At 64.2% G+C, this 92645-nt stretch carries 105 protein-coding genes, 2 tRNA genes and 3 pseudogenes; 40 read left to right on the top strand and 70 right to left on the bottom strand.

The window, feature by feature from the left end; all coding sequences use genetic code 11:
- Positions 1–208: 208 nt before the first annotated feature.
- Positions 209–1069: an AraC family transcriptional regulator gene (locus NJG22_RS17915; protein WP_253096422.1), complete on the bottom strand. Its 861-nt coding sequence runs from the start codon at positions 1067–1069 to the stop codon at positions 209–211.
- Between the two features lie 281 nt (positions 1070–1350).
- On the opposite strand from NJG22_RS17915, the gene dkgB reads away from it, so the two are divergent.
- From dkgB to NJG22_RS17895, 4 genes are read left to right on the top strand one after another with little or no spacing between them, the layout of a single operon-like run.
- The gene (gene dkgB / locus NJG22_RS17910; RefSeq protein WP_253096421.1) at positions 1351–2154 is read left to right on the top strand and encodes a 2,5-didehydrogluconate reductase DkgB; all 804 of its coding nucleotides are present in this window, start codon (positions 1351–1353) and stop codon (positions 2152–2154) included.
- 4 nt (positions 2155–2158) lie between these two features.
- A complete protein-coding gene (locus tag NJG22_RS17905) occupies positions 2159–3106 on the top strand; it encodes a TIGR03571 family LLM class oxidoreductase (RefSeq protein WP_253096420.1) in 948 nt (315 codons plus the stop codon).
- A complete protein-coding gene (locus tag NJG22_RS17900; protein ID WP_253096419.1) occupies positions 3103–3450 on the top strand; it encodes an adenylate cyclase in 348 nt (115 codons plus the stop codon). Before NJG22_RS17905 ends, NJG22_RS17900 begins: the two co-directional genes overlap by 4 nt.
- Positions 3447–4622: an MFS transporter gene (locus tag NJG22_RS17895; RefSeq protein ID WP_253096418.1), complete on the top strand. Its 1176-nt coding sequence runs from the start codon at positions 3447–3449 to the stop codon at positions 4620–4622. The genes NJG22_RS17900 and NJG22_RS17895 overlap by 4 nt, the downstream gene beginning before the upstream one ends.
- A gap of 140 nt (positions 4623–4762) precedes the next feature.
- Here NJG22_RS17895 and NJG22_RS17890 read toward each other — a convergent pair.
- Positions 4763–4839, bottom strand: a tRNA-Val gene (locus NJG22_RS17890).
- A gap of 689 nt (positions 4840–5528) precedes the next feature.
- Between NJG22_RS17890 and NJG22_RS17885 the strand changes: the two genes are divergently transcribed.
- Positions 5529–5846, top strand: coding sequence for a hypothetical protein (locus NJG22_RS17885; protein ID WP_253096417.1), 318 nt, complete (start codon positions 5529–5531; stop codon positions 5844–5846).
- 39 nt (positions 5847–5885) lie between these two features.
- Here the strand turns inward: NJG22_RS17885 and NJG22_RS17880 are convergent.
- The 46 genes and pseudogenes from NJG22_RS17880 to NJG22_RS17655 form a co-directional block, all read right to left on the bottom strand.
- Positions 5886–6028: pseudogene (locus NJG22_RS17880) on the bottom strand (DUF2514 family protein); the annotation flags it as partial.
- A gap of 631 nt (positions 6029–6659) precedes the next feature.
- On the bottom strand, positions 6660–6878 hold the full coding sequence (locus NJG22_RS17875) for a hypothetical protein (protein WP_253096416.1): 219 nt from the start codon (positions 6876–6878) through the stop codon (positions 6660–6662).
- 164 nt (positions 6879–7042) lie between these two features.
- Positions 7043–7255 carry a hypothetical protein gene (locus NJG22_RS17870; protein ID WP_253096426.1) on the bottom strand — a complete coding sequence of 71 codons (213 nt, stop codon included), beginning with the start codon at positions 7253–7255 and terminating at the stop codon, positions 7043–7045.
- A gap of 263 nt (positions 7256–7518) precedes the next feature.
- Positions 7519–7995: a DUF2514 domain-containing protein gene (locus NJG22_RS17865; protein ID WP_253096415.1), complete on the bottom strand. Its 477-nt coding sequence runs from the start codon at positions 7993–7995 to the stop codon at positions 7519–7521.
- A 17-nt stretch (positions 7996–8012) separates the two neighbouring features.
- On the bottom strand, positions 8013–8465 hold the full coding sequence (locus NJG22_RS17860; protein WP_253096414.1) for a structural protein P5: 453 nt from the start codon (positions 8463–8465) through the stop codon (positions 8013–8015).
- A 42-nt stretch (positions 8466–8507) separates the two neighbouring features.
- A complete protein-coding gene (locus NJG22_RS17855) occupies positions 8508–8939 on the bottom strand; it encodes a phage tail assembly chaperone (RefSeq protein ID WP_253096413.1) in 432 nt (143 codons plus the stop codon).
- 7 nt (positions 8940–8946) lie between these two features.
- Positions 8947–10401, bottom strand: coding sequence for a hypothetical protein (locus NJG22_RS17850; RefSeq protein ID WP_253096412.1), 1455 nt, complete (start codon positions 10399–10401; stop codon positions 8947–8949).
- A 5-nt stretch (positions 10402–10406) separates the two neighbouring features.
- Complete coding sequence (locus NJG22_RS17845; protein WP_253096411.1) at positions 10407–11003, bottom strand: putative phage tail protein; 597 nt, start codon at positions 11001–11003, stop codon at positions 10407–10409.
- On the bottom strand, positions 10994–12034 hold the full coding sequence (locus NJG22_RS17840; protein ID WP_253096410.1) for a baseplate J/gp47 family protein: 1041 nt from the start codon (positions 12032–12034) through the stop codon (positions 10994–10996). Before NJG22_RS17840 ends, NJG22_RS17845 begins: the two co-directional genes overlap by 10 nt.
- Positions 12024–12422: a phage GP46 family protein gene (locus tag NJG22_RS17835; RefSeq protein WP_253096409.1), complete on the bottom strand. Its 399-nt coding sequence runs from the start codon at positions 12420–12422 to the stop codon at positions 12024–12026. Before NJG22_RS17835 ends, NJG22_RS17840 begins: the two co-directional genes overlap by 11 nt.
- On the bottom strand, positions 12419–12919 hold the full coding sequence (locus tag NJG22_RS17830) for a phage baseplate assembly protein V (RefSeq protein WP_253096408.1): 501 nt from the start codon (positions 12917–12919) through the stop codon (positions 12419–12421). Before NJG22_RS17830 ends, NJG22_RS17835 begins: the two co-directional genes overlap by 4 nt.
- A gap of 5 nt (positions 12920–12924) precedes the next feature.
- On the bottom strand, positions 12925–14037 hold the full coding sequence (locus NJG22_RS17825) for a phage baseplate assembly protein (protein WP_253096407.1): 1113 nt from the start codon (positions 14035–14037) through the stop codon (positions 12925–12927).
- A gap of 4 nt (positions 14038–14041) precedes the next feature.
- Positions 14042–15391: a DNA circularization N-terminal domain-containing protein gene (locus tag NJG22_RS17820; RefSeq protein WP_253096406.1), complete on the bottom strand. Its 1350-nt coding sequence runs from the start codon at positions 15389–15391 to the stop codon at positions 14042–14044.
- A complete protein-coding gene (locus tag NJG22_RS17815) occupies positions 15388–17529 on the bottom strand; it encodes a phage tail tape measure protein (protein WP_253096405.1) in 2142 nt (713 codons plus the stop codon). Before NJG22_RS17815 ends, NJG22_RS17820 begins: the two co-directional genes overlap by 4 nt.
- Positions 17530–17658: 129 nt before the next feature.
- Positions 17659–17958, bottom strand: a complete 300-nt coding sequence (locus tag NJG22_RS17810) for a phage tail assembly protein (protein ID WP_253096404.1) — start codon at positions 17956–17958, stop codon at positions 17659–17661.
- The gene (locus tag NJG22_RS17805) at positions 17958–18305 is read right to left on the bottom strand and encodes a phage tail tube protein (protein ID WP_253096403.1); all 348 of its coding nucleotides are present in this window, start codon (positions 18303–18305) and stop codon (positions 17958–17960) included. The genes NJG22_RS17810 and NJG22_RS17805 overlap by 1 nt, the downstream gene beginning before the upstream one ends.
- A 57-nt stretch (positions 18306–18362) precedes the next feature.
- Complete coding sequence (locus tag NJG22_RS17800) at positions 18363–19859, bottom strand: phage tail sheath subtilisin-like domain-containing protein (protein ID WP_253096402.1); 1497 nt, start codon at positions 19857–19859, stop codon at positions 18363–18365.
- Positions 19856–20035, bottom strand: coding sequence for a DUF2635 domain-containing protein (locus NJG22_RS17795; protein ID WP_253096401.1), 180 nt, complete (start codon positions 20033–20035; stop codon positions 19856–19858). The genes NJG22_RS17800 and NJG22_RS17795 overlap by 4 nt, the downstream gene beginning before the upstream one ends.
- Positions 20032–20631, bottom strand: coding sequence for a hypothetical protein (locus NJG22_RS17790; protein ID WP_253096400.1), 600 nt, complete (start codon positions 20629–20631; stop codon positions 20032–20034). Before NJG22_RS17790 ends, NJG22_RS17795 begins: the two co-directional genes overlap by 4 nt.
- Positions 20632–20640: 9 nt before the next feature.
- A complete protein-coding gene (locus NJG22_RS17785; RefSeq protein WP_253096399.1) occupies positions 20641–21075 on the bottom strand; it encodes a hypothetical protein in 435 nt (144 codons plus the stop codon).
- Positions 21053–21427 carry a head-tail adaptor protein gene (locus NJG22_RS17780; RefSeq protein ID WP_253096398.1) on the bottom strand — a complete coding sequence of 125 codons (375 nt, stop codon included), beginning with the start codon at positions 21425–21427 and terminating at the stop codon, positions 21053–21055. The genes NJG22_RS17785 and NJG22_RS17780 overlap by 23 nt, the downstream gene beginning before the upstream one ends.
- Complete coding sequence (locus tag NJG22_RS17775; protein WP_253096397.1) at positions 21424–21807, bottom strand: head-tail connector protein; 384 nt, start codon at positions 21805–21807, stop codon at positions 21424–21426. Before NJG22_RS17775 ends, NJG22_RS17780 begins: the two co-directional genes overlap by 4 nt.
- 14 nt (positions 21808–21821) lie before the next feature.
- Complete coding sequence (locus NJG22_RS17770) at positions 21822–23048, bottom strand: phage major capsid protein (RefSeq protein WP_253096396.1); 1227 nt, start codon at positions 23046–23048, stop codon at positions 21822–21824.
- A gap of 15 nt (positions 23049–23063) precedes the next feature.
- The gene (locus NJG22_RS17765) at positions 23064–23681 is read right to left on the bottom strand and encodes an HK97 family phage prohead protease (RefSeq protein WP_217847501.1); all 618 of its coding nucleotides are present in this window, start codon (positions 23679–23681) and stop codon (positions 23064–23066) included.
- Between the two features lie 3 nt (positions 23682–23684).
- Positions 23685–24911, bottom strand: a complete 1227-nt coding sequence (locus tag NJG22_RS17760) for a phage portal protein (protein WP_253096395.1) — start codon at positions 24909–24911, stop codon at positions 23685–23687.
- Positions 24908–25051, bottom strand: a complete 144-nt coding sequence (locus NJG22_RS17755; RefSeq protein WP_217847499.1) for a hypothetical protein — start codon at positions 25049–25051, stop codon at positions 24908–24910. Before NJG22_RS17755 ends, NJG22_RS17760 begins: the two co-directional genes overlap by 4 nt.
- 9 nt (positions 25052–25060) lie before the next feature.
- The gene (locus NJG22_RS17750; protein WP_253096394.1) at positions 25061–26797 is read right to left on the bottom strand and encodes a terminase TerL endonuclease subunit; all 1737 of its coding nucleotides are present in this window, start codon (positions 26795–26797) and stop codon (positions 25061–25063) included.
- Between the two features lie 8 nt (positions 26798–26805).
- The gene (locus tag NJG22_RS17745) at positions 26806–27282 is read right to left on the bottom strand and encodes a phage terminase small subunit P27 family (RefSeq protein WP_253096393.1); all 477 of its coding nucleotides are present in this window, start codon (positions 27280–27282) and stop codon (positions 26806–26808) included.
- A 114-nt stretch (positions 27283–27396) separates the two neighbouring features.
- Entirely contained in the window at positions 27397–27786 is a 390-nt protein-coding gene (locus NJG22_RS17740; protein WP_253096427.1) for a hypothetical protein, read from the bottom strand.
- Complete coding sequence (locus NJG22_RS17735; RefSeq protein ID WP_253096425.1) at positions 27686–28030, bottom strand: HNH endonuclease; 345 nt, start codon at positions 28028–28030, stop codon at positions 27686–27688. Before NJG22_RS17735 ends, NJG22_RS17740 begins: the two co-directional genes overlap by 101 nt.
- Before the next feature lie 39 nt (positions 28031–28069).
- Complete coding sequence (locus NJG22_RS17730) at positions 28070–28393, bottom strand: phage holin, lambda family (RefSeq protein ID WP_253096392.1); 324 nt, start codon at positions 28391–28393, stop codon at positions 28070–28072.
- 776 nt (positions 28394–29169) lie between these two features.
- Positions 29170–29421, bottom strand: coding sequence for a hypothetical protein (locus NJG22_RS17725; RefSeq protein ID WP_253096391.1), 252 nt, complete (start codon positions 29419–29421; stop codon positions 29170–29172).
- 133 nt (positions 29422–29554) lie between these two features.
- A complete protein-coding gene (locus tag NJG22_RS17720; RefSeq protein ID WP_253096390.1) occupies positions 29555–30157 on the bottom strand; it encodes a hypothetical protein in 603 nt (200 codons plus the stop codon).
- Entirely contained in the window at positions 30154–30660 is a 507-nt protein-coding gene (locus NJG22_RS17715) for a hypothetical protein (protein WP_253096389.1), read from the bottom strand. Before NJG22_RS17715 ends, NJG22_RS17720 begins: the two co-directional genes overlap by 4 nt.
- On the bottom strand, positions 30647–32059 hold the full coding sequence (locus tag NJG22_RS17710; protein ID WP_253096388.1) for a replicative DNA helicase: 1413 nt from the start codon (positions 32057–32059) through the stop codon (positions 30647–30649). The genes NJG22_RS17715 and NJG22_RS17710 overlap by 14 nt, the downstream gene beginning before the upstream one ends.
- The gene (locus NJG22_RS17705) at positions 32056–32829 is read right to left on the bottom strand and encodes an ATP-binding protein (RefSeq protein ID WP_253096387.1); all 774 of its coding nucleotides are present in this window, start codon (positions 32827–32829) and stop codon (positions 32056–32058) included. The genes NJG22_RS17710 and NJG22_RS17705 overlap by 4 nt, the downstream gene beginning before the upstream one ends.
- Positions 32826–33608: a helix-turn-helix domain-containing protein gene (locus NJG22_RS17700; RefSeq protein WP_253096386.1), complete on the bottom strand. Its 783-nt coding sequence runs from the start codon at positions 33606–33608 to the stop codon at positions 32826–32828. The genes NJG22_RS17705 and NJG22_RS17700 overlap by 4 nt, the downstream gene beginning before the upstream one ends.
- The gene (locus tag NJG22_RS17695; RefSeq protein WP_253096385.1) at positions 33605–33835 is read right to left on the bottom strand and encodes a hypothetical protein; all 231 of its coding nucleotides are present in this window, start codon (positions 33833–33835) and stop codon (positions 33605–33607) included. Before NJG22_RS17695 ends, NJG22_RS17700 begins: the two co-directional genes overlap by 4 nt.
- A complete protein-coding gene (locus tag NJG22_RS17690; protein ID WP_253096384.1) occupies positions 33832–34449 on the bottom strand; it encodes a hypothetical protein in 618 nt (205 codons plus the stop codon). The genes NJG22_RS17695 and NJG22_RS17690 overlap by 4 nt, the downstream gene beginning before the upstream one ends.
- Positions 34446–34760: a hypothetical protein gene (locus NJG22_RS17685; protein ID WP_253096383.1), complete on the bottom strand. Its 315-nt coding sequence runs from the start codon at positions 34758–34760 to the stop codon at positions 34446–34448. Before NJG22_RS17685 ends, NJG22_RS17690 begins: the two co-directional genes overlap by 4 nt.
- Positions 34757–35530, bottom strand: coding sequence for an ORF6N domain-containing protein (locus tag NJG22_RS17680; protein WP_253096382.1), 774 nt, complete (start codon positions 35528–35530; stop codon positions 34757–34759). The genes NJG22_RS17685 and NJG22_RS17680 overlap by 4 nt, the downstream gene beginning before the upstream one ends.
- Positions 35527–35817: a hypothetical protein gene (locus NJG22_RS17675; protein WP_253096381.1), complete on the bottom strand. Its 291-nt coding sequence runs from the start codon at positions 35815–35817 to the stop codon at positions 35527–35529. Before NJG22_RS17675 ends, NJG22_RS17680 begins: the two co-directional genes overlap by 4 nt.
- Positions 35814–36047: a hypothetical protein gene (locus NJG22_RS17670; RefSeq protein WP_253096380.1), complete on the bottom strand. Its 234-nt coding sequence runs from the start codon at positions 36045–36047 to the stop codon at positions 35814–35816. Before NJG22_RS17670 ends, NJG22_RS17675 begins: the two co-directional genes overlap by 4 nt.
- Positions 36048–36055: 8 nt before the next feature.
- Entirely contained in the window at positions 36056–36433 is a 378-nt protein-coding gene (locus NJG22_RS17665; protein WP_253096379.1) for a hypothetical protein, read from the bottom strand.
- Positions 36430–36750, bottom strand: coding sequence for a hypothetical protein (locus NJG22_RS17660; protein ID WP_253096378.1), 321 nt, complete (start codon positions 36748–36750; stop codon positions 36430–36432). Before NJG22_RS17660 ends, NJG22_RS17665 begins: the two co-directional genes overlap by 4 nt.
- Before the next feature lie 125 nt (positions 36751–36875).
- Complete coding sequence (locus NJG22_RS17655) at positions 36876–37484, bottom strand: KilA-N domain-containing protein (protein WP_253096377.1); 609 nt, start codon at positions 37482–37484, stop codon at positions 36876–36878.
- Positions 37485–37859: 375 nt separating this feature from the next.
- Here NJG22_RS17655 and NJG22_RS24665 point away from each other — a divergent pair.
- From NJG22_RS24665 to NJG22_RS17600, 11 genes and pseudogenes are all read left to right on the top strand, one after another.
- A pseudogene (locus NJG22_RS24665) lies at positions 37860–38039 on the top strand (helix-turn-helix transcriptional regulator); the annotation flags it as partial.
- Between the two features lie 66 nt (positions 38040–38105).
- Positions 38106–38543, top strand: a complete 438-nt coding sequence (locus NJG22_RS17645; protein WP_253096424.1) for a S24 family peptidase — start codon at positions 38106–38108, stop codon at positions 38541–38543.
- 184 nt (positions 38544–38727) lie between these two features.
- Positions 38728–39126 (top strand): LuxR C-terminal-related transcriptional regulator, encoded by a 399-nt coding sequence (locus NJG22_RS17640; RefSeq protein ID WP_253096376.1) that lies wholly within the window; start codon positions 38728–38730, stop codon positions 39124–39126.
- Positions 39127–39216: 90 nt separating this feature from the next.
- A complete protein-coding gene (locus tag NJG22_RS17635; RefSeq protein ID WP_253096375.1) occupies positions 39217–39396 on the top strand; it encodes a carbon storage regulator in 180 nt (59 codons plus the stop codon).
- A complete protein-coding gene (locus NJG22_RS17630) occupies positions 39386–39607 on the top strand; it encodes an Arc family DNA-binding protein (RefSeq protein WP_253096374.1) in 222 nt (73 codons plus the stop codon). Before NJG22_RS17635 ends, NJG22_RS17630 begins: the two co-directional genes overlap by 11 nt.
- Complete coding sequence (locus NJG22_RS17625; RefSeq protein ID WP_253096373.1) at positions 39594–40136, top strand: hypothetical protein; 543 nt, start codon at positions 39594–39596, stop codon at positions 40134–40136. The genes NJG22_RS17630 and NJG22_RS17625 overlap by 14 nt, the downstream gene beginning before the upstream one ends.
- A complete protein-coding gene (locus tag NJG22_RS17620) occupies positions 40133–40324 on the top strand; it encodes a hypothetical protein (RefSeq protein WP_253096372.1) in 192 nt (63 codons plus the stop codon). The genes NJG22_RS17625 and NJG22_RS17620 overlap by 4 nt, the downstream gene beginning before the upstream one ends.
- On the top strand, positions 40308–40640 hold the full coding sequence (locus NJG22_RS17615; RefSeq protein WP_253096371.1) for a hypothetical protein: 333 nt from the start codon (positions 40308–40310) through the stop codon (positions 40638–40640). The genes NJG22_RS17620 and NJG22_RS17615 overlap by 17 nt, the downstream gene beginning before the upstream one ends.
- Complete coding sequence (locus NJG22_RS17610; protein ID WP_253096370.1) at positions 40633–41046, top strand: hypothetical protein; 414 nt, start codon at positions 40633–40635, stop codon at positions 41044–41046. Before NJG22_RS17615 ends, NJG22_RS17610 begins: the two co-directional genes overlap by 8 nt.
- Entirely contained in the window at positions 41031–41261 is a 231-nt protein-coding gene (locus NJG22_RS17605; protein ID WP_253096369.1) for a hypothetical protein, read from the top strand. The genes NJG22_RS17610 and NJG22_RS17605 overlap by 16 nt, the downstream gene beginning before the upstream one ends.
- Before the next feature lies 1 nt (position 41262).
- Positions 41263–42399, top strand: coding sequence for a tyrosine-type recombinase/integrase (locus NJG22_RS17600; protein WP_253096368.1), 1137 nt, complete (start codon positions 41263–41265; stop codon positions 42397–42399).
- 132 nt (positions 42400–42531) lie between these two features.
- Here the strand turns inward: NJG22_RS17600 and NJG22_RS17595 are convergent.
- Positions 42532–42608, bottom strand: a tRNA-Val gene (locus NJG22_RS17595).
- Positions 42609–42810: 202 nt separating this feature from the next.
- On the opposite strand from NJG22_RS17595, the gene NJG22_RS17590 reads away from it, so the two are divergent.
- The gene (locus tag NJG22_RS17590) at positions 42811–44094 is read left to right on the top strand and encodes an FAD-binding oxidoreductase (RefSeq protein WP_217847400.1); all 1284 of its coding nucleotides are present in this window, start codon (positions 42811–42813) and stop codon (positions 44092–44094) included.
- 188 nt (positions 44095–44282) lie between these two features.
- On the opposite strand, the pseudogene NJG22_RS17585 reads toward NJG22_RS17590, so the two are convergent.
- Positions 44283–45019: pseudogene (locus NJG22_RS17585) on the bottom strand (peptidase C39 family protein).
- A gap of 154 nt (positions 45020–45173) precedes the next feature.
- Here NJG22_RS17585 and NJG22_RS17580 point away from each other — a divergent pair.
- Positions 45174–45353: a hypothetical protein gene (locus NJG22_RS17580; RefSeq protein WP_253096367.1), complete on the top strand. Its 180-nt coding sequence runs from the start codon at positions 45174–45176 to the stop codon at positions 45351–45353.
- A gap of 100 nt (positions 45354–45453) precedes the next feature.
- Here the strand turns inward: NJG22_RS17580 and NJG22_RS17575 are convergent, their stop codons facing one another.
- Together NJG22_RS17575 and NJG22_RS17570 are read right to left on the bottom strand one after the other, a co-directional pair.
- Positions 45454–46206, bottom strand: coding sequence for a TerC family protein (locus NJG22_RS17575; protein ID WP_253096366.1), 753 nt, complete (start codon positions 46204–46206; stop codon positions 45454–45456).
- A gap of 17 nt (positions 46207–46223) precedes the next feature.
- Positions 46224–46463, bottom strand: coding sequence for a hypothetical protein (locus NJG22_RS17570; RefSeq protein ID WP_253096365.1), 240 nt, complete (start codon positions 46461–46463; stop codon positions 46224–46226).
- Positions 46464–46596: 133 nt separating this feature from the next.
- Here NJG22_RS17570 and nhaR point away from each other — a divergent pair, with 133 nt between their 5' ends.
- The 3 genes from nhaR (at position 46597) to NJG22_RS17555 (ending at position 49641) form a co-directional block, all read left to right on the top strand.
- The gene (gene nhaR, locus NJG22_RS17565; protein WP_253096364.1) at positions 46597–47490 is read left to right on the top strand and encodes a transcriptional activator NhaR; all 894 of its coding nucleotides are present in this window, start codon (positions 46597–46599) and stop codon (positions 47488–47490) included.
- A 175-nt stretch (positions 47491–47665) separates the two neighbouring features.
- Positions 47666–48877, top strand: a complete 1212-nt coding sequence (gene sstT, locus NJG22_RS17560; protein ID WP_253096363.1) for a serine/threonine transporter SstT — start codon at positions 47666–47668, stop codon at positions 48875–48877.
- 116 nt (positions 48878–48993) lie between these two features.
- Entirely contained in the window at positions 48994–49641 is a 648-nt protein-coding gene (locus tag NJG22_RS17555) for a YceH family protein (RefSeq protein ID WP_253096362.1), read from the top strand.
- A gap of 1 nt (position 49642) precedes the next feature.
- Here the strand turns inward: NJG22_RS17555 and NJG22_RS17550 are convergent, their stop codons facing one another.
- Positions 49643–49834, bottom strand: a complete 192-nt coding sequence (locus tag NJG22_RS17550; protein ID WP_217853901.1) for a hypothetical protein — start codon at positions 49832–49834, stop codon at positions 49643–49645.
- Positions 49835–50039: 205 nt separating this feature from the next.
- Here NJG22_RS17550 and NJG22_RS17545 point away from each other — a divergent pair, with 205 nt between their 5' ends.
- The gene (locus tag NJG22_RS17545; protein ID WP_253096359.1) at positions 50040–50504 is read left to right on the top strand and encodes a DUF1348 family protein; all 465 of its coding nucleotides are present in this window, start codon (positions 50040–50042) and stop codon (positions 50502–50504) included.
- Positions 50505–50597: 93 nt separating this feature from the next.
- On the opposite strand, the gene bla is transcribed toward NJG22_RS17545, so the two are convergent.
- From bla to NJG22_RS17530, 3 genes are all read right to left on the bottom strand, one after another.
- Positions 50598–51473 carry a class A beta-lactamase gene (gene bla, locus NJG22_RS17540; protein ID WP_290445142.1) on the bottom strand — a complete coding sequence of 292 codons (876 nt, stop codon included), beginning with the start codon at positions 51471–51473 and terminating at the stop codon, positions 50598–50600.
- A gap of 487 nt (positions 51474–51960) precedes the next feature.
- Entirely contained in the window at positions 51961–53331 is a 1371-nt protein-coding gene (gene chrA, locus NJG22_RS17535; protein WP_253096356.1) for a chromate efflux transporter, read from the bottom strand.
- Positions 53332–53394: 63 nt separating this feature from the next.
- Positions 53395–54483, bottom strand: coding sequence for an SDR family oxidoreductase (locus NJG22_RS17530; protein ID WP_253096354.1), 1089 nt, complete (start codon positions 54481–54483; stop codon positions 53395–53397).
- Between the two features lie 74 nt (positions 54484–54557).
- On the opposite strand from NJG22_RS17530, the gene NJG22_RS17525 reads away from it, so the two are divergent.
- The 4 genes from NJG22_RS17525 (at position 54558) to NJG22_RS17510 (ending at position 58374) form a co-directional block, all read left to right on the top strand.
- The gene (locus tag NJG22_RS17525; protein WP_253096351.1) at positions 54558–54950 is read left to right on the top strand and encodes a MerR family transcriptional regulator; all 393 of its coding nucleotides are present in this window, start codon (positions 54558–54560) and stop codon (positions 54948–54950) included.
- A 236-nt stretch (positions 54951–55186) separates the two neighbouring features.
- Positions 55187–56224, top strand: coding sequence for a sensor domain-containing diguanylate cyclase (locus NJG22_RS17520; RefSeq protein ID WP_253096423.1), 1038 nt, complete (start codon positions 55187–55189; stop codon positions 56222–56224).
- A gap of 285 nt (positions 56225–56509) precedes the next feature.
- Positions 56510–57292 carry an SDR family oxidoreductase gene (locus tag NJG22_RS17515; protein WP_253096349.1) on the top strand — a complete coding sequence of 261 codons (783 nt, stop codon included), beginning with the start codon at positions 56510–56512 and terminating at the stop codon, positions 57290–57292.
- 83 nt (positions 57293–57375) lie between these two features.
- Positions 57376–58374, top strand: a complete 999-nt coding sequence (locus NJG22_RS17510; RefSeq protein ID WP_253096346.1) for an AraC family transcriptional regulator — start codon at positions 57376–57378, stop codon at positions 58372–58374.
- A gap of 86 nt (positions 58375–58460) precedes the next feature.
- Here NJG22_RS17510 and NJG22_RS17505 read toward each other — a convergent pair whose 3' ends face one another.
- Positions 58461–60314: an ABC transporter ATP-binding protein gene (locus NJG22_RS17505; RefSeq protein WP_253096344.1), complete on the bottom strand. Its 1854-nt coding sequence runs from the start codon at positions 60312–60314 to the stop codon at positions 58461–58463.
- Positions 60315–60711: 397 nt separating this feature from the next.
- Between NJG22_RS17505 and NJG22_RS17500 the strand changes: the two genes are divergently transcribed.
- Positions 60712–62292, top strand: coding sequence for an aldehyde dehydrogenase (NADP(+)) (locus NJG22_RS17500; protein WP_253096341.1), 1581 nt, complete (start codon positions 60712–60714; stop codon positions 62290–62292).
- Positions 62293–62484: 192 nt separating this feature from the next.
- Positions 62485–63405 (top strand): glutaminase B, encoded by a 921-nt coding sequence (gene glsB, locus NJG22_RS17495; protein ID WP_253096339.1) that lies wholly within the window; start codon positions 62485–62487, stop codon positions 63403–63405.
- Between the two features lie 112 nt (positions 63406–63517).
- On the opposite strand, the gene NJG22_RS17490 is transcribed toward glsB, so the two are convergent.
- The 5 genes from NJG22_RS17490 to NJG22_RS17470 form a co-directional block, all read right to left on the bottom strand.
- On the bottom strand, positions 63518–67699 hold the full coding sequence (locus NJG22_RS17490) for a hemagglutinin repeat-containing protein (protein WP_253096336.1): 4182 nt from the start codon (positions 67697–67699) through the stop codon (positions 63518–63520).
- 55 nt (positions 67700–67754) lie between these two features.
- A complete protein-coding gene (locus tag NJG22_RS17485) occupies positions 67755–69455 on the bottom strand; it encodes a ShlB/FhaC/HecB family hemolysin secretion/activation protein (RefSeq protein WP_253096334.1) in 1701 nt (566 codons plus the stop codon).
- A gap of 373 nt (positions 69456–69828) precedes the next feature.
- Positions 69829–70239 carry an SRPBCC family protein gene (locus NJG22_RS17480; RefSeq protein ID WP_253096332.1) on the bottom strand — a complete coding sequence of 137 codons (411 nt, stop codon included), beginning with the start codon at positions 70237–70239 and terminating at the stop codon, positions 69829–69831.
- Positions 70240–70310: 71 nt separating this feature from the next.
- The gene (locus tag NJG22_RS17475) at positions 70311–71321 is read right to left on the bottom strand and encodes an aldo/keto reductase (protein WP_253096328.1); all 1011 of its coding nucleotides are present in this window, start codon (positions 71319–71321) and stop codon (positions 70311–70313) included.
- 230 nt (positions 71322–71551) lie between these two features.
- Entirely contained in the window at positions 71552–72193 is a 642-nt protein-coding gene (locus NJG22_RS17470; RefSeq protein WP_253096325.1) for a LysE family translocator, read from the bottom strand.
- Between the two features lie 156 nt (positions 72194–72349).
- Between NJG22_RS17470 and NJG22_RS17465 the strand changes: the two genes are divergently transcribed.
- The 6 genes from NJG22_RS17465 (at position 72350) to NJG22_RS17440 (ending at position 79421) form a co-directional block, all read left to right on the top strand.
- Entirely contained in the window at positions 72350–72490 is a 141-nt protein-coding gene (locus tag NJG22_RS17465; RefSeq protein ID WP_253096323.1) for an acetyltransferase, read from the top strand.
- Between the two features lie 134 nt (positions 72491–72624).
- On the top strand, positions 72625–74127 hold the full coding sequence (gene proP, locus NJG22_RS17460; RefSeq protein ID WP_217853872.1) for a glycine betaine/L-proline transporter ProP: 1503 nt from the start codon (positions 72625–72627) through the stop codon (positions 74125–74127).
- Between the two features lie 151 nt (positions 74128–74278).
- The gene (locus NJG22_RS17455) at positions 74279–74734 is read left to right on the top strand and encodes a (2Fe-2S)-binding protein (RefSeq protein ID WP_217853871.1); all 456 of its coding nucleotides are present in this window, start codon (positions 74279–74281) and stop codon (positions 74732–74734) included.
- A complete protein-coding gene (locus NJG22_RS17450; RefSeq protein WP_253096320.1) occupies positions 74734–76974 on the top strand; it encodes a molybdopterin cofactor-binding domain-containing protein in 2241 nt (746 codons plus the stop codon). Before NJG22_RS17455 ends, NJG22_RS17450 begins: the two co-directional genes overlap by 1 nt.
- A 17-nt stretch (positions 76975–76991) precedes the next feature.
- Positions 76992–78326 carry a cytochrome c gene (locus NJG22_RS17445; RefSeq protein WP_253096317.1) on the top strand — a complete coding sequence of 445 codons (1335 nt, stop codon included), beginning with the start codon at positions 76992–76994 and terminating at the stop codon, positions 78324–78326.
- Between the two features lie 81 nt (positions 78327–78407).
- A complete protein-coding gene (locus NJG22_RS17440) occupies positions 78408–79421 on the top strand; it encodes an XdhC family protein (RefSeq protein WP_253096315.1) in 1014 nt (337 codons plus the stop codon).
- Here the strand turns inward: NJG22_RS17440 and NJG22_RS17435 are convergent.
- From NJG22_RS17435 to NJG22_RS17425, 3 genes are read right to left on the bottom strand one after another with little or no spacing between them, the layout of a single operon-like run.
- Positions 79418–81616 carry a xanthine dehydrogenase family protein molybdopterin-binding subunit gene (locus tag NJG22_RS17435; RefSeq protein WP_253096312.1) on the bottom strand — a complete coding sequence of 733 codons (2199 nt, stop codon included), beginning with the start codon at positions 81614–81616 and terminating at the stop codon, positions 79418–79420. The genes NJG22_RS17440 and NJG22_RS17435 overlap by 4 nt on opposite strands.
- Complete coding sequence (locus tag NJG22_RS17430; protein ID WP_253096310.1) at positions 81613–82599, bottom strand: xanthine dehydrogenase family protein subunit M; 987 nt, start codon at positions 82597–82599, stop codon at positions 81613–81615. Before NJG22_RS17430 ends, NJG22_RS17435 begins: the two co-directional genes overlap by 4 nt.
- Positions 82596–83108, bottom strand: coding sequence for a (2Fe-2S)-binding protein (locus NJG22_RS17425; RefSeq protein WP_253096307.1), 513 nt, complete (start codon positions 83106–83108; stop codon positions 82596–82598). Before NJG22_RS17425 ends, NJG22_RS17430 begins: the two co-directional genes overlap by 4 nt.
- Positions 83109–83293: 185 nt before the next feature.
- Here NJG22_RS17425 and NJG22_RS17420 point away from each other — a divergent pair, with 185 nt between their 5' ends.
- The 5 genes from NJG22_RS17420 (at position 83294) to NJG22_RS17400 (ending at position 86671) form a co-directional block, all read left to right on the top strand.
- Complete coding sequence (locus NJG22_RS17420) at positions 83294–83881, top strand: hypothetical protein (RefSeq protein WP_253096305.1); 588 nt, start codon at positions 83294–83296, stop codon at positions 83879–83881.
- A gap of 61 nt (positions 83882–83942) precedes the next feature.
- Entirely contained in the window at positions 83943–84500 is a 558-nt protein-coding gene (locus NJG22_RS17415; RefSeq protein ID WP_253096303.1) for a lipocalin family protein, read from the top strand.
- A 58-nt stretch (positions 84501–84558) separates the two neighbouring features.
- Positions 84559–84864 carry an NIPSNAP family protein gene (locus NJG22_RS17410; protein ID WP_253096300.1) on the top strand — a complete coding sequence of 102 codons (306 nt, stop codon included), beginning with the start codon at positions 84559–84561 and terminating at the stop codon, positions 84862–84864.
- 101 nt (positions 84865–84965) lie between these two features.
- The gene (locus tag NJG22_RS17405; protein ID WP_253096298.1) at positions 84966–85388 is read left to right on the top strand and encodes a DUF2231 domain-containing protein; all 423 of its coding nucleotides are present in this window, start codon (positions 84966–84968) and stop codon (positions 85386–85388) included.
- Positions 85385–86671 carry a sorbosone dehydrogenase family protein gene (locus NJG22_RS17400; RefSeq protein WP_253096296.1) on the top strand — a complete coding sequence of 429 codons (1287 nt, stop codon included), beginning with the start codon at positions 85385–85387 and terminating at the stop codon, positions 86669–86671. Before NJG22_RS17405 ends, NJG22_RS17400 begins: the two co-directional genes overlap by 4 nt.
- A 104-nt stretch (positions 86672–86775) precedes the next feature.
- On the opposite strand, the gene NJG22_RS17395 is transcribed toward NJG22_RS17400, so the two are convergent.
- Both NJG22_RS17395 and NJG22_RS17390 read right to left on the bottom strand, forming a co-directional pair.
- Positions 86776–87036, bottom strand: a complete 261-nt coding sequence (locus NJG22_RS17395; protein WP_253096293.1) for a hypothetical protein — start codon at positions 87034–87036, stop codon at positions 86776–86778.
- Positions 87037–87108: 72 nt separating this feature from the next.
- Positions 87109–87660 (bottom strand): EndoU domain-containing protein, encoded by a 552-nt coding sequence (locus NJG22_RS17390; RefSeq protein WP_253096290.1) that lies wholly within the window; start codon positions 87658–87660, stop codon positions 87109–87111.
- A 498-nt stretch (positions 87661–88158) separates the two neighbouring features.
- Between NJG22_RS17390 and glpT the strand changes: the two genes are divergently transcribed.
- The gene (gene glpT, locus NJG22_RS17385; RefSeq protein WP_253096288.1) at positions 88159–89511 is read left to right on the top strand and encodes a glycerol-3-phosphate transporter; all 1353 of its coding nucleotides are present in this window, start codon (positions 88159–88161) and stop codon (positions 89509–89511) included.
- 125 nt (positions 89512–89636) lie between these two features.
- On the opposite strand, the gene NJG22_RS17380 is transcribed toward glpT, so the two are convergent.
- The 3 genes from NJG22_RS17380 to NJG22_RS17370 form a co-directional block, all read right to left on the bottom strand.
- Positions 89637–89924 (bottom strand): HigA family addiction module antitoxin, encoded by a 288-nt coding sequence (locus tag NJG22_RS17380; RefSeq protein WP_134694187.1) that lies wholly within the window; start codon positions 89922–89924, stop codon positions 89637–89639.
- 15 nt (positions 89925–89939) lie between these two features.
- Complete coding sequence (locus NJG22_RS17375; protein ID WP_253096286.1) at positions 89940–90218, bottom strand: type II toxin-antitoxin system RelE/ParE family toxin; 279 nt, start codon at positions 90216–90218, stop codon at positions 89940–89942.
- A gap of 164 nt (positions 90219–90382) precedes the next feature.
- Positions 90383–92185 carry a glycoside hydrolase family 15 protein gene (locus tag NJG22_RS17370; protein ID WP_253096283.1) on the bottom strand — a complete coding sequence of 601 codons (1803 nt, stop codon included), beginning with the start codon at positions 92183–92185 and terminating at the stop codon, positions 90383–90385.
- Positions 92186–92645: the final 460 nt, after the last annotated feature.

Below are 92645 nucleotides of genomic sequence, written 5' to 3'. Positions count from 1 at the left end.
CTACGGTCTGTACTGCGCTAACAGTCAGAAGCCAACTTTGTCCCTCCTCCTCCCTTCAAGTCCTACCATACAAGCCAGCCTTGCTGGCGAACCAGACGCGCGACACCTGACACCGGCGGTACCGGTACTCACCGCCCCCACCCCCACAGCAATCGCACCAGCTTGACAGGCCGCGGCAAGCCAACCGCCCCACCGAGCCCGCCTGCGCTCAGCGCAACGGTACATAGATGTCCGTCTGCCACTGCTCCAACGGCGTCTGCGGATAGATGCTCAGGTAGTGAAAGAACAGCGGCTGGTCGCGCAGTTCCTCGCCGCTATCGGGCAACCAGTCACGGTAGATCGGGTAGATCGTCTCGCCGATGTGATCCGGCGACCCCACATGCCGCACCACCGCGCAACGCCCGGCCGGCAAGCTCAGTTCATGCACGCCCTGGGCATTGGCCGCCACGGCCTGGTCGATCTCGCCACAAACGGCAAAGCGAAAATCCTCGGGGGCGGTGGTATCGGGGTTGTTGAAGGGAATCCCGAACGTGCGGCTACTGGCCACGGGTGACTGGCCGCTGCGGGTGCGCCAGTCAATGAAGCGGCGCACGGTCTCGCTGACCTGGTTGGGCGGCCCGCGGTGCTCCAGCGCGGCGAGACGGACGGCGGCGAACTCGACGATTCGTACCTGCATGGTGATGCTCCTGGAAAAATAGGGAATGGCGAACACCGAATTCCATACCTGCCAGTCGGGCTGGCGGCGAAAGGCACCCGGCGCCTGGCCGAAAGCCCGGCGAAAAGCCCGGCTGAATGCCTCGGGGCTCTCGAAGCCCGCGGCCAGGGCGGCCTCCAGCACCGAGTGTCGAGGCTCGCCGAGCAGTCGATGGGCCGCCCGGCGCAAACGCATCAGTTGCACGTAGCGCGCCACCGGCACGCCGACATAGGCACTGAACTGCCGATGGAAATGAAACGCCGAGAAATGCGCCACGGCGCTCAAGGCGTCCACCGACAAGTCGCCCTCAAGGTTGCCCTCGATATAGGCGAGCACAGCGTCGAAACGCTGTTGATAGCGGGCGTTGACTGGCAAAGCAGATGCTCCTGGAAATGCGCTCGAGCACAGTTTCGTCGATTCCCTCTCATACCCGCCTAGCCGCGTTTGCTCAACGGTTACATGGCAACGGGCCTACCCCGCCTATTGCCCCACGCTGATCACAACCCACCAATACATTCATGACTCCAGGTCAAATGACCTTGGCCCGCCGAGGTCTTAATCAAACCCCGGGAACCCCGCAAACTTCGCTCACTGGCTCGAACCCATACCACACTGTTTCAGGTTCGTTCACCTCATCCCCCACCAGGAGTAGATCCATGAGCATTCCATCCTTCGGCCTCGGTACCTTCCGCCTCACCGGCCAGGCCGTCATCGATTCGGTCAAGTCGGCCCTGGAGCTGGGCTACCGTGTCATCGACACCGCGCAGATCTATCAGAACGAAGCCGATGTCGGCCAGGCCATCGCCGAGAGCGGCGTGCCGCGCAGCGAGCTGTTCATCACCACCAAGATCTGGGTTGAAAACTACGCTGCCGACAAGCTGATCCCCAGCCTGCGCGACAGCCTGCAGAAACTGCGCACCGACCATGTCGACCTGCTGCTGATCCACTGGCCAGCTCCGGGCAATGGCGTTGAACTGGCCGAGTACATGGAGGCCCTGGCCGAAGCCAAGAAGCTGGGCCTGACCCGCCAGATCGGCGTCTCCAACTTCAACATCGAACTGACCCGCCAGGCCATCGCGGTGGTCGGCAAAGGCGAGATCGCCACCAACCAGATCGAGCTCAGCCCGTACCTGCAGAACAGCAAGCTGACCGCGTTCCTCAAGGAACACGGCATCACCACCACCTCCTACATGACCTTGGCCTACGGCAAGGTGCTGAAGGACCCGGTACTGGCCGAGATCGCCGCCAAGCACAAGGCCACCGTCGCCCAGGTTGCCCTGGCCTGGGCCATGCAACTGGGCTATGCGGTGATCCCTTCGTCGACCAAGCGCGAGAACCTGGCCAGCAACCTGCTTGCCCGCGACCTGCGCCTGGATGCCGACGACATGGCACGCATCGCCACCCTGGAACGCAACGGCCGCGAAGTCAGCCCTGACGGCCTGGCGCCAATCTGGGATTGATGCCATGACCACGCCCCTCGAACGCCTGACCGCCGGTGGCTTCAGCATCGGCCTGGAAGCACCGCTGGACCACGACTGGACCCCGGCCGGCGACCAGGCCCGGCGCCGCGACGGCCGCCAGTTCGGCGAGCCAGACCTGCGCCAGCACGCCGACCTGGCCAAGCTCGCCGACCGCCTGGGCTTTCGCGCCCTGTGGATCCGCGACGTGCCGCTGTATGACCCGTCGTTCGGCGACGCCGCCCAGGTGTTCGAGGTGTTCAGCTACCTCGGCTACTTGGCCGGGGTGACCGAGCAGATCCTGCTCGGCACCGCCGCGGTGGTGCTGCCGATTCGCGAACCACTGCTGACCCTCAAGTCGGCCGCCAGCGTCCAGCGCCTGTCGGGCAACCGCCTGCTGCTGGGCGTGGCCAGCGGTGACCGACCAGTGGAGTACCCGCTGTTCGGCCGGGATTTCGAGGGGCGTGGCCAGTCCTTCCGCGAGCAGGTCGCCCTGCTGCGCGACGGCGCCAACGGGCACCTGCCCGAAGGCCTGGCCGTGCTGCCGTCGACCACCACGCCGCTGCCGTTGCTGGTGGCGGGCCTGGCGCAGCAGAGCCCGGCGTGGATCGGCGACAATATGGACGGCTGCCTGGCCTACCCGGCCCCCCCCGATGATCACCAGCGCCGTGTCGCGGCCTGGCGCGCGGTGGCCGGCGGCAAGCCATACAGCAGTTTCATCCACCTGGACCTGGCCGAGCGCGCCGATGAACCCCTGCGCCGCTGGCGCTTCGGGTTTCGCGGTGGGCGCAACGCCTTGATCGCCGAACTCCAGGCCCTGCGCGCCGCCGGTGTCGATCATGTCGGCTTGCATTTGCGCCGCAACGTGCGCCCGCTCGACGAAACCCTGCGCGAAATCGGCGAATTCGTGCTACCTCAATTCCATACCCATGCGCTGCCGGAGACCTGCAAATGAGCGCCACCCCTACCCCACTGCCGGCCTTCGCGGGCCGCAGCTTCCAGGTCGAGTACGACGGCCTGGCCGCGCACAACATCTATTCCGACGACGGCCGGCACATCCGCTATGCCATCGTCTCCGGCCCTTATGCCGGTGCCAGTGGCGAAGCCGAATGCCAATGGCGGCAGATCGCCGACGGCGTCTACGTGATCTCCTGGCAAGAAGCCGACGGCGCCACCGTGGTGCATGTCGATGACTTCGGCAAAGGCCACTCGCAAGCGTTCTTCACCGCCAGCGACCTGACCTTCTACCGCATGCAAGGCCCCCTGACCGCGCTGGACAACCCGGAGCGCGCGCCATGAAGCCCGGACGCGTCCTGTTTGCCCTGGCCATCGGCGCCTTCGGTATCGGCACCACCGAGTTCACCCCCATGGGGCTGTTGCCGGTGATCGCCGAAGGCGTCAATGCCAGCATCCCCAGCGCGGGCATGCTGATCACCGCCTACGCCATCGGCGTGATGGTCGGCGCACCGATCATGACCCTGCTGTTCAGCCGCTTCGGCAAACGCGCGGCGCTGATGATGCTGATGGGCATCTTCACTGTCGGCAACCTGCTTTCGGCATTGGCACCGGACTACTACACCCTGCTGGCCTCGCGGCTGATCACCAGCCTCAACCATGGCGCGTTCTTCGGCCTGGGCGCGGTGGTGGCCGCCAGCGTGGTACCCAAGGAGAAACAGGCCAGCGCCGTGGCCACCATGTTCATGGGCCTGACCATCGCCAACATCGGTGGTGTGCCGGCGGCCACCTGGCTCGGCCAGCAGGTCGGTTGGCGCATGGCGTTTGCCGGCACCTCGGTGCTTGGCCTGCTGGCCATCGCCGCGCTGTGGTATGCCTTGCCCAAGGGCGAACCCGGCCAGGTGCCGCATGTGCGCCGGGAACTGGCGGTCATCGCCCGCCCCAGCGTGCTGCTGGCCATGGCTACCACGGTGCTCGGCGCCGGCGCCATGTTCACCTTGTACACCTATGTCGCCCCGGTGCTCGGTGAACTGACCGGCGCTTCGGATGCCTTCGTCACCCTTGGCCTGGTGCTGATCGGGGTTGGCTTCACCCTCGGCAACAGCCTGGGCGGCAAGCTGGCGGACTGGTCGCTGGATGGCGCGGCGCGGATCTTCCTGGCGGCGCTGGCGGTGATCATGCTGTTGATGCCGTTGGTGCTCGGCAGCCATGTCGGCGCGGCGATCGCCCTGCTGGTATGGGGCGTGTTCACCTTCGCCGTGGTACCACCGCTGCAGATGCGGGTGATGATCGCCGCTATCGAAGCGCCTGGCCTGGCTTCGTCGATCAACGTCGGCGCGTTCAACCTGGGCAACGCCGTGGGCGCGGCGCTGGGTGGCGCGGTGATCAGCTTGAACCTGGGCTACGCTGCCGTGCCGATGGCCGGCGGCCTGCTGGCGGCGGCAGGGTTGCTGCTGGTCTGGCTGGGAGGGCGCGGCAAGGCCAGCGACAAAGCCTTGGGCAAGGTAGCTGGATAAGCGACAGCGGCTGACACCCGTCAATCAGGGCTGCTTTGCAGCCCATCGCCGGCAAGCCGGCTCCTACAGGCGCTGAGCCAAGGCCTTGCAGGCTGAATAAACAAAAAGGGCGACCCTTGCGGATCGCCCTTCTCGATGTTTGGTAGGCACAATTGGACTCGAACCAACGACCCCCACCATGTCAAGGTGGTGCTCTAACCAACTGAGCTATGTGCCTGTCGTGTGGGGCGCATATTAGACATCGAATGCACACCTGTAAAGCGTTTTTTTCAAAAAAATCAAAAACTTTGCGCAAAAGCTTCACATCAGCTCTGCTCAGCTGGTCCGTGGAATCTCGCAGCCTTGTAGGAGCGGCCTTGCGTCGCGAAAGCGTCGTGCAGCGGCCCCGTCGATTTGTGCTTTGACGCCGAGGCCCCGGGGCTGCGTTGCAGCCCTTTCGCGACGCTAGGCCGCTCCTACAGGGAAGTGCGCAGGGGCAGAATGCAAAAAGGGCGACCCTTGCGGGTCGCCCTTCTCGATGTTTGGTAGGCACAATTGGACTCGAACCAACGACCCCCACCATGTCAAGGTGGTGGCTGAATACCTCATAAGCCGTTGATTTAAATGGAATTATTTAGAGCGCTGACGACCTGAAAAAAGCCAAAACTAGCCCATAAGAATCAATAAGTTAGCGAGGGGTTTTGCAAATAGAGCCGCGTAAATAATATTCCACACGTCGTCCGCGCCAAGAAACCGAGGCTTTCAATTCTGTGGCGCATGACGCGAGTCTTGCGTCCATCGGCAAGCGTAAGCCGCCGATACCAGAGGACCTTCGCGACGGGGGGGGCAGGAGAAAACAATAGTGGCACTTCGACATTGCGCAAGCTTAGAATGTGTGGAGACAGTAAACCCACAAGGAAATGCGTTTTGAAGAAGTTCATTTACTCCCTAGCCTTGATCGGCATGACCTCCTACGTAGCCAACTCCGAGGCGGCCCCATCGCAATTCGCCGTCCCTGGCTCCTCGGACCATGATTTCGCGGTAGCCTGCTGGGATCAGGGCAAAGCCACCTTCACAGTCAACAAAAACAAGAACAACGATTACAGGCATGCTCGCAACATCGTATTCACTAACCTGGGTGGCGGACGGATCGCTATTAGCCTGCTGCACGGATTTGGGGAAGCCAATACGCCCAGTACTTACCTCACGTCTTCAACTGAACGTTGCGAGACCTTTCAACAATAAGGACGTACTGGACTTTATCGAGAGGACGAATCCGCGCAACTACTCGGTCAGCGCGTCGTATTCGTGCTCGCACTGCTGCCCGGCGATCCAGGCAATGTCATAAGCTTTCGCCAGCTCTCCCGCTTGAGCATTAGCCGTGCGAGCAAGTCGGAGAGCACCATGGCGGCGCGGCGGGCTGCCTCGCGCAGTCGCCGGCCAGCAGCACCACTATCGGCAGGCGCCGACTGATGCCTCGTGCATCCGCTCGTAGCCGATGCGCTGACGGCGCTCGGCCAGCAGCGCCCGCACCTTCACCTCAAGGCTGTCAGTCTTGCGCAGGTCGGTACCGCCTGGCGGAATTCGTTTAGTGACTAACCAGAGGCTGTTTATCCAACATAGTTCGCCGGAAGTCTGATACAGCTCGGCAAGCTATATCCGCCGAGCGCCGCAAACGCTCTACCTCTTCGGCCGGAGCACCATCGTCCATTGCGGCGTGGTAGGCGCGTAAGGCCTCCAGCGCTGAACGTACGATCAACTCACCGGTGGCTACTTCTTCGTGGCTCACTTGTTTCACGGATGTTCTCTCACTGGCAAAATGGAATTTGCACTAGGACTAGCGAAGCGTATAACGAGGAGAGACGACCAGCAGGCCGCAGAACGGGTAGCCAAAGTACCTTGTCGGCAGGCGAAAGCGATCGCCTCTAGCATGCGCCCGTCTCCGGCCCGTAGTCGGTTTTGAGCCAGCAACGATTGCGTCGTCTTGCTTAATCCCAACGTCCGCGAACAAGCCACACCAGCGCCTTACCTTCAATGATCCAGTCGCCCCCTTAAACTTCAATGTCGACCGGTAACTTGTTCGTATTCCACAGCAGCAACCAACCAATCGCCTGCTTGCTGAATCTGGCGATGCCACTCCACGCGAGTAACCAGCCCTTGGCGAAGCATATCATTCGCAGTGCGAATCAAATCACAATAGTATTCATCAATGCACTGATCCAAGCCCTTTGGCAAGGCGACCATTTTTTCCCAATCAGCCAAAGTCATATCCTGCATTAGCGTCACCTTCTCGAGGATGATTATGGTAGGTATAGCAGGCCCATTAAGCGATGGGATCTTTCAGCTCAGTATGGATTAGAGGGCTACGGTCGACCGTGGAGGAGCGTCCATGAATCGGCAAGACATTGAGCAACCAAGCAAAACAGCAGCATAAAGACCTGTCAATGACGGACCAATGGCTGGTGCCCAAGCGAGTAAAGCTCGTAGTCGGTAACAGCCTGGAACGCTGATTCGGCGATGAGCCGGAGGCGGTCGACCTCTTCAGGCGGCGCGCCGGCGGCTTCGGCGTCGTGATAGGTGCGCAAAGCCGCAATAGCCTCGCGAATCAGCGGCTCGCCCGCACTTATCAGTCCTTCGATTGTTCTCTTCACGATACCGCCCTGGTGGATTGACCAAGGCAGTATAGGCTCAAGCGCGCCGCAACGAGCACCACTTTAAGTCAGCATGCGGTGCCATGCCAAAGTGGCCAGCGCAATACCGCAGATCCAGAGCGCAACCATAGCCCACGACTGGGCCTCTATCTTCAGCTCATTCCTTTGCATAACCACTCCCATACCGGCACTGCGCCGGGGACATCACGATCTTGTAGTGACCCAGCGACATAGAGCGGGGTTCATTCTTTTGCGCCCCCGCCGCCCTACTCCACCAAACGGTCGTAGGACGATTCGCACGCCAGGCCTGCTATTCGTGCTCGGTCATAAGCTGCTGCCAGCTCTCCCGCTCGAGCATCAGCCCGCGCGAGCAGGTCGGAGAGCACCATGGCGGCGCGGCGGGCTGCCTCGCCTCGAGCGGTAATGGCGGGATCCTGGCCGGGGCAACTGACGGTGGCAGCGAGCTTGCCGGCTTTGTCATGCAGCCGCTGGCCAGCAGCATCAGCCACAGCAGCATCGTTATCGGCAGACACCTGTTGTTCATGAGCATGTGCTCTCATCTCCTCTCGCGCGTCGACGCGCTGTTGTTCCTTTGCCCGCTCCCCGCGCTCGCCCAGTACCTCGGCCAAGCGATCGCCGCTGTCCCGCTGCGCCGATGCTGCGGCGGCCTCTGCGCGCTCCACTGACCGCCCATGCTGGTATACGAGCCAGTACGACCCGACCACGGCCAGCAACGCGATCACCCGTAGGCCCCAGCCGTTCACGCCAAAGCCCGCCGCACACCCTCATCGATGACTGCGCCCTTGTACGGGTTGCCGCCGTTCTCGTGCACGATGATGCCAACGATGGTCTCGCGCAGCACGCGGGGGTTGCGGATGTCGATCGAATCGCGCACGCCGACGCCGAGACGCTTGGCGATGGCCTGGGCGTAGACGGTGGTGTTGTTCTCGGTCGACGGCGCCCAGCGGCTGATGAACTCGATGGGGGTGTCGATGCCCGGCTTGCCCACCCCGGGCATGCCGTCCTTGCCGCAGTAGTTCAGCAGCAGCTTGCCCAGGGCGCGAATGCCATTCTCGGGCGAGTCGAAGCGGGCGAAGCGCGGCTTGGCCACGCCCACCTCGACACCCAGCTGGCCCTGCCAAGCGTTGCGGGGGTTGTAGTCGATGTTGCCGGGGTTGTTGTTGCGTACACCGCGCGCGGTGGATTGCGTCATGGGTTTTCTCCAGACAAGAAAAAGCCCCGTCAGTGCGGGGCTTCATTGGGTTTGTTCGGCGATCCAGGGCGGCGCGACAGGCCGGTGGTCGATCTTCGGGAAGTGCTCTGACTGGGGCCAGTCGCGCAGTGCCTGCAGGTAAACCAGCAGTTTGTTAAATTGCTCCGGCGTGAGTGTAGGCGTTGCGTCTATCTCTACCTGATCGCGGTGCCGATCTCGCAGCCACTGCACCCGGGACAGTTGGGCGTCCCGCCAAGCTCGTTCCTTCACCTCTCGCTCCTCACGTGACAGCTCTCGCTCAGCCAGCTTTAGCTTGCCGCCCTCCAGCACGATCTGTTTGCCCGCGTTCCGCCCCTTCGTCAGCTCCTGAAACTCGTCATGCGTGACATCAATAGCATCGTCTGGCACAGCGCTATGAACATTCAAATCGTAGAAGCAACCGGTAACCGCACTGAATTTCATCATTTGTGTCATATTTTTCCTACCAACCTATCGAAAGTACCCAACCGAAACCACCTCCGCCGAAGCCGCCGCCCGCGGACCAGACATAACGGCTATTATCAACTACCCCCAATATTGTTCCATGGTTACCGCCGTACCCGCCGGTCGTTTGGGGCGCCAGCTGGATGAACGCTGCGATAGGGGTATGAGGATATGCAATTGGGAAATAGCGATAATCATTAATGGACCCCGACTCCTCGCTATAGGCCCATTGAATAATAAGCCCACCCAGCCAACTCGGGAATGCAATATATCCGTTTTGCGCAAGGCTTACCGAGAAGCCCCAGCGAAGTTTCCTAGGGGTTACAGTGACGGAGTCATCACCACCGCCAATAACTTGGTCAATCGTAGCAATCCTGGCCGTGCCCTGATTGGACTCCGTGGCTTGAGATAGCGGCGCAGCGTTAAAGTTAGCCTCCGTATAGACCTTGGACCCGTTCCACTTTAAGACTCCATCAGCGTCCATTCCCAAATGCCCTACCGCAACATTCGCCCAGTGGAATGCGAGGCGGGGCGCATAACTCCAGTCTCTGGAGCCGTTCGCAATCAATCCAACTTCGCGCACTTCAAAAACAGAAGGTTCCCAATTGGGCCCTGGGGTTTTCGAATAAAAGATAGGGTGCTGGTCAGTAAACCCACTCCGCAAGGCATCAGTAATGCCATACCCGGCCAACGTGGTGGCTTTGCCTGCTTTCTTGGAAAGCTCTGAATCCAGGTACTGCTTAGAATAAACATCCTGGCTATTAACTTTATCCTTCGTCAGGGAGTCAACTTCGGTCTTTGTATAGGCATCAGCAATACCATAGCCGCCCAAAGTTGTAGGATTTTTACCAGAGGTCACACGCCCGAGGACATCGACAGACACCTGACGATAGTCACCGGCCACCACTCCCGTTTTGCCAAACAGCAGGCGGAAGTTCAGCGGTGTAGCACCAACTTGCGGTGGTTCGGTGTTGGTCAATTGCCACATGGTGCCGGCATAAACCGTACCGGCCTGCACAATGATCAGATGCCCCGGGGCGCATTCGGCGTCGTCATTGGCGTCGAGCGCACGTGACCAGGCGGCGGCGGATGCGGTGTAGATCCAGTTCTGCGCAGCGTTGGCCTGGTCTTTCACCAGCACCCGGTCACCGGCCACCAGGGCCACGCCGTCAAGCGTCTGCAGCCCGGACAGGGCAATCGGCCCGGTAGTGGCCACGCGCACAGCGCGCTTCACGTCGCTGGCCGCAAGGCCCTGAATGGCCTGCAGCAGCTGCGCGTTGTTGTCTTCGCTCGGCGCGATGCCGGCGGCTCTGATCACGGCCAACAGCTCGTCAGTGACCGCGTTGCCCCAGGCAGACGGGATCAGCGAGCCAGGCAGGCCCGTGCTGACGTTCTCGTCCACGAACTTGCCGCCGACCAGGCCGACATTGGGTATGCGTTTCGGGTAGTCCATAAGCGTTATCCGTAGGTAATGGTTTCAAGGGTGTGCGCCGGGGCTGAACGGCTGACCAGGCACTCCAGTGCGCCGTTGGCAGCACCGCCGAAGGTCTGGCCCCATTGGCTGAATCCGAAGCGGCTGCCCTGGGCCAGGCGCGGCCCTGTCTCCAGGGTCCACATGAACTGTGCCGCCCAGGTCCCGAAGCGGGCCGAGCCGAAGCGCGCTCGGCCGAAGCGCGGCGCGCGGTGCTCCACCACGCGGGCATCGCGATAGCCAAGAGAAAAGGCCAGCTCAACGAAGTAGGCCGGCGTCTGCCCGCCCACTTCAAGCAGCCGGCGCCGCACGGCCAGTTGCCGATCAGCGAAGGCCGGCGACGCGCCCATGCAGGGGTCGGGGAGTTGCATGACCCGCTCCCAATCGGGGACCAGCTCACGCACGGTGGCGGGTTCGCTCTCGGCCAGCAGGTCGGCGGCGCGGCGATCCTCGGTGGCCAGCTCCTGCGCCGCCGCCTGCAGCACCTGGTCGACGCCGGGGTTGAATTCACGATCCCAGGCCGGCCCCGGCGGCAGCAGCGCGCACAAGTGGGTGTAGTAGTCCTGCACCGTCCTCACGACCACAGCACACCCCCGTAGGTCAGCAGCTCATTGGGCGCGGCCTGCACGTCACCCACAGGCCCTATGACTTTGTGGTCGCGCTCGCCCGTGGCGCCGCTGATGGCCTCGGCTATGTGGGTGGCCAGCAGCGTGGCGCCCAGCGCCGATTCACGGTTGTGCAGGTCCACCAGGGCAGCTTCCACGGCGCGGCGTACCGCGCCGCTGTCCGGGGTGACTGACAGCTGGTATTGCACCGGCTTCTCGGCCGGCGGCAGCACATACACCTCGGCCGTGACGGGACGCTCCTGCTCGATATACGCCGCCACGGCCGCCAGGGCCTCGGCGTTCGGGATGATGTCGATATCGCCGTCGCGCACGAAGAACAACCCCACCGTACCCGGCCCGACCCAGTGCCGAACCACCCAGGCCCGGGTCACCCCGGCGACCTCCAGCGCCCAGGTCTCGTAATCGCTCTTGCTGCCGCCGTGGGCAATGACCCGGTACGAGCGGATCACCCGAGCACGCAGCGCCTCGATGCTCTCCTGCTCGGTGCCGCCAGTCAGGCCCGGGGCCGTCACGGTGAATGTGTCATTGATCCCCAGCACCGGCGATACCAGGCGCAGTTGGGTGCCGGCCGGTGTGTTGCCCAACTCGCCTGGCTCCAAGGCCTCCACCTGGGCGACGCCTTCGGTGCTGCTCAGCTTGACCGAAGCTCGCACCCTGAACAGCACCTGGTCATCGCGCTGCAGAAGCGTGCCGGCATCGAGCAGCGCCGAGGCGGCGCCGGTGAAAGCTGCCGCACCGGTCGCCTTCACGGCCTCCAGGCGGCCGCGTTTAAGCCGTGCTCGGGCCATGCGCAGCAGTGTTTCATCGTCAGCTGTGTCGGGCAGAATCTGGTCGGCAATGTAGCGCTGGTGGCCGTAGCGACCGGACGATGCCGCGCCCAGCACCCGGGCCAGTACCTCGGCGTCGGATCGAACAAGAGCACTACCGCCGGCCAGGTCGGACTGTGCCCGGGCCACCAGGGCGGGCAACGTTGGGATTTCAAACGGCATTGATCACCTGCCACAGGTTGTCTAGTTGAACATCGATCACGGGGCCGTCATGCAGTCTGACCAGCACGCGCATATCGAGCCGGTCGACCTTGCGCGACGCCGTTACCGTAACGGCGCTCACCCGGTCGTCATCGACCGCCCACTGCAGGGCCTCGCGGGCGAACGCCTCAGCGGTGCGCACCGTGTCGTCGGTCAGCGTGCGCCGGCGCAGCTGCCACAGGCGGGAGCCGATGCGGTCATTGGCCTGGGTCGGGAACGTATCGCCCCACCAGCCGTAACGCTGGTCGTCGTCCAGCAGATCGCCGTCGTCGGCGCGGCGCCAGGTCAACAGGCTGATCACCACGGCACGCTGCCAGGCGCGTTCGGACTCAGCATCGAGCAGCGTCATGCCGTCACCACCGGCTTACCGCTCTGCTGATTACCTTTCGCCACTCCCTCATGCGGGTGGTTGATCTGGCTGACGCCGGCGGCGATCTGGTCGCCGGCCGACTCGATACGGCCGGAGGTGCGAATCACCGGCGTATCAAACTCCACCGCCGTATCAGCCTTGACCTTGAGCGTCAGCGTCTCGACCTCGATCACGCGGTCGCGCTTGAAGTGCAGGCGGTCGCCTTCGTCGGTGTACAAGGCCACCTCGCCACTCTTGAGCGCCTGCAGGCGAAAGCGCCGGTCGGCGACGCAGACGACAACCCCATGGGAACGGTCGCCGCCCAGGAACGCCGCCAGGGCCTCGGCGCCGGGCAGCGGGTTGGACGTAAAGCCGTAGGGCTCGAAGTGCTCCATGCCGTCTTTCACTTCGTCGGCGGTCAGGCGCATCTGCAGGCCCTGCAGCTTGCGGCCGGCATCGACCAGGGCAACCACGCCCCGGGCGAGAAAATTTCTCATGGGTCTCATTGGCCAGGCTTCCAGTCAGCGGGGATCAGGTATTCGAAGTTGTCGGCCTTGCCCCCCTTCTTGAGCTTGCGCGACTTGTGCGGGTCTTTCGGCTCAGGGTCGAAGCCATCCGGCGGGCCTACCACGATGTTGGCCACGGTGCCGGCATCATCGAGCACGTATTCGATTTCGCTGATGAGCATGTCGCGGTCGATGCCGATCAGCGGGTCGACCACGCGCACGATCATGTTCGGCACCCATAGGGCGCCGTTGGACTGCCGCCATCCTTGAATCTTGTAGCGCAGGGTCAGCGCCTTACCCATGCGACTGCCGCGCTCCCAGTTGGCCCGCGCCTGGGCCAGCTCTGGGGTCATCTGGCCACTTTCGTGAATCAGCAGCACCCGGCGCCGTGAGGCGCGCGGATCGGTGACACCGGCCTTCACCTCGCTGGCCGCCTCGCCGTAGTCAGTGTCGGTGCCCGAGCGCTGACCAGTGACGCGGTACTCGGAAAACACCCCCGAGAAATCCAGCTCGGCGCTACCGGTCAGCAGGTTCTGCCCCAGTTCCAGGCGATCGATGGCGCGGCCGGCGCTGCCCGGCTTGATGATCACCACCCGCCCCCGGGCGTCATCGGTCGACAGCAGCCGCGATAACGTCAGCAGGCGGTCGATGGACTCGAAGGCGGTTTCACCCGGTTCTATCTGGTGGTCGGCCAGCTTGGTGGTTTCCGCCACCTCGCTCAGCACCCGCACCCCGTAGGGTTCGGCCAGCGCCTGCACGATCTTCTGCACGCCCTGCCCGCGCCACTGGCCGGGCTTGTTCACCGCCGAGCAGTCCACCAGGTCGGCGGTCAGCGAGCGGCCGGCGACCGAGCGTTCGACACTGCGGGCGTCGAAGCTGATCGGCGTGCCGAACACCCAGCCCGTCAGCACCAGGTCGGCGCCGATCCGTACTTCGCAGCGGTCGCCCTGTCGCACTGGGATGTCCTGCACCTGGCCCGGCCAGCTCCAGGTTACGCCCAGGCGGAAATCCCGGGCCTGGCGTTCGATGCCGGCACTGATGCTGACTTTCTTCCAGCCGCGATAATCCAGGCCGTTCACGCTCAGCGTGACAGCATTTTGGTTGTCCATGGGTTCACTCTCGGGCGATGGTCAGCGCACCCACGGGCAGAAACCCCGGGTGCTGCACCTTGTTACGCGTAACGATTTCTTCGGCGCGGGTGGCGTCGCCGTAGCGCTGGTAAGCCAGCACCACCGCCGGCAGGCTTTCCCGCGTGGCCACTTCGGTCAGTCGCACGCCGGCACGGGCCACTTCGGTCAGATGTGCCCGCACTTGGCTGCGCACGACCTGCAGCCGCTCGACGTGCTCGACCGGTGAAGCCAGGGCGGCCACCCACAGGGCGTCGCTCAAGGCGTCACGCAACGCCACAACATCGGCGGTAACGGGCACGTCAGGGCGCTGGATCGGCGCCGCCACCTGCTGCTCAAGTGTGGCAAAGCCGGTCAGCGGCTCGGGCGCCTGCACCACGGGCATGGCTACCGCCTCGCGCACGGCCAGGACGATCAGCGCATCGCGCACCAGGTCGCGGGCAGCTGTGACCACGGCAGCCGTATCGATGCCCCCCACCGGCGGCGGCTCAGCCGCCAACTGCCGCGCCTGCTCCACCTGATTTGTCATCGCCCGGCCGGACTCGGCGAAGCTGACAAACTCCGGCGTCGCGTCAGGGAGCGCCGCGACAGTCCGGGCAAACTCCGGGTCGGCCTCCAGGCTGGCCGATCCGCCGCCGCTCGACGGCCCCCAGCGATAGCCGGACGACCGCGAACTGCCGCCGACACTGGCGAACTGCGCTCGGATCATCGCCGCGAAGTTGCCCGGGGCATTGATCAGCATGTCGGCCAGCGCCTCCACAGAACTGACCAGGCCAGTCAGTTGGCGAAGCTCCGATGCAATGGCCATTTGCACACCGGCGACGCCATTCTGCAGCGCAACCACAGCCAGGCGCGCCCGGTTGACCACCGCCATGGCGGCCTTGTAGCGGGCAATCGCCGACTCAAGCAGGCTTTCCGATGAGTCTTCCAGCTGCCGCGCCGTGTTCGGCACGCCGGCAGGAAAACCCTTCTCGCCGTCCTCCACGAACACCAGGTCAAAGCGGACCATGCCGCCTTCTCGGCGCTCGTGACTCACGCTGCAGGCCGTGGCCGTGACCGTCAGGCGGCCATACCAGGGGTGGACCAGCTCGCCCGCCCCGGGTTTGTCCAGGGCGTTGAGCAAGTTGTCACGCTGGAAATAGCAGTCCTCCCCGATCACGAAGGCGGCAAGCTTGATTTCCCGCGTGACGCGGCCCAAGTCTTCCACCATCGGCTTGTCGCGCTGCGGGTACTCATGCGTCTGCGTGCGCCGCCCTGCTGGCATGCTGTCGCTGTCGACGTGGAACGGAACGCCCCGGAATGACGCCGGGTGCAGTTGATCCCGCCAGGTACTCATGACGCCCTCCCCAGGGATCGGTAACCCACCTGCGGACTGACCTGCAGCCCGGGTTGATTGGTGTCGGCCTGCTCGACCCGCATACCCGGCGGTGCGTTGTCGAAGCGCACCACCATTTGCCCCTCTAACTGGGCTTTGCTGGCCTGGGCGGCCTGCTGCACCAGGGAGCCGCGCGAAGCGGCCAACGAGCGTGACGCGGCCCCCTGGGTCAGACTTTCGCCCGCCCGAGGCTGAACGTGCTGGGCGACCTGTGCAGCCGACAGGGGCAAGGCCACCCCTGCACCGGCCTGCCCAGGCGCACGCAGCAGGCTGGCCACGCTGGTGGCCTCTGGCATCAGCTGCACCGGCTGCGCCATCGGTTTGACCAGGGCGCCCGGCACCGGCTCGCCGGCGGCGTTGCGCGCCTTCTGTTGCTCGGCCCAGTTGTTGACCTTGGCCGTGGCCGCGCTGATCACGCCGTCGCCGCTCGACTCACTGTCGAAGCCCAGGAATTTCATCATCGGCTCAACGATGGGCCGAAGCTTCTCCCACAGCCCTTTGAAAAAGCCGGTGATTGGCTCCCAGTGCTTGACGATCAGGCCCAGCGGTGACCAGTCAAAGACCCCTTTCATGAAGTCGAAGAACGGCACAGACAGGGCTTTGATCAGCTCCCACAGCGCACCGAAGAACTGCGTCAGCGGCGCCCAGTTCGCCACGATCTGACCCAGCGGGGTCCAGGCGAAAGCGGTTTTCATCCAGCCCCATACCGTTATAGCCGGGGCCTTGATTTTGTCCCACACCGCTTGGAAGTACGGCGCCACGGTCGACCAGTTCGCAATCAGCACACCAGCGGCGATGGCGATGCCACGCACCACGATGCCGATAGGACTCATGCTCGCTACGCCGTTCATCAGCGCCAAGGCTGCCGTGGCGCTCGCGGTGGCCAAGCGCAACACGGTAAAGCCCACAGCCGCGCCCAGCAGCCCCTTGATCAGCCAAGGGTGCTCACCGGCCAGCGTGGCCACGCTGCTGATCACCGGCCCCACCGTCGCCATGAAATCGTTGAACGGCGGCAACAGCATGCTGCCGACTGTGATCCCCAGGCGCGTGACCCGGTTCTGCAGCAGCTGCATGGCGTTCTGTGTGGTCGCGGCCCGCGCCGCATACTCACTGTTCATCGAACCGGCATACTGACTCTCGTCACCCACCGATTTGAAGTTGCGCTGCAGCGTGCCCAGGCTGGTCAGCAGTGGCGCGATAGCCCCTACGGATTCCTTGCCAAACAGGTTGGTCAGCACCGCCGCTTGCTTACTTTTCTCGACCTTGGCCAGCGTCTGTAGGACGCGGTTAATCGTCCCTTCGCTGTCGCTCTGCATGCCCTTGGCCAGTTCGTTGGCATCCAGGCGCAAGGCCTTGTAAGCCTCCTTCTGCGACTTGGTGGCCGCCGTGCCGGCGGTCAGGGTCAGCATGAAGTTTTTGATGCCCGTAGCGGCCACGTCCTGGGCGATACCCACGCCGGCCAGGGTCGAGCCCATCGCCGCCAGCTGCGCCGCGCTGACGCCCGCGACCTCGCCCAGTGGGCCAATGGCGGTCAGGATGTTGGAGATTTGCCCGGTGCTGGCCGCCCCGGTGTTACCCAGGTAGTTGATCTGGTCAGCGAGCGTGACCACCTGATCCTGGTTCATCTTGAAGGCCGTGCGCCACTTGGCCATCATCGATCCCGACTCGGCAGCCGACTGGTCGAAGGCGACACCCATCTTCACAGCAGCCTCGGCGAACTGGTTCAGTTCTTCCCGGGCAATGCCCGACTGACCACCAGCGGCAACAATCTGCGCGATGCCCTCGGCTGCCATGGGTAGGCGCTCGGACAAGCCCAGCACGTCATCACTCATCGCCTTGAACTGCGCCGGCGACTCGAAGTTGACCACCTTCTTGACGTCGGCCATGGCGCTCTCAAAGCCCATGGCCGCCTTCACGCCCATGACGAACGGGGCGGCAATCGCCCCGCCCTGCAGGGCCTCGCCGAAGGTGATCTTGCCCAGGCCCGAGCTGTTCAGTTGCTTGCGCAGCACCGCGGCGTTTTTGCGCACGCCGTTAAGCACCGGCGACAGCTTGTCGACGCCGGTGATCAGCGCCTTGAGTTGGAATTTATCCGCCACCGCCTCCCCCATTCAGCGCGTTGATGCGCCACGCGTTTTCCTCACTCTCGAACACCGTGTCGAGGGTCCAGCCCAGCACCTCGCCCGGGGTGGCTTTCCACCACCACGCCAGGTCATAGGCCAGCTCGGTCAGTTGGCCGACTGATTCGAACCGCGATCCATGAAAAAATTGACGATCAGCCAGCCCAGGGCGTTGAGGTCGCTCAGTTCCAGCTGGTTGACCGAGCTGGAGGGGATGCCAGCGCACACAGCGATGTACTTGGCGACCGCTTCCACTTCCATGATCGGGTAGCCGCTTTCACCCACGATGTAAGGAAGTGCCTTGATTGCGCGACACTCCTGAACGGTCGGGCGACGCAGTTCAAGTTCAGTGACCGCCTCGCCGTGGGCTTGGATAGGGGTTTGCAGGGTATGCGTTACGGTGGTCATTACTGCCAGTCTCCTTGGATGCCTTCGAATTTGAGCGAGACCTTGGCGTCATCGCCGGTCACTTTTGCTTCGTCCACCAGGTACGCGCCGCTCAGCACGTACACCGAACCGTCGGCCAGTTCGGCGGTGACGGTCATGCCGATGCCGTTGGCCAGCTTGGCCCGGGGGAAGTTGGCGGTTTTCACCGCATCGACCACCACGTAGGGGATCAGGTCTTCTTCCTTGAAGTAGCCCCGCGTGATGGTTTCGCGCTTCTTGTCCGAAAGCGGGCATTCCACGCCGCCGGTGATAACCAGCTGATCGCCGTCGACCTTGATAAAACAGGTGCCCGCGACTTTCTGACCCATAAAGGGCACTCCCATAAAAAAGCCCGCACTGGGCGGGCTGGGGTTGAACGATGAGGGTTACGCCGCGTCCGGGTACTGCAGGCGGAACTGGTACAGCAGCGCGAACACGCGCAGCTGGTTCACCAGGTCCGGCGGGAACAGCACACTCAGGCGGTTGGGGTTCTTCGGGTCGCGCTCGACGATCAGGTACTGATTGAACGCCTCGGCGTTCTCGACAATGCCCTCACGCTCAAGCGCGCCATAGGCCGCGATCAGCTCGCCGCGAATCACCTTCGGTGTGACGATGGCCTGGCCAGGACCGAAGCGCGTCCCGTCGTTGGCCAGCTTGTGACGGCCGTACTTGCTGGTGATGATGCTGCGCAAGTAGCGGATCACGTAGGCCGACTGGTGCAGCGTCTCGCTGTCCAAGTACGAGTCATCGGGCTGGCCGTAGGCGTTACGCTGGTAGGTAGTAACGGCCCGCTCGATGCGGTAGCTGCCGCCGTTGTAGACGGCGGTGGCCACCCCACTGGTCAGCAGCGATTGCCGCTCAGCCAGGGTGAAACGGTCACTGGCCTGCGCCGGGTCAATGCCCGTCAGCGCGCCGGTCTGCGTCGGCCGAGCCGGGTCGGCGCTGATGAACACAGCGGTGCGCGCCGCCCAGGCCGCCGCCACTTCCCACGCGGGCTGCGGCACACCGCGCTCGAAACCATGCACGGAGACGTGCGGGTCGTTGCGCAGGCGCCCAGCGGCGACCAGCTGCCCGAGCGTGCCGCGCTGCGCGCTGTACACATGGCCGTAGAGCTGCTTCGCCCAGGACCAGCGCCCCGCGCTGTCGTCCATCGCGGTTTTCCAGGCGTCCAGCGTGTCGGCATCGCTCCAGGGCTGGGCGATGAACTCGAATGCTTCGTCGCCCAGGGCGGCCAAGGCCGCCGACACGGCCGGAGTGCCGGCGCCGTTGGTCATGGCAGTGGCCACCACCGTCAGGCCGGCCGGCGTGGTTTCGCCATTGGCGCGCCCCAGGCGGTTCAGCTGCACCTGGATATCGTTGCCCAGCTCGCCCTTGAACTTGGCCTGCAGGGAAACCACGCCGGCATCGGCGGTGGCGGTTACTGGCAGGTCGATAGCCGCATTGACCGCTGCCGCCAGGCTGGCCGCCACGGCCTCGGCCGAGGCCCCGACCACCGCATCGGCGCGCACGCGCTGGCCAGCCACGTACAGATTCACCAGGCCGGCGGTGGCCACGCTGCCCGTTACGGTAACGGTGGCGGTCGCGGTCGCGCCGGTGGTCACCTTGAGCGGCAAGCACCAGACCTCGCCGGCCACGTCGATGGCCCGCCAGCGCGCATGCATGGCGGCCAGCATCGAGCCGGTTCCGCCAATGTCCTTGGCGTCGCTGGTCTTCGATACCAGCACCAGGCGGCCGATTTCGTCGCTGTCAGCGTCGTCGTTGACCTGGCCGACGATCAGCCGGCGCAGGCTGGAACCGCCGCTGTTGGCCATGGAGTTGTCGACTTCGGCATAGAACAGCGGCACACGAATGTCGCTGGGGATGTTGCTGAAACTAACGCTCATCGCGCTTTGCTCCCCCGGGTGTTGGTCTTCTGCTCCAGGGCGTCGCCGTCGATGATGCGGCGCTCCCAATAGGCGTCACGGGGAACCGCGGCGCCCTCGGCGGGCAGATACTGGCCCGGCTGGCTTGGCATCGGGCAATCGCGCCCCGGGGCCGGCTTGAGGTGAATGGTGATCATGGGTTCAAGTCCTCATGGGTAATGAACTCGACCCGGCCGTCTGGCCCTGGGGCCGTAACGTTGGGGTCTTTCAGGGGGTTGAGGAAGTCGAAACGGGTGTCGATGCCTTCCAGGGCCGGCAGGCCGGCCAGTTGCCATTCCTGCCAGGTCTGCGGCTTGCCTTCGCCGGTCTGCTCCCAGCGGCCGAGCTGGAAGTCGGCATAGAAGCGGTAGCGGTAAACCACACGTTCGCGGTCGATCAGCAGCAGCTGGCCGCCGTCGTACAGCAGCGGCCCCGATTCGTCGTCGGGCTCAAAGCCCACCAGGGCGCGCCACAGCTGGGCGCGAAGGTCGTGCAGCGGGTCAGCCACCGATTGCCCGCGCTCATCGTCGGTCGGCAGTACAACGCACACGTCGATAGCGTCGCGCACAGCCTGGGTGTAAACGTTCTGCGATTCCGGCTCGTCGGCCGAGTCGCCAACGGCGATCACGTAGGCCGCCGGGGGCTTCATCTTGGCGCTGTCGGCGGTCGGGTCCCAATCCAGACCACCGGCCACGCGCCCTTCGAAGCCGGGCGCATAGGTGCGCAGCTGCTCGATCACAGGCGTGATTTTCATGTCAGGTACTCAGTTGAGCAGCGCGGCGGCAAAGGCCTGCTGCAGGATGCGTTGCACCTCGGCGCGGCTGTCGACCAGGGCGTCAGTCATGTAGTTGTCGCGGGGCTTGATCCGCCACCCGCCCCCACTCTTGCGGCGAACGCCGTAGTGCAGGTAAGCCGGGTAATACTCCTTCATGCTCGCGGTCTTGTTGGGCGCAATCCGCACCAAAAAGCCCGACTTGGACAGCTTGAAGTTGATCGACTCGGTGGTGGCCCCGGTCCGGTTGACGGGGTAGCCCTCCTGGCCACCGCCGAGCGCCAGATTCATCTGCGCTCGGCCGGCGATCAGCTGGCCAACCTTGCGCATGCCGGCGCGGATCTTCCGCTTGTTGAAGGCCTCTTGGTCGAACTTGTCGAAACCCTCGACATGCAAATAGCCGTCAATCGAAACGGAGTTGGCCACGACCACCTCCCGCCGGCGCATCCACCGCCTGCAGTTCCTCGACCTCGATCACCGACCACACTTGCCGCCCGCGCATGCCGGTGGCCCGCTTCACGCGGAACACCCGGCCGCCGGCGACCAGTTCATGCCGCGTGTCTAGGTCACGCACAAACCGGCAATAGATGCGATGCGTGATGGTCGTACCGGTCTGCACCGAACCGGTGTAGGTGGCCGTGCCTAACGGCTCGATCTTGCACCAGCGCCTGGCCACCGGTTCAAAAATCGACTCGAGCCCTGCAGCGCCTTTTGGCGTGTCACTGCGGATGCGCACAACCGCCCGGGTGCGCAGTTCGCCCGCTTCCGGCTCCCTCACAGCGTGAACCAGCGGTAAGGCTGCATGAGAGCGTCATAGGCCAGCGGCATCGCCTTAACGCCGTTGCTGGTCGACTCGGTGACGGGCTCGCGGTTGCGGTGCCAGTGAGCAACCAACAGCAGCATGGCCAGCTCCACATCATCCGTTACGGGTAACGCGTTCTCCGGCGCATCGAGCGGCAGCAGCCCACGCAGGTAGGCTTCATCGCCGGTCGCGTCTGCCGGCGCGTCGGCCGGCAGCGGGACCCAGTACAGCCGCCGGCCGCTGTCCTTCTCCACCTGGCGACGCGCCGCGCGGGCGTAGGCCTGCAGCAGCGTGTCTTCCTCGGTTTCGTCCAGCTCCAGCTTGCAATGGCTCTTGATCTGTTCAAGCGTCAGCATGGGCAGCCCTCCCGTTAGGCAGCGGTCTTGCCCACCAGGTGCTTGATGGCGGCCGTGTCCTGCAGCACCAGGCCGAAGCGCACGAACGCCAGGAAGCCGACCTGGCCGTACTCGGCGTAACGCTCCACCAGGCGCTTGAGGGTCAGGCTACGCACCGCGCGCAGCACCAGTTCGTTGAAGTCGCCGGCATACATGAATTTCTTGCCGGCGCCGATATCGGCGATGGCCTGATCGATCACGTACTGATGCTTGAGGATGGTGGCCGGACGGTCGCTGTCGATGCCGGGCAGCCACAGCGGGCGATTGTTGGCGTCCACCATCTCTTCCATCGCCTGCAGCGTCTTGTCGTTGAACGCCAAGCGGAACTTGGCGGCCGCACGATACGCCGGGTCAATGGAGTGGATCAGGCTGTTGACCTCCTGCCAGGTGAAGCTGGTCGCCTTGGCCGTCATGGCGCCTTGAGGGGTCGAGTATTCAAGGCCCTTCGGCTGCGCCGGCGCATCGGCGGTTTCACCGGCGCCGGTACCCTGGACGATCAGGCGGTTGCGGGTACGTGACACACGCTTACCGATGCGACCGGCCAGAAAGGCTTCCATGTCGATGCCCGAGTCCTGCAGCAACTGTTCAGAGACGCGGATGATTTTAGAACTGATGGTGTGCGACCCGAGGGTGCCAATGCCGAACTCGACATCTTTCTCACCGGCGGCCTTGTTCTCGCCGATCAGCTCGCCTTCTTCCTCGCCGCCGTTGCTGGTGGCCCAGGCGATAGGCGCGCCGTTGTCGGTCTGCAGCAGCTGGCACACCGAAGCAATACCGCCGTAGGTCACCAGCGATTCAATCACACGTGCCTGCAGGGTGGTCGGCACGGTGAAGCCGCCCGCCTCGCTCGGGTTGGTGCCCTGGGCGCGCATCTGCAGGACCATGGAACGCTGTTCAGCGCTCAAGCCCTCCATGCCACCACGTACCCAGTTATCCCAGGCGCTGCGCTGCTCGTTTTCGGCTTCGTTCTGCGGCGCGTTGTTCGGGCAGACGCGGTCGAGGTTTTCGACGAAGCTTTGATCCTGGGCGCGCAGTTCTTCTTCGCGCTCGATCTTGTCCTTGAGCGCCTTGAGGTCGGTTTTCATGCCCTCCCACTTGGCGCGTACTTCACCGGTCCAGCCGTCGTCCGGGGTGGTGTCGTGCAGCGAGCGCATTTCGGCCGACAGCTTGTTATAGGCTTCTTTCATTTGTTGCAGGGTCATAGCTCCCCCTTGGGATCACAGTTCAGTTAGGTCAAGCAGGCGCTCGCGGGCCTCGCGCTCGAAACGTGCGCGGGCTTCGTCGCCTTCGGTTTGCGCCTGCTTCCAGGCAGTCAGGGAGCGCTGGGCAGCGCTGGAGTCGGGGTAAGCCGGGAATGCCACCGGCCCTACGTCGCGAAGCTCGGCGATCTTGAAAATGGTGCGGACGATCAGGCCGTCTTTCTCTTCGTGCCACGTGTCGCCACCCTTGGCCACGCGCATGGCAAAGCTGCTGCCGCTCATGTCGCCACGGCGCAGCGGCTCGACCACCAGGTCGCGGATGGTCTGGGTGTTGGGCGTGTCGATTTCATAGGCCAGGCCGCGTTCATCCACGGTCAGGCGCAACGTGCCGCTGGCCGTGCGGCCCAGCAGGTAGGTCGGGTCATGGTTGAACAGCGCCCGGGTGTCCTGATTGAGCACGTCGTCGAACGCGCCCGGGGCGATGATTTCCACGAAGGTGCCGCCCAGCAGGTCGCTACGCTGGTTGAAGACAGCGGCATAGCCGGCAATCTTCGGTGCGCTGCCCTGGTCATCCGGCTGGACAGCACGAAGCTCGCAATGCTGCGCCTGCAGCATGCGTTGTTCGAATTCACTCATGGGTTATTCCTGCGTCGTTACGGGTAACGGCTTGCCATCGGCGCCGAGCAGCTGCGTGTTGACGTTGAGCAACATCGAGTCGAGGCCTTCCAGCTGGTTGAGGTCTTCCAGCACGCGCACTTCGTTGCGGCTCATCCAACCGTCTTGAATGGCGATGCGGTAGAACTCGGCGCGCTCTTTTGGGGTGCCGCGCAACAGGCCGGCCAGGTTGAACTTGACGTAGTAGCCGGCCATGCGCTCGGCGCGGGTGAAGACGCGGCGGTTGACTTCTTCCTCCCAGTTTTTCACCCACGGCATGACCGTGTGGCGCACGAACTGGATAGCCTGCTCGCTGATGTTGGAAAACGTGGCCTTTTCCAGGTCGTTGATCATGTGCGCCGGCACGTTGAAGATGCTGGCAATCTCGCTGCGGGTCAGCTTGCGAGTCTCGAGAAACTGCGCATCCTCGGGGGCAATGGTCAGCGCCCTGTAATCGAGGTCAGCCGGCAACAGCAGCGTCTTGTTGTCAGAACGTTTGAGCCGTTCCACGGCGGAACGCCACACCGTTTTCAGGCGCTCCCAACTTTTGTCGTCAAGCTTTCCTTCCTTGACGGTGACCAGGCCTGTCGGCCGGCCGCCACCTTCGAAAAACTCCTTGCCGTAGCGCACCGTGGCCATGCCCAGGCCTATGGTGTCGGCGTTCTGCCGGATGGGACTAGTGCCCATGCGCCGGTGCGAGCCGATGGCGCGCAGGTGAATCATGTCCTCGGGCGACACAGCCAGCGGTGCGCCGTCTTCGTCTTGGGTCGAATACACCCAGCGATTGCCGTTCTTCACCAGCTCGGTGTGTTGCGGCTCGTGCATTTCCAGCGACAGCAATTCACCGCGGCGACTGCGCACCGCTCGGGTGTAGCCGTTGCCCCAGCCGAGCACATGGGCCTGCTTGGTTTCCCGCCAACGGTAGGAGGTCTGCCAGGTGTTCGGCTCGTCGTGCAGCAGGTAATGGGCCGGGTGGTCGGTGGCCACCTCGATCCGCCCGTTGACCTTGCGCAACACGCTCAGCGGCAGCTGGGCCATGGAGCTGGACAGCACGTAGATGCAGGCATACACCGCCGTCAGGCGCATAGCCGAAGCCGGGCTGACGCTGATGCCCTGGCTTTCGAACAGGTATTCGGTCAGTTCCTTGCTGTTCATCGGCGTGCTGGGCGCTTCCAGGCTGCTGCGCTGCTCGAACATCGCGCCCAGGATCATCGCCACACCGCCTTGGCGGCGGCGGCCACCATCAGGCCGCCGCCGGCCATCAGGGCCACCCCCGCCCCGAACTGGACGTAGAGGCCCGCGACGAACAGGCAAAAGCCTGCCGTCCCGATAGATTCAGGAAGCCATTTCATCGTAGGGGCTCACATAGCTAATAGGTCATCTTCGGTCAGGCTGGCCAACAGCCCTTCCGGCTCAAATTCGCTGACCATGGCGCGGTTCATCGCCATCAGCGCGGCGACAATGCCGTCGATTTTGCGCATGTCGGTCTTGCCTTCGTCGGCCTTCATCGGCGTGATGCAGCCCTTGAACGGACGCACCACGACGTTACCGGCCTGCCAGGCCAATACCGGGTCGCTGCAGTGGCGCACACGGCCAGACAGCAACGCCGCTTCCAGCTCGCGCATGGGCAGGTTCATGCTGGCTACCCCGCCGCCCATTTCGACTACCTCGGCGCCGTCCTTCTGCAGCTGGTGGGCCAGCTGGGTGGCGCGCCATTTGTCGTAGGCCACTTCCTGCACGTCAAACATCCCGGCGAACTCGCCCACCATGTCGCGCACCAGGTCGAAGTCCATTTCTTCGCCGTCGCAGACTTCCAGCAGCCCGGCGTTGGCCCAGGCCTCGTAAGCCGCCTTGTTCGGCCCACCCCGCTCTATCGCGCCTTCGGGTAAGAACGACTTGCAGAAGATGGTCCAGCGGTTGACCCGCTTGCCGCTCCCCGGGACCAGCTCCACCTTGTCCAGGAACACCAGCGACACCGCGCAGATATCCGATTTGCTGGCCAGGTCAATGCCAATCCAGCAGCGTTGCCCCAAGAACTGATCCAGGGTCAGCGTGGGGTCGCCGCACGCCTCCCAGTCGGCCATGTTCAGCCAGGCTTCTTTGGCGCTGACCCAGATGTTGAGGTGCTTGGTCTTGAACGCGTTTTGCCGTGACGGGTAACGCGTTGCGTCGGCCTGGCGTTTCAGCAGGTACTCAGCCCCGACCGATACGCCATAGTTGGGGTTGGCCTTGCGCAGGACCGCCGGGTCTTTCCAGTCGTCGTCCTCGTCAATCGTGTAGATGATCCCGAACAACTCGTCGTTCGGCACCGTCCCTTCCAGCTTGTCGATCACCTGGGCGCGCTGCAGGTAGCACGGCCCGGCGATGTTGTAGCCCGCCGTGGTGATGGCGAACATCATCGGCTGATCGCGGGCGCCCATGCCGGTCAGCATGGTTTCGTAGAGCGCGGCCGAGGTGTGTTCGTGGAACTCGTCCACGATGGCGCAGCTCGGCGACTGGCCGTCGCCGGGGTCGCCGATCAGCGGCTCGAATTTGCTTTCGTCGCCGATCACCGACAGGTTTTTGGCCGCGACCTGGATGCCAAAGGCCTCGACCAGCTCGGGCGTGCGCCGCACCATCTGCCGCGCCGGCTTGAACACCTCCCAGGCCTGCCGCTCGGTGGTCGCCCCGCAATACACCTCGGCGCCGAACTCACCATCCATGACCAGCATGTATAGGCCGACGCCGGCGGCCAGCACGCTCTTGCCGTTCTTGCGCGGCACCTCGATGTACACCTCGCGGTACCGCCGGCGGCGGGTTTTCTTGTCGACCCAACCGAAGATGCTGCAGAAGATGAACAGCTGCCACGGCTCAAGCTTGATCAGCTCACGCAGCGCCGCCCATTTGCCCTTGGCGTGCGGCAGCAGCTGGATGAACACCGCCACCTGCTCGGCCGTGTCGCGGTCGAAGGTCCAGCGGAAATTACGCTTCTTCGACTTGACCAGGTCATCCAGGTGGAGCTGGCAGGCCCGGCGCACGTACTTACATGCAGCGATCTTGCCGGCCACCACGTCGCGGGCGTACTTGTTCGCCGCGTTTACGTTCGGGTAGCTGGCCATGTCCTAACTCACTTCGAGGCCCGCCCTCCTTTGAGCACGATGAACGGGTTTTCTGGTTTCTCCGGCCCGCCACTGCCCATCAGGCGCGCACGGCTGGCCGGGTCCAGCCCGAGGGCTGCCCCGAAGCTGGCCAGCTGACGCAGCGCCTCGTTGATCACGGTGCAGGCGGGGTTTTTCTTGAGCACGCCCTTGGCGTCCACGACGGTGATGCCCTTGCTGGCCACTTCTGCCTCAGCCAGCCGCCACCGCTCATAAGCGGCGCAGAAAACCGCCAGGTTGTGCGTGTCAGTGCGGGTCATGATCCCGGTCTGGGTCAACCAGGGCGCAATGGCGCACCACATTTCAACGGCCCAGTCCCCAAGCCACTCCGGGGCGTCTGGTGTTTCCGCCAGCGGCGCCGGCGCGGGGCCGTCCTTCTTGAGTTTTCGCTTGCCAGGATTGCCCTGCAGCAGCTTGAGGGCGGTAGGTTTCGCGGGTCGCCCCATCGTTCAGACCTCCCGATTTTCTGAAATGCGATTTTTTTTAATTTCGCGGGTGTGTAAGACCGGTTGGGCGATCGGTGGGGAGAGACGAAAGCTGTAGAGATTTTGCCCCGCCCCCTACTTGGCCGATTTTTGACCACTTTTCGCTAATTTTGCCCGCAGACTCTCACCATCCATTAAGGCAGCCAGATGAATAAGCGGACGCTCTGGCACTCCGTCTGCGGCATGCATGTATGCGTCAATTGCTGCTACTAGCTCATGCAGAACACGCGAAATCAGCTCTGGAATTCCAAGCTTATGAATGTTTTTCCAGCAGTACAGCGCTCGATCCAGGTGCCAGTCACCATGGCGGATCAGCTCGGCACTTCGGCTGCGCTTGATCGCTCTTTCGCGCAAACGCATAGCCTCACGCGCCAGGCGGACAGCCTGACCGCGCCCGTGCCGACTCTGCCGCCGTTTTGAACTTGTGGCAGTTTTCATTGATGGCAAACAGGTTGGATGGGTCATTAGTTCCCCTTTCAAACTTGGGTATGCGGTGGTCAACCTCTGTCGCCGGCAGTCGTCGACCATTGCAGTCATGGCACTGGCACAGATAGCGATCACGTTTGAGCACTGCCTTGGCAAGCTTGCGCCATGCCCAGTCATAGCCACGCTGCTCAGCAGTGCCGCGGCACGGGTTGTTCCAACCAATTGCGAGCGAGGCATGCGCGCTGCAGTAACCATGGCTGTGACTTGTCTTGCCGGGGCACATAGGTACACGACAAGGGCGCTTGGCTTTGGGCGGCATAGATCAGCCCTCCACCTTCTTACCCATGAAGCGGTCGGAGTACTCACGTAGCTTATCCACGCCCATGAAACCAACCATGCAGCCGGCGAAGACGGAAAGGTTCGCAGGTAGGGCGAAGTACTCCAGCAATGGCAGTAGACTCACAGCGATCAAGCCGCAGATCGCGCCTTCTAAAAGGACCTTGCGACCTCGACCACCGCCATAGATCACTCGGAACATGGCCACAGCAGCGGCGATGCCACCCGTGGAGAGTTGTGGCTGGTGTGCTGCCAACCAAACGAGCACCGAGGCCCACAGGCCGGGATCTTTCTCAGGCATAAGGGCCATCTCGTTTCCTCCCTCGCAGGGAGCAGAAAAAATAAAGCCCGCTCAAAGCGGGCAATGTGTATTGGGATAGCGGTTGTGCAACATGCGCCTGGCCGCTCCTGCTGCATCTCTTTCCAAACGACTGACAGCACGACCAATGATTGCGCCCTAGAACCGATTTGAGCACTCCCCTTCGAGCAGGCCCAAATAAATCCAAACGGATACTATTTTAGGCGATCAGTCAATCAAACGATTTTATGGCTAGATTCGTCCAAAACGACTGGGAAACCCCTGGTTTTTAGAGTAGAAACTCCAGTACGTCCAAGCTAATTCCCGTGCCGGGCGCTGCAGAAGCACCAGCCACACATCATAAGAAGAGGGTCACCGTGTCTCCTAGCTCCGGAAAGCACTACTCACTCCACCTAGAACACACAGTCATTTCACAATGCGAACGTCGCTCAATTGAATGGTATATCGAGCATTACCTTACCTCTAGAGCGATGAGCCACGATGACAAGCTCCGTGACGAAGTGACCAAGGCGCTTCTCGAGTTTTCAGCTGGTAGCAAGGTAATGGTGTACGAAATGAACGCCTGGTTGGATAACCGTCTCGGACTCAAGGCCCATCATCCTGACTATGTGAGCATTATTGAGGCACGCGATAAGACGTCGGAGTAAACAGAATCGAGCTAGCTTGATCGGTGCAATCAGCAGATGCGGTCGGTTTCGGTTTCGGTTTCACTTGCACATTACAAACAAACCCCGACGCATTGACCGGGGTTTGTGAGTGTCTCTAGGCTACCGGGTGAGTTCGATCAGCAAATCACTCGGGTCTCCTTCAAGACCGATCCTCCACTCGGGGCGCTCATCTGCCAGCTGTTGCAGCAGCATCCCGACTGCGTCGAAGTAAACGCTAGTGCTCGCACCAGGCGGTGCAGAGAGCTTGACCGTAATGTGGTGAAAGCCCCCGCCCAGACTCGGCTCAGTGGGCAGCCTGCTGTCGACTTGCCGCTTGAACTCAGCGGCAATACTTGATGCGGTAGTTTCCATGCTCGATTCCTTTCCAGCACATAAACAAAAGCCCCGGCGTGATGGCCAGGGCTTTGTGCCTCAATCCCGTTTACGCGCAGGGATCTGAGGATGGTTGGCAATTTCGCTCATTCGCTCACCTTTGTCAACCACTTCAATCGATCAGCTGCTCCCTCTCAAGAATCTCGGTCACATGGATGACGGCGCCCTCCTCTAGCTGCTCCAAGCACTTGTGGATACCTCGGCGCCATCGGGTGCGGGTGGAATCGGGCCGAGCATCCACATCCCAGGTGTTCATGTCGTAGAACTCATCAGGAAGCACTGCAACATCGGTGGAGCGCTTACCCTGCTTTCCTTTCATTTTCGGGATGAACCAGACCGTCGTCGCCTTGTAGACGAACAGGGCCGGAGCCGGCGAGCTTAGTCGAGGAATACTTCGAGCGATGGCACTGACGCGGTTAGCCTTGTGCGTCGAGAATTTGCCCACCAGCACATCCCAGTGCGCCGGGCTCAGCTCTCGGTGCAGAAGCGCGTGTAGGATGCAGTCGTAGTCGAATTGATCCCGAGCCGACAGCAGCGCCCTGAACCCGCCAGTACGCGGGCCAGAGTCGATGAGCTTTTGCCAGCTCTGCCGGGTTGCGTTGCTGGTGCTGTCCGCCGCCAGCACCCTGACGATCGCCGCCATGACGCCCTGGTAGACCATCGGCTGGAAGTCAGCCAGCATTCTGCGCGGCAGGGCCGCAGTTACATTGCTCATCGAATCATCTCCAGATCTGCGTCCACCACCCGCACGCACTCGTCGAACACCTCCTTCGGCACTCGTGCGTTCAGCTCGCGCAGGATGGCCTTGTCACGGGCCTGCCAGGCGGGGCAGTTGCGCCGCTGCTCGACTCGCAGCGCCTTCATGTGCTGCATCAGACGTTGGCGGTCGCGGTTGATGTGCTTAAGCGCCGCCCTGGCGCGGTGGTACCAGTCAGGGTTGGCGTACTTGCCTTCTGCAACCGCCTTGCCTTTAGCCTGGCCGATCTGGCACTCCAGACGGATGGCATCGCGGCACAGCAGTTCCTCCAGAGCCTCGCACTCCGCCAGGGTGGGGGGCAGCTCTAACGGCCCGCGCGGGGCGCTGATGGTCGCCGGGGTGTTGCCACTGGCAATAGGCCGCTCAGCGTCAGCACGCTTGGTGACGGTCACCGAGACAACGGGTTTTTCTGGGGTGCGCGCCGGCGGCTTGTGGCCTGGCCACAGATCAGAAAGTTTCACGATGCTTGCTCCCCTTGCGGTGTTTGGAGAAATTCAGGACACGCCCCACCTCGACCTCCTCATCAGGAGGCAGGCGGTTACCGGCGAAGTTGACGAATCGGGCGTACTGCCCTTGACGCTGGACCAGGCACGAGCCCTGCGGGGCCTGCCGCCCCTTGTCGAGGATCAGCTCAGTAACGCCCTGCTCACCCGCCTCCGACTCCGGATCGTGGTGCACAAGGATCACCGCATCGGCGTCCTGCTCGATCTGGCCGGAGTCGCGCAGGTCGCTGGCCTGTGGTTTCTTGCCTGGGCGGCTCGCGGGGTTTCGGTTGAGCTGCGCCAGCACCAGCACCGGCACACTCAGCTCCTTGGCCAGGTTCTTCAGAGCGATAGATACCTTGGCCACTGCGTCAGCACGGTTCTGACTCCTCCCGTCCGTGCCCACCAGCCCCAGGTAGTCGATCATCAGAATGTCGAGGCCCCGCTCGCGCTGAAGCCTTCTTGCCTCCGACCGAATGGCGCCAACGGTCATGCCGGGGGTGTCGTTCAGGTACAGCTGGGCGGCCTCGATCTTCGTCCCGGCGGTGCCGATACGCTGCCACTCATCCTCATCCAGGCTCTTGACCTCCTCCATGCGGCGCAGGTCGACCCCGCCCTGTGAGGCGATCGTGCGAATGGTCAGCTCCTTCTCGTCCATTTCCAGGCTGAAGATCAGGCCCACGCCTGCGCCGCGGATGGCGACGTGGTTGACGATCTGCAAGCCAAGCATGGTCTTGCCGCTACCTGGACGCCCGGCGATCACCACCATGCTCTTGGGGCGCAGGAAGCCGATCAGCTTGTCCAGGTCGGCCAGGCCGGTGGACATCTTCGGTGGCGCTCGGTCATCCAGAACTTCCTGCATGCTGTCGAACACCTTGGGCAGCACCTCGGCCATGCGCTTGTACCCGGCCTTGCCCGATCCCTGCAGGTCGCGCAGGTCGGCCATGGACTGCTGAGCCTGCGCAATGATCTCGTCCGGAACCAAGCCGCTGGCTACCGACGCCTCTGCCGAATGGCCGATGCCGATCACCTGACGGATTACCGCCCACTGCTTGACCTGCTTGGCATAGGTCATGACGTTGGCCACCGAGGGCACGTTGCGGCTCAGGTCAGCCGCATAGGCCAGCGTGCTCTCGCCGCTTGGGAGCACGCGCTGCACGTCACCCACGGTCACCGCATCCACCGGCATACCGCGCTCACGGCAGTCCCGGATCACATCGAACAGCGCTGCGTTGTCATCGTACAGGAAGTCACTACTGGTCATCTGGCCAACGATGTCGTCAGCCAGGGCGTGATTGCCGTCCAGCGAGGCGAGCATGATGGCGCCCAGGACGCCCTGCTCGGCCTCTGGGTATCCCATCACCAAATCCTTGGTCATGCGTCACCTCGCGCCGAGGCCCAGGTGAACAGGACAGCAGGCCCGCCAGCATCGGTCAGGCGGTCGACAGCGCGATCCCCCAGGCACTTGCGCAACCCTGCGATGCCCAGGTTGGAGATCACGATGGTAGGCATGAGCTGGCGGTACCGGGAGTCGATCACCTCGAACAGCACTTGGCGCTCGAAGTCGCTCCCGTGCTGGACGCCCACCTCGTCGATCACCAGCAGGTCCGGCGCCAGCAGGGAGGCATACACGTCCCGCTCGGTCTGCTCGGACTTCTTGTCGAAGGTCATCTTGATATCGCGGATGATCTCGATGGCCAGGGTGTACCGCGCCGTGGCCCCGAACTCGCGGATGACGTGCTGGGCTACAGCGCAGGCCAGGTGGGTCTTGCCGGTTCCGACATCGCCCAACAGCATCATCGATCGGCCCAGTTCCCAGTTGTGCTCAAACCCACGGGCGTATCCCTGGCACTCGTTCAGCGCAACAGCCTGGCCTTCGGCGTCGGCTCGGTAGTTGTCCAGGGTCGAGGCCCGGAAGCGCAACGGAATACCAGAATCCAGCAACCTGGCGTTCGTCGCTCGGTCGCGCCGGATGGCCAGCGCGGGATTGCGGATCGCATCGTCGGTCGAGTGGACTGCGTCGAATTGGCAGCGCGTGCAACCCCGCCAGAAGTGGTCGCCTGAGAACGACTCGATCAGCTCGTCGGTGTAATCGCCGTGCACACGGCACTGGCCATGCTTGTATTCGAGAATTTGCGGTGCGGTCATGGTCTTGCTACCCGGTAAGTCCCGTCAGGCTGGCGAACCAGGCCTTCGGTGTGGTCAATCTTGTCGAGGTCGGTGTGGTGCGATTGGGCCGCAGCTCTCGTGCCGGCCTTCCAGGCATCCTTCTTGAGCCGGTCAACCAGCCAAGCCGTCTTGAACCCCTGCCAGCCGGCGGTCATCGCTTCAGCCAGAGCCGTGTCAGCGTCAATACCAACGGCACGGCAGCTCACCAGTTCCTTCAGCACGGTGTTCCAGATCGTCGTATTGAGCGGGCCTTTCTTCTTCCTGAACTGGAAGTAGTCCCTGGCCGTTTGTTCGGTCAGATCCGCGGGTGCCAGTTCAAGCATCTGGTCAACCGTGAAAGCATCAGACGCCCTCTTACGGTTCCTTGATGGTTCACCTTTGGGTTCTATTACGGTTCTGGGGGCATCTGGTGCCGGGGTGTCCGGCATCTGGTGCCGGGGTGAGGGGCACGTGGTGCCGGGGTCCCCGGCATCTGGTGCAGGGGGGCATTTAATGCCGGGGGCATAAGATGCTGGGGTTACGACGTAGTAGGTCGACCGCCCTGCCCGCTCTTTTGCCACCAGCAGGCTGACACTTTCCAGCCAGCGGATCGCGTTGCGCACCGCCCGCTCCTTCAGGCAGGTGCGCTCGCAGATCCTGGCGATGGAGGGCCAGCACACGCCGTCGTCGTTGGCATTGTCGGCCAGGGAGATCAAGACCGACTTTTGCGCGGCGCTCATTTCGAGCGGCCAGCAGGCGGTCATCAGAATGGTGCTCACAGCTCAAGCTCCTCTGTAACGCGGCGCACGAAGGCGTCGTAGCTCTCGCTCATCACCAGACCCTGGAGCTCCAGCGCCTCGCGGTAGGCCTTCGCACTGCCGTAAAGCACCCAGCGGTCGCGATCTGGCAGATCACGGAAGCCGGCATAGCTTGGCCATGGGCCGCTGATGATCGTTGCGCCAGCGCGCTGCCGGGGCGCCTGGGCGGGGTTCGGGATCGTGGTCATTGCAAAGTCTCCGAGGCCGGGGCGTTGATCTTGCCTTCACTGACCAGTTCGTCTTGCAGTGCCGAGCTGCCAATCCGATGCGGATCGGTCTTCCAGAGCCTGGTAATCAGCAGGCTGAGCGCATTCAAGGCGTCCAACGAATGGCTTCGCGCAAGGTCAAGCTCCACCAGTCGAGGGCAGTTGCCCTGGATGTGCTCATTGACCCTGCTCGCATAGTTGAAACCGACCTGCGCCAGCTCAAGGTCAGGCAGGCCGGAGAAAGCTGTCGCTGGCAGCGGACTTACCGGGGTCTGCCGGAGCGGGATGCGCAGGCGCGGCTCCTCGCCAGCGAGAAGGCACCGTCGCTCCTCCTCAAGATGGTCGGCAGACACTTCCTGCACGCTGTGCCCGGTACGCCGGCGGAACAGAACCGCAAGCCCCATGCAGGCCTCCATCAGGCCAACATGGATTTCATCCCGATTGCGAATCTTGACGCCTTCCTCGGCCACCTCTACGGCATCCGCGACACTCTCGAAGCACATCATCAGCAGCGCGGCGTCCTCGAACTTCTCGAAGAACGCTTCGTCGATAACCTCTACCTTGGGCACCTGGGGAAAATCGATGACCTTTCTCACTGGGCACGCTCCAGGCGCTCGACCAGGCCGCGCAGCTTGCGTTTCAGCTTGGTGGTCAGCTCTCGTGCGTCGAGCCAGCGCTGGAAGGCCGCGTCGGTGAAGCTCAGTACGCCGCGGAAGCGCTCATCCTCGGGATCAATGCGCTTGCGCGGCTCACCGGGATAGGGGTGGCCGTAGGCAGCGAAGTAGGTCTTGTACAGACCGTTCAGCTCACGGCGCAGGGCGTTGCGCTTGGTCTCGGCCTGCTGATAGCCAACAGCGGCCTCGGCGATCTGCTCGATCAACTGCTGGTAGGTTGGTTTGGCTTTCATTCGTGTTCTCCAGCAGCGCCGAACAGGTCGGCCAGGTCAATTTGGTAAACGGCTGCCCAAGCAGCAGCAGGCCAGGAGCGAACCCAGCCGAATCGAGGGTCTTGGACTTTCGGGGCGCTCACCCCGTGGCTGTCGCACCAGTTCTTGAGCGGGCGAAAACCCTGGCCACCGAAGGTCCGGTGCGCCGCCTTCTCCACAGCAGTAACGGTGGCGTGCTGGCAGCCACGGCCGAGCTCGTTCTCCAGTTGCCGCACTTGGCGAACTGCAGCGGATGCTCTGCCCATAGCTGAGGCTTCGCGGCGGCTGCCGATCTCCGCCTTGGTTGCGATCGCATGGTCCCGCTGCTCGAGCGCCAGCTGCTCCGAACGCTTCGAGGCCAGCAGGTGTTCTAGGGCCGTGATGTAGTCGCCAGGGAGAGCAGGTGCTGGTGCAGGCCTGAAGTAGTTGCTGACCAGCTGACGCTGGACGGTCCAGGCCAGGTCGTCGGTCAGCGACTTGACCAGCATCAGGTAGCCCTGCTCGGTGAGGAACGTCACGTCCTCGTGTGCACGCGGAGAAATCTTCACGATGTTGTGCGTACGAATTTCGTCCGCACAAACCTTGAAGAAGTCGGCCCCCTCAATCAGCTTGGCGCGGTGCTCGTTGAAGTTCCGGCGGGCCGTTCCCTCTGGCCGCTCATGTACCTGGTCGATCATCGTCAGGGTGACGACGCGCTGGCCGCGATACTCGACGACTGGTAGCTGGATGTTATGGATGGCGACTTGGCTCATGCCGCACCTCCCGCGCCACCAATGAGGCCCTGCTCGAACGCATCAGCCTCCTCCCACTCCTTTGCCACAACCAGAGCGGCGGCCTCCACCACGCCCTGGACAAGCGGAAGCGTAAAGCCGTCGCTGTAGAGAAGTTCGTAGGCGGAGTGGAAAACGATCTGCGCCAGCACCACTTCAGGTGGCTGGTGGTCGGCTTGTGCTTGCTCGCAGACCAGTTTGTACACCGAGTCGAACAACGGTTGATTGGCATCAAGCGCAGGGAGCATCGAAACAGATAGCTGGCTCATTCCGGGATCCCCAGGTCAGTGGCCAATTGGCAGAGCTCGCGATGAGCAGCCCAGGCGATAACGCGCATCGAACGGACAATCCCGTCCTCCCCGCGCTCATTGATCATCGCCGGGTGCTCTCCTGGCTCGTCACACTTGAAGCCACCGTTGTGCTCAAGCACCTCCGCGAGAACCCCCAGCAGCTCAAGGCTTTCTTCGACCCGCTTGGTGGAAGCGGAAAAGTCACTCATCGCCCGGCTCATTGGGACACCTCCGCACCACGAACTGGGGAGGTTGTGTTTTGTGACGCGGAGCGCGGCAAGGTCTTCAGCTTGTACTCGGCGTGCCTCGCTTCGTCATGAAGGCGGCAGGTGGTCTCCCCGAGGTGATTCAAAAGCCAACCCAGACTGACGAGCGCGTCTCCGCTTATCTCCTCCTTGTCACCGATCCAGGCCAACATCTCGCCGACCGCCGCGATACCCGATGTGAGCGTGGTAACGCTTTGGGAAGCTGCGTTGCTGATCCGCTCAAGCTGCTGCGACTGCTCGTCGGTCAGGTGAGCATCAGTAGCAAATTCGGAGGGGAAATCCTGATCAACACGAACCAACAGGTCCAAGAAGCACGGGGCGGTCGTCATGGCTGCACCTCCCATTGCTCCAGGGCGACCTGAGAACTACGGTTGATGGTGTTCGCAGCGTCAGCCAGGAAAGCCAACGCTCGAAGCTCATTAACTCGCACCATTTCACCCATGTTGGCGGCGAGTGCTAGCCGGTGAGCGATCTGGTGGATAGCCTCGGTCAAGCTGACAGCCAGGTCCAAGCCATCCATGAGCGCGGTATCCGGATCAACGCGAAAAATCGCCTCTCCCTCCAGATCGACGCAGCCAAACCCCATAGGGCGTAGGCTCGGCAGTTGCGCTAATAAAGGGTTTTTGCTATTTTCGGGGCGTGACATATCGTTCTCCTCGAACGAAGATTCAAAAAGTCCCTTGCCGGGGACGGTTAAAAAGCCCGCCTGCGAAGCGGGTTTTTTGTTGCCTGCGATTCAGCCGGACAACAAAAACAGGGATGCTGAGACCGTCATGAAGAGGCCTTCAGGCGAGGTTGATTTGGGTTGCTCAGACCGAGCACCATTTGCAGCGAATCAAGCTCACGCTCGATGTCGCCTAGCAACAGCGGTTTGTCGCGCTTCCACTCACAAAGCCCGCGCCCGTAGGTGCTGGCGAGAGATTCGCGATCGTCGAAGATCTTGCAAGCGCGATTGAGTCGATCCAGCTTCGACGGCGCGCCGCTCAACAGCGCTTCAATTTTCGTGTCGCACCAAACAGCGAACCTGGTGCTGATCCAGCGACCGAAGTAAACCCTGACTTTCGGATGCAGCCATGTTCCGCCGCTGCCGCCAGCCCTGGTCGTCACGAGGCCGGTCCTCTTCGTGAGGGCGAGTATTTTGGAGCGAACCCAGGACTTGGATGCGTCTAATCCTTTGATTTCATTGAATTCTGTCACGGTGACAGAATTGACCCCTAGAGCATCCCCCATGATGCATAGGTACTCGAGGGTATCGATTTGGCGAAGCCAGGCGGTAGGCTCCTTGCCGAACTGCTTGGCGATTTTCGTGGCGTTCAACCAGCCGTCCGCACTGAGGTCTACCTGTCGCCCTTCGAAATCGAGGTGGATTACGTTGCTCACCGGACACCTCCGGTACTGGATGGATTCACAGCCCCACCAGTGGACTGATGCTGATGGCTGGTTGCCGGTATCGTTTGCGTCATGGTCGGCGGAGCTTCTGCGGTAGCTCCTTCCTCCAGAGCCCTGAAGACATCTGGTCGAGCGACACGAAGGAACATCATCCGGGCACGAGGGATGCCATGTTTTTTCCATTCACTCACCGATGGCGGGCGCACCTCGCACAGCTCGGCTACGCGAAAGGTTCCGCCCAGGGCTTCAATAATCGCGCTGGGGTTCATGTCTGACTTCTCCGAACAGAATCGTAGGCAAATAGTAGGCATGCCTTTTGACTCGGTCAATAGGAATACCTTATATTCATGGTGTTAGGCTAGCCTAATGAGCACACTTCAAGAACGTCTCCGCCAGATAATGGCCGGCCCTCCCAAGGTCTCACAGGCTGCGCTAGCTCGGGCGTGCGGCATAAAACCGCCGTCCGTAAACGACTGGATCTCTGGGAAAACTAAAACCATTGAGGGGCAAAATCTTCTACTTGCTGCTGAGTTCCTTGGGGTTGCGCCCAAGTGGCTGGCCACAGGTAGAGGCCCAATTCGCAAGGGATCAAGCCTTCCTGAGGACTCAAATGTGGAGGCCGCCCTGCAGCCCACCCGGTCCTTCTCCTATCCAGAGATAAGCTGGGTGCAAGCAGGAATCGCCAGGGAAGCTATCGAGATGGGTAATGTTGCACTCTGCCCTCATCACGCCTCTGACGTTTGGGCGGGTGAGGATGCATTTTGGCTCAGGGTCACCGGTGACTCGATGACCCTATCCTCAGGCGGACTGTCGTTCCCTGAAGGTTTTTTGATCCTTGTAGCGCCTGATATCGAGCCTAGAGCCGGGCAATTCGTGGTGGCAAGAATGATCACCACCAACGAGGCTACCTTTAAACAATTGGTTCGAGATGCCGGGGAGCTCTACCTGAAGCCCTTGAACCCTGCGTACCCAACCAGGCCTGTTGACGATGCATGGGAGATTGTGGGCACCGTGGTGGACGGCAAAATGCCTAAGTCGATTTTCTTGTAGGATCGCGTATCCGCTGCACGAAGCATCGATAGTGGTGGAGCCCGCCTTGAGCGGGTTTTTTTACGCCCCTTCAAAATAAATTAGGCATGCCTATTTACAACAAAATAAGGCCAGCCTAATATTATTTCCATCGACGGGCGAACCCTCATTCGCTCAACGTCCTCATAAGCAAGGAGCTACCACCATGACCACCGCAACCTCAATCACCGTCGGCAACTGGCAGGGCTTGCTGGGTCAAGGCGCAGCTCCTCGTGAGCTGGAATGCCTGCTGGCGATCGCTGGTGGTGCTACGGGCAAAGAGGCTGCTCGCACCCTGGGCATCAGTGAGGACGGCGTGAAGAAGCGCCTGATCGCGCTGGGCACGAAGTGGGGAGTTACCCGTCGTGCGGCGCTGGTTGCCGAGGGGTTCAGGCGCGGCGTCATCAGCCCTGCCGCAACCGCCCTGGCCTTGCTGATGGCCATCCACGGAATGATCGGCGACGACCAGGCCATGCGCGTTCGCCGCGGCGGCAACGGCGGTGAGCGCAAGATCGAAACCCGTATTGCTACCCGGCGCGCTGAGTGCGCCTTGGCGGTGGCGTGACGCTACCGACCTGACCTGATCCACCCCTGTTTTTTGCGAATGCCATCAATCGCGGCAGGCCATCGGCTTGCCTGGAAAAGGAGCATCACCATGTTGTGTCTCACCCGAAAAGCCGGCCAGTCGATCGTGATCGGCGACGGCATCACAGTGCGAGTGCTGCAGGTCAATGGCGCGATCGTCCGCATTGGCGTCGACGCACCGAAGGGCATGCCGATCGACCGCGAAGAAGTCCGCCAGCGCAAGATGCAGGAGGCAAATCATGGCCTTTGATAGTCACAGCCTCGACAAATTCGTAGTGCGCCTCCCTGACGGCCTGCGCGACCAGGTCGCGGCAGCGGCTGCAGCCGACGAGCCCAGCATGAACGGCCTGATCGTCATCGCGATCCGCGAACACCTCGACCGCGGCAAGCGCGCCAAGGCCCTGCTCGATGCCCTCACCCAGGCAGCCGACGCCAAGGGGGTAAGCCATGACGCTGCCTGAGCGCATCACCCTGGTATTGCGTCCAGCCGAGGGCGGCACCCTGGAGCACGTCCTGCCATTCGCCAAGCTGGGGGCCCATGTGTATATCGGTCGCGGCCTAGCGGTGATCGCCGGTATGAGTGAGGGCGACCTGCAGGCCACCCTTGAGGAACAGCAGGCGGTGACTCAGCCGGCCGCGGCTGACAAAAGCACTGTCAACCAAGGCGCCAATTTCGGCGAAAACGTCAACCAGCACCAAGACGACCTTGAGCCCGACCTGGTCGCAATCATCGCCGCTCTTGAGCAGAAGATCAGCCTGATGGAGGCGCCGTTCGACATCGACGAACACGTCAAGCTGGCTGCCGATGCGCGCCGGTACCGCTGGCTGCGCGACCGTGACTGCATCGAAGATCCTGACGAAGACCTGCTGGTGTTGCGCGGCGGCACCTATTTCACCGGTGATGAACTGGATCGCGAACTTGACACCGCCCTGCGCCTGGAAGCACTGGGTCAACAGGCGGTGCAGGACATGCAGGAGCAGCAGCCATGACCCAGGCCAAGCCAGCCCGCAACGAGTTCGAAGACCTGGGCGAGCGCCTGGTGCGCTTCGGCAAGGCCCTGCAGGACAGCACCACCAGCGTCGGCCGGCTCAACCAGCTGGCCCGCGAGTGCGGCATCACGTTGCGCCTTCGCGCGGTCGCCGAAATGGAGGGCGCCACCCATGGGCAGCCTCGCTGAAATGGCACTGGAGCACGCACGCCGGCGGATCAGCGGGAAGCCAGCGAAAGCGCCTACATCGAAGGCGTCGAAAATTAGCACGCCGGCGCCGGCCGCCAAGCCGCGCAGCCTGGAGGTAGTTGTCACCGGCCCTATCAACCACTTCATGTTTCTGGAGGGGCGCAGCTGGGCGGTCGACATGGTCGCCTCGCTCCGCGCCGCCCCGGCAGATGTGGTGATCGAACGTCTCACCGGCGCTACTTTCGACCGACCCGGTAGCTATGCCGCTGGCATCCAGTCCGTAATCAATGAGCTGAAGGGAGCGGGAAGTGCCTAAGACGATGCTGCGCACGCGCCTCGACGGCGTGGCGTTCTACCTGAATACAGAAACATCGAGCCCTGGCAGCGGGCACCGGAACAGGTACCGCTTGTTCCGGACCTCTGACCACGGCCGCAGTAAAGACGGGTGGGTTAAGGTGGGCTCGCAGGACGGACAGCGCCTTCTTTCGCTGGTCGATGAGCACGACCTGTTCATCGCCTGCCAGAGCCTGTTCGACCTGAAAAGACCGAAAGCATACCGCCCGCAGGAGACCATCCGGGGGCGCGTGGGCGCCTGGGAAGGCAAGGCGTTCAAGGCCAGGAAAAAAACTGACTCGACAGTTTCGCAAGAAAAGCGAAACCTGACGCGCGTCAGGCATCGAATCAGTGTGTCGATTGAGGCTCAGCCATGGCTAAAGTTATAGCTCAGATCACCGCCAGCCTACCCAGGCTCATGGAGGTGGGCGAGTACCGGAAGCTGCGCTACGCCGGCGGCAAGCCGAGCCTGCAGCAGCTCAAAAAATGGATTGATGAGGGAGAGTTGGCGGGGGAAGTCCGCGGCGGCATGTACTTCGTCGACCTTCAGACCGCCGTGATCGGCTCGAATGACCCGCTCCTGACTCAGATGCTGGATATTTGAAATGGCACCACGACCGCGCAGCCCGAAGAACAGAACGCTCCCGCCCAACCTGTACCCAAACGGGAAGTACTGGCGGTACAAGAACCCGATCACCGGGAAGATGACCAGCATCAACAAGCCGTATGAGGAGGCAGTGCGCCTGGCCAAGGCTGCCAACGCCAAGCTGGCCTTCCTGATGACCGACAACGGCGAAATGCTGGCGACCATCACAGGCGAGCGCCTACCGACTATCGGCGCCCTGATCGATCGCTTCGAAACCGAATGGCTGCCCGAGCGCGGCTATGCGCGTTCGTCCCTCGACGAGATCGGCTACAAGCTCAAGCGCTACCGGGCGGATATCGGGCACCTGCTGGTGGGGCAGTTCGACGTTCTTGCCGCCGCCGAGTACCTCGACCAGTTCAGCAACAATGCCTACACGAAGCACCGTAGCCTACTAGTCAGCATACTGACCTTCGCGATCGCCAAGGGCATGGTGGAGCGCAACGCCGCCGACATGACGCTGCTCAAGAAGGAAGCTAAGAAGAAGCGCCAGCGCCACACGCTGGAGGGTGTCCAGAAGATCCTCAATGCCGATACCACGCCAAGCTGGCTCAAGCGCGCCATCAGGCTGGGCCTGACCAGCTTGCAGCGACGTGAAGATATCGTGACCTGGAAGAAGTCGGCGGTCGACCTGATCAAGAATACCATCAGGGTATCGCCAGGCAAGACCGACAACTACGACACGCCGATCCACCTGCAGATCGTCATGGGCAAGGCTCTGCGCGAGACAGTGAACGAGTGCTTCCGGTCGCCGATCATTTCGCCACTCCTCATCCATTACCGTCCGAAGGCGCGCCGCCAGGATCAGATCGAGGCAAAAGAGCACTGGACGGCTGTCACCCCTGACTACCTGTCCAAAAGCTTCAGGAAAGCCAGGGACGCCGCGAAGGCCTACGATCACCTGGAGTTCGAAGAACGCCCGACTTTCCACGAGATCCGGGCCCTGGGCGCCTGGCTCTACGAGCAGCAGAAATTCTCAACTGAATACGTCCAGTTGCTGATGGGGCACGCCACTGCCGAAATGACAGAGCGGTATCAAGACGGGCACGCACCGAAGGGAATTCAGTACGTCGAAGTGAAGGCTGACCTGGCCATCTGACGAGCGGTAAGCGCCCGGCAAGACCAGATAGAGGTGGGAGGTTTTGCAAAAGTTTTGCAAAAGTTTTGCAAAAACAAAAAGGGCGACCCTCTCGGATCGCCCTTCAAGTGCCCGGAAACCGGGGCTTTTGTTTGGTAGGCACAATTGGACTCGAACCAACGACCCCCACCATGTCAAGGTGGTGCTCTAACCAACTGAGCTATGTGCCTGTCGTGTGGGGCGCATTCTACCCGAACACACCCCAGTGTCAACTGTTTTTTTCACGCTAACCCACTGAATATTAAAAATATTTGTAGAAGCCCCACGCCACCCTGGCAGTAAAGGATTTTCACCGGACGACTAGCGGGTGTTTATTATTATTGATAGCATCGGTACATTCGTTAAAAATATAAAACACGAGGTTCCTCGAGCATGGCCAACACCCCCTACCCCCAGTCCTACTATGCCGCCTCGGCCAACCCGGTGCCGCCACGTCCGGCGCTGCAGGGTGAGGTGGAAACCGATGTGTGCATCATCGGCGCCGGCTACACCGGCCTGTCCAGCGCCCTGTTCCTGCTGGAGAACGGCTTCAAGGTGAGCATCGTCGAAGCGGCCAAGGTCGGCTTCGGCGCCTCGGGCCGCAACGGCGGCCAGATCGTCAACAGCTACAGCCGCGACATCGACGTCATCGAACGCACCGTAGGTCCCAAGCAGGCGCAACTGCTGGGCCAGATGGCCTTCGAAGGTGGCCGCATCATCCGTGAGCGCGTGGCCAAGTACAACATCCAGTGCGACCTGAAGGACGGCGGCGTGTTCGCCGCGCTGACCAGCAAGCAGATGGGCCACCTGGAATCGCAGAAGCGCCTGTGGGAACGCTTCGGCCACAACCAGCTGGAGCTGATGGACCAGAAGCGCATCCGCGAAGTGGTGGCCTGCGACAGCTACATCGGCGGCATGCTCGACATGAGCGGCGGTCATATCCACCCACTGAACCTGGCCCTCGGCGAAGCCGCCGCGGTCGAGTCGCTGGGTGGCATCATCTATGAACAGACCCCGGCCGTGCGCATCGAGCGCGGCGCCAATCCGGTGGTGCACACCCCGCAAGGCAAGGTGCGGGCCAAGTTCATCATCGTCGCCGGCAACGCCTACCTGGGCAACCTGGTGCCGGAGCTGGCCGCCAAGTCCATGCCGTGCGGCACCCAGGTGATCACCACCGAGCCCCTGGGCGAGGAGCTGGCACGCACCCTGCTGCCGCAGGACTACTGCGTCGAGGACTGCAACTACCTGCTCGACTACTACCGCCTGACCCGCGACAAGCGCCTGATCTTCGGCGGTGGCGTGGTGTACGGTGCCCGCGATCCGGCGAACATCGAGGCGATCATCCGGCCGAAGATGCTCAAGGCCTTCCCGCAACTGAAGAACGTCAAGATCGACTACGCCTGGACCGGCAACTTCCTGCTGACCCTGTCGCGCCTGCCGCAGGTCGGCCGTATCGGCGACAACATCTACTATTCCCAGGGCTGCTCCGGCCATGGCGTGACCTACACCCACCTGGCGGGCAAGGTGCTGGCCGAGGCCCTGCGTGGCCAGGCCGAACGCTTCGACGCCTTCGCCGGCCTGCCGCACTACCCGTTCCCGGGCGGGCAGATGCTGCGCGTGCCGTTCAGCGCCATCGGCGCCTGGTACTACAGCCTGCGTGACCGTCTGGGCTTCTAAGAAGGTCAGGGCCGCTTGGCGGCCCACCGCGTCGTCTGCTTCGCCAGCAAGGCTGGCTCTTACAGGATACTGTGGCTTGCCGGCGAACACCGGCAAAGCCGGGGCCAGCCACCGCGTTGCCTGCTTCGCCAGCAAGCTGGCGCCTACAGGGCGCGATGGCTGCTACGGCCTTGTGCCGTCCTTTGCGCTCAATGTCCCAGGCTGTTGACTGCCTGCCTGGCAGCAATTTCCTGCCCAGCACGGGCCAGCTCGTCCGCCGCCTGCAACCAGCGCTGGCGATCCACCTGCGCCGGCAATTGCCGCGGCGACTGTACCAGTACCGCCCAGTTGCCCTCCTTGGCCCAGGCCGACTCGAAATCAGCGAACCCCAGCAACTGGCGCCGATGCATGCCCGAGCGCAGCAGCACCCGCTGCTTGTAACGGTCGTAGCCGATCAGCACGGCATAGCGCGGCTCGCTCCACCAGGCCGAGCCCTCCTGGTAACGCAGCAGCACCGGGTAACCCGCCGCCACCTGGGTCAGCAAGGCATCGAGCCGCGCGTCCAGCGGGTAGACCAACATGCCGTACTCGCGGGCCACCTTGGGGATGGAGGATTGCAGCGTCTCGGCCGCCTGCGGCAGGCCCAACGACTTGTCCAGCAAGCCTGGGGTGATCGGCGCGCCCTGACGCGACAGCACCGCCGCCAAGGCCATCGAACCACTGTGGTTGGCGTTGCCGCGGTAGAACGGCACGCTGCTGATCTCGACCCGCTGCGCCAGGCCTTTGAGTGCGCTCGAAGGTGGGCTGGCACAACCGGCCAGCGCCGCGAGCGCCAGGCAGGCGATCAGCAGGCGGCGTGGCGTCCGGGGCATGGGGGGCTTTGGCAACATGGGCACTCGCTTGATCCGACACCGGGCGCCAGTGCCCGGCCATGACCGCCGATCATAGGCTGCGCGAGCGTCCGGGTATAGCCCGGCGGCGGCTTGGAACGAAACGACCCAAGCACTAGACCTTCGGTCAATGGAACGCCACAGCCGCCAGGCTAGACTAAAGCTGTGTCTGGATGGCGAGCCCGGCTCGCCAGAGAGAAGGAGGCACACATGAGCCTGACAATGGCAATTCTGGTACTGCTCGGCATGTGGCTCAGCGTCGCGGCGGCCATGCTCTGGGGCGTGCTGCGCATCGTACGGCGGCATACCCACCCACACCACCTGCCACCACAAACCCTGGCCAAACCACAGCCACTGCGCCGTTCACGGCGGCATGCCGGGGCCCATTGATCTGAACTGATTGTAAAACGCCTCGCGGGGCATGCCCGCTTCCACGCCGCCTGGTAGCTGGCGTGGCAGCACGCGTGCCCCGCGAGGGTCTCAGCCTGGGTCAGCCCTGGGCCGCCTCCCGCTTCAAGCGCGCTCGACGGGCCATGATGTTGAGGATCTCGATGGCGGTCGAGAACGCCATGGCGGCATACACGTAGCCTTTCGGTACATGGGCGCCGAAGCCTTCGGCGATCAGGGTCATGCCGATCATGATCAGGAAGCCCAGGGCCAACATCACCACGGTCGGGTTGTCGTTGATGAACTTGGCCAGCGGATCGGCGGCCACCAGCATCACGATCACTGCGCTGATCACGGCAATGATCATGATCGGCAGGTGCTCGGTCATGCCCACGGCGGTGATGATGCTGTCGATCGAGAACACGATGTCCAGCAGCAGGATCTGGAAGATCGCGGCGGTGAAGCCGATGGTCACGGTGCTGCCGACCTTGGACTCTTCCTTGGCGCCATGGGGGTCGACGCTTTCGTGGATCTCCTTGGTCGCCTTCCACAGCAGGAACAGGCCACCGGCGATGAGAATCATGTCCTTCCACGAGAACGTGTGGCCGAAGACATCGAGCACCGGTTCGGTCAACTGGACGATCCAGGCCACGGTGCTGAGCAGCGCCAGGCGCATGACCAGGGCCATGCTGATACCGATGCGTCGCGCCTTGGAGCGATACGCCTCGGGCAGCTTGTTGGTGAGAATCGAGATGAAGATCAGGTTGTCGATACCCAGCACCACCTCCATGGCCACCAAGGTGGCCAGGGCTACCCAGGCGGTGGGGCTAGCGGCGAGTTCCAGTAAATATTCCATGGGGCAATCCTGCTCGGTCAGATGTCCTGGGTGGCGGTCTTGGCGTCATCGGCCTTGGTCTTGTCGCCATCGCTGCCGATGGCCTCGCTCAACGCCTGCTGCGCGGTTTCGTTGGTCTTGTCGATGGCCTGCTTGGCCGTTTGCGCGGCCTGGTCGAGCATCTGCTGGGCAGATTTCTCGGCCTGCTCGCAGCCACTCATGGCGAACAGCGCCAGGGCCAGCACCAGAGGGGTACCGATGGATTTGAAGTGCAGCATGAGGTCCTCGCTTGTCGATGTCCTTGCGACGCCCGCTGGCGCCTGATGGGTCGGCATTCTAGAGAGACTGAAACATCCAGAAAATTCGTATTTTCAGCGGTTATACTTCGGTTTTTACGAATCGGGACGCGCCATGCTCAACTACCGCCAGCTACATTACTTCTGGGCTGTAGCAAAGACCGGAAGTATCGCCCGCGCCAGCGAACAGCTGAACCTGACCCCACAGACCATCAGCGGCCAGATCAGCCTGTTCGAGCAGACCTGGAACCTGGAGCTGTTCCAGCGCGTCGGCCGCCAGCTGGAGCTGACCGAGCGCGGCCGCCAGACCCTGGCCTACGCCGAGCAGATGTTCCAGATCGGCGGCGAACTCGAAGCCATGCTGCGCGCAGGCCCCCAGGAGCAGATTCTGTTTCGCGTCGGTGTCGCCGATGTGGTGCCCAAGTCCATCGTCTATCGCCTGCTGGCGCCGACCATGGAGCTGGACAACGTGCTGCGCATCAACTGTCGCGAAGACAAGCTCGAGCGCCTGCTCGCCGACCTGGCGATCCAGCGCCTGGACCTGGTGATCTCCGACAGCCCCATGCCCAGCCACCTGGACATCAAGGGCTACAGCCAGAAGCTCGGCGAATGCGGCCTGAGCTTCTTCGCCACTCCCGCCCTGGCCGCGCAACTGGCCAAGCCCTTCCCGGCCTGCCTGGACGACGCGCCGCTGCTGATCCCCGGCCAGGAGACCGTGCTGCGCAGCCGCCTGCTGCGCTGGCTGGGCGAGCAGCAGGTGCAGCCGCGCATTGTCGGCGAGTTCGACGACAGCGCGCTGATGCAGGCCTTTGGGCAGTCCGGCAGCGGCATTTTCGTCGCCCCCAGCGTGATCGCCGAGGAAGTCTGCCGTCAGTACGGGGTTCGCTTGATCGGCCAGACCGAGGCGGTGAACGAGTCGTTCTACGCCATCTCGGTGGAGCGCAAGGTCAAGCACCCCGGGATCGTGGCGATCACCGAGGGCGCCCGGCGGGAGCTGTTTCACTGGTAACGCCCTGATAAACGCGCTTGTGGGGAGCGCCCGACGGGCTATGGAAGGCGATTGTAAAATGCCGATCTGCAGGAGCGGACTCATCCCCTCTCCTGCCCCGTTGTCGCCCCCCGGGCCCATATAGCCTGGCCTGTGGTAAAGTCGCGCCCTTTCACGCAACCGGATTTCGCTGCACATGACCCCCATCCTCCGCCTCATCAACCGCACTGGCCTGGTGACGCAGATCTGCATCGGCCTGGTGGCCGGCATTCTCCTCGCCCTGTTCGCCCCCGCCGTGGCCCGCGACCTGGCCTTCCTCGGCAAGGTCTTCGTCAGCGCGCTCAAGGCCGTGGCGCCGGTACTGGTGTTCATCCTGGTGATGGCCTCGATCGCCAACCACCGCCACGGCCAGGAAACCCATATCCGCCCAATCCTCTGGCTGTACCTGCTGGGCACCTTCTCCGCGGCGGTGGTGGCCGTGGTCGCCAGCATGCTGTTCCCCTCGCACCTGGCCCTGGCCACCGGCGAGGCCACTCTCAGCGCCCCCGGCGGTATCGCCGAGGTGATGCAGAACCTGCTGCTGAGCGCCGTCGACAACCCGGTCAACGCCCTGCTCAACGCCAACTTCATCGGCGTGCTGACCTGGGCCATCGGCCTGGGCGTGGCCCTGCGCCATGCCGGCGAGACCACCCGCACCGTGGTCGAGGACCTGTCCAACGGCGTGACCCTGATCGTGCGCGTGGTGATCCGCTTCGCCCCGCTGGGCATCTTCGGCCTGGTCAGCGCCACCCTGGCCCAGTCTGGCCTGGACGCATTGCTCGGCTACCTGCACCTGCTCGGTGTACTGATGGGCTGCATGCTGTTCGTGGCGCTGGTGATGAACCCGCTGATCGTGTTCTGGAAGATCCGCCGCAACCCTTACCCGCTGACGCTGCTGTGCCTGCGCGAAAGCGGCATCACCGCGTTCTTCACCCGCAGCTCGGCGGCCAACATCCCGGTCAACCTGGCACTGTCGGAGAAGCTCGGCCTGCACGAGGACACCTATTCGGTGTCGATCCCGCTGGGCGCGACCATCAACATGGCCGGCGCGGCGATCACCATCACCGTGCTCACCCTGGCCGCCGTGCACACCCTGGGCATCCCGGTAGACCTGCCGACCGCCGTGCTGCTCAGCGTGGTGGCGGCGGTGTGCGCCTGTGGCGCCTCGGGCGTGGCTGGCGGTTCGCTGCTGCTGATCCCGCTGGCCTGCAGCCTGTTCGGCATCCCCAGCGAAATCGCCATGCAGGTGGTGGCGGTCGGCTTCATCATCGGTGTGTTGCAGGACTCGGCGGAAACCGCGCTCAACTCCTCCACCGACGTGTTGTTCACCGCTGCCGCCTGCCAAGCCATGGAACGGCGTAGCGCCTGAGCCCAAGGCCGGCGCCTGCCCGCAGGCGCCGGCAAAAGCCACGCAGCGACCGGCGATTGCTTAAGCCAGACGCTTTACCTACGCTAGTGGCCTTTTCCTCGCAATGAGACAGGGCCATGTCAGACCACCCAACCAGCGGCGAAGCCCGCTTCACCAGCACCGAGATCCGCGTGCTGGGCGCGCTGATCGAAAAGCAGGCCACCAGCCCGGAAACCTACCCCTTGACCCTCAATGCCCTGGTCCTGGCCTGCAACCAGAAGACCAGCCGCGAACCGGTCATGAACCTCTCCCCCGGCCAGGTCGGCCAGGCCTTGCGCGCCCTCGAAGGCCAGGACATGGCCCGCCTGCAGATGGGCAGCCGCGCCGACCGCTGGGAGCATCGGGTGGACAAGGCCCTGGAGTTGGTGCCGGCGCAACTGGTGCTGATGGGCCTGATGTTCCTGCGTGGCCCGCAGACCCTCAACGAGCTGCTGACCCGCAGCAACCGCCTGCATGAGTTCGAGGACGTCGACCAGGTCCAGCACCAGCTCGAGCGCCTGATCTCCCGTGGCCTGGCCCTGCACCTGCCGCGCCAGGCCGGCCAGCGTGAAGACCGCTACACCCATGCCCTGGGCGACCCGGCAGAGACCGAGGCGATCCTCGCCGCGCGCCATCAGGAAGGCGGCGCCCGGGCCAACGCGGCGCAGGCGGCGGATGAGCGCATCGAGGCGCTGGAGGCCCGGGTGGCGGCCCTGGAAGCGCGCCTGGCCGCACTCGAAAGCTGAGTCAGGGCGCTTCGGCCTTGGGGAAGTTGCGGCAACTCTTGCGTTCGGCCAGCTCCCGCTCGCTGGGGCGCTGGTCGACGAACACGGTGCGGCCGTCGCGATAGATTTCCAGGTAGCCCCAGTGCAGGTCCTGTTCGGTCTGCCCGGGCTTGGGCGGCACGAGCCACCAGGGTTCGCGGCTGATCAGGGTCATGGCGCAGCTCCTGCGGGTGTCTGCGCTAACTATAGACACCCAGGCATTACCGCCAGGCCGTCCAGGCCAGCGGTGCAAGGTGACGGCCTGGCGGGGCATTGTTCCCGCATGCGCAATTGTGAAGTGCCAAAGGCAGTCATTCCCAGCGCCTGGGGGCCGGTCTACGCTCCCTCCTGTCGCTCATCCCTCAAGAGGAATTGCCCACATGTCCCGTCCGCCATTGCCCCCGTTCACCCGTGAAACCGCCATCGAGAAGGTGCGCCTGGCCGAAGATGGCTGGAACAGCCGCGATGCCGCCAAGGTCGCCCAGGCCTACACCACCGACACCCATTGGCGTAACCGGGCCGAGTTCTGCAACAACCGCGAGCAGGCGCAGGCCTTCCTCACCCGTAAATGGAACCGCGAGCTCGAATACCGCCTGATCAAGGAGCTGTGGGCCTTCACCGACAACCGCATCGCCGTGCGCTATGCCTACGAGTATCGCGACGACAGCGGCCAGTGGTTCCGCGCCTATGGCAACGAGAATTGGGAGTTCGCCGAAGACGGCCTGATGCGCAACCGCCATGCCAGCATCAACGAGCAACCCATCAGCGAGGCAGAGCGCAAGTTCCGCTGGCCGCTGGGGCGGCGCCCGGACGATCACCCGGGGCTCAGTGACTTTGGCTTCTGAGCGAGGTTATTGCGGGGACTCAGGCTGGGGCGACGCTGTTCGCCCCTGACCTTGAGGTGCCTACCACAGGCAGCGGTTGCGCCAGCCGTCCACTTAGCCGTGCCAGCTCTGCACCACCAGCCGGGTCGCCGCGGCGATCGGCTCGTGACGCCATGGCGAGGACTGCTGCGGGCCACGGCTGAATACCACGAGGATCCACGGTGCCCGCCCCGGGGGCCAGACGATGCCGACATCGTTGGCCACGCCGTAGTCGCCCGAACCGGTCTTGTCCCCCACGACCCAGCCTTCTGGCACCCCGGCGCGAATCCGCGCATCGCCGGTGGTGTTGCCCTTGAGCCAGGCCTGCAATTGCTCGCGCCCGGCCGCCGCCAGGGCATCGCCGAGCAGCAGGCGCTGCAGGGTGACGCCCATCGCCAGCGGCGTGGTGGTGTCGCGCGGGTCGCCGGGCAACGCGGTGTTCAGCGTCGGCTCGTTGCGGTCCAGGCGGAACGTCGGGTCGCCGAGCTGGCGGGCGAAGGCGGTAAGGCCCGCCGGGCCGCCGACTTGCTCCAGCAGCAGGTTGCCGGCGGTGTTGTCGCTGTATTGCAGCGTGGCGGCGCACAGCTCGGCGACGGTCATGCCCGCGCCCACGTGCTTTTCGGTAATCGGCGAATAGACCACCAACTGCTTGGCAGCATAAGCGATACGGCGCTTCAGCAGGCCGTTGTCGGTCTGGCTGCGGTACAGGATAGCGCCGGCCAGCACGGCCTTGAAGGTGCTGCAGAAAGCGAAGCGTTGTTCGGCGCGGTAGGCCAGTTGCCTGCCGCTGCCGGTGTCGAGGGCCCACAGGCCGAGGGTGATGCCGGCGGAGTGTTCGAGTTGCTGCAGCTGGCGTTGCACCGGGTCTGCGGCCCAGGCCGGCAGCGCCAGGGCGGCGGAACAGCCCAGGGCGCCCTGGAGCAGGTGGCGGCGGCGAATGGTCGATGGCATGGTCGGGGCCCTGTGGCAATGAACGAGGGGCGCAGGCTAGAAGGTTTTGCCCGGCAAGCCAAGGCGTTCGCGCAGCTGTCGCCGGCCGGCTGCAGTGCCAGCCGCCTGTGAAGGGTTACCTACACCTGCTCGAGCTCGGCATGTCCAAGGCCCTGCGCGAGCAACTGGCCGGCGTGGGCATCGAGCGCTGTGGCAGCTACCACCCGAAGCTCCCTCCTTCGCCGGGGTCACTGCGACACCGAGGCGTCCGATCACCATTGCATCTGGGCAGGCTTCGACATCGCCGAGGTGTTTGGTGAAGGGCCTTAGGGCCAGGCCCCTCAAGGTGTTGAGAATTGGCACTCGACTTGGACTTGTCGGGGTCGCTTTGCGACCCTTTCGCGACACAAGGCCGCTCCTACAAGGCACGCCTGGTCAGGCTACCGGGGGGAGGCGGGACGAAGGCTCGACGGACATTCAGAAGCCCTGTTGGACACATTCTCTGGTTTCATACCCGTAGCATGTGAACTGCCAGGCCTGCCACGGCGCAAGCGCATAGAACCTGGATCACACCCCGCTTGAAGCCGAACAGGGCAATGGCTGCCGCCACCGCGATCAGCGCTGAAGGCCAGTCAAACGCCCCACTGAAGCCCTTTGGCCAAAGCACGTGGTAGCCGAAGAACATGGCGAGGTTGAGGATCACCCCCACCACAGCGGCGGTGATGCCCGTCAGCGGTGCGGTGAATTTCACCTCGTTGTGAGTGGACTCCACCACTGGGCCGCCGATCAGGATGAACATGAACGACGGCAGGAATGTGAACCAGGTGACGAGGATCGCCGCGACTGCGCCGGCAAGGAAAGGGTATTGCATCCCAAGCATCGGATGCAGGTAGCCACCGACGAAAGCGACAAAGGCTACCACCATGATCAACGGTCCCGGCGTAGTTTCGCCCAAGGCGAGGCCATCGATCATCTGGGCAGGCGTCAGCCACCCGTAATGCCCGATAGCCCCCTGGTAGACATAGGGCAACACGGCGTAAGCGCCGCCAAAGGTCAAAAGTGCGGCCTTGGTGAAGAACCAGCCCATTTGCGTCAGGGTGCCGTCCCAACCATACGCCAGCGTCAGCAGGCCCATCGGCACGGTCCAGAGTACCGCCCCGATCAAGACCAGACGCAGCAAATGCCCCAGCCGAAAACGTGCATGTTCAGGCGTTGGTGTATCGTCGTCGATCAGTGCCGGGCCGTAATTGCTCATGGCCGCCCCATGACTGCCACCCATGATGAATTTGCCGGGCGCAAGGCGACCCCCTATGTAGCCGACAATCCCGGCGAACAGCACAATCAGCGCAAACGGCACCTTGAGGGCGAAGATTGCCACGAACGACGCTGCGGCCAAAGCCCAGAGCCAACCATTCTTGAGTGCGCGCGATCCGATACGATGAGCCGCGTGAACGACTATCGCCGTGATTGCGGGCTTGATGCCGTAGAACACACCCGCCACTACCGGCACATCACCGAAGGCAATGTACATCCAGGACAAGCCAATCAAGATAAACAGCGACGGCAGCACGAACAGCACACCGGCGATCACCCCACCCCAGGAGCGGTGCATGAGCCAACCAATGTAGGTGGCGAGCTGCTGTGCCTCGGGGCCTGGCAATAACATGCAGTAGTTCAGCGCGTGCAGGAAGCGCTTCTCACTGATCCACCGCCGGCGCTCGACCAGCTCTTGGTGCATGATCGATATTTGCCCGGCGGGGCCGCCAAAACTGATAAAGCCCAGCTTGAGCCAGAACAGAACTGCTTCAAAAAAGCCGATAGGCCGCTGATCGGCCTTCGACCCAGGCGGCTCGCTGACAGGGCGGGCGGTCTCAACCATGTGGATTTCCCTTGCAGGCTCTGGCAAAAGCAACGGGCGCCAGCGCGCTGAACAATGCGCGCATCATCCCTGAGTACTTGAATGGTCCGGGTTATGCGAGTAATTGTTGGCGTAACGCACCGTCATTTCCAGTGCCCGCGTCATGTCAGGATGCGTGAACTGATACTTGCGTTCCAGCTGCTTGCTTTCGGTCATGTCAAAACGCTGGGTCTGGATGAAGTCCAATGACTCGGCACTGATCGCGAGTCGGGCCGCCAGGCCAGGTATCGCCAACAGCCAACGCAGCAAGCCAATCGGTATATGGCGACGGGGCGCCTTGACTCGCAGCGCTTTCGCCATTTGCTCCAGCATCCCCTGCAAGTTCGGTGTGTCTTCATAAAGCGCCAGAACTTGCCGGTTTGCCATACTGGGGTCGAACGCTACGCAGGTGATCATCGTCACCAGGTAATCGACGCTGACCAATGGCAACCAGTGCCCGGCAGAACCGGGGATCGCCTTGAGGCGGCCTTGGGCCAGGTTGCGGATGAGCGCGACCAGGGGCTGTCCTTCCAGAATGTGCCCGCTCTGGCTGTGCCCACACACCGTGGCAGGATGAACGATGGTGCAAGCCGCGTCGACCTCCTGCATGTAGCGGATAACGGCAAAGTGCGACTCGAGCTTGCTGCCCTCGTAAGCGCCGACCCGGCCGTAGACTGCGCTCCAGTTGGTATTTTCAGGGCTCTCGCAGTCCACCCCGATGCTTGCCAGATGGCCAAGGTTTTGCAGCATGAAGCCGCCCACCATGAGCAAGCGGCCGCGCAGGCTCGCGGCAAGCCTGGCCACGTTCAGCGCGCCTTGCACATTCACTGCACGGGCGCGCTCTACGGTCAGCCCCCAGGAAAATTGCGCCGCAAGGTGAAAAATCACCGAGGCCGACGACACACACTGCAGGTCTGCGGCGCTTAGCCCAAGTCCCTCCTGGCTGATATCACCTTCAACGGCGTGGACCAAGGCAGGATTGCCACCCAACTGGCCTATCTGTTCTCTTAAGCGCCCGATGTTTTCGGGGCTGCGCATGAGTACCCAGGTCCTGTGCCCTGACAGGGTGAGGCGGGCCACTAGATGTTGGCCGACAAAGCCACTACCGCCTGTAACGAAGCATTCCACGCTCATGTCTGATTCCTTGTCTGGATGAGCGGTGCAGGCTAAGGTGTAGAGCGTGCTCTACAGTCAAGGAGTTTTTGAGTGTGAATGTTGCAGAGTTGGAACGTCGCAGTGGAGTCGGGCGCCATGCCCTGCGCTATTACGAACGGCTCGGGCTTATCACCGCCCAACGCCAGGCCAACAATTACCGTGCCTACAGTGATCAGACCGTTGCCGACCTGGCGTTCATCCAAAGTGCGCAAAACGTAGGGTTTTCACTTGCCCAGATCGGGGACATCCTTGCGGCCAGGCGGGGCAATACGATCAATTGCGCGCAAGGCGCAGCCTTGGTTGCCAGCAAAATGGTCGAACTCCAGGACAAGATCACCGCCTTGCAAGCTGCGTATGTTTTTCTCGACGGGGAACGGCAAAAGCTTGAAGCCAGTGCCCTGGCACTCGGGCAGACTGTTCCCCAAGCTTCTGCAGGGGGGACATGATTGGACATGGGCCGATGGGGGATCTCGCTTGCTGGCCCCTTACCGCTGCAACTTGACCTCTGCTCCGTTGCTACAGGCTGCCATGGGTCAATAGCGTTCTGCCAGCCGTGAGGACAGGCCGCAATACCCATGGGCGACCCTTGGCGACTGATGGTTTCGACCCCATCCATTCGACTGTCTACAGTCAATTCAGTCTCGGCGTCACAAACGCTACCCCCATGGACTGGAGCAAAGACATGCCGGCTTGTCCCCTACCGACTGACGAAACGCAGCGCCAGCAGACCCTCGATGAAATGAATGTGCTGGATACACCGGCTGAGCATTACCTCGATACCCTGGTGCGGCTTACTCAAGAAGTGGCGCACGTGGATACTGTGCTGATCAGCCTGATCGATCACGATCGGCAATGGTTCAAGGCCAGGATTGGGCTAGACGTAAACGAGACTCCGCGCGATGTGTCCTTCTGCGGCTACGCCATTCTCGGTGACGGCACCCTGCTGGTGGCAGACGCCGAGTGCGATTCGCGCTTCGCCGACAATCCGCTGGTACTTGGCGCACCCTATATCCGCTTCTATGCCGGTCACCCCTTGCGTGCTGGAAACGGCAAAGCGATCGGCACGCTATGCATGTTCGACCCTCGCCCACGCCTTCTAAGTGAGGCCGAGCAGGCCAACTTTAGAGACTTGGCCACGCTCGCAGAAGGCTATCTGCAACTGCGCAGCTTGATACAGGCCAACCACGACTTACGGCTTGAAATGGACCGTGAGCAACGCAAGGCTTTGCTTGATCCGCTGACACAGCTATGGAACCGCGGGGCGTTGGCCGCCTTCCAGGATGGTGAACGCCGTTTGGCAAAAGAGAAAGGCCTGCAGTTGGGTACTCTGTATGCGGACCTTGACCACTTCAAGTCTGTAAACGACAAGTATGGCCATGCTGACGGTGACCAGGTGCTTTGCGAGTGTGCCCGTCGCCTGCGAGCGGCCCTTCGCCCGGAAGACTTGCTGGTACGCCAGGGCGGTGAAGAATTCGTCGCATTGCTGCGGGTAAAGGACTGTGACGAGCTGGTGCGGATCGCGGAGCGCGTGCGCCTGCTCGTTGGCAGCAGAGCGATGCAGCTCTCCGGCGGCCCGCTGAGGGTGAGCCTCAGCGTAGGATGTACGCTAGCCGCCGATAGCGAGCAGATCGATGATGCCCTGCGCCGCGCCGACAGCGCACTTTACGCAGCCAAACAGGGAGGGCGAGATCAAGTTGTCTATGTACCGCCGATCTTGTGACAATCCAAGCTGGGCCATGGCGGTCCCACGAGTGCTCAGGTTGATGCCTCGTTGTGGCCTGGCCTACGTGTGACTGACGCTTGCCATGAGTCGGTAGCGCATCTGACCGCTTGCGACATGCGGACACCTGTAATTAGCCCCGTTCTTGCATCGGATGCGAAGCGATCGTCCGCTGAGCGATTGGCGCGATCGGAATTATTCATGGCGTCTTGCGCTAGTGCCATGCCGAAGTCCAAGCCGTAGCATCTCCTTATCCAAGGGGCCTTTCCCAACAAAGGAGATAGCATGATTTCCAATACCGCATTGATCACCGGAGCCTCGAGCGGCATCGGACTTGAACTGGCACGTATCCATGCAGCCAAGCATGGCGATGTTGTCCTGGTAGCCCGCTCACGTGACAAGCTTGACGCCATAAAACAGGAGCTCCAGACCCGATACGGGGTGAAAGCCTATGTCATCGTGGAGGATCTGGCCGATCCCGCCTCGGCAGATCGCATATTCTCTGCCACCGAAGCCTTGGGGTTGTCCATTGACATTCTGATCAACAACGCCGGTTTCGGTGGGCATGGCAAGTTTGTCGAGCGCGATCTCGCGGCCGATCAGGCCATGATGCAAGTGAACATGACCACGCTTACCGCCTTGACCCATCATTACCTCAAGGCAATGGTGTCGCGTCGGCACGGGCGTATTCTCAACGTCTCGTCGACCGCCTCGTTCATGCCGGGCCCCTTGCAGGCGGTTTACTACGCTACCAAGGCGTACGTGACCTCATTCACCCAGGCGATCGCCGAGGAGGTGAGGGAGTATGGTGTGACAGCCACCGCGTTATGTCCAGGTGCGGTGGCAACAGGCTTCGTCGCTGCGGGGGATTTGCAGGGCGTGGATGTCTGGAAAAACGCCAGGACGGCGGAATCCGTGGCGCAGCGCGGTTACAAGGCCATGGAACGCGGTGAATTGGTTGCCTTTAACGAAGGCAAGTTGCGCGTCGTGCTCGACTGGATCGTTCCGCTGCTGCCTCGCAAACGGGTACTCAAGATGTCCCGCCAAGCGATGGAGAAGGCATCCTGATAAGGCTTGAGGCGCGGCGGCCTTCTTCAGGCCTGCTACCCGCCACACCACTTGAAATTGGCTTCCAAAGAGATCGCTAGACCATGAAGCAAGCCAAGCATTTTGCAGTGCATTGCGGGTGGAAACTCATCATTTCTGATTTGCGAATAGCACCTGGGGATTTGCTGGCCCTGGCCGAGCTACCGGCCGATTTGTTCAGCCGCAAGGATGCGTCGCTTTCCCCGCCGGAATACTTCCGGCTGTTTCGCAGCCTCGAACAGATGGTGGGGGTGTCGCGCTTACCGTTGCTACTCGGTGGTTCCATTTCGGTCGAAGCTTTCGATCCGGCTCTTTTTGCCTGCCTGTGCAGTCCTGACCTCAACGTCGCGCTGGCTCGGCTTGCAGAATACAAACGCCTCTGTGGGCCTTTGGCGTTGGATGTCAATTTCACCGAGGCTCACACCGAGGTATTTATCGAATGCTACGGTTACGACCGTCCGCTGCCGCACAGCCTCTGCGCCACGGAACTGGTTTTCCTGACCCACCTGGCGCGCCTCGCCACACGGCACGCGATAACGCCCTTGGAGGCGGAACTGGTAGCGATACCCAACCCGGCAAAACCGTGTGAAGACTTCCTGGGGTGTCGCTTGCAACAAGGTGACTGCAATCGGATTCGCTTTTCGACAGAGGATGCTGCCCGCCCTTTCCTGACCGAGAACATTTCCATGTGGCAGTTCTTCGAGCCGGAACTCCAGACGCGGCTTTCACGGCTTGAAGCCGGCGCCAGCGTACGTGAGCGAGTAGGCAGCGCACTGCTCGACATGCTCCCGAGCGGCCGGAGCAGTATCGACGATATCGCCCGTCGCCTGGCAATGAGCAAGCGCTCGCTTCAGCGGCATCTTGCGGACGAGGCGCTGAGTTATCAGGACGTGCTCAATGACACACGAGAGGGCCTGGCTCGCCATTACCTGACTCGCTCGACCCTCTCGCCAGGGGAAATTTCCTTCCTGATTGGCTTTGTGGATGCCAATTCGTTCTTGCGCGCCTTCAAGGCCTGGACAGGAATGACCCCAGGTGAGTATCGAAGCCAGCACAGCCACTGAAACCCAAGGTCTGAACGTCCGCCATCAGTCGAAATCGGCCCATGGTGTCTAGCGTTGGGAGCGCAAGCCGGCACGCCGAGAAGCGGCTATTCCACGGCCTCCTCCACACCCCGGTCCTCGCCCAGGAACCCACCGCTCTGGTGCTGCCACAACCGCGCATAGGCGCCATTTCTGGCCAGCAACTGCGCATGGGTGCCCTGCTCGATGATGCGCCCTTCGTCCATGACGATCAGGCGGTCCATGGCGGCGATGGTCGACAGCCGGTGGGCGATGGCGATCACCGTCTTGCCCGTCATCATCTCATCGAGACTTTCCTGGATCGCCACCTCGACTTCCGAATCCAGCGCGCTGGTGGCTTCGTCGAGCAGCAAGATCGGCGCGTTCTTGAGCATCACCCGGGCAATGGCGATGCGCTGGCGTTGGCCGCCGGACAACTTGATGCCGCGCTCGCCCACCAGGGTGTCGTAGCCGCTGTGTCCCTGGCGGTCGCTCAGTTGGCTGATGAAACCATCGGCCTGGGCGCTGGCGGCGGCGCGGTGGATCTGCGCCTCGCTCGCATCGGGCCGGCCGTAGGCGATGTTGTCGCGGATCGAGCGATGCAGCAGCGAGGTGTCCTGGGTGACCATGCCGATGGCGCCACGCAGGCTGTCCTGGGTGACGTGGGCGATATCCTGACCATCGATGCTGATCTGACCGCTGTCGACATCATAGAAGCGCAGCAGCAAGTTGATAAGCGTCGACTTGCCGGCACCGGAGCGGCCCACCAGGCCGATCTTCTCGCCCGGGCGGATCGTCAGGCTCAGGCCATCGAGCACCTGGCGCTCGCCGTTGTAGTTGAAGCACACGTTGTCGAAGGTCACCGCCCCACCACGAGGCTCCAGCACCTTGGCATCGGCGGCGTCCAGCACCTTGGGCGTGCGGGTCAGGGTCGCCATGCCGTCCTGCACGGTGCCGATGCTCTCGAACAACGACGTCATCTGCCACATGATCCAGTGCGACATGCCATTGATACGCAGGGCCATGGCGGTGATCGCCGCCACCGCGCCGGCGCCGACCTCGCCCTGGTGCCACAGCCACAGCGCATAGCCACCGGCACCGAGGATCAGGCCGACCACCAGCGCCTGGTTGACGATCTCGAACTGGCTGACCAGGCGCATCTGGCGAAAACCGGTGTGCTTGAAGTCTTCCATGGCAGCGCGGGCGAAGTGCGCCTCGCGCTTGCCGTGGCTGAACAACTTGACCGTGGTGATGTTGGTGTAGGCGTCCGAGACCCGCCCAGTCATCGACGAGCGCGCGTGGGCCTGCTCCTGGCCGACCTGGCCCAGGCGCGGCACGAAATACAGCATGGCCAGGCCGAACAGGCCGATCCAGGCCAGAAACGGCAGCATCAACTTGAGGGCGAAGCCGCCGGCCAGGGCGATGATCGCCACGAAATACACACCGATGCCCGGCAGGATCTCGATCAGGGTGAACAGCACCTCGCGCACCGCCAGCGCGGTCTGCATCACCTTGGTGGTGACCCGCCCGGAGAACTCGTCGGAGAAGAACGACAGGCTCTGGCGCAGCATCAGCCGGTGGAAGTCCCAGCGCAGGCGCAATGGCAGGTTGATCGCCAGCACCTGGTGCTGCACCGCCGTGCGCGCCGCCACCAGCCCGACGCTGGCCACCAGCACCACCCCGGCGCCCCACAACACGCGGGTTTCCTCGGCGCTCACGGCGCTGCCGGCCTGCCAGTGGGCAAGCAGGTCCACTACCTGGCCGAGGAAGGCGAACAGCCAGGCCTCGTACAGTGACACCGCGGCGCTGAGCACGGCGAAGGCGAGGATATAACCGCGCGCGCCGCGGGTGCAGGCCCACATGAACCGGGCCAGGCCCATGGGCGGCGGCGGTGCCTCGTCGGGTGGGAAAGGGTCGAGCCAGCGTTCGAATACACGCAGCATGGGGGTCTCCGGATAAGTCAGACCAGGCGATTGTGACAGCTAACGCGCGCCGATGGTTGCAGCAGCTGTTACACCAAAGCCTGTAGCCGGCTGCCGGTGAGCTTGTACCGCGTCGCCTGCTTCGCCAGCAAGGCTGGCTCCTACCGGCCTGGCTGGTGGCAAACGGCGTAGGAGCCGGCTTTGCCGGCGAACACCGGCGCAGCCGGTGCCATCCACCGCGTCGCCTGCTTCGCCAACAAGGCTCGCTCCTACGGGCATTGCAGGCCGCTACAGGTGGCAATAAGCAGCGGTTATCACAGGATCCAGACTAGTCATTAGGCAGCCTCCCCCACGCGCTCTACAGTCGATCCACGCCGACCGCCATCGGGTCGGCCGCCACTGCCTTGCAGGAGACGAAATGCCCATCGAACATCACCTGAACCATATTGCCGGCCAACTCAGCGGCCAGGGCGAGGTGCTGCTCAGCAGCGTCGACGCCCAGACCGGCGAGCCCCTACCCTACGCCTTCCACCAGGCCACCACCGGCGAGCTCGAGGCCGCCGTGCAAGCCGCCGAAGCCGCCTACCCGACCTATCGCGTCACCAGCCTGGCTCAGCGCGCGGCGTTCCTCGAGGCCATCGCTGCCGAACTCGACGCCTTGGGCGACGACTTCGTCCAACATGTGTGCCGCGAAACCGCCCTGCCCGAAGCGCGCATCCGCGGCGAACGCGCCCGCACCAGCAACCAGTTGCGCCTGTTCGCCGACGTGGTGCGCCGCGGCGACTTCCTCGGCGCCCGCATCGACCGCGCACTGCCCGCGCGCACCCCGCTGCCGCGCCCGGACCTGCGCCAGTACCGCATCGGCGTCGGCCCGGTGGCGGTGTTCGGCGCCAGCAACTTCCCGCTGGCCTTCTCCACCGCCGGCGGCGACAGCGCCTCGGCCTTGGCGGCCGGCTGCCCGGTGGTGTTCAAGGCCCACAGCGGGCATATGCTCACCGCCGCCCATGTGGCGGCGGCCATCGACCGCGCGGTGGCCAGCAGCGGCATGCCCGCCGGGGTATTCAACCTGATCTACGGCACCGGCGTCGGCGAGGCGCTGGTCAAGCATCCAGCGATCCAGGCAGTCGGCTTTACCGGCTCGCTGCGCGGTGGCCGCGCGCTGTGCGACATAGCTGCGGCGCGCCCGCAGCCGATCCCGGTGTTCGCCGAAATGAGCAGCATCAACCCGGTGATCGTGCTGCCCCAGGCGTTGCACGTGCGTGGCCAACAGGTGGCCGCCGAGCTGGCTGCATCGGTGGTGCAGGGCTGCGGGCAGTTCTGTACCAACCCAGGGCTGGTGCTGGGCATCAGCTCGCCGCAGTTCACCGCGTTTGAGCAGGCGCTGATCGCTCACCTGGGCGATCAGCCTCCACAAACCATGCTCAACGCCGGCACCCTGCGCAGCTACACGCACGGCGTCGAGCAGTTGCTGGCGCACCCTGGCATCCAGCACCTGGCCGGCCAGCCCCAGGTCGGCAACCAGGCTCGCGCCCAACTGTTCAAGGCCGATGTGAGCTTGCTGCTCAACGGCGAGCCACTGCTGCAAGAGGAGGTGTTCGGCCCGACCACGGTGCTGGTCGAAGTGGCCGACGCGCAGGCGCTGGCCGAAGCCCTCGGCCATCTACAAGGACAACTGAGCGCGACGCTGATCGCCGAAGCGGACGACCTGCACACCTTTGCCACGCTGGTGCCGCTGCTCGAACGCAAGGCCGGACGCCTGCTGCTCAACGGCTACCCGACCGGGGTCGAGGTGGCGGATGCCATGGTGCATGGTGGCCCGTACCCAGCCACTTCCGATGCCCGGGGCACCTCGGTGGGGACCTTGGCGATCGACCGGTTCCTGCGCCCGGTATGCTTCCAGAACTACCCCGATGAGTGGCTGCCGGATGCACTCAAGCGCGACAATCCGCTGGGCATCGCGCGGTTGCTGGATGGGCTGGCGAGCCGGGCGCAGGGCTAAGCCCGCGCAGGCCCGGCGAGCAAGCGGGCTTTCGTGGGCGCGGTCTGGCCCCGAGACAGGACCGCGCGGGCCAGCCCGCGCCCACGAAACCAGCGACTCGTGCCGCCATGCATCGGGCCATTGTGTGCCGAGCGCGCCTCGGCCGCCGTCTGAGCCACAAGCGCTCCGCAACCCACGCATTTTCAGGTGCCCATGCACGCCTTACTGCAAGAGATCCTCGACCACGTCCGCCCCCTGCTCAACCAGGGCCAGGTGGCGCAATACATTCCCGCCCTGGCCCAGGTCGACCCCAACCAACTGGGCATTGCCGTGCAAAGCCTGGACGGCCAGATGCACTGCGCGGGCGACGCGCGCACGCCGTTTTCGATCCAGAGCATCTCCAAGGTGTTCAGCCTGGTGCAGGCGATCAACCACAGCGGCGAGGCCATCTGGTCGCGCCTGGGCTACGAGCCTTCCGGCCAGGCGTTCAACTCGCTGGTGCAGTTGGAGGTGGAAAAGGGTCGGCCACGCAACCCGTTCATCAACGCCGGCGCCCTGGTGATCTGCGACATCAACCAGTCGCGCTACGCCACGGCAGCGCTGTCGATGCGCGACTTCGTCCGCCGCCTGGCGGCCAACCCGCGCATCGTCAGCGATGCGGTGGTGGCGGAGTCCGAATACCAGCACCGCGCGCGCAACGCGGCCATGGCCTACCTGATGCAAGCCTTCGGCAACTTCCACAACGATGTCGACGCGGTGCTGCGCAGCTACTTCCACCATTGCGCGCTGTCGATGAGTTGCGTCGACGTGGCCCGGGCCTTTGCCTTCCTGGCCAATAGCGGTTACTGCCCGCACAGCGGCGAGCAGGTGCTAAGCCCACGCCAGGCCCAGCAGGTAAACGCGATCATGGCCACCAGCGGGTTGTATGACGAGGCCGGGAATTTCGCCTACCGGGTAGGCTTGCCGGGCAAGAGCGGCGTGGGCGGCGGGATCGTCGCGGTGGTGCCGGGGCGCTACAGCATCTGCGTGTGGTCGCCGGCGCTGAATGCCTCGGGCAATTCGCTGGCGGGGTTGCGGGCGCTGGAGCTGTTGAGCGAGCGGCTGACCGGGTCGGTGTTTTCGGCGGTGCCTTGATTTCAACCACTGCAGCAAGACGGCAGGGATACCCTGAGCGCCCTGCGCACCTTGCGCGGCACAAGGTGCGCGCCTACAGGGAACGCGCATCCCTGTAGGCGCGGCACAGGCATCAGCTATCGATATGGCCTTCGACGGTCAATGGCCCGACCTTCACCTTGCCCTCCTCCAGCGACACACTCGGCAGCGTCAGCTCCGACACCTTCGGCTGGTCGAGGGTAGCCTTGACCTCGTAGTTGACCGGCTTGACGCTGGCCCCGGTCACCAGGGCGCCCTGCCCGTCAACCAGCCCCGAGGCCTCCTTCACGCTGGCCTTGCGCAGGAACTCGCCCTGGGCGTCGAAGGCCGGCTTGTAGTCGAGCCCGGCGGGTTGCTCGCCGTCCTTGGCCTCACCCGACTTGCCGGTCAGGCCCAGGCCCAGGTCGAGACGGGCCGAGGTGGTGGTGTCCTGGCGCTCCTCGACGCTGACGCCGCCCTGGCGCTGGCCGCTGAGCCGGCCTTCGACCCGCGCGCCGCTGAGCTGCGTGGTTGCGGCACTGTTCAACGCCACCTGCCCGGCACTGACCCGGCTGTTCTGCTGGGTGCTGGCTTGCAGGTAATCGACCTGCCCCTTGGCCCCCAGCTCGAAGCCGTAGACCGGCTTGCCCGGCTGCTCGGCGCCGGCAGGCGTCTCGCGGCTGAGGTTGCCACCGGCATTGAGCTCGACACCCCAGTTGCCACGGCCCTGGGTGGATTGCGCCGACTCCAGCAGCACGCCGCCCGCGCCTGCTGTCAGGTTGACCTGCGGCCCGGCGACCTGGGTGCCCTGGGCATGCAGTGAAGCGCCCGCGAGGCTGACCGAATCGCGTGAGGCCAGCTGGCCGCCGCTGAGGGTGTTGGCCGACTCGCGCGTCTGGCCGGCCTTGATGTGGCCGCCCAGGTTGCCGCTCAGGGTGCTGCCCTGCTCGCCGCTGACCGACTTGCCACCCAGGTTCAGGCCAAGGTCAACCTGGTGACCGGTCACGCTGCGGCTGTCGCTGGCGGCCTGCAGGTCGAGCTTGCCGCCGGCCTTGAGTTCGACCGGGCCACGCACGTCGACGCGGGCGCCTTGCACGGTCTGGTTGCCGCCACTGTTCAGGCGCACCGGGCCATTGCCGTTGATGCTCGCCACCTGGGCCTTGCGCTCGTCGCTGTGCTGGGCGCCATGCTCGAACTGGACGCTGCCACCCAGGTCGGTAGTGCCGGTCGGCAGGCTGCTGACCGTCAGCGAGGCGCCACCGCCCACGCGGGTGCTGTCGCTGCGCACCTGGTTGCTGGCCTGGTTCAGCGCCAGGTCAGCGCCGCTGCCCAGGGTCACGCCAGCCTGGCCGCCGTCGAGGCGACTGCCTTCGAAGCTGGCGTTGCCCACGGCCTGGATGTTCACGCCCTGGCTGGCGCCATAGCTCGCCACCACCGCGGTGGAACTCTCGCGGCTGGCGTGCTCGTTGCTGCCGGAACCGGCGGCGGTCACGTTCACATCCGAGCCGGTCTTGGTGTAGACCCGGCCGCTGACATTGGCCGTGACCTGCTGGCTGCTGCTGGCGTGGGTATCGCGGGCGGCCTCGGCCTGCACGCTGTCGGCCTTGATCGTCAGCGCGCCGTTGCTGGCCTGGTACTGGGTGCCCTGGTCGCGCAGCGTGCCGGCGACGTTCAGCGCGATGTCCTGCCCCGCGAACGTGCCGACCACCGCCTTGCTCGACTGCTCGCTGCTGGCCTGGCTGGCGTGGCCCACCGCCACGTCGACGCCGACATTCGCCGAGCCGATCTGCGACAGCGCCGCGGTCACCGAGGTTTTGCCTTGCAGCACATCGCGCACTTCCTTGACCGGCAGCTTGCCGTCGAGCGCGTCCTTGACCGAAACCTTGCCGTTCACCACATCGCTGACCACGCCGGCGATGGGCCGGGCGATCTCCTTGTACTCGGCGTTGACGCCGACATCCGCCGTCCAGCTGCTGTGCTGGTGGCTGCTGGCCTTGCTATCGCTGGCCGCGCGGTTGTCGACGCTGTCGGCGGTCACGCTCAGGCCCTTGCCACTGCTGACCTGCGCGCCCTCGCTCAGCAGGTTGCCGGCGTTGATGGTGAGCGCGCCGCTGCTGTGCACGCTGCTGGTCCTGGCCGTGCTGGCACTGCTGCTGTCCTGGCTGCTGGCGTGGGAGAAATCGACACCGCCACCGGCGCGATCAAGGCCGGCAGTGAGGTACACGCCGCCCGCGGTACGGCTGCTGTCGGCGTTTTCGCTGCGCTGGTCCTGCCCGGCCAGCAGCGACACCTGCTTGCCGCTCAGGGTGGTGTCGCCGGCGGTGGACTGGACCGTCGAGCCCTTGACCGCCAGCTCGTTGCCGGCGCTGACCTGCACCGCGCTGCCGCTGAGGTTGGCGCCGTGCTGGTTGACCTCGGAGCCACTGCTGCTGTGTTTCTCGCTGACATAGGCGATGCCGGCACGGTACTGCCCGGCACCCGGCGCGGTTTCCTTGGCCGAGGCGACGAAGCCACGGCTGTTGCCGCTGGCGCTGTGCTCGCGGGTGTCTTCGGCGGCGCTGAGTTTCACGTCGCCGCCGGCCTCGGCGTTCAATGCACCACCGGCCTTGACCGTGGCGCCGACCACGTCGATGTTCTCGCCACTGCTCAGGCCCAGGGTGCCGCCGGCCACCAGCTCGCTGCGCACCGCGGTGCTCTCGCGCTTGCCCTGGCTGGCTTCGTTGTGGCTGACGCCGAAGAACTTGCTCTGCTGGTCATGGCTGTTGCTCGCATTGGTGCGCGAAGCGGTGCCGAGCTGCACCTGCTTGGCGGCGATGCGAATATCCTGGCCGCTGCTCAGCTGGGCACCTTCGGTGGCCACGGTGCCCTTGGCCTTGAGGGCGATATCGCCGCCCTTGAGCTGGCTGGTGACGCTGCGCTGCTCTTCGCTGCGCTTGTCCCAGTCGGCCTTCCAGAAGCCCTTGGTGTGCTTGCCCTGGTCGGTCTCGACATGCTGCTCGGTGGCGGCGGTCAGGCGCAGGTCGGCGCCGCTGTCGATGCCAAGGTGGCCTGCGGCCTCGACCCGGGCGGCGGTGAGCTGCGCGTCCTGCCCCGCGCTCAACCGTGCATCGCGCTGGGCCACCACCTGGGTGCCGTGCGCACGGGTGTCGCTGTCGGTGTAGGCGCGCTGGTAGGTTTCCCAGTCGATGCCCAGCGCGCCACTGCGCCAGTTCTCGCGTTTTTCCTGGAGCTTGCGGCTCTGGACCGTGTTCAGGGTGAGGTTGCGCCCGGCGTCGAGCTTGACGTCGCGGCCGTTCACGTCGGCTGCGGCCAGGCTCAGGTCGTGGGCGCTGCGCAGCCCGACATCGCCCTGGCTGCTGTGGATACCGGCGCGGTTGGCTTGCAGGCTATCGGCCACGGCCTCGCCGCGCACGTCGAGGTCACCGGCGGACTGGATGCTCACCCCGTCACGCCCACTGAGCTGTGCCGGGCCTACCCGCACGCCCGCACCTTCGGCAGTGCTGACGATATTGATGCGCCCGGCCTGCATGGCGCCGAACAGGCTGGCGTCGATGCGCCGCTCGCTGCTGGCCGCGGTCGGGTCCACCGCGCTGACCTGGCCACTGGCATAGTCGACCTGCTGGCGGCCGACGGTCAGGTTGAGCTGGTCACGGGCATCGAGACGGCCCTGGCTGTCGATGCGCGGGGCGATCAGGTTGACCGAGCCGCCGTCGTTGCGCAGGCCGGCGCCCTGCACCTGCAACTGACCGTTGGCATCCATGCTGCCCAGGGCCTGTAACTTGCCGTCGTTCAGCTCGGGGCGGCCCACCACCAGGCTGGCGTTGGGCGTGTTGATGAAGCTGGCGCCGTTGACCGAAATGCCGTTGGGGTTGGCCAGCACATAGTCGGCGGCGCGGCCGAAGATTTCCTGGGCGCCGTTGATGGCCGACGGGTTGCGGCTGACCACCTCGTTGAGAATCACGCTGGCCGCCTGGCCGTTGAACTGCGGGTTGGCCGCCAGTTGCCCGGCCAGCTGCGAATTGCCGGCCTGCAAGGCGTTGTTCAGTACCAGGCCCTGGCGGTCGACGTTGTAGTCGAGGAACTGGTTGTGCGACAGCCCCGCGCCATTGGGCGCGACGATGTTGACGATCGGCACGCCGCCCTGGGTTTGCAGTTGCGCGGTGCCACCGGGGCCAGGCGCCACCACCACGCCGGCGGCCAGGGCCTGTGGCAGGCTGGCCGTGAGGAACAGGCTGGCAATCGCCCAACGCAGCCGGCCCTGGGGGGACAGCTTGAAGGCAAAGGGTTTCATCGTCATAGGTCACTCTCCATAGTTGTTGCCCATGTAGCCAGTGCACATAGGTTTGCCCCGCTCAAATCTGCAGGCCGGCCCTGAACAGCCAGACGTCCGGTTCGCGGTGGTTGCCACTGGGGGTGGTCAGGCTGCGCTGGTAGTCGAAATCCAGCTGCAGGCCTTTCCAGCCCAGGTTGACGCCGAGGCTGGCAGCGCTGAGGTGCTGCACCGGGGCGCCGTGGTCGGCCTTGATCCAACCATGGTCCAGCGCCAGCCGCGGGGTGATGCTCAAGGGGCCGGCGGGGCGTTGCGGCAAGCGCAGGGTGTTGCGCCAGACCGCTCCGCTGGCCCCGGAAATACTGCTTACCCGGTAGCCGCGCACGGCGGAGTCGTCGGTCCCGAGCAACTGCTCGATGGCCGGCAAAGGATCGGGGCTGTACTGCGCGTTGAGCTGGCTCTGCCACTGCCAGGCCTGGTCGCCGAATTGGCCGTTGCGCCACTGGCTGAGGCCCGCGCGGTACTTGTGGAACTGCGCCTTGGGCAAGTTGGCGACCACCCGCTGGGCGTCGTCGTCAGCGCCGAACCCACGCAGGCCTTGGGCATAGTTGAGGTCGAAGTTCCATACCGCGCGGTCGAGCCAGAACAGGTTGAGCCCGGCCTCGGCCACGGTGAGGGTCGGGCTTTGCACGTCCAGGCGCACCTTGGCGAACTCGCTGTCGACATCCTTGTGCGCCAGTTGCAGGTTGGCGCTCAGCTGATGGCGCTGGTCGCGCCAGAGCACACGCTCGCCGCGCAGGCTGAGCTGGTCGGTGATGCCGCGGCTGTGCAAGGTCAGGCTGCTGAGCTTGACCGGCGCGCTGTATTCGGCGTGGCTGGCGAACAGGCTGAAGGTCCAGTAACCGTAGGGGATCGCGTAGTACAGGCTGGCGTTGCGGCTGTAGCGTTCGCCCTGGTTGAGGGTGTCGCTGGCGCTGAGGCTGAGCAGGTCGTTGAGCGCCAACGGGTTGTCCAGGCCCAGGCTCAGCACCTGTCGATCACGCCCGGTACTGGCGCTGCCAAGGTTGTCCAGGCCCAGGCCCAGGGCCACCCGCGGCTGCCCGGCGCTGCGCGGGCGCAGGATGATCCGCGAGGCGCCCGGCTGGCTGCCGGGGGCGATATCGGCGCCGAGGTCGACCGAGCGCAGGCGGTTGAGCTGGTCCAGGCCCTGCTCCAGGTCACGCAGGTTCAACGGCTCGCCGAGCATGCCGGGGAAGGCGCCGGCCAACGACACCGGCAGTTGCTGATCGGCCAGCTCGATGGCCTCGACGTAGCCTTCGTCGACCAGGATATCCAGCGACTGGCCGGCGACCGGGGCGCGGTTCAGGTATGGCCGGCTGGCGACATACCCCTGTTCCAGGTACACCGCGGTGATGATCGCCAGCAGGTGGTTGATCTGGCCGACGCCCATGCAGGGCGCCAGCAGCGGCTGGATACGGGCCTCGAGACGGGCGCGGTCGATCAGCGTGACGCCACCGAGGCGAACCCCGGCCAACGGCCAGCACTGGCTGTCCGGGGCGATGCTTGGCGCCGGCGCCGGGGGCGTGCCTGGCGTGGAGAAGGCGCCCCGCTCCAGTTGCCGGCGGCGCTGTTCGAGTTGCAGTTGTTGCAGGTCCTGTTGCTGCTGTTGCTGTTGACGCAGCACTTCCTGGCCTGGGGTATCCGCCTGGGTGACGCCGACGCACAAGCACGACAGTGCGACGGACAGTGAGAAGCGACGAGCAGGAGCAGACCGGTACCACATACAACACCTATAGCCAAATAAAGGCACGGCGAAAGTTGAACTTTGCAGTGCAGTTACTGGTGATTATCGGCTTGCGCCTAGTGAAACTTTAGTGCCTTCGCAGTGCGGCTCCCGGTGAACTTTAATTTGCAAAAAGGCCAACCACTTCAATCGGTTGGGATCGACGCTCAACTAGACAATATTCCGATTGTCGAACAATCAAACCCGACCTTAGTCGCAATGCCGGGGGGCTGCTGTTAAACACGAAGTGGCCAGGTGAATATTTAGGAATGATTCGCTAATCCAACTTCCCAAGGCCGCGCGGGCCAGCCCGCTGCCGCAGGGAAGTACCTGTGGCAGCGGGCTGGCCCCGCGCGAGGAAGTGCCGGCTAGATCAAGCTTCGAGCTGTTGCTTGAGTGCCGCCAGGCCCGCTTCGTAGATACCGGCGAACAGCGCGGTCGCTTCGGCGTCGCTGATGCCTTGCGGCACGAACGAACCGGACCATTGCACGCGGGAACCGCTACCCTGGGCGACCACCTGCAGGGTCGAGTGGTAGTCACGTACCGGGGCCGGGCCACTGAGGATGGTGTAGCTGTAGCTGCGACGGGCTTCGTTGAAGTCCAGCAAGCGTTCGATGATGGTGTCGCCGTCAACGCTCTTGAGGGTGCGTACGCGGCCGCCCTGGCTCAGGGCGCTTTCAGGAATGAACGGCAGCCAGTCGGGCAAGGCGTCGAAGCCGCCGATCAGTTGCCAGACGCGGTCGGCGTCAACGGGGGTGTCGATAAAGGCTTGTGCGGTAGCCATGGTGATGCTCCTCGGGGCGCGGCCCCATTGATTCGTTGAGGGCAGGGCCGCGCGGGCCCTGCCGAGTCGGTTCAGACAGTCGGCACAGGTGCCAGGGCGTTGATCAGCCCCTGCTGGCGCAGGTCGTTCCAGAACGCCATCGGAATCACCTTGCTCAGGGCCGCCAGGTCTTCATTGGCGTGTTCTGGGCGGGTCGAGCCCGGGATCACCGAAACCACGGCCGGGTGGGCCAGGGCGAACTGCAGCGCGGCGGCCTTGACGTCGACATCATGGGCACGGGCCACGGCGCGAATGCGCTCGAGCTTGGCCAGCACGGCCGGGCTGGCCTTCTGGTACTCGAAGTGCTCGCCACCGGCGGTGACGCCAGAGCTGTACGGGCCACCGACGACGATGCCGACACCCTGTTCAACCGCCTGCGGCATCACGCGCTGCAGGGCACGATCGTGGTCGAGCAGCGAGTAGCGGCCGGCCAGCAGGAAGCCATCGGGCTTTGGCTCGTCCAAATCGAGGGTCAGTTCGATCGGTTCGACACGGTTCACGCCCAGGCCCCAAGCCTTGATCACGCCTTCTTCACGCAGGCGGGAGAGCACGCGGAAAGCGCCGGTGCGGGCGATCTCGAACTGGGTCAGCCATTCGTCGCCGTAGAAGTCCTGGGCGATGTCGTGGATCCAGACGATGTCCAGGCGGTCGGTCTTCAGGCGGCGCAGGCTGTCTTCGATCGAGCGCAGGGTGGCGTCGGCGCTGTAGTCGTTGACGATGCGGTTGCGGTTGCCGTGTTCGAACAGGCCGCTTTTCTCGCCCAGTTCACGGGCGGCGGGGTCTTCCAGTTCGTCGAGGATGATCCGCCCGACCTTGGTGCTGAGCACGTATTGGTCACGTGGGCGGCCGACCAGGGCGTTGCCCAGGCGGGTTTCGGAAAGGCCGGCGCCGTAGAACGGGGCAGTGTCGTAGTAGCGCACGCCGTTGGCCCAGGCGGCGTCGATGGTGGCTTGGACTTCGGCCTCGGGGACGTTGCGGAACATATTGCCCAGCGGTGCGGCACCGTGGCCCAGCGGGTTGGCGATCAGGGACTTGAGGTTCATGCTGATTTCCTGGTTGGGGAGTCGTCTGTCGGCTCCAATGACGGCCATGCTAGGCCGCGCAACCAAGACCGTCCAAGTCATAATTCGACAGACTTGAGACCTTTAGTGCAATAGCGTTGAATGAGGACTCTGGGAAGGCGTGATGAGCGGTGCAGCACCCGGGAAGGGTTCGCCGCAACAGATGTAGCGCCTGTCGTGACGAACACCCTTCCCCTAGACACTACCCCCCACTAAGCCCCTTGCCGACGCATCGCCAGAATCGCCGCACCAAAGCCAATGAACGTGGTCCCCACCACCCGACTCACCCAACGCGACAGCGACGGCCGGGTCAGCACGCCCTTGGCCCGCGCGGCCAGGGCGGCATACAGGCTCAGCGAGGTCAGCGACAACAGGATGAAGATCCCGGTCAGCAACAGAAACTGCGGCAGTAGCGCCGCGCCCTGGTCGACGAACTGCGGGAACAGCGCGGTGAAGAACAGGGTCGCCTTGGGGTTGGTGACCGCGGTAACAAAGGCCGACTTGTAGAGTTTCAATGGCCTCGGTCGACGCCGCCCATCGCCAGCCTCGGCCCCGTCCGCCAGCATCGGGCTCTTCTTCAGCAGTTGCCGTACGCCCAGGTAGAACAGGTAGCCGGCACCGACCACCTTGACCGCGTTGAACAGCATTTCCGAACTGGCCAACAAGGCGCCCAACCCCAGCATGGCGGCGGCCGACAGACAGAACAGCCCACTGGCATTGCCCAGCGACGACCATACCGCGCTGCGCTGGCCGTGGGCCAGGCTGTTGTTGATGGCCATCAGGGTGGCGGGCCCAGGGCTGGCAATGGCGATCGCGGCGACCAGGGTGAAAGCGAGAAGCGAGTGAGTGTCCATGTTCAGTCTCGGCAAGTGGCGGAGACTGGATATTACCCGTGCCTGAGCGGTTGCGTGCCTGATTTTTCGAGCGCCTGCCGGACCTGCCCTGCTCTTTCGTGAACCGGCGCTGGTGCGCCATGATACGCCCGCACATTTGCCCATAAGGACCTGCACATGCCTGGCCTCGAGTGGCTGGACCAGCACATGAACACTACCCACGACCAGAACGCTTTTGACGCCACACGTGGCTGGGTCGCCCTGGAGCAGTTCCAGGCCTGGGGCGAGCAGCATTGGCTGATGTCACGCGACCTGTAACCGCGCTGGATGGCACCGGCTGCGCCACGCAAAATCACTTGGCACGGAATTATTTAGCGCACCCTTGCATCTGATCCCTTAGAAGCGCTGGCCAAACCATGGCCAGGCCGCCCGCCACCTAAGGACAATGGCCCATGAAATCACGCAAGAAACCCGTCAAGCCCATCGGCCTGAAGGACATCACCATCGTCGACGACGCCAAGATGCGCAAGGCCATCACCGCCGCCGCCCTGGGCAATGCCATGGAGTGGTTCGACTTCGGCGTCTACGGCTTCGTCGCCTATGCCCTGGGCAAGGTGTTCTTCCCCAACGCCAGCCCCGGGGTGCAGATGATCGCCGCCCTGGCCACCTTCTCCGTGCCCTTCCTGATCCGCCCGCTGGGCGGGCTGTTCTTTGGCGCCCTGGGCGATCGCTACGGGCGCCAGAAGGTGCTGGCCGCGACCATCGTGATCATGTCCCTGAGCACCTTCGCCATCGGCCTGATCCCCTCCTACGCCAGCATCGGCATCTGGGCGCCGATCCTGCTGTTGCTGGCCAAGATGGCCCAGGGCTTCTCGGTGGGCGGCGAATACACCGGCGCCTCGATCTTCGTCGCCGAGTACGCCCCGGACCGCAAGCGCGGCTTTCTCGGCAGCTGGCTGGACTTCGGCTCGATTGCCGGCTTCGTCCTCGGCGCCGGGGTGGTGGTGCTGATCTCGACGATCCTGGGCGAGGCGCAGTTCCTCGAATGGGGCTGGCGCCTGCCGTTCTTCCTCGCCCTGCCCCTGGGCCTGATCGGCCTTTACCTGCGCCATGCGCTGGAGGAAACCCCGGCCTTCCAGCAGCACGTCGACAAGCTTGAGCAAGGCGACCGCGAAGGCCTGGCCAGCGGCCCGAAAGTCTCGTTCAAGGAGGTGGCGACCAAGCACTGGCGCAGCCTGCTGACCTGCATCGGCGTGGTGATCGCCACCAACGTCACCTACTACATGCTGCTCACCTACATGCCCAGCTACCTCTCGCACAACCTGCACTACAGCGAGGACCACGGCGTGCTGATCATCATCGCGATCATGGTCGGCATGCTCTTCGTGCAGCCCATGATCGGCCTGCTCAGCGACAAGTGGGGGCGCAAGCCCTTCATCATCATCGGCAGCGTCGGCCTGTTCCTGCTGGCCATCCCGGCGTTCATGCTGATCACCAGCGGCAAGCTGGCGGTGATCTTCGCCGGCCTGCTGATGCTTGCCGTGCTGCTGAACTTCTTCATCGGCGTGATGGCCTCGACGCTGCCGGCGATGTTCCCCACCCATATCCGCTACAGCGCCCTGGCCAGCGCCTTCAACATCTCGGTGCTGATCGCCGGCCTCACCCCGACAATCGCCGCCTGGCTGGTGGAGACCACCGACAACCTGTACATGCCGGCCTACTACCTGATGGTCATCGCGGTGATCGGCCTGCTCACCGGCCTGACCATGAAGGAAACCGCCAACCAGCCGCTGCGCGGCGCCGCCCCGGCCGCCTCGGACATCGACGAGGCCCGCGAGCTGCTGCAGGAGCACCACGACAACATCGAGCAGAAGATCGAGGACATCGACGCGCAGATCGCCGAGCTCGAAGCCAAGCGCAAGACCCTGGCCCAACAACACCCGCGCATCGACTGATGCGCGGCGTTGCGCATTCCGCCGGATTGCTTGCCTGATCCTCTGAACCTGCGGGGTGTACCGGTTCCGCACGGGTTGGCCTGTGCTAGCGTTTGTGGATTGGGGAACAGTGTATTCCCCCCCACAACCGTGACTGCAGCAGGTGAGCCCGATGGAACTACGCATCAACCAGAAGACTTACCAGGTCGAGGCCGACGCCGACACGCCCTTGCTCTGGGTGATCCGCGACGACCTTGGCCTGACCGGTACCAAGTACGGCTGTGGCCTGGCCCAGTGCGGCGCCTGTTCGGTGCTGGTGGACGGCAACCTGGTGCGTGCCTGCGTCACCCCGGTGGCTGGGGTGGTCGGCCGCGAGGTGACCACCATCGAGGCCATCGAGGATGACGCGGTGGGCAAGCGCGTGGTCGCCGCCTGGGTCGAGCACCAGGTGGCGCAGTGCGGCTATTGCCAGTCCGGCCAGGTGATGGCCGCCACCGCGCTGCTCAAGCACAGCGCCAAGCCCAGTGCCGAGCAGATCGACGCGGCGATGGTCAACCTGTGCCGCTGCGGCACCTACAACGCCATCCATGCCGCCCTGCACGACCTCGCCGAAGGGGGTAACGCCTGATGGCCACGCGCATCGACACCCCCGAAGACTTGCTGAAGCTGCCAGCAGGCGAAACCGTCAACCTGTCTCGTCGACGCTTCCTGGTCGGCACCAGCGTCGGCGCGCTGGTGCTCGGCTTCGGCCTGCCCGTGGGCGTACCGCGGGTGCAGGCCGCCGCCCCCGAGCGCGGCACCCAGGTGCCGGCCTTCCTGGAGATCCGCCCGGACGGCAGCGTGCGCCTGCTCAGCCCGTTCATGGAGGGCGGGCAAGGGGTCAACACCGCCATGGCGCAGATCGTCGGCGAGGAGCTGGACCTCGAACCGGCACGCTTTTTGGTCGAAAGCGCCCCGGCGGGCCAAGCCTACGTGGTGATGGAAAACGGCCTGCGCATCACCGGCGGCAGCATGTCGGTGCGCATGAGCTACCCGACCATGCGCCGCCTCGGCGCCCTGGCCCGGGCCATGCTGCTGCAGGCCGGCGCCCAGCGCCTGGGCGTGGCGGTGGGCGAGCTGAGCACCGAACCGGGCAAGGTGGTGCATGCCGCCACGGGCCGCTCGATCGGCTATGGCGAGCTGGCCGGTACGGCCATGGACCTGCCGGTGCCGGACCCGGCCAGCGTCACCTTGCGCGACCCCGGCCAGTTCCGCTGGATCGGCAAGCCGGTGCCGCGCCTGGACGCCTACGACAAGTCCACCGGCAAGGCCGTGTACAGCATCGACGTCAAGGTCGACGGCATGCTCCACGCCGCCGTGCAGCATGCGCCGCGCCTGGGCATGACGGTCGGCCAGCTGCGCAACGAGGAGCAGGTCAAGGCCATGAAGGGCGTGCATTCGGTACATCAGCTACCCGGCGCGGTGGCGGTGGTCGCCGAGCGCTGGTTCAACGCCAAGCGCGCGGTGGAGGCCTTGCAGGTGGACTGGAAAGAACCCGCCGCCGACAGCAAGGTGCGGCCAATGCCGGCGGACTTTTCCAGCGATGGCTGGCGCGAGCACCTGGCCAGCCAGACCGGCCCGGCCCGCGACGATGAAAACCAGGGCGATGTCGCCGCCGCGCTGGCCAGCGCCAAGACCACCGTCGAGGCCACCTACCACAACCAGTTCCTCAACCATGCCCAGCTGGAGCCGCCGTCGGCCATCGCGCGCTTCAACCCCGACGGCAGCCTCGAGGTGTGGCTGCCCAACCAGGCCCAGGACATGTTCCGCGACGACATCGCCAAGCGCACCGGCCTTGCCGCCGAACGCATCACCCTGCACTCGCCGCTGCTGGGCGGCTTCTTTGGCCGGCACTTCCTGTACGACGCCGCCAGCCCCTACCCACAGGCCATCGCCCTGGCCAAGGCCGTGGGCCGTCCGGTGAAGCTGATCTGGAGCCGCGAGGAAGAGTTCCTGCGCGATGCCATGCGGCCCATGGCCGTGGCCAAGTTCCGCGCCGGGCTGGATGACCAGGGCCTGCCGGTGGCCATCGAGGCCATCAGCGCCACCGAAGGCCCGACCGAGTCCATCGCCGGCCAACAGGGCGAGAAGCTCGACCCCACCGCCCTCGAAGGGCTGTCGGGCAAGGCCTACGCCATCGCCAACAAGCGCATCGCGCAGATCTACGTGAAGACCCCAGCCATGCAGGGCTACTGGCGTTCGGTGGGCAACTCGCTGAATGATTTCTTCTACGAGTCGTTCCTCGACGAACTGGCCGACAAGGGCGGCCATGACCCCTTCGAGCTGCGCCTGCACCTGTTGCAGGGCAACCCGCGCCTGACCACCCTGCTGCAGGCGGTGGCCGAGTTGTCCGGTGGCTGGAAGCGTGGCCCGTTCACCGCCGAGGACGGCAGCCAGCGCGCCCGAGGCGTGGCCATGGCCTCGCCGTTCGGCTCGGAAGCGGCGGTGATCGCCGAGGTGTCGCTGGAGGGTGGCCAGGTGAAAGTGCACGACATCTGGCAGGCCATCGACCCGGGCAGCATCGTCAACCCGGCGATCATCGAGGCGCAGGTCAACGGCGCGGTATCCCTGGGCCTGTCCCAGGTACTGCTGGAAGAGGCGGTGTGGTTGAACGGCCAGCCCCGGGCGCGCAACTACGACCTGTACCCGATCCTGCCACCCGCGCGCATGGCCCGGGTGCATGTGCGCATCGTCCAGAGCGGGGCGAAGATGGGCGGTATCGGCGAGCCGCCGCTGCCGGCGGTGGCGCCTGCGGTGGCCAACGCCGTGGCGCGCTTGACCGGCCAGCGCGTGCGCAGCATGCCCTTGAGCCGCCATACCTTCAGCTGACCCGACAAGGACTGCCCATGAACAACAGCCGATTCGCACGAACCGCTGGCTGGTTGGCCGTGCCGTGCCTGGTGGCGGCTGGCCTGCTGGCCTGGTACGTCAGCCGCGAGCCCGCCTCGCCCTTCACCGCCCAGGACAGCGCCGAAGCGAGCCTGGTCAGCCGCGGCGAATACGTCGCCCGGCTCAGCGACTGCGTGGCCTGCCACAGCCTGCCCGGCAAGACGCCCTTCGCCGGCGGCCTGGAGATGGCCACGCCGCTGGGGGCGATCCATGCCACCAACATCACCCCGGACCGCGACCACGGCATCGGTGCCTACAGCCTGGCCGACTTCGACCGCGCCGTGCGCCAGGGCGTGGCCCCCGGCGGGCGCCGGTTGTACCCGGCCATGCCCTACCCGTCCTACGCCAAGCTCAGCGACGACGACGTGCGGGCGCTTTATGCGTTCTTCATGAAGGGCGTGCAACCGGCCGCCGAGGCCAATATCCCCAGCGACATTCCCTGGCCGCTGAACCTGCGCTGGCCCATCGCCCTGTGGAACGGCCTGTTCGCGCCGACCGCGCCCTACGTGCAGCAGCCTGGGCAGGATGCGCTGTGGAATCGCGGCGCCTACCTCGTCCAGGGTCCGGGCCACTGCGGCAGTTGCCACACCCCGCGCGGCCTGGCCTTCAACGAGAAGGCCCTGGACGATGGTGGCGCGCCGTTCCTCGCCGGGGCGTTGCTCGACGGCTGGTACGCGCCGAGCCTGCGCCAGGACCACAACATCGGCCTGGGGCGCTGGAGCGAACAGGAAATCGTGCAGTTCCTCAAGACCGGGCGCAACCGACATGCGGTGGTGTATGGCTCGATGACCGAGGCGTTCAACAACTCCACGCAGTTCATGAGCGACGACGACCTGGCGGCCATCGCCCATTACCTGAAGGCGTTGCCCGGCGATGCGCAGCGCGATGGCCCACCGTGGCAGTACCAGGCGCAGGCCGCAGCCAGCCAGGCACCGGGGGCACACACTTATGCGACCCGCTGCGCCAGCTGCCATGGCCTGGACGGCAAGGGCCAGGCCGAGTGGATGCCACCCTTGGCCGGGGCCACTTCGATGCTGGCCAGGGAGGACGCCTCGGCGATCAACATCACCCTCAATGGCTCGCAGCGCGTGGTTGCCGCCGGGGTGCCGGATGCCTATCGCATGCCGGCGTTCCGCGAGCAGTTGTCGGACCGGGAGATCGCCGAGGTGCTGAGTTTCGCCCGCGCGAGCTGGGGCAACCACGGCGCGGCGGTGCAGGCCAAAACGGTGGGCAAGTTGCGCGAGCATACCGACCCGGCCAGCAGCAGCCCGATCATCTTGCATATGCGCTGAAGGCACCATCGCCGGCAAGCCCGCTGCCACGCTGGGGGCGTGCCCGGCGATGGCCATACCCACGGAAATACCGAGGCCACCATGGAAAGCATCGACCTGCTGGTGCTACGCACCGCCCACGCCTGGCGCCAGGCCGGCCACCCCGTGCTATTGGCCACCGTCGCCCGCACCTGGGGCTCCTCGCCACGCCCGGTAGGCTCGATGATGGCCCTGCGCAACGATGGCCGGGTGGTCGGCAGCGTTTCCGGCGGTTGCATCGAGGACGACCTGGTGCAGCGCTATACCACCGCCTACGGCGGCCCCGGCCTGCCGCAGCGAGCACCCGAGGTGATCCGCTACGGGGTCAGCGCCGACGAGGCCCACCGCTTCGGCCTGCCTTGCGGCGGCACGCTGGAGCTGATCCTCGAATTCAACCCCGCCGTCGAGCCGCTGCAACAGCTGCTCACCCAGCTCGACGCCGGCCAGCTGGTACGCCGCCAGCTGGCCCTGGCCAGTGGCGCGGTCAGCCTGGCGATCACCGCTACCCCGGGGCAGTTCGCCTTCGACGACCAATACATGGTCAATACCCTCGGCCCCGGCTACCGCATGCTGCTGATCGGCGCTGGCGCGCTGGCCGAGTACCTGGCGACCATGGCCCTGTTCAATGGCTTCAAGGTAGCGGTCTGCGACCCGCGCCCGGAACACATGGCCAGCTGGTCGGTGGCCGGCGTCGAACACCTCAGGGGCATGCCCGATGACGTGGTCCGCGCCTGCAACGCCGACCTGCGCACCTGCATCATCGCCGTCAGCCACGACCCCAAGCTCGACGACCTGGCCCTGCTCGAAGCCTTGCATGGCCCGGCGTTCTACATCGGCGCCATCGGCTCGCGGCGCAACAGCCAGCTGCGCCGCGAACGGCTGATCGAGCATTTCGGCGAAACCGAACAGTCCCTGCAACGCCTCCATGGCCCCATCGGTATCTACATCGGCAGCAAGACCCCGGCGGAAATCGCGGTGAGCGTGATGGCCGAGGTGCTGGCCGCCAAGAATGCAGTGCGCCTGCCGCACACGGTCAGTGTCTGCAGCGCCAAGACGCGACAGCTGCCGCTGGCTTAATCGGCCAGCAGCTTGTCCACGGTCAGCGGGAAGTCGCGCATGCGCCGGCCGGTGGCGTGCTGCACGGCATTGGCGACCGCGGCGGCGACACCGATGATGCCAATTTCGCCCACGCCCTTGGAGCCCAGTTCATTGACGATGTCGTCCGGCTCGTCGACGAAGATCACCTCGATGTCGCCAATATCGGCGTTCACCGGCATGTGGTACTCAGCCAGGTTATGGTTCATGTAGCGCCCCAAGGCATGGTCGATCTGGGTGTGCTCCTGCAAGGCCATGCCCAGCCCCCAGACCACGCCGCCAAGGATCTGGCTACGGGTGGTCTTGGGGTTGATCACCCGGCCTGCGGCGATGGCGCTGACCACGCGGGTCACCCGCACCGTGCCCAGCGCCTCGTCCACACGCACCTCGACGAACACCGCCGAGTGGGTGGCGCTGGCGAAGCCCTGGCGCCGCGCGGAGGGCTCGGCATCCACCGTCACCTCCAGCGCATGCCCCTGCAGAATCCTCTCCAGCGCGTAGCCACTGCCACCGACCCACAGCTTGCCGTCACGCACCACGAAGCGTTCCGGCGCTTCACCCGTCAGCGCCGGATATTGCGCCTTGGCCGCCTTGACCAGGGCCCCGCGCAGCAGCTGGCACACCTGGCGCACCGCCGAGCCCACCGAGGACACGGTAAACGAGCCCCCTTGCAACGGCGCGCTCGGCAGCGCGCTGTCGCCCAGCTCGAAGGTCACATCCGTCACCGCCATGGCGGCGGCATCGGCGGCGATCTGCGTCATCACGGTGTAGGTACCGGTGCCAATATCGGTGGTCGCGCTGCCCACCCACAGGTGGCCATCCAGATCGAGCCGGGCCCGGGCACTGGCGCTCATCTGCATCGCCTCCCAGACACCGCCAGCCATGCCCCAGCCAACCCGCTCATGGCCCTCGCAGCGGACACGCGGTCGAGCATCTCGTCGGTGCCAGCCAAAACGGGCGGCGCCTTGGTCGTAACAGGCCAGCAGCGCCTTGCTGGAGTAAGGCTTGCCCTCGTTGCCATTGCTGTCGGCGAAGTTGCGCCGCCGCAACGCCAACGGATCGATACCGACCTGCCGTGCCAGTTCGTCCATGGCACACTCCAGGCCGATCAAGCCCAGCGCGGCACCGGGGGCGCGCATGTCCAGCGGTGTGTAGACATCCAGCGGCACCAGCTTGTAGGCCATTGCCACGTTGTCGCAGCGGTAGAGCATGCCGCTCCACTCCACCACATGCTCGGTGAAGTCCTCGAAGCGAGAGGTCTGGGCGATGGCCTGATGATGGATCGCCTGCAACCGCCCCTGGGCATCGGCGGCCAGGCGCAGGCGCTGCACGGTCCTGGGCCGGTAGCCAAAGGTGAACATCTGTTGGCGGGTCAGGCTGACCCTGACCGAACGCTTGAGGCTGAGCGCGGCCATGCTTGCCAGGGCCAGCTGGTACTGGGGGCGCAGGCCCGAACCGAAGGCGCCGCCGACGTAGGCTGCGCACACCCGCACCCGGTCCTTGGGCAGGTTGAATACCTGCGCCAGATAGTCCTGACTGTTTTGCGTGCCCTGGGTCTTGTCATGTACCAGCAGGCTGCCATCGTCGCGGTAAATCACCGTCGAGGCGTGCGGCTCCATGGGGTTGTGGTGTTCGATCGGGGTACTGTAGGTGGCATCGACCTTGAACGGCGCCTGGGCGTAGGCCGTTGCGAAATCGCCACGGGCCTTGGGCAACTCCACCGGCGCATCATGGGCCTGGTCGAACGCGGCGAGCAGGTCGGTCTGGTGGGGCTGTGCATCGATCTCGATGCGCACCAGGCTGCCGGCGTACCTGGCCAGCTCCAGGCTTTGCGCAACGACCAGCGCCAGCGGCTGGCCGCTGTACAGCACCCGGTCGTTGAACAAAGGCCGAAAAGGCTTGCCCGCCGCGGCATCGGCGTCCTGGTAGGGCTCGTCGTCGCCGGCCATGGACGGCCGGTTCTGGTGGTGCAGCACGGCGACCACCCCAGGCACCGCCAGGGCCGCCGCGCAGTCGATGGCCCGCACCCTGCCACGGGCCACCGGGCTGCCGACCACGCTGCCATGCAACAGGCCGTCGGCGGGGTATTCGCCCGCATAGCGCGCCGCGCCCGTCACCTTGGCTGGCCCGTCGATGCGGTCCAGGGGCTGGCCGCTTGAAGGTTGTGGCAGGTTCATGGTCGTTCCCCTCTCTGGGCCTGGGTCAAGGCGCGGACGATGGCGTTGTGCGCCAGGCGAACCTTGAAGACATTGCCCGGCAGGGGCCGGGCCGCGCGCAACAACGCTTCGGCGAAGCGCTCGTAGGTGGCCGCGGCGGCAGACTCACCGACGAAATGTCGCTCCAGCGCGGCATCGCGCCAGGGCTTGTGGGCCACGCCCCCCAGCGCCACGTGCAGGGTACGGATGTGATTGCCGCTCAACTCCAGCGCCGCAGCCACCGACACCAGCGCAAAGGCATAGGAGGCGCGATCACGGATTTTCAGATAATGACTGTGCCCGGCGAATCGTGGCGCCGGCAGTTCGATGGCCAGGATCAACTCATCTTCGCCCAGGGTGTTGTCGCGCTCCGGCGCGTCGTCGGGCAGCCGGTGAAAATCGGCAAAGGCCACGCACCGCTCGCCGCCGCGCCCGCGAACCACCACCCTGGCCTCGAGGGCGGCCAGGGCCACGCACATGTCCGAGGGATGGACCGCCACGCACGACCGGCTCGCGCCCAGGATCGCGTGGTTGCGACTGAGGCCATCGCGGGCCGGGCAACCGCTTCCGGGGGCGCGCTTGTTGCACGGTGTGGCGGTGTCGTAGAAGTACACGCAGCGGGTGCGCTGCAGCAGGTTGCCGCCGCTGCTGGCCATGTTGCGCAGCTGCGGCGAGGCACCGGCAAGGATTGCCTGGGCAAGCAACGGGTAATCCCGCTCGATGAGTGGGTGCCAGGCCAGATCGGCATTGCTGACCAGCGCGCCGATCCGCAGTCCCCCATCGGCAGTGGGGGTGACGTCGCGCAGCGGCAGGTCGTTGATGTCGATCAACCGGGCGGGGCGGGCGACGTTCTCTTTCATCAAGTCGAGCAGGTTGGTGCCACCCGCGATGAAGCATGCGTCGGGCCCCGCAAGCTGCACGGCCTGATCAACACTGGCAGGCTTGGCATAGGTGAAAGGCGTCATGGCCTGGCACCTCCCTGTCCGGTCATCAGTGGCAAGGCCTCCTCCACCGCAGCGGTGATGTTGGCGTAGGCCCCGCAGCGGCACAGGTTGCCGCTCATGCCTTCGCGGATTTCATCGCGCGTATGCGCTCTGCCCTCACCCGCCAGCCCCAGCGCCGAACAGATCTGCCCTGGTGTGCAGTAGCCGCACTGGAAAGCATCATGGCGGATGAACGCCTGTTGCAATGGATGCAATGCATGGTCCTGCGCCACGCCCTCGATGGTGGTCACCGTATCGCCATCGCACATCACGGCGAGGGTCAGACAGGCATTGATCCGCCGGCCATTGCGCAGCACCGTGCAGGCGCCGCATTGGCCATGGTCGCAGCCCTTCTTGGTGCCCACCAGGTCGAGCTGGTCACGCAGCAGGTCGAGCAAGGTCAACCAGGGCGCCAACTGCAGCTGCTGGCGCTGGCCATTGAGGGTCAGCTGGATGGGCAGCAACGCTGCCGTGGGTTCGCGATCGCGCATGATCAAGGCCTCAGGTGGGTTCAGGCAGCAGCGCCGGCTGCTTGTTCTGGTGCGACCCGCGCCAGCGCCTGGCCGTTCAAAGCAATTGCTCAAGTGCCGTGCTCGCCGCCGTGCACATTACCGGCCAGTGGCTATGCTTCACCTCGCAACCCCATTCCGGTATCGACCCCAAGGAAGACAGGCCAATGATCCCAACCCGTTCCCTCGCACGTGCTGTCGCTTTTGCCTCGTTAATGTCCACCGTCAGCTTCACTGCCCATGCCGCCCAGTTGCCCATCGCCAGCGAGGCGCTGCAAAGCCATGTCACCACCGAGGTGACCGCCATCGACCTGGCCAACCGCCAGGTCACGGTCAAGGGCCCCAACGACAAGGACGTAACCTTCCAGCTCACCGAGCAGGCCAAGGCCCTGCCCAACCTGAAGGTTGGCGACCAGGTCGACATCAAGGTGACCCGCGCGGTGGCCTACGTGCTGAACACCCATGAGGGCGGCGCGCCCAAGGCGTCGGTGGAGTCCGGCACCATCCGCGCCACCGCGGCCAACCCCAACCCCGGCGGCGAAGCCTTCCGCCAGGTCAAGGTCACCTCGCAGATCAAGAAGATCGACCTCGAGGCCCACGAGGTCAGCTTGTTGCCGCCCGAGGGCAAGCTGCAGGTGGTCAAGGTCGAGGACCCCGAGCTGCAGGCCCGCATGAAGAACCTCAAGGTCGACCAGACCGTCGATGCCATCTATACCGAAGTACTGAGCGTGGAGACCTCGCGCCCAGCCCAGTAAAACCTTTGTCCGGCCCGCGCATCGAACACCTGTGAGCCCTTGCCTTTTCTGGAGGTTTCTTATGGCGATGCGCCTGGCCGTGCCTTTGTGCTGCTGCCTCACCCTTGCGCTCACGGGCTGCTCCAGCGCCCGCGACGAGCGCCCACCGCCCACCACGCAACAGGTCGAACTACCGCGCTACCAGGGCACCTGGTACGAGCTGGCGCGCCTGCCGATGTTCTTCCAGCGCAACTGCGTGCAGTCCGAAGCCCACTATGAGCTGCGCGAGGATGGCCGCATCGACGTGACCAACAGCTGCCTGGAGCAAGACGGCCAGCGCAACGAGGCCCGCGGCATCGCCGAGCCGCAAGTGGCTGGGCGCACCGACAAGCTCTGGGTGCGATTCGACAACTGGTTCAGCCGCCTGGCACCGAGCCTGACCAAGGGCGAGTACTGGGTGCTGTACCACGACCCGGACTATCGTGTGGCGTTGGTCGGCCATCCCAACCGCGAGTACCTGTGGCTGCTGTCACGCACACCGACAGTCAGCACCCAGGCCCGCCAACAGTTGCTGGAGCTGGCACGCCAGCAGGGCTATCCCACCGACCCACTGATCTGGCGTCAACCCGCCCCCCAGTGACGGCCGCCATCAGCCCCGGTAAGGTGAGCCACCCGGCTCACCCTAAGGATCGCGTGCAATGATCACCTGCCACCTCAAGTACCTCATCGACCCGTACCAGGTCCCAGCCTTCGAAGCCTACGCCAAGCTGTGGATCGGCCTGGTCAACCGCATGGGCGGCAGCCACCACGGCTACTTCCTGCCTAGCGAAGGGGCCAACAATGTCGCCTATGCCCTGTTCAGCTTCCCAAGCCTGGCGGCTTACGAGCAGTACCGCAGCGCCTGCGGGACCGACCCTGAGTGCATTGCCGCCTTTGCCCTGGCGACCGAGCAGCGCTTCATCCTCAGCTATGAGCGCAGCTTCCTGCGGCCGCTGCTCACCTGACACTGGGTGGACTGAGTCAATTGCACTGAACTAAAGCGCCTTGCTCACGATCCTCCCTATGCGCCCTGCGCCCCTGGATCGCCGAACGACAAGGAGCCTCCGTGACCACGACCACCCTGCCCCGTACCACCCCCGGCCCGCTGCATGCGACCCTGCTCGCCGGCAGCGTGCCATTGTTCCTCGGTGCACTGCTGAGCGACCTCGCCTACTACCAGAGCTACCAGATCCAGTGGAGCAACTTCGCCGCCTGGCTGATCGCCGGCGCCCTGCTGTTCAGCGGCCTGGCGCTGTTGTTCGCCCTGGTCAACCTGATCCGCGCGCCGCGCAAGGCCGGCCGCCCCACCTGGTATTTCCTGGTGCTGCTGGCGACCTGGCTGCTGGGCCTGGTCAACGCCTTCGAGCACGCCAAGGACGCCTGGGCGGTGATGCCCGCCGCGCTGGTGCTGTCGGTGATCGTCAGCGTGCTGGCGCTCATCGCCACCGCCATCGGCATGAGCAACCTGCACCATGGAGGTGAAGCATGAAGCTGGCACTCAGCGCCCTGAGCATGGCCCTGCTGCTCAGCGCCTGCGGCGCTGACGGCGAGCAGACCCAGGCCCACGGCCCGGACCCGAAATTGCCGGCGCCGGAGCGCGGCCTGCTGCCGAGCATGAGGATCGCCCAACCGGCCGCCTGGGGCGAGCAGAAACCCACGGTGCCAGCCGGCTACAGCATCAGCGCCATCGCCACCGACCTGAAGATCCCGCGCCAGCCCCTGGTGCTGCCCAACGGCGACATTCTCGTGGCCGAAGGCCGCGGCGGCAACGCCGCCAAGCTCAAGCCCAAGGACGTGATCGCCAGCCAGATCAAGGCCAAGGGCAACACCCAGGTCACGGGCGGCAACCGCCTGACTTTACTGCGCGATGCCGACGGCGATGGCCGCTACGAACTGCGGACCGTGTTCGCCGACAGCCTCAACGCCCCCTATGGCCTGGCCTACGCCGACGGCAAGCTGTACGTGGCCAACCAGGACGCGCTGGTGCGCTTCGACTACCGGGATGGCCAGACGAAGGCCGACGGCCCACCCACCAAGGTCAGCGACCTGCCCGCCGCAATCAACCACCACTGGACCAAGTCGCTGGCTATCAGCCCCGATGGCCGCCACCTGTACGTCGGCATCGGCTCCAACAGCAACATCACCGAACGCGGCATGGAGGTGGAAGTCGACCGCGCCATGATCTGGCAGATCGATGCCGTGACCGGCGCCCACCGCCCCTATGCCACCGGCCTGCGCAACCCCACCGCGCTGGCCATCCAGCCCGACAGCGGGGAGTTGTGGGCAGTGGTCAACGAGCGTGACGAGCTCGGGCCGGACCTGGTACCGGACTACCTGACGTCCGTCAAGCAAGGCGCGTTCTACGGCTGGCCCTACAGCTACTGGGGGCAGAACGTCGACGACCGCGTGCGACCACAGGACCCGCAGAAGGTGCAAGCCGCGATAAAGCCCGACTACAGCCTGGGCTCGCACGTGGCGGCGCTGGGGTTGGATTTCTCCAGCGCGGCCATGGGCGAGCCGTTCGCCGAAGGCGCCTTCGTCGGTGAGCATGGCAGCTGGAACCGCCCCGACCCGGTGGGCTACAAGGTGGTCTTCGTGCCGTTTCGCGCAGGCAAGCCGGCGGGCGAGCCGGTGGACTTCGCCAGCGGATTTCGCGGCGAGGACGGCAAGACCCGCGGCCGGCCGGTGGGGGTGACGGTCGATCCCAAGGGTGCGCTGATCATTGCCGACGACCTGGCCAATACCCTGTGGCGGGTGACCCGTACGCCGTGATTGCGTGCTGCCACACCGTGCAACCTCAGGGGCCAGCTTGCTGGCGAACCAGGCGCGGTGGCCTGCCTGGCACCGGCTGCGCCGGTGTTCGCCAGCAAGGCTGGCTACGGGTTGTCAGCATCCGCCTGCAAGGCCGTGATGAAGTCTTGCAAAGGCAGGTGCACAGCGGGCCAATCCTTCGCGTAGTAGTGCTCGATCACCACCTGATCGTCTTCAAACGCCACGTAGTAGGCATTGCCACTATAAGCTTCCACCACCCGGTTCTGCCGCGCGGCCAGGGCCTTCTCCAGCAGGTGCTCGCGGGCCACGCCCGTCACCTCGTCGTCGAGGAACTGCTGAAAACCAGAGGGTTGCGGATTGGACATGAGCAGGCTCCTTTGCCGGGACAACGAAAAGAGCCGGGCATTGCGCCCGGCCCTGCCGAGGATGCCGCAGAATCAATAATCAGGAAAGGCAGTGGTCACCACCGTGCCAGTGGCATCCATGTAGCCGACGATATCGAAAGAAGCGGCCGGGTTCCCGGCCTGGCAACTGGCGCCCGAAGGGCCGCGGAACCTGCGTCCGATCAATTCGCCGTTGTTGAAGGCGTGCTGGATGGCCGCCACCACCTTGGCCTGTGAGCAAGCGTCAGGAAACATCGTGGAAAGCGTCTTGGTTGCCCTCACCCCGTGCTGAGCGATGTCAAAGCCGCGCAACACATAGACACCATACGGGCCCCGCGGCCTCGTGGTGGTGGTTTGCCTGAGCGTCACGCCAAAGGGCCAATGGCCTGACGGTCGGCTATGGAAACCCTGCGCTCGGTTTTCGAGCACTTCGCCACAGAACACGTGCTGCTGGTTGATCACCGACACACCGTCCGAATGAGGTTGCGGGCAGACAACGGCCCCTTCGCTGGATGCCTTCGCCGCCCCGAAAAAGACCAGGCCGGCGATCATCGCCAAGTTGATCAGAACCCCACCGGGCCTGAAGACTGCTAAAGACTTTCGCATTTACTCACCCCTCGCGGTGCCAGGACATTGTCCTGCAACTGCACCGTCAATCCTTGTCACAGCTTCTGTCGCGAAGCGCTGCCCTGGAGACAGTCAAGGAGCAGGTGCCAGGTAAGCGACGTCGCGCAAAATCCCGATAGCCGCCCTCAGGGCGCAGGGGCCACGATGCACTCGACAGGGCTGGTGGATGCGGTAATGCGCTAACGCACAGCCAACACCGAACGCCATCTAGGCCAGCGGTGTTCCATAGCGCAAATGAAGAGGCGTTATCGGCCACCTATCGGCTTCCCTTGATAAGTGTCCCTCGCTATCGCGTTGCCTGCCGTCCCGGAGCATCTTTGCCGTGATAACGACAGAACCGGGCATTTCCCCCGGGACCCTCGCCGCTAATCGGCAGGTTTTCACAAAAGAACAACCGCTCTTCACAAAACAGATATTTTTTCTGTTACGAAAATGTAAAATTCGATTTCGCATACCTATAACAAGCTGGAGCTTCACATGTTCGCCTTCTTCCGCCCTGCCGCGCACCAGGCGCCGCTGCCCGACGAGCGCGTCGACAGCACTTATCGGCGCCTGCGCTGGCAAATCTTCGCCGGGATCTTTTTCGGCTACGCCGGCTACTACCTGCTGCGCAAGAACTTCTCCCTGGCCATGCCCTACCTGATCGAGGAAGAGGGCTACACCCGTGGCCAGCTGGGCTTGGCGATCTCGGCCATCGCCATTGCCTACGGCCTGTCCAAGTTCCTCATGGGCCTGGTTTCGGACCGCTCCAACCCGCGCTATTTCCTGCCCTTCGGCCTGCTGATCTCGGCTGGGGTGATGTTCATTTTCGGTTTCGCGCATTGGGCCACGTCCAGCGTGGCGATCATGTTCGTGCTGCTGTTCATCAATGGCTGGGCCCAGGGCATGGGCTGGCCACCGAGTGGGCGGACCATGGTGCACTGGTGGTCGCAGAAGGAACGCGGCGGCGTGGTGTCGGTATGGAACGTCGCCCACAACGTCGGTGGCGGCCTGATCGGCCCGCTGTTCCTGCTCGGCCTGGGCTGGACCAACGACTGGCACGCGGCCTTCTACGTACCCGCCGCGGTGGCGGTGCTGGTGGCGGTGTTCGCCTTCGCGATGATGCGCGACACCCCGCAGTCGGTCGGCCTGCCGCCGGTCGAGCAGTACAAGAACGACTACCCCGAGGGCTACGACGAGAGCCATGAGCAGGAGTTCAGCGCCAAGCAGATCTTCGTCGAGTACGTGCTGCGCAACAAACTGCTGTGGTACATCGCCCTGGCCAACGTGTTCGTCTACCTGCTGCGCTACGGCGTGCTGGACTGGGCGCCGACCTACCTGAAAGAGGCCAAGCACTTCAGCGTCGACACCACGTCGTGGGCGTACTTCTTCTATGAATGGGCCGGTATTCCCGGCACCCTGCTGTGCGGCTGGATGTCCGACAAGATCTTCCGTGGCAACCGCGGCCTGACCGGCATCGTATTCATGGCCCTGGTGACCGTGGCCACCCTGGTGTACTGGCTCAACCCGCCGGGCAACCCGACCATCGACATGATCGCCTTGTTCGCCATCGGTTTTCTGATCTACGGACCGGTGATGCTGGTCGGCCTGCAGGCCCTGGAACTGGCGCCGAAGAAAGCCGCCGGCACCGCCGCCGGCTTCACCGGGCTGTTCGGCTACCTCGGTGGCTCGGTCGCGGCCAGCGCGGCGATGGGCAACACCGTCGACCACTTCGGCTGGGACGGTGGCTTCGTGATGCTGGTGAGCGCGTGTGTGCTGGCGATCGCCTTCCTGATCCCGACGCTGCGCCATACCAAGGCGGCAAGCGCCGGGCGTGAAGCGACGGCTTGATGCATCTGACGGCATGAAAAAGCCCGGGGCATGTGCCCCGGGCTTTTTTGCCTGCCAGGCCTGTAACTGCGCGCCCAGTCCACCGTCACCCTGGCGCGCGACGAGCTTGCCCACGACCGATCGCTTCAGGCCGCCTGGAACAACCGGGTAATAACCGGCTGCTGGCGTTGACGGGCCTGCCAGATGTCGTAATCCACCTGGATCGTCAACCAGAGCCGCGCCGTACTGATACCTGCCATTTCCAGCCGCACCGCCAAGTCCGGCGAGACCGCCGCGCGCGCGTGCAGTACACGGGATAGTGCCTCGCGCGAAAAACCCAGGTGCGCGGCAAACGCCTTGACCGTCAGCCCAAGGGCGGGCAGAACATCTTCACGCAGCGTTTCGCCGGGATGAGGCGGATTGTGCATAGGCATGATAGGGACTCCTGATCAGTGATAGTCGAGGTAATCGACCAGTTCGACGTCGCAACCTGTGAAGCGGAACACCAGCCGCCAATTGCCGGACACGCTGACCGACCAGGAGCCCGCGCGCTCACCCTTGAGTGGATGCAGTTGCCAGCCGGGAATGCACAGGTCGGCGGCGACCACGGCACGGTCGAGAAACTGCAGTTGCCGTCGTAAACGCTGCGCAGGCGCAGGCTGGATACCTCGGATGTTGCCTGTCTCGTGGAAAAGCCGCAGTCCTTTATGGCGAAAGCTGATGATCATCGGAGCACACCGTATCCGTGTTGTGCGAGACGATGAGTGTGACCCCAAGCATCACAGTGGGCAAAATAACATATGTGACGCAATGCGTCACACTATCCGGCGAACATGCGCCCTCCCAACGCTAGGCTGCCAGGTGGCGCTGACAACGCTTGGCTGCGACAGGGTCACAGGTTGCATGTTCTCGCCCGATCCCGCGCCGGACACTGCGCCCGGTGCAGGTTCAGCGCCGTGTTGATGATCCCGATATGACTAAACGCCTGCGGGAAGTTGCCCAGCATACGTTTGCCCGCCGGATCGTACTGCTCGGCCAGCAGCCCTAGGTCATTGCACAACCCGGTCAGCCGTTCATACAAGGCCTGAGCCTCTGCCTGCCGGCCCAGCAGCACATACACATCCGCCAGCCAGAACGAACACACCAGGAAGGTGCCCTCCCCCGGCGTCAGCCCATCGCTGCAGCTGTCGCTGTCATACCGCAACAGCAAGCCATTGCGCAGCAGGCGCTGTTCGACCTGTTCGAGGGTGCGCAGGAAGCGTGGGTCCTGCACCGGCAGGAAGCCGGTCAGGGCAATCTGCAACAGGCTGGCATCCAGTTCGCTGGAGCCATAGGCCTGCACGAAGTACTGCCGACTGGCATCCAGCCCACGCTCGCAGACCTCGTTGCGGATCTGGTCGGCCACCTGGCGGTAATACTCGCCCTGCTCACGGTCTTGCTCGGTGGTTTCTGCCAGGCTTGCGGCGCGGTCGAAGGCCACCCAGGCCATGACCTTGGAATGCACGAAATGCTGGCGGCCGCCGCGCACCTCCCAGATACCTTCGTCGGGTTCGCGCCAGATGCTTTGCAGGTACGGCAGGATCGACCGGGCGATGGCCGCGCTGCGCGGATGCCGCGGCAGGCCGCCCTTGATGGCCTGGCTCATGGCGTCGGCCAGCTCGCCGTAGATATCCAGCTGCCGTTGTTCAGAGGCCGCATTGCCGACCCGCACCGGTTGCGAACGCTCATAGCCAGGCAACCAGGGCAGGGTGGATTCCGGCAGGTCGCGCTCACCGGCCAGCCCGTACATGATCTGCATCTGCTCGGGGTTGCCCGCCACCGAGCGCAGCAGCCATTCGCGCCAGGCCTGGGCCTCGTCGAAGTAGCCGAGGTTCATCAGCGCCAGCAGGGTCATGGTGGCGTCGCGCAGCCAGCAGTAGCGGTAATCCCAGTTGCGTTCGCCGCCGACGCGCTCGGGCAGCGAGGTGGTCACGGCGGCGACCATGCCGCCGGTGGGCGCGTAGGTCATGGCCTTGAGGGTGAGCAGCGAACGGCGTACCAGCCCGGTGTAGGGGCCGACTTCCGGGCAGCGGGCGGCGAAGGCCTGCCATTGGTCGATGGTCTGCTGCAGGTCGTGGTCGACATCGCAGCCGGGCTGCACGGGCAGATGCGAGGCCTGGTGGCACAGGCTGAACACCTGGCGCTCGCCTGGGCCTACGCGAAAGCGGGCGACGCTGTGGTGGTCGCGGCCGTGGGTCGGGGTGCTGCTGCGCAGGATCAGGCGGTCGGGGCCGGCGACAGCGCTGAGGGTCAGGGGGTCGAGTTTTTCCACCCAGGGCACGCTGCGGCCGTAGTCGAAGCGCAGCACCAGGTCCATCTCGAACGCGGTCTCGCCGGCCAGGCCTTCGACGATGCGCAGCACGGCGTTGTGTTCGCCCAGGGGCATGCAGTCGAGCACCCGGGCGCGACCGCTGGCGGTGGCCCAGGTGGTTTCCAGCACCAGGGTGTCGTCGAGGTAGCGGCGTGTGCTGTACTCGACGGGGTCGCTGGGGGCGAGGCGCCAGCGGCCATTCTCTTCGTTGCCCAGCAGGGCGGCGAACACGGCCGGGGCGTCGAAGCGCGGCAGGCACAACCAGTCGAGGGCGCCATCGCGGTTGACCAGGGCGGCGCTACGGCAGTTGCCGATGAGGGCATAGTCTTCGATCTGGGCGGGCATCGCGGGTCCTCGGTGGGGGGCTTGAGGTTGGATGCCAAGGCACGATGGCCGGTTCCATCGAAGCACCCGATGCTGATTGTGCCATTGCCGTTGCTGTTGCCGTTGCTGTTGCTTGTCGAACGAGAGGCTAGCGCCAAACCCAACGTGCGACAGCTACGCCAGTGCAGGCGCCGCCCCTAACTTCGCGACTTCAGGAGGCCGGAGTGAGGGAACCCGGAGCGAAGCGTAGGGCCGGATGAATGGAGCGCACGGTTTTTGGTTCCTTTTTGCCACAGCCACGACAAAAAGGAACTCGCCGTAAAGGCGAAAAGGTGATTAAGCGTCGATATAGCAAATGAATGTGCTTACATCTGTGAATACCCACGCCGACCGACTTTGACTTTGACTTTCAGAGCGTGGGTTTTGGAAGTTATATGCGCATTCATTGGCTATGTCGACGCACAGTCACCTTTTCGCCTTT

The organism is Pseudomonas sp. VA159-2, assembly GCF_024126635.1.
GTDB classification, from domain to species: domain Bacteria; phylum Pseudomonadota; class Gammaproteobacteria; order Pseudomonadales; family Pseudomonadaceae; genus Aquipseudomonas; species Aquipseudomonas muyukensis.
This window is presented reverse-complemented; position numbering and strand designations above follow the sequence as displayed.

Coding starts and splice junctions, on each gene's coding strand:
- dkgB (WP_253096421.1), top strand. CDS start 1,351: ATGAGCATTCCATCCTTCGGCCTCGGTACCTTCCGCCTCACCGGCCAG.
- NJG22_RS17905 (WP_253096420.1), top strand. CDS start 2,159: ATGACCACGCCCCTCGAACGCCTGACCGCCGGTGGCTTCAGCATCGGC.
- NJG22_RS17900 (WP_253096419.1), top strand. CDS start 3,103: ATGAGCGCCACCCCTACCCCACTGCCGGCCTTCGCGGGCCGCAGCTTC.
- NJG22_RS17895 (WP_253096418.1), top strand. CDS start 3,447: ATGAAGCCCGGACGCGTCCTGTTTGCCCTGGCCATCGGCGCCTTCGGT.
- NJG22_RS17875 (WP_253096416.1), bottom strand. CDS start 6,878: ATGCAGGATATGACTTTGGCTGATTGGGAAAAAATGGTCGCCTTGCCA.
- NJG22_RS17860 (WP_253096414.1), bottom strand. CDS start 8,465: ATGACGCAATCCACCGCGCGCGGTGTACGCAACAACAACCCCGGCAAC.
- NJG22_RS17855 (WP_253096413.1), bottom strand. CDS start 8,939: ATGACACAAATGATGAAATTCAGTGCGGTTACCGGTTGCTTCTACGAT.
- NJG22_RS17850 (WP_253096412.1), bottom strand. CDS start 10,401: ATGGACTACCCGAAACGCATACCCAATGTCGGCCTGGTCGGCGGCAAG.
- NJG22_RS17840 (WP_253096410.1), bottom strand. CDS start 12,034: ATGCCGTTTGAAATCCCAACGTTGCCCGCCCTGGTGGCCCGGGCACAG.
- NJG22_RS17835 (WP_253096409.1), bottom strand. CDS start 12,422: ATGACGCTGCTCGATGCTGAGTCCGAACGCGCCTGGCAGCGTGCCGTG.
- NJG22_RS17830 (WP_253096408.1), bottom strand. CDS start 12,919: ATGAGAAATTTTCTCGCCCGGGGCGTGGTTGCCCTGGTCGATGCCGGC.
- NJG22_RS17825 (WP_253096407.1), bottom strand. CDS start 14,037: ATGGACAACCAAAATGCTGTCACGCTGAGCGTGAACGGCCTGGATTAT.
- NJG22_RS17820 (WP_253096406.1), bottom strand. CDS start 15,391: ATGAGTACCTGGCGGGATCAACTGCACCCGGCGTCATTCCGGGGCGTT.
- NJG22_RS17810 (WP_253096404.1), bottom strand. CDS start 17,958: ATGACCACCGTAACGCATACCCTGCAAACCCCTATCCAAGCCCACGGC.
- NJG22_RS17805 (WP_253096403.1), bottom strand. CDS start 18,305: ATGGGTCAGAAAGTCGCGGGCACCTGTTTTATCAAGGTCGACGGCGAT.
- NJG22_RS17800 (WP_253096402.1), bottom strand. CDS start 19,859: ATGAGCGTTAGTTTCAGCAACATCCCCAGCGACATTCGTGTGCCGCTG.
- NJG22_RS17795 (WP_253096401.1), bottom strand. CDS start 20,035: ATGATCACCATTCACCTCAAGCCGGCCCCGGGGCGCGATTGCCCGATG.
- NJG22_RS17790 (WP_253096400.1), bottom strand. CDS start 20,631: ATGAAAATCACGCCTGTGATCGAGCAGCTGCGCACCTATGCGCCCGGC.
- NJG22_RS17775 (WP_253096397.1), bottom strand. CDS start 21,807: ATGCTGACGCTTGAACAGATCAAGAGCCATTGCAAGCTGGAGCTGGAC.
- NJG22_RS17770 (WP_253096396.1), bottom strand. CDS start 23,048: ATGACCCTGCAACAAATGAAAGAAGCCTATAACAAGCTGTCGGCCGAA.
- NJG22_RS17765 (WP_217847501.1), bottom strand. CDS start 23,681: ATGAGTGAATTCGAACAACGCATGCTGCAGGCGCAGCATTGCGAGCTT.
- NJG22_RS17760 (WP_253096395.1), bottom strand. CDS start 24,911: ATGATCCTGGGCGCGATGTTCGAGCAGCGCAGCAGCCTGGAAGCGCCC.
- NJG22_RS17755 (WP_217847499.1), bottom strand. CDS start 25,051: ATGAAATGGCTTCCTGAATCTATCGGGACGGCAGGCTTTTGCCTGTTC.
- NJG22_RS17750 (WP_253096394.1), bottom strand. CDS start 26,797: ATGGCCAGCTACCCGAACGTAAACGCGGCGAACAAGTACGCCCGCGAC.
- NJG22_RS17745 (WP_253096393.1), bottom strand. CDS start 27,282: ATGGGGCGACCCGCGAAACCTACCGCCCTCAAGCTGCTGCAGGGCAAT.
- NJG22_RS17740 (WP_253096427.1), bottom strand. CDS start 27,786: ATGACCCATCCAACCTGTTTGCCATCAATGAAAACTGCCACAAGTTCA.
- NJG22_RS17735 (WP_253096425.1), bottom strand. CDS start 28,030: ATGTGCCCCGGCAAGACAAGTCACAGCCATGGTTACTGCAGCGCGCAT.
- NJG22_RS17730 (WP_253096392.1), bottom strand. CDS start 28,393: ATGGCCCTTATGCCTGAGAAAGATCCCGGCCTGTGGGCCTCGGTGCTC.
- NJG22_RS17725 (WP_253096391.1), bottom strand. CDS start 29,421: ATGGAAACTACCGCATCAAGTATTGCCGCTGAGTTCAAGCGGCAAGTC.
- NJG22_RS17720 (WP_253096390.1), bottom strand. CDS start 30,157: ATGAGCAATGTAACTGCGGCCCTGCCGCGCAGAATGCTGGCTGACTTC.
- NJG22_RS17710 (WP_253096388.1), bottom strand. CDS start 32,059: ATGACCAAGGATTTGGTGATGGGATACCCAGAGGCCGAGCAGGGCGTC.
- NJG22_RS17705 (WP_253096387.1), bottom strand. CDS start 32,829: ATGACCGCACCGCAAATTCTCGAATACAAGCATGGCCAGTGCCGTGTG.
- NJG22_RS17695 (WP_253096385.1), bottom strand. CDS start 33,835: ATGACCACGATCCCGAACCCCGCCCAGGCGCCCCGGCAGCGCGCTGGC.
- NJG22_RS17685 (WP_253096383.1), bottom strand. CDS start 34,760: ATGAAAGCCAAACCAACCTACCAGCAGTTGATCGAGCAGATCGCCGAG.
- NJG22_RS17680 (WP_253096382.1), bottom strand. CDS start 35,530: ATGAGCCAAGTCGCCATCCATAACATCCAGCTACCAGTCGTCGAGTAT.
- NJG22_RS17675 (WP_253096381.1), bottom strand. CDS start 35,817: ATGAGCCAGCTATCTGTTTCGATGCTCCCTGCGCTTGATGCCAATCAA.
- NJG22_RS17670 (WP_253096380.1), bottom strand. CDS start 36,047: ATGAGTGACTTTTCCGCTTCCACCAAGCGGGTCGAAGAAAGCCTTGAG.
- NJG22_RS17665 (WP_253096379.1), bottom strand. CDS start 36,433: ATGACGACCGCCCCGTGCTTCTTGGACCTGTTGGTTCGTGTTGATCAG.
- NJG22_RS17660 (WP_253096378.1), bottom strand. CDS start 36,750: ATGTCACGCCCCGAAAATAGCAAAAACCCTTTATTAGCGCAACTGCCG.
- NJG22_RS17640 (WP_253096376.1), top strand. CDS start 38,728: ATGACCACCGCAACCTCAATCACCGTCGGCAACTGGCAGGGCTTGCTG.
- NJG22_RS17635 (WP_253096375.1), top strand. CDS start 39,217: ATGTTGTGTCTCACCCGAAAAGCCGGCCAGTCGATCGTGATCGGCGAC.
- NJG22_RS17630 (WP_253096374.1), top strand. CDS start 39,386: ATGGCCTTTGATAGTCACAGCCTCGACAAATTCGTAGTGCGCCTCCCT.
- NJG22_RS17625 (WP_253096373.1), top strand. CDS start 39,594: ATGACGCTGCCTGAGCGCATCACCCTGGTATTGCGTCCAGCCGAGGGC.
- NJG22_RS17620 (WP_253096372.1), top strand. CDS start 40,133: ATGACCCAGGCCAAGCCAGCCCGCAACGAGTTCGAAGACCTGGGCGAG.
- NJG22_RS17615 (WP_253096371.1), top strand. CDS start 40,308: ATGGGCAGCCTCGCTGAAATGGCACTGGAGCACGCACGCCGGCGGATC.
- NJG22_RS17605 (WP_253096369.1), top strand. CDS start 41,031: ATGGCTAAAGTTATAGCTCAGATCACCGCCAGCCTACCCAGGCTCATG.
- NJG22_RS17600 (WP_253096368.1), top strand. CDS start 41,263: ATGGCACCACGACCGCGCAGCCCGAAGAACAGAACGCTCCCGCCCAAC.
- NJG22_RS17590 (WP_217847400.1), top strand. CDS start 42,811: ATGGCCAACACCCCCTACCCCCAGTCCTACTATGCCGCCTCGGCCAAC.
- NJG22_RS17580 (WP_253096367.1), top strand. CDS start 45,174: ATGAGCCTGACAATGGCAATTCTGGTACTGCTCGGCATGTGGCTCAGC.
- NJG22_RS17575 (WP_253096366.1), bottom strand. CDS start 46,206: ATGGAATATTTACTGGAACTCGCCGCTAGCCCCACCGCCTGGGTAGCC.
- NJG22_RS17570 (WP_253096365.1), bottom strand. CDS start 46,463: ATGCTGCACTTCAAATCCATCGGTACCCCTCTGGTGCTGGCCCTGGCG.
- nhaR (WP_253096364.1), top strand. CDS start 46,597: ATGCTCAACTACCGCCAGCTACATTACTTCTGGGCTGTAGCAAAGACC.
- sstT (WP_253096363.1), top strand. CDS start 47,666: ATGACCCCCATCCTCCGCCTCATCAACCGCACTGGCCTGGTGACGCAG.
- NJG22_RS17555 (WP_253096362.1), top strand. CDS start 48,994: ATGTCAGACCACCCAACCAGCGGCGAAGCCCGCTTCACCAGCACCGAG.
- NJG22_RS17550 (WP_217853901.1), bottom strand. CDS start 49,834: ATGACCCTGATCAGCCGCGAACCCTGGTGGCTCGTGCCGCCCAAGCCC.
- NJG22_RS17545 (WP_253096359.1), top strand. CDS start 50,040: ATGTCCCGTCCGCCATTGCCCCCGTTCACCCGTGAAACCGCCATCGAG.
- bla (WP_290445142.1), bottom strand. CDS start 51,473: ATGCCATCGACCATTCGCCGCCGCCACCTGCTCCAGGGCGCCCTGGGC.
- chrA (WP_253096356.1), bottom strand. CDS start 53,331: ATGGTTGAGACCGCCCGCCCTGTCAGCGAGCCGCCTGGGTCGAAGGCC.
- NJG22_RS17530 (WP_253096354.1), bottom strand. CDS start 54,483: ATGAGCGTGGAATGCTTCGTTACAGGCGGTAGTGGCTTTGTCGGCCAA.
- NJG22_RS17520 (WP_253096423.1), top strand. CDS start 55,187: ATGCCGGCTTGTCCCCTACCGACTGACGAAACGCAGCGCCAGCAGACC.
- NJG22_RS17515 (WP_253096349.1), top strand. CDS start 56,510: ATGATTTCCAATACCGCATTGATCACCGGAGCCTCGAGCGGCATCGGA.
- NJG22_RS17510 (WP_253096346.1), top strand. CDS start 57,376: ATGAAGCAAGCCAAGCATTTTGCAGTGCATTGCGGGTGGAAACTCATC.
- NJG22_RS17505 (WP_253096344.1), bottom strand. CDS start 60,314: ATGCTGCGTGTATTCGAACGCTGGCTCGACCCTTTCCCACCCGACGAG.
- NJG22_RS17500 (WP_253096341.1), top strand. CDS start 60,712: ATGCCCATCGAACATCACCTGAACCATATTGCCGGCCAACTCAGCGGC.
- glsB (WP_253096339.1), top strand. CDS start 62,485: ATGCACGCCTTACTGCAAGAGATCCTCGACCACGTCCGCCCCCTGCTC.
- NJG22_RS17490 (WP_253096336.1), bottom strand. CDS start 67,699: ATGACGATGAAACCCTTTGCCTTCAAGCTGTCCCCCCAGGGCCGGCTG.
- NJG22_RS17485 (WP_253096334.1), bottom strand. CDS start 69,455: ATGTGGTACCGGTCTGCTCCTGCTCGTCGCTTCTCACTGTCCGTCGCA.
- NJG22_RS17480 (WP_253096332.1), bottom strand. CDS start 70,239: ATGGCTACCGCACAAGCCTTTATCGACACCCCCGTTGACGCCGACCGC.
- NJG22_RS17475 (WP_253096328.1), bottom strand. CDS start 71,321: ATGAACCTCAAGTCCCTGATCGCCAACCCGCTGGGCCACGGTGCCGCA.
- NJG22_RS17470 (WP_253096325.1), bottom strand. CDS start 72,193: ATGGACACTCACTCGCTTCTCGCTTTCACCCTGGTCGCCGCGATCGCC.
- NJG22_RS17465 (WP_253096323.1), top strand. CDS start 72,350: ATGCCTGGCCTCGAGTGGCTGGACCAGCACATGAACACTACCCACGAC.
- proP (WP_217853872.1), top strand. CDS start 72,625: ATGAAATCACGCAAGAAACCCGTCAAGCCCATCGGCCTGAAGGACATC.
- NJG22_RS17455 (WP_217853871.1), top strand. CDS start 74,279: ATGGAACTACGCATCAACCAGAAGACTTACCAGGTCGAGGCCGACGCC.
- NJG22_RS17450 (WP_253096320.1), top strand. CDS start 74,734: ATGGCCACGCGCATCGACACCCCCGAAGACTTGCTGAAGCTGCCAGCA.
- NJG22_RS17445 (WP_253096317.1), top strand. CDS start 76,992: ATGAACAACAGCCGATTCGCACGAACCGCTGGCTGGTTGGCCGTGCCG.
- NJG22_RS17440 (WP_253096315.1), top strand. CDS start 78,408: ATGGAAAGCATCGACCTGCTGGTGCTACGCACCGCCCACGCCTGGCGC.
- NJG22_RS17435 (WP_253096312.1), bottom strand. CDS start 81,616: ATGAACCTGCCACAACCTTCAAGCGGCCAGCCCCTGGACCGCATCGAC.
- NJG22_RS17430 (WP_253096310.1), bottom strand. CDS start 82,599: ATGACGCCTTTCACCTATGCCAAGCCTGCCAGTGTTGATCAGGCCGTG.
- NJG22_RS17425 (WP_253096307.1), bottom strand. CDS start 83,108: ATGCGCGATCGCGAACCCACGGCAGCGTTGCTGCCCATCCAGCTGACC.
- NJG22_RS17420 (WP_253096305.1), top strand. CDS start 83,294: ATGATCCCAACCCGTTCCCTCGCACGTGCTGTCGCTTTTGCCTCGTTA.
- NJG22_RS17415 (WP_253096303.1), top strand. CDS start 83,943: ATGGCGATGCGCCTGGCCGTGCCTTTGTGCTGCTGCCTCACCCTTGCG.
- NJG22_RS17410 (WP_253096300.1), top strand. CDS start 84,559: ATGATCACCTGCCACCTCAAGTACCTCATCGACCCGTACCAGGTCCCA.
- NJG22_RS17400 (WP_253096296.1), top strand. CDS start 85,385: ATGAAGCTGGCACTCAGCGCCCTGAGCATGGCCCTGCTGCTCAGCGCC.
- NJG22_RS17395 (WP_253096293.1), bottom strand. CDS start 87,036: ATGTCCAATCCGCAACCCTCTGGTTTTCAGCAGTTCCTCGACGACGAG.
- NJG22_RS17390 (WP_253096290.1), bottom strand. CDS start 87,660: ATGCGAAAGTCTTTAGCAGTCTTCAGGCCCGGTGGGGTTCTGATCAAC.
- glpT (WP_253096288.1), top strand. CDS start 88,159: ATGTTCGCCTTCTTCCGCCCTGCCGCGCACCAGGCGCCGCTGCCCGAC.
- NJG22_RS17380 (WP_134694187.1), bottom strand. CDS start 89,924: ATGCCTATGCACAATCCGCCTCATCCCGGCGAAACGCTGCGTGAAGAT.
- NJG22_RS17375 (WP_253096286.1), bottom strand. CDS start 90,218: ATGATCATCAGCTTTCGCCATAAAGGACTGCGGCTTTTCCACGAGACA.
- NJG22_RS17370 (WP_253096283.1), bottom strand. CDS start 92,185: ATGCCCGCCCAGATCGAAGACTATGCCCTCATCGGCAACTGCCGTAGC.